General features: G+C 69.0%; 44 protein-coding genes and 1 tRNA gene. 37 read left to right on the top strand and 8 right to left on the bottom strand.

Annotation, left to right across the window (positions count from 1 at the left end):
- Positions 1 to 112 precede the first annotated feature (112 nt).
- From ACFXN1_RS31425 to xerC, 25 genes are all read left to right on the top strand, one after another.
- Positions 113 to 346, top strand: a complete 234-nt coding sequence (locus ACFXN1_RS31425; protein ID WP_379443943.1) for a helix-turn-helix domain-containing protein — start codon at positions 113 to 115, stop codon at positions 344 to 346.
- Positions 346 to 606 carry a hypothetical protein gene (locus ACFXN1_RS31420; RefSeq protein WP_379443945.1) on the top strand — a complete coding sequence of 87 codons (261 nt, stop codon included), beginning with the start codon at positions 346 to 348 and terminating at the stop codon, positions 604 to 606. The genes ACFXN1_RS31425 and ACFXN1_RS31420 overlap by 1 nt, the downstream gene beginning before the upstream one ends.
- Positions 603 to 1,064: a hypothetical protein gene (locus tag ACFXN1_RS31415; protein ID WP_379443946.1), complete on the top strand. Its 462-nt coding sequence runs from the start codon at positions 603 to 605 to the stop codon at positions 1,062 to 1,064. The genes ACFXN1_RS31420 and ACFXN1_RS31415 overlap by 4 nt, the downstream gene beginning before the upstream one ends.
- Positions 1,061 to 1,219 carry a hypothetical protein gene (locus ACFXN1_RS31410; RefSeq protein WP_379443947.1) on the top strand — a complete coding sequence of 53 codons (159 nt, stop codon included), beginning with the start codon at positions 1,061 to 1,063 and terminating at the stop codon, positions 1,217 to 1,219. The genes ACFXN1_RS31415 and ACFXN1_RS31410 overlap by 4 nt, the downstream gene beginning before the upstream one ends.
- Positions 1,216 to 1,509, top strand: a complete 294-nt coding sequence (locus ACFXN1_RS31405) for a hypothetical protein (RefSeq protein ID WP_379443949.1) — start codon at positions 1,216 to 1,218, stop codon at positions 1,507 to 1,509. Before ACFXN1_RS31410 ends, ACFXN1_RS31405 begins: the two co-directional genes overlap by 4 nt.
- Positions 1,506 to 1,850 carry a hypothetical protein gene (locus ACFXN1_RS31400; protein WP_379443950.1) on the top strand — a complete coding sequence of 115 codons (345 nt, stop codon included), beginning with the start codon at positions 1,506 to 1,508 and terminating at the stop codon, positions 1,848 to 1,850. The genes ACFXN1_RS31405 and ACFXN1_RS31400 overlap by 4 nt, the downstream gene beginning before the upstream one ends.
- Positions 1,847 to 2,524, top strand: a complete 678-nt coding sequence (locus ACFXN1_RS31395; protein WP_379443951.1) for a hypothetical protein — start codon at positions 1,847 to 1,849, stop codon at positions 2,522 to 2,524. Before ACFXN1_RS31400 ends, ACFXN1_RS31395 begins: the two co-directional genes overlap by 4 nt.
- A gap of 3 nt (positions 2,525 to 2,527) precedes the next feature.
- Positions 2,528 to 3,370, top strand: a complete 843-nt coding sequence (locus tag ACFXN1_RS31390; RefSeq protein WP_379443953.1) for a hypothetical protein — start codon at positions 2,528 to 2,530, stop codon at positions 3,368 to 3,370.
- The gene (locus tag ACFXN1_RS31385; RefSeq protein ID WP_379443954.1) at positions 3,367 to 3,762 is read left to right on the top strand and encodes a hypothetical protein; all 396 of its coding nucleotides are present in this window, start codon (positions 3,367 to 3,369) and stop codon (positions 3,760 to 3,762) included. Before ACFXN1_RS31390 ends, ACFXN1_RS31385 begins: the two co-directional genes overlap by 4 nt.
- Positions 3,759 to 4,160: a hypothetical protein gene (locus ACFXN1_RS31380; protein ID WP_379443955.1), complete on the top strand. Its 402-nt coding sequence runs from the start codon at positions 3,759 to 3,761 to the stop codon at positions 4,158 to 4,160. Before ACFXN1_RS31385 ends, ACFXN1_RS31380 begins: the two co-directional genes overlap by 4 nt.
- A 140-nt stretch (positions 4,161 to 4,300) precedes the next feature.
- On the top strand, positions 4,301 to 5,119 hold the full coding sequence (locus ACFXN1_RS31375) for a hypothetical protein (RefSeq protein ID WP_379443957.1): 819 nt from the start codon (positions 4,301 to 4,303) through the stop codon (positions 5,117 to 5,119).
- Complete coding sequence (locus ACFXN1_RS31370) at positions 5,116 to 6,195, top strand: hypothetical protein (protein ID WP_379443958.1); 1,080 nt, start codon at positions 5,116 to 5,118, stop codon at positions 6,193 to 6,195. Before ACFXN1_RS31375 ends, ACFXN1_RS31370 begins: the two co-directional genes overlap by 4 nt.
- Positions 6,192 to 8,201 (top strand): hypothetical protein, encoded by a 2,010-nt coding sequence (locus tag ACFXN1_RS31365; protein WP_379443959.1) that lies wholly within the window; start codon positions 6,192 to 6,194, stop codon positions 8,199 to 8,201. The genes ACFXN1_RS31370 and ACFXN1_RS31365 overlap by 4 nt, the downstream gene beginning before the upstream one ends.
- A gap of 40 nt (positions 8,202 to 8,241) precedes the next feature.
- Positions 8,242 to 8,748, top strand: coding sequence for a hypothetical protein (locus tag ACFXN1_RS31360; RefSeq protein ID WP_379443960.1), 507 nt, complete (start codon positions 8,242 to 8,244; stop codon positions 8,746 to 8,748).
- A 34-nt stretch (positions 8,749 to 8,782) separates the two neighbouring features.
- Positions 8,783 to 9,379 (top strand): hypothetical protein, encoded by a 597-nt coding sequence (locus ACFXN1_RS31355; protein ID WP_379443962.1) that lies wholly within the window; start codon positions 8,783 to 8,785, stop codon positions 9,377 to 9,379.
- 29 nt (positions 9,380 to 9,408) lie between these two features.
- Positions 9,409 to 9,777, top strand: a complete 369-nt coding sequence (locus ACFXN1_RS31350) for a hypothetical protein (RefSeq protein ID WP_379443963.1) — start codon at positions 9,409 to 9,411, stop codon at positions 9,775 to 9,777.
- A 35-nt stretch (positions 9,778 to 9,812) separates the two neighbouring features.
- Positions 9,813 to 11,744: a hypothetical protein gene (locus ACFXN1_RS31345; RefSeq protein WP_379443964.1), complete on the top strand. Its 1,932-nt coding sequence runs from the start codon at positions 9,813 to 9,815 to the stop codon at positions 11,742 to 11,744.
- A gap of 2 nt (positions 11,745 to 11,746) precedes the next feature.
- Positions 11,747 to 12,139, top strand: coding sequence for a hypothetical protein (locus ACFXN1_RS31340; RefSeq protein ID WP_379443966.1), 393 nt, complete (start codon positions 11,747 to 11,749; stop codon positions 12,137 to 12,139).
- Positions 12,136 to 12,513: a hypothetical protein gene (locus ACFXN1_RS31335; RefSeq protein WP_379443967.1), complete on the top strand. Its 378-nt coding sequence runs from the start codon at positions 12,136 to 12,138 to the stop codon at positions 12,511 to 12,513. The genes ACFXN1_RS31340 and ACFXN1_RS31335 overlap by 4 nt, the downstream gene beginning before the upstream one ends.
- Before the next feature lie 6 nt (positions 12,514 to 12,519).
- On the top strand, positions 12,520 to 13,521 hold the full coding sequence (locus tag ACFXN1_RS31330) for a toprim domain-containing protein (protein ID WP_379443968.1): 1,002 nt from the start codon (positions 12,520 to 12,522) through the stop codon (positions 13,519 to 13,521).
- Positions 13,522 to 13,562: 41 nt separating this feature from the next.
- Positions 13,563 to 13,976 carry a hypothetical protein gene (locus tag ACFXN1_RS31325; protein WP_379443970.1) on the top strand — a complete coding sequence of 138 codons (414 nt, stop codon included), beginning with the start codon at positions 13,563 to 13,565 and terminating at the stop codon, positions 13,974 to 13,976.
- Positions 13,973 to 15,112: a helix-turn-helix domain-containing protein gene (locus ACFXN1_RS31320; protein WP_379443971.1), complete on the top strand. Its 1,140-nt coding sequence runs from the start codon at positions 13,973 to 13,975 to the stop codon at positions 15,110 to 15,112. The genes ACFXN1_RS31325 and ACFXN1_RS31320 overlap by 4 nt, the downstream gene beginning before the upstream one ends.
- Positions 15,109 to 15,903, top strand: coding sequence for a DUF5131 family protein (locus ACFXN1_RS31315; RefSeq protein WP_379443973.1), 795 nt, complete (start codon positions 15,109 to 15,111; stop codon positions 15,901 to 15,903). Before ACFXN1_RS31320 ends, ACFXN1_RS31315 begins: the two co-directional genes overlap by 4 nt.
- On the top strand, positions 15,900 to 16,127 hold the full coding sequence (locus tag ACFXN1_RS31310; protein WP_379443974.1) for a helix-turn-helix domain-containing protein: 228 nt from the start codon (positions 15,900 to 15,902) through the stop codon (positions 16,125 to 16,127). Before ACFXN1_RS31315 ends, ACFXN1_RS31310 begins: the two co-directional genes overlap by 4 nt.
- The gene (gene xerC, locus ACFXN1_RS31305; protein WP_379443975.1) at positions 16,127 to 17,458 is read left to right on the top strand and encodes a tyrosine recombinase XerC; all 1,332 of its coding nucleotides are present in this window, start codon (positions 16,127 to 16,129) and stop codon (positions 17,456 to 17,458) included. Before ACFXN1_RS31310 ends, xerC begins: the two co-directional genes overlap by 1 nt.
- A 40-nt stretch (positions 17,459 to 17,498) precedes the next feature.
- Here xerC and ACFXN1_RS31300 read toward each other — a convergent pair.
- Both ACFXN1_RS31300 and ACFXN1_RS31295 read right to left on the bottom strand, forming a co-directional pair.
- Positions 17,499 to 17,575 (bottom strand) — tRNA-Pro (locus ACFXN1_RS31300).
- 132 nt (positions 17,576 to 17,707) lie between these two features.
- Positions 17,708 to 17,938: a hypothetical protein gene (locus tag ACFXN1_RS31295; RefSeq protein ID WP_379443977.1), complete on the bottom strand. Its 231-nt coding sequence runs from the start codon at positions 17,936 to 17,938 to the stop codon at positions 17,708 to 17,710.
- A 614-nt stretch (positions 17,939 to 18,552) separates the two neighbouring features.
- Here ACFXN1_RS31295 and ACFXN1_RS31290 point away from each other — a divergent pair.
- From ACFXN1_RS31290 to ACFXN1_RS31280, 3 genes are read left to right on the top strand one after another with little or no spacing between them, the layout of a single operon-like run.
- A complete protein-coding gene (locus tag ACFXN1_RS31290) occupies positions 18,553 to 32,352 on the top strand; it encodes a type I polyketide synthase (protein WP_379463732.1) in 13,800 nt (4,599 codons plus the stop codon).
- A complete protein-coding gene (locus ACFXN1_RS31285; RefSeq protein ID WP_379463731.1) occupies positions 32,349 to 48,125 on the top strand; it encodes a type I polyketide synthase in 15,777 nt (5,258 codons plus the stop codon). Before ACFXN1_RS31290 ends, ACFXN1_RS31285 begins: the two co-directional genes overlap by 4 nt.
- 52 nt (positions 48,126 to 48,177) lie before the next feature.
- Positions 48,178 to 69,537: an SDR family NAD(P)-dependent oxidoreductase gene (locus tag ACFXN1_RS31280; RefSeq protein WP_379463730.1), complete on the top strand. Its 21,360-nt coding sequence runs from the start codon at positions 48,178 to 48,180 to the stop codon at positions 69,535 to 69,537.
- 142 nt (positions 69,538 to 69,679) lie between these two features.
- Here the strand turns inward: ACFXN1_RS31280 and ACFXN1_RS31275 are convergent, their stop codons facing one another.
- The 3 genes from ACFXN1_RS31275 to xylA all read right to left on the bottom strand — a co-directional run bounded on the left by ACFXN1_RS31275 (position 69,680) and on the right by xylA (position 73,132).
- Positions 69,680 to 70,120, bottom strand: coding sequence for a hypothetical protein (locus tag ACFXN1_RS31275; RefSeq protein WP_379445371.1), 441 nt, complete (start codon positions 70,118 to 70,120; stop codon positions 69,680 to 69,682).
- Positions 70,121 to 70,503: 383 nt separating this feature from the next.
- Positions 70,504 to 71,946, bottom strand: a complete 1,443-nt coding sequence (locus ACFXN1_RS31270; RefSeq protein WP_379445372.1) for an FGGY family carbohydrate kinase — start codon at positions 71,944 to 71,946, stop codon at positions 70,504 to 70,506.
- A gap of 4 nt (positions 71,947 to 71,950) precedes the next feature.
- Positions 71,951 to 73,132, bottom strand: a complete 1,182-nt coding sequence (xylA, locus tag ACFXN1_RS31265; RefSeq protein WP_379445373.1) for a xylose isomerase — start codon at positions 73,130 to 73,132, stop codon at positions 71,951 to 71,953.
- Positions 73,133 to 73,194: 62 nt separating this feature from the next.
- Between xylA and ACFXN1_RS31260 the strand changes: the two genes are divergently transcribed.
- Positions 73,195 to 74,436, top strand: coding sequence for an ROK family protein (locus ACFXN1_RS31260; RefSeq protein WP_379445375.1), 1,242 nt, complete (start codon positions 73,195 to 73,197; stop codon positions 74,434 to 74,436).
- On the opposite strand, the gene ACFXN1_RS31255 is transcribed toward ACFXN1_RS31260, so the two are convergent.
- On the bottom strand, positions 74,433 to 75,188 hold the full coding sequence (locus ACFXN1_RS31255; protein WP_379445376.1) for a thioesterase II family protein: 756 nt from the start codon (positions 75,186 to 75,188) through the stop codon (positions 74,433 to 74,435). The two genes, ACFXN1_RS31260 and ACFXN1_RS31255, sit on opposite strands and share 4 nt — an antisense overlap.
- A 76-nt stretch (positions 75,189 to 75,264) precedes the next feature.
- Complete coding sequence (locus ACFXN1_RS31250; RefSeq protein ID WP_379401005.1) at positions 75,265 to 75,942, bottom strand: TetR family transcriptional regulator; 678 nt, start codon at positions 75,940 to 75,942, stop codon at positions 75,265 to 75,267.
- A gap of 73 nt (positions 75,943 to 76,015) precedes the next feature.
- Between ACFXN1_RS31250 and ACFXN1_RS31245 the strand changes: the two genes are divergently transcribed.
- From ACFXN1_RS31245 to ACFXN1_RS31215, 7 genes are all read left to right on the top strand, one after another.
- Positions 76,016 to 77,605 (top strand): GMC oxidoreductase, encoded by a 1,590-nt coding sequence (locus tag ACFXN1_RS31245; RefSeq protein ID WP_379445377.1) that lies wholly within the window; start codon positions 76,016 to 76,018, stop codon positions 77,603 to 77,605.
- A 200-nt stretch (positions 77,606 to 77,805) separates the two neighbouring features.
- Positions 77,806 to 79,662, top strand: coding sequence for a serine/threonine-protein kinase (locus ACFXN1_RS31240; protein ID WP_379445378.1), 1,857 nt, complete (start codon positions 77,806 to 77,808; stop codon positions 79,660 to 79,662).
- A gap of 54 nt (positions 79,663 to 79,716) precedes the next feature.
- On the top strand, positions 79,717 to 80,454 hold the full coding sequence (locus ACFXN1_RS31235; RefSeq protein ID WP_379445379.1) for a hypothetical protein: 738 nt from the start codon (positions 79,717 to 79,719) through the stop codon (positions 80,452 to 80,454).
- Positions 80,455 to 80,472: 18 nt separating this feature from the next.
- Entirely contained in the window at positions 80,473 to 82,305 is a 1,833-nt protein-coding gene (locus ACFXN1_RS31230; protein WP_379445380.1) for a serine/threonine-protein kinase, read from the top strand.
- On the top strand, positions 82,302 to 84,434 hold the full coding sequence (locus ACFXN1_RS31225) for a hypothetical protein (protein WP_379445381.1): 2,133 nt from the start codon (positions 82,302 to 82,304) through the stop codon (positions 84,432 to 84,434). The genes ACFXN1_RS31230 and ACFXN1_RS31225 overlap by 4 nt, the downstream gene beginning before the upstream one ends.
- Positions 84,435 to 84,568: 134 nt before the next feature.
- Positions 84,569 to 85,273: a response regulator transcription factor gene (locus tag ACFXN1_RS31220; RefSeq protein WP_379445385.1), complete on the top strand. Its 705-nt coding sequence runs from the start codon at positions 84,569 to 84,571 to the stop codon at positions 85,271 to 85,273.
- 61 nt (positions 85,274 to 85,334) lie between these two features.
- Positions 85,335 to 86,891 carry a sensor histidine kinase gene (locus tag ACFXN1_RS31215; protein WP_379445386.1) on the top strand — a complete coding sequence of 519 codons (1,557 nt, stop codon included), beginning with the start codon at positions 85,335 to 85,337 and terminating at the stop codon, positions 86,889 to 86,891.
- Between the two features lie 34 nt (positions 86,892 to 86,925).
- Here the strand turns inward: ACFXN1_RS31215 and ACFXN1_RS31210 are convergent, their stop codons facing one another.
- Positions 86,926 to 87,234: a hypothetical protein gene (locus ACFXN1_RS31210; protein ID WP_379445382.1), complete on the bottom strand. Its 309-nt coding sequence runs from the start codon at positions 87,232 to 87,234 to the stop codon at positions 86,926 to 86,928.
- A 146-nt stretch (positions 87,235 to 87,380) separates the two neighbouring features.
- Between ACFXN1_RS31210 and ACFXN1_RS31205 the strand changes: the two genes are divergently transcribed.
- Entirely contained in the window at positions 87,381 to 88,400 is a 1,020-nt protein-coding gene (locus ACFXN1_RS31205; RefSeq protein ID WP_379445383.1) for an asparagine synthase-related protein, read from the top strand.
- Positions 88,401 to 88,531 lie beyond the last annotated feature (131 nt).

Genomic DNA, 88,531 nt, shown 5'->3' with positions numbered 1-88,531 from the left:
GCGCCCCCCTGCGCGCCTAGCGCCTCAACTTGCGCACTGATTCAAGGAATGGTCACCGAGTTCTCCTGAATACCAACAGCTTTCGCTCGTTGGTACCGAAGGAGTCCACGCAATGACCCGTTCGAGAAGTTCCCTGAAAGTCAGCATCAAGTCGACGCCTGAGGGCGCGCCATTGGTGACCCTCCAGGAGGCCGCGAAGACGGTCAGCGTCACCGAGCGCACGGTTCGCAACTGGATCAGCAACGGTCTCCTGACCGGCTACCGATTCGGCCCGAAGATCATCCGCGTCGACCGCGAGGAGCTGCTCGCACTCGCTACCCCGGTCAACGGCCAGGGGGTGGCCTGATGTCGTACATATCGGTTTCGTCTCCCGGCTACGCCGTGGAGGGCACTGAGGTCCGGTACCAGGCCGCGCACACCGCGGACGCTGGTCTGGAGATACCCGCCTACGTGTACGTGTCGCTGAAGGGCACGTCGGGCTACATGGCGCTGCATATGGAGCACGCCCGCGCGTTGTTGGAGGCTCTGCCCGGTGTGCTTGCCGAACACGATGCGGCGCATGAGATTCCGGCAGTCGAGCCTGAGTGCGAGGCGGTGGCGTCATGAGCGGGTTGTGGAAGATCGATCGCACCGACATGGTGCAGGCGCTGTTTCCGCTGGAGGGCCCGCACACCGCGGAGTCAGTGGTCGCCGCGTCGATGGCGGTGGCCGAGTTGTGGCGGTATCTGGCGCACGCCACCCGCTACAGCATCGCGGGGGCGCTCACTGATCCGGCCGACGTATCGGTGATAGTCGCGAACTTCACCGTCGGCATGCGGTCGGCGGATCAGGTGCTGGGTCAACTGTCCTACTGGGCGCAGCGGCTCATCGAGAACCCCGCGCTGGCCGATGATCGCGACCGGGCGGACGTCGCCCGCGCGGTGGCCGCGACCGGAGAGATCGCGTCGTGGCTGGTCGAGGCCCGCGACGACATGTCGATGGTTGTGCGGGACCTGGGTGAGGTGAGTGCGGATCTCGGGCATTTATGCCTGGGCCGCGTGGTCGGGCAGGAGCAACGCTCATGACCCGGTTCAACGTCTTCCTGTTCGCTCTGGTCGTCCTGGGTGTCGCGCTGCTGAGTGCGCCGCAATTCCTGGCGAGCCTGCTGATCGGTGCGGGCGTGATCGTGTTCGGGTTGCGCTGGTTCGTCCGGTCGTCGCGGCGGCGGTGGCGGCGATGAACCCTATGGATTTCGCCCGCGATCACTCCGGGATGCCGGCGCTGTCGGGTCGCAAGTACGACCCCGTTGGCTTGATCGATCCGGATGCATACGCGGCGTCGTTGCGGTGGCGGCTGGTGTTCGCCGGGGTCGCTGCGGTGTTCGGCGCCGGCGTGGTGGTCGGACTGATGCTCGGTCAGGGCAGCACACGGGAAGTTTCGCCGAATGTGTGCCGCGCGGACGAGGTTTCGCGCATCGACTGCGTGCACGCCTCCACGATCGCGCCGACCCCGCCGGGAGTGTCGCGATGAACTGGACTGCGTTGTTCGGGCCGAAAGCGGTGCTGGAGGCCGAGAACGAACGCCTGCGCCGGACCCTTGCCGAGCGGAATGCCCGCGTCGCCGAGCTGTCGACCGCGCTGGACGACGCTTTGGACCGGGAGCAGCTGCACTCGTTGTCGGCCCCGCACGAGCGGTTGACACCGGCGGCGGTGATGGAACGTGTCGGCCAGGGCCGCGCCCAGCACCCCACATCCGTCGGCCGTGAGGCCCGTGCTGTCACACCGCAGGTGAGCGTGCGGCCGTGGATGCGGGAGCTGGATTCCACTGCCGCACAGGTATCCGTGGCGCCGGATCGGAGGCGGTCACGATGAGCATCGAGATCACGACCAAGCAGCAGCCTCTGACCGAAGAAGCCGCGCGCGAGCTCACCGACAACATCCGTGCCCGGGTGGCGCAGGTCTGGGAGCTGGTACGACACGCCTACACCGGCCGTGTGTGGACGGTGCTCGGCTACGACAGCTGGGACACCTACTGTGCGGCCGAGTTCGACGGCGCGCAGCTGCGTATCCCGCGGGAGGACCGCGCCGAAGTCGTGGCCTCCCTGCGCGACATCGGCATGAGCACCCGCGCCATCGCCGCCGCGACCGGTTTGAGCCAGCCGACGGTGTCTCGGGAACTGTCATCGAGTGATTCAAATGAATCACCTGACCCGGTGGTCGGTTTGGACGGCCGGACCTATCAGCCGAAACCCATTGAACGCGAACCAATTACCGATAGCGACACCGAGAACGGCCCTGCCGAGAACGGCGAGACAGCGGTGGCACCGCGCCGGCGGCGTCCGATCACCGATTCGTTCGACACCGCCCGCGGCGAGCTGCTGACCAAGACGAACACGCTGGTCCGGCTGACCGGTGATGACCGTTTCGACCGGCACGCCGGACAGCTCTCGCACCGGTTCCTGGCTGATCTGCTGCGCGCTCGCGACGCCCTCAACCAGGTCATCGACCGGCTCTCCGATTCTTCTGACCGTCCCGAGGAGGGATAACCCATGCATCTGGTCGACCCCGATAACACTCCCGTGACCAGCCAGGTCATGGATGTCGACAGCGCCCTGGCGCGGCGTTGGCTCGAACGTAACCCGAACAACCGGCCGATCCGGCAGGCGCGGGTGCAGCAGTACTACGACGACATGGTTTCGGGCCGTTGGCGTTTCAACGGTGAAGCGGTCAAGTTCGGTCCCGACGGGGAACTCCTGGATGGCCAGCACCGCCTGCAGGCCATCGCCCGCACCACCGGCATGCGTTTCCCGATGCTGATCGTGCGCGGCCTGTCGCCGGACACCCAGGTCACCATGGACCAGGGCGCGAAACGCACCCCCAGTGACCAGCTCGCCATCACTGGGATCACCAGTCACAACACGTCGATGGTCGCCGCCGCGCTGCGGGTCTACATGGTGTGGATGGAGGGCAACCTCTTCGGTGACATCGTGCGCGGGGGCGGTGTATCCACCACGCGGGTGGTCGAATTCGCTACCGCCTACCCGGAACTGGTCACCATTGCCGACCGGTTCACCGTCGTCGCGAAGCGGTTGAAGGCCCGTCCGGCGGTGGCGTGCGCGGTCGCGATGCGGCTGTCGGAGATCGATGCGGCCGCGGCGGCGGAGTTCGTGCGGCTGTGGGACAGCGGCGCCGGCCTGGCCGCCGATTCCCCGATCCTCGCGCTGCGCGACCGCCTCGATTCCATCCGCGTCAACCGGCTGCGCGTCAGCGACCGCGAGCAGATCGGGCTGATCGTCACCAGCTGGAACTTGTGGCGGCGTGGACGTGCGGTCACCAAGTTGCAGCGTCCCAAGGGTGGATTCACCTCTGAGAACTTCCCGGAGCCGAGATGACCACGCCATCAAGGGAGCCGGCAGATCTGGCCGCCCTGCGCGCCGAACGCGATCGACTGAGCACAATCACCGATGTCCTGCAGGACATCAGCAGCGCCGCGTTCGACGTCGAAACGCGGAAGGGACGCCGTGATTGTGCCGCCGAGCGCGTCAAGTTCGATCACGGCCGCACGGCCGGAAGACTCGCGGCCGCAGAGTATTTCGCCGCCGCCGATGCCTACCACGAAGCCAAGTGGGGCAGCGAATCAGTCGCGAGGTCCCGCGCCCGGCGCGCTACCACGTTCGCTGACGACGCGGAGATGCGTGAGCTGATCGACCGGGCTCGCGCGGATCTCACCGCACGCCAGCAGACGCGCAAGCCAGTCGAGCGGGATCGGCGGCGGTCGCGATGAATTCCGGATTCCATGATCCCGCCGGCGAGCAGTACGGACTACCCACCTACCCCTGGCGTTCCGCGCCCGCGCATCTGCGGACCGAACGTCAACTGGCGCAGGACAATCGGCGCCCCGGTGACGAAGCGCAGGCACAGGTGATGCGCAACACCCGTCGTGGCCTGGTGCGCGCCTGCCTCTATGACGAAGCAACCTCGGTACCCAAGCGGGAGTGCACCGAGGCGCAGCTGGAGTCGCTGCGGATCGCTCGCTGGGTGCGCTCGGCGGACGCGTGCGAACGCCGAGGGGTCGACGCGGCCGATGTGCGGGAGCTGATCGAGGCGACCCGCATCGAGCTGGCTGCTCGCCGCCAAGCCGGTCGTGACGCTAAAGAGCGTGATCGGGGGCGATCGCGGTGAGTTGCGGTTGCGGGACCGGTGAGGCTCAGGGCCGTGGGTTGTGTGCGACGCATTATGCCGCGTTCCGTAGCCGTGAGATCGCTTACGGGCGCTGGAATCCGAGGGTTTCGGCTGATGCGGTGCGGGCGCATGTGGAAGCGATGCGTGCTGCCGGAGTGAACCCGAACCAGCTGTCCAAGCTGGCCGGTGTCAGTCAGTCCGGGCTCAGTCAGATCATGGCGGCCGGCCCGGACAAGCAGGTCGCGGCCTGGCTGGAACAGGCCGTCCTGGCGGTCGATGTGCCCGAGCGTCCCGCCGAGGTCACCTCGGACACCGCGCTGGTCCCGATCCTGGGTGCGCGGCGCCGGTTCCAAGCTTTGGTGGCGTCGGGTTATCCGGCGGCGCAGCTGGCGCGAGAGCTGGGCGTCGGCGAGCGGAGCCGCACCATCCGGTCGTTGATGGGCAACCGTGCCGACAAGACCGGCCGTGTCACCCACGACATCGCCGCCGGCCGGGAGCGTGCGGTCAAGGAGCTGTTCGACCGTTTGCAGTTGGTGCCGGGTCCGTCGGCTCAGGCTCGCGCGTTGGGGGAGCGGCGCGGGTGGCCGCTGCCGATGGAGTGGGACGAAACCGCAATCGACGACCCGGCTGGCCGCCCCGAAAAAGCGCGCTGGACACCGGCATCCGCGCGTGAGGAACGCCGCGAACACGTCGACGAGCTGGCCCGCCAAGGGCTGACCAACGACGAGATCGCCGACCGACTCGGAATCAACACCCGCCTGGTCGAACGCGACCGAGCCCACCACCGCACCACACGACACACCGACACCACCGGCGCATCCGAGTCCGAATCGATTGCCCGGAAACCGTATTCGCGCAGCGAGGTCGAGGCGATGGGCGCACTCGCCGCCCAGGCGCGCGTCGATATCGCGGCCCGCCGTCAGCGCGGACGGGGCCGGGGATTGGAGCGAACCCGATGAACCACAACGAGAACAACACCCGGTACGCGGGGTTGGAGCGCCGCCACCGGACCCAGATCATCGCTGGTCTACGGGACGCTGGCCTGACCTATACCCAGATCCGCACCCTTCTCGGGGTCAGCCTGCGCCAAGTCGAAACCGTCCTCGGCGAAGCGCAAGCGCTGCGGGCGAGTGGTTTCCGGGCCAAGGAGATCGCCGCCGAGCTCGGAGTGCCCGCGGGATCGCTGGGACGGGTCCTGCCGCCGGCGCGGCGCGCGACGATCACCGAACGCCAGTCCGAGGTGCTGCGGGCGGTCTCGGACATGCGCGGCATGCAGGTCGACGTGCTCGCCCAGTACCTGAACGTCTTGGAGTCCAGCGCGTATGCGATCGTGCGGGAGCTGATCGCCAAGGGCTTGTTGTGCGAGCTGGAGAAGGTGCAGCGCGGGCGGGCGTGGGTGTTCGCGCCGCCGCGGGTCGAGGCCCGGTATCTGGGGTGGCGGCCGGCGGAGTGGACCCCGCCGCTGATGTACGCCGAGCACTACCGCGCGGTCGCCCAAGCCCGGATCATGCTGGTCGGCAACGACCCACGCGCGTTCATCTCCGAACGCACCCTGCGCCGCGAAGCCACCACCGCGGCCCGTATCGCTGAGAAGCGGCGGGGGACTCCGGTGTTGGAGTTCTCCACCGGCATCGACCCGCTGCCGGGGCGACCGCACCTGCACGACGGTCGGTTCCTGGGTGTGGTGGGCGGCAACTACGGCTGGTGGGCGCTGGAGGTCGAGCTCAGCGTCAAGGACAAGACGCACATGGACACCGCGTTGCAGGGCGCGATCCGCGCCGCCCGTGACGCCCACCCCTACACCATGGTCGGCCTGCTCTACCTGTGCCGGTCCGACGCGGTCCTCAACAACGTCGAGGCCGCCGCGGGACGGCTTCCGGCCGAACTCGCTGCGCTGCCGCTGGATCTGCAGATCCAGGACTTTGACAAGCAGTGGAATGCCTTCCTGGCCGCCCGCCACCAACTCCGTGTCGCTGCTCGCGAAGCAAAACGCGAGCGCCACAACATCTTCGAAATCTCCAAGGAAGCATCATGAGCCCCACCGACTGCACCCCACTGATCACCCCCACCGACTGCGGGCCCCTCGCCACCGTGCCGGGCCCGGCTGACAGTCCGCCAATCCCGCAGATCACCGCCGAGCCCCCGCCCGGAACGCCGACGGTCGTGCGGGAGGTGACCGACCCCCTCACCGACTGGTCCGGTCATGGCCTGGCGCACGCCGGCGCGACCGTGGAGACCGCGCTGGTGTGTGGGGCGGTGCTGGCCGCGATGCTTGTGCTGATCGTGGCTGTGGCTGCGACCAAACCTGTTGAGCCGCACCGGTTGCGCAACTTCGCGGCCGCGGCGTGGGCGTTGCCGTTGACGTCGGTGTTGGCGGGCGGGTCGTGGTCGACTCCTTTGAGCTTGTTGTGGGGCGGCACCGAGCATCTGGCCCACGGGCAGCTGGGCGGGTTGTCGATGATGCTGGTCCTGGGTCTGCCGTCGACGATGGTGGTGGCGTCGCTGTGGTGGGCGCATTTCCTGATCAAGACCGAGACCGTCGGGTTGAAGTCGCTGCGCAGTACCACACGTGTCCGGGACTCGCTGACGGCCCGTCGGCAGCAGGCCGCCGCCCGCGCGGCCAAAAGCGGTGCGCCGCTGCACCGCGGGCACGACATCGTGCTCGGCACCCTCGCCGACACCACCAGCCACAAGGCGCCGGGGGTATGGCGGACGCTGTCCAAGCGTCACCAGCCATGGCTGGCCATCGCGCATGCCGATGCCCGCAAGCAGCAGGCCATGTTCGGTACCACCGGCAGCGGCAAGACCGTGCTGATGGAACGCTACGGGGCCGCCTTGTTCGATTACGAGTGGCGGGTCTGGCAGAAGTGGACCGGGGTTCCGGGGATGGCGGGCAAGCATGCGCGTCCGCTGCTGGTGATGATCTCGTGCAAGGGCGGCGAGGACGACCGCGAACTCGGGTTGAGCCTGCGCGAATCGATGCTCGCCCAGGGCGTCGACCCCAAGCGGATCGCCCTGGTGATCCCGGAGATGGACACCCTCGACATCTGGGAAGACACTCCCGCGCGGGATCTGCGGGCCATGATCGGCGCTCTGCTGGGCGCGTCCGCTGAGGCCACCACCGCCGAGGGCCAGCATTTCGAGAGCATGCAAACCCGCATCGCGTCCTTGGTCGTGGATGCGCCGGTCGGTAAGCCGCGCAACCACATCGAACTGTTGGAGCGGCTGCAGGAGACCAAGCTCAAGGAGATCTGGAACAACGCCCCGGACGTGGTGCGCCAGATCGACGCGATGCAGGCCGAGAAAGTCCCGCAGCTCGACGACGCGCTGATCAAGTGCACGAACCTGTTCGAGAACCTCAAGGACACCAGCGGGCGGATGGTGTTCGACGGCGGCCGCGACATCAACGACCTCGACGTGCTGTTCATGACCGTGCCCGCCCTGGACAAGGACGCTGCCCGCGCCCAGGTCGCCACCATCTTGCAGTTGCTGTTGGAGCGGGCCGGGCGGACTGCGAAAGAGCTGCGGCGCAGCGTGATCCTGTTCATCGACGAACTGTCGGCGTTGACCACGAGGAAGGGATCGATCGGGGTCGAGGACATCGCCGAACGCGGGCGCTCCCAGAAGATCGCCATGGTCTTCTGCGGCCAGTCCCCGGAATCGGTGGCCCCCGACGCCTGGTCGCTGGGACGACTCCTCAAAACCTGCGCCGGCGGAGTGATCCTCGGCTACCTGGAGAACGCGGGCGAGCTGTGTAAACACGCCGGATCGATCCCGGTCATGCTGCCGTCTCGGCACCTGATCAAAGGCCAGCGCCACGGCGACGAGGGCCAGGTGTCGGTGGGTGAGAAATGGCTGGTCGACCCCGACCGGGTCCGCCAGTTCGACACCGGCGACTTCGTGTTCTTCAAACGCGGCCACGCCCGCTTCGGCCGCGTCGTGCCACTCAACAAAGCCGAACAGTCCCGCCTGCCCGGCACCTCACCCGCCCCCGCCCCTGCCCCGCGCACCGGTGACGACCCGACGCCGGCCACCGCATAACCCCTCCCGACTGCGTGAATCTGATTGGAGCACAACCACTATGCGCATTTTCCGCGATTACGGCGACGAGCATGACGATCACGACGACGAGCAGCCTCGTAAAGGCTTCGGCCGCGACGAGATCGCCGCCCAGGCCGATCTGCTGGCCGACGAGATCGCCGACTTCCTGTCCGATACCGCCGGCGCCGCCGACCAGCGCCCGCCGGTCAAACCGACCCTGCGACTGGTCCCGCCGCTCACCGCACCGGAGCAGGCCACCGCGTCCGCGCCCGTGGAAACCGGCGAACCCGCGCTGGTACCGGTGGTCAAACCGCATACCCGGGGTCAGATCTGGCGTGCGAGCGCGGCCGGTTCCTTCGTTGTGGTCGGTCTCGCCGCGGTGACGGCGTGGGGGCAGCCCTTCGAGGTCGGGGTCCCCGTTGCCGTCTACGGGCTGGGCTGGATCGCCTACCTGAGCTGGAGCGCCGCCCGCCGCCCCTCGCCGACGCTCGCGCTGGCCGCGTTCACCGAACACCGCGCCGCCCGCGCCCACCGCAACACCCACTGACCCCCGCACCCGCGGGACCAAGAAAGGAAACACCATGCACAACAACACCATTCGGACGATCGGTCTCGGCACCGCGGTCGGTGTCGTCGCCGGCGTCGCGACCGTTGCGACGATCATCGCCGTCGACACCTGGGACCTGGACATCCGCGTGTCCGAAGCCGTCGCCCGGTGGCGGATGACCCCGGACGAACGCGTCGAACTCGACGTCGCCCAGCAGCAGTTGGATCATCAGGCCCGTCAGCGGCGGCAGCGGTATGAACGCAACGAGATCGACAAGCGGTCGAAGTTCGCGCCCGAGCTGCTCACCGGGGTCCAGGGCCGTTTGGCCGAGCTGCCGCTCTCGCAGCTGATCACCGAAATCCTCTACGCCCGAGGCCGTCTCGGCGATTCCTGGGGCGCCGACCCGATGCCCGGGCAGCGTGATTTCCCCGCGATCAACCGGTGGACCGAGCACCTGGAAGCCATGCGCAGCGAGTTCGACCGCCGCCGCGAAAACCCCGCCCCCGGACAGTCCCTGTCCCTGCTGGACCGCAAGCGCTGGGACGCCGCCCACAACGCCGTGCACACCTACGACACCCACGACACCAGTTTCCCCGGCCCCGACCACACGACCGCCGCCCAGCAGTCCTGACGAAAACACCTATCCCAGAAGGGAACCCGATGTTCAAGAACCGGAACGAGCCGATCCTGTCCGTCCCGAGCGAGCTGTACGACGAGATCGGCCAGCTGGGAGACCGAGTACGGGAACTGCGCGCGGACATCACCCGAATCCGCGGCCAGTACGCGCAGCTGGCGAAATCCCCCAACTCGCTGCGGGTGGACGAGCTGGGCGCGCCGACCAGGCCGACCGAGGCCGTCATCCTCACCCACACCGCCCTGCGGGCTGCGGACCGTGACCTGGAAACCGTCGAGAAGGCCATCGGCTGGGCCCATGGCCCCGCGAGCCGGATCAGCCTCACCGATGCCGCGGCCGATCACCGCGAACAGCAACTCGCCTCGCGGCGCCCGCCCATCGAACGCACCCGATAGCCGAAACCCCTGTTACCGAAAGGAATCCCAACCTCATGTCTGAAATCGATGAAATCGCCCGCGATACCGGCCGCACCTTCCGTGACGTGCTGACCGTGGCCGGGCAGTGGCTGCGCACCTTGCGCAGCGCCGACGGAGCCTCGGGCCGGTTGACCCGCAAGCAGCGCCGCGAGCTGGGCGAGCAGATCATGGCCCAGGTCAAGGCCGAGCGGGTTACCGCCGCCTGGTACACCAAACGCGTCGCCGACTACCGCACCGAACACGCGGTCGCCCAGTTCCGACGTGAATGCGACCCGCTCTACACCGACCGCGACGCCCACGCCGACGCCGAACGCTTGGACGCGATGCGGTTGCGGATCGAGGAGAGCCTCACCACCGCGCCGCTGCGCATCGAGCACCGCGGGCAGGTCGTGATGGCCCTGGACAAAGCCGGCCGCCACCCCTATCAGCTCAACCCGAGTTTCGAGACGGTGTTCCCGACCATGAACACCCGGCAGATGCAGGAAGCCCGCGCGGCGGCCGTCGAATCCGAACAGTGGGTCCAGGCCCGCGCCCAGGAACTCGATCAGCGGGTCGCGTCGATGACCGTGCACCAGCCCGCTTCTCGCGTCACAACATCCGACCAGACCGGGGTGCACCCGGAATCGGCTGCGCCGCTACCGTCCTCGCTGTTCGAGCAGGAAGTGGCGATGGACCAGGATGTCGCGCGGGTCAACGCGGTGCAAGCGATCCGCCACGCCCAATACACGCATCTGCGTGCCCAGGCCAGCGGGCGAGCCGATCACCGCACCGAGGCAGCCCGCCGGGCGGCCGCTGCACAGGCCGCGCAGGCGGGGATGACCGTCGAGCAGGTGCGGTGGGAGTTCGCCAACGCCGAAACCAACTCCCGCTGCCAGGTCACCGTGGCCTCCAGCTCCCCGGACGGCGGCCAGCAGGTGATGCGCTCCTACCATCCGTCCGAAGCCGACGCCGCGGCGTGGACTCGGGATGCGGTGCACACCAACACCTGGAAGGCCGGGACCACGTTGAGCGTGCGCGCGCGTGAGATCGGGCGTCGGCACCCGTTCTACGTCGCCGAGGGCAATCAGATCGAGGTCGGCCACAGCACCCACGACTGGCAGCGCGAGATCACCCGCGAGCAGACCGAGCCACCCGACTATGACAGAACCCGCGAAAAGCCCCCCACCGCAGGTGAATCGGACGACTTGCAGCGCCGGGTTCTGCTGCTTCAGCGTGGCTTGGACGCGGTCGTCGCCGAGCGTGACCAGCACAAGCAGCAGCTCGATTCGGTGCGTGCGGATCTGGAGGCGCTGAAGAACACCCAGCTGCGCACCAACCACGAACTGAAGGAGACGCGTAACCGGCTGCTGTCCGCGGTCGACGACCGCAACCGCTACCGCGGTGAACGAGACGAGGCAGTGCGCAAGCTCGCCCAGTCCACTCCGCAGCGCGACCGGTACGGCAGCCGCGAACGCGTTGCCGCCGAGCAGGACCGGCGCGGGAACACAACCGCGGCGCACTCCGCGGCGCCCACGGCCGAACCCACGCAGGAGCAGTCCGATCCGGCCAAACGGTATTCGGTGTATGTCGGTCGACTCGATGACATCGAGCTGATGCGCGAGCACGGGGTGTCGCGTCCCAACGACCTGCCCGAAGCGATTCGGCCGGTCAGCGGAGAGTTCGACAGCGAGCACGATGCCCACGAGTGGGCTCGCCGGCGGGTCGCGGCCATGGACACCGGCGGCATGGACATCGAGGTCGGCATCGTGGACAGACACCTCGAGACCGGGTCGAGGATCCGCAACCACACCCGCGGCAGCCGCGACGACGTACTGGGAGACGTCGACGGATGGCTGGACGGCCGAAACAATCGCCACCGCAACCCCGCCCAAGCCGCCCGCGACACCACCAGCCCGCCGACCACCGGGACCGGACAGCAGCGTCCGCCGATCCAGCGGGAGCGCTGATCATGCACCGCGAACACGAAGAAGCCATGCGCTTCGACTTCCACGACCGCGTCGCCCTGAGCTGGAAAGCGTTGCAGCCCGCAGTCACCGACGCCCAGGCCGACGAGATCGACCGCCGCGTCAGCGAATACGACCAGCGCTGGCAGTCCGGGCCGCACGCACTGGAGTGGGACTTCCTGCACGCCGCCTACACCGACTGGCGCGACCAGCCCCAGCTGATGGCCAAGTTCGCCGAGGACCTGCGCGTCAACCCGACCGTGTACGCCGACTACGGCCTGACCGATGTGCAGCGCCGCAGCCTCGACCAGGCCCGCAACATCGCCCACGAACAGCGCAGCGCCATCGACGCCTTGGACACGTCGGCGCAGCGCCTGCCGATCCGAAGGGACCGGTGACCACCATGGAATCCGAGCACGAAGAGGCCATGCGCTCCGACTTCCGGGAACGGACCGCATTGGCGCTGTCCGGCTATCAGCCGGGGGTGACCGACACCCAGATCGATGAGATCTATGCCGAGACCCGGCAGATCGATGATCGGTGGAACTCGGGTCCGCACGCTGATCAGTGGCGGTATCTGTCGGATGCGTACGCCGATTGGCGCGACGCTCCCGACACGATGGATCGGTTCATCGACAACATCGAGTTCAACCGGGCCAAGGGCGAGGACTTCGGTCTGGACGAGGTGCAGCGTCGCAGTCTCTACCAGGCCCGGGAGTTGACTGAGCCGCACCGGGTCCGCCCGCGCGGGCGGGTGCGGCGGGAGCGCTGAGCGGTCATGGATCATGATCCGGCTGCGGGGCGTTCGTGGCAGCTGATCACCGCTGCCCTGACCGCTGCGGTGGGTCCGGGCCGGGACCGGGCACGGTGGACAGTGTTCCTGTGCCCGGTCCACGAGGCCGACGGACAACCCCACACCCCGTCCCTCGGGGTCCGCTACGACCCGACCCAGGGCAAGACCATCGTCCGCTGCTTCGCCCACTGCGACGACAAAGACGTCCTCGACCGCGTCGGGCTGCGAGTCCGCGACATGTGGGACCGGCTCCCCGAACGCACCCTGTATCAGGGCGAGCAGCGTGGGCAGCGGCGCCCGCCGTCGGGTGCCGCGGGGGCGCATCAGCAGCGGGTGTCGTTGGTGGACAAGGCGATCGACTACGCGCGGTTGCCGATCCCGTCCAAACCCGATCTCGGAGAAGCGATCGGGCCAACCGAAACCGTGTGCACCTACGTCTACCGCAGCGCCGATGGGCACGTCGAAGGCGCGGTCACCCGCCGGTCCACCCCGCACGAGTACGGGAACCGGAAGTCGTTCACCCAAGCCCACTGGAACGGAACCGACTGGGAACCCACCGGATTCGCGCCCATCCCGTACCGGCTGCCCGAAGTCCTCGACGGTCTCCGCAGCGGGCGCGAGATCTATGTGTGTGAGGGGGAGAAGGACGTGACGCGGGCGATCGAGGCCGGACAGATCGCCACCTGCAACGCCATGGGCACCGGCTCCTGGACGCCCGAGCACGTGCGATGGCTCCAGGGTGCTGGGCGGGTGATCGTGGTCGCCGACCGCGACCGTCCCGGTTACCTGCACGCCGCCAAGGTCGCCGAAACCCTGCACGGCCACGTCGGCAAAGTCCGAGTTTTGCAGGCCGCGGCGGGCAAGGACCTGTCGGACCACCTCGACGCCGGCCACGGCTTCGCCGACCTGGAGATGGTGCCCTACCTCGACCGCCACTACCGCCAACCCCGAACCGAACAGCAGCGGCGCATCACCCGCAGCCGCTGACCCATACCTATCCCTGATTGACCACAAAGGAGAGAACCGTCATGGCCAGCACCAACTTCGGACAGCGATTCACCCGCGCCGCCGCGAAGATCCCTTCCGCGTTCGGCAAGAACACCACCCCCGGCGCCACCGTCTACGGGCGCATCACCAACGTCGCCGAGCAGCCCAAGCTCAAGTACGGCGGCGCCCCCGGCGAGATCGACACCGACGAGCACGGCAACCCGATCATGCAGCTGTTCATCACCATCGAGACCCCGAACGGGCCGCGGAACCTGTACCCGACCAGCCGCATGGAACAGGCCATCGGGCAGGCGATGAACGCTGCCGGCGTCACCGATTTCGATCCCGGCGCCACCTTGTCGGTCACCTACACCGGGCCCGACCCCGACAACGACAAGGCCCGCCTCTACACCGCCAAGTACACCCCCGCCGTCACCAACGGCGGCGGCAGATGACCGGCAACGACGCCGGATCGATCGTGGGGCGCACCAATGCCGTTGCGCCCCACGGCACACCCCGAACCAACCCTGTCGCACCACCAGCAACCAGCCAGCACGGACGCGACACCACACCATCCGCGCCCCGCCCAGGGCCGGACGAGGCGCTCACGACCTTGAGTGAGGAGGCGATCATGACCACCGCCCGCGACAGCCGCGACACCGTGTCGCAGCAGCCGCGCGACAGCCGTTGCACACGCGACACCGATGCGACAGACCGCGGCGGCAAGGTCGTCGCCTGGGCCGGATTCATCTTCGGGTCGGTGCTATCGATCGTGATGAACTGGCTGCACACGTGGTTGCCCGCCGCATCGAAACCACACGGCTGGTCGCCGGGAGTATGGCCGCAAATCGGTTCCGCCGTATGGCCTGTCACGCTGTTGCTGGCCGTCGAAGCGCTCTCGCGCGTACGGTGGAAGGTTGGCCTGGCATGGTCACTGGCCCGCTACGGCGGTGTCGGTACCGTCGCTGCCGGCTCGGCGCTGATCTCCTACGGCCACGTCCACGACGTCCTGGAAAGCTGGGAGTACGGTACCGTCGGCTCCGCCGTCGGCCCTCTGGTGCTGGACGGGCTGATGGTCGCCTGCGGCTTTGCCCTGCTCTCCGAATCCAGTTCTCCCGCCACTGGCAGCGATGCCGCACCGACTCCTCCGGTTGTCGTCGGGAGTCCCACACACCCAACGCCCGGCAGAGTTTCGGCCGCAGAGGTAAGCGAGCCGGCCGCGGACGCACCCGTCAACGCGGTAAGCCCCCATGACGGCCCCGACGCGTTTGCTGGGGGTGTTCTCGGACCGGAATTGCCTGCGCGACAGCGGGATGCGACGCCGCGACAGCCCGACGCGACGGGCGCGACACCAGGCGACAGTCCTGCGACAGCCCGCGACAGCGACGATCCGATTACGCGCGACGAGCGCATCCTGGCGTTGCATGCCGCGGGTCGGTCCACACGCGAGATCGCAGACGAAATCGGTGTCCATCACTCCACTGTCGCGCGAGTCGTCGCACGCTACGGCGGCAGCGACACCACCCGCGACACCCTGTCGGGATTGCGACTTATCCAAACTCCTGCAAACGGTGAGGAAACCGCGTCATGACCGGTATCGAATGGACCGAGACAACCTGGAACCCGGTCACCGGCTGCGACCGCGTCAGCAGCGGCTGCACCAACTGCTACGCGCTGTCGATGGCCAAGCGGCTCAAGGCAATGGGCGCTGCGAAGTATCAGGCCGACGGCGACCCACGCACCTCCGGGCCGGGGTTCGCGGTCACGATTCATCCTGCAGCACTTGACATCCCGCAACGGTGGCGCTCGCCGAAGCTGGTGTTCGTCAACTCCATGTCCGACCTGTTCCACGCCCACGTCCCCGAACCGTTCATCCGCGACGTGTTCGAGGTGATCGCCTCGACACCCCAGCACACCTACCAGATACTCACGAAACGCTCCCTGCGAGCACGCCGGTTGGCCGAGCGACTGCCCTGGCCACCCAACCTATGGATGGGCGTCTCGGTCGAGAACCAGGACACACTCATCCGGGCCGGGCATCTGCTCGACATCCCCGCCGCCGTCCGGTTCCTGTCCTGCGAACCACTCCTCGGGCCCGTCGACCTCACCGCGGTACTGCGCGGCCGGCACGACGGAATCGGATGGGTGATCGTCGGCGGCGAATCCGGGCCGGGCGCCCGCCCGGTCTCCCGGGAGTGGGTGCGAGGACTGCGGGACCACTGCGTCAGCGCCGGCGTCCCATTCTTCTTCAAACAGTGGGGTGGACACACTCCCAAACAGAACGGTCGCCGCCTCGACGGCGTGACATGGGACCAGCTCCCTGCCCGTCTTCGCACGGCCAGACCGCATGAGGCCCAGGCAAGGATGGAGCGACAATCATGAGAGGCGAAGTACAGATGCCAGATTTCGAGGCGTCGAAGTGGTACACCACCGAAGAGGTCGCGACCTTCCTGAAGGTCGACCCGTCTAGCCTGAGGCGTTGGCGCACTGCGGAACCGCCGCAGGGCCCGCCGTTCGTCTCCGTCTCCGAGCGCGTAATCCGTTACAGCGGAACCGATGTGCTCGCCTACCTCGTCAGCCGGCGTGTCGACCCGACGGCAGCCTGATGAACACCCCCATCAATATTGTGCCGCTCGGCGTATCCGTGACCGGGTACGTCGAGCAGCGTGGAAAGGCGCACAGATGCCGGGCGCGGGTCCGTTGGACCGACCCGGCGACCAAGTCCCGCGCGTCGAAGTCCGAATCGTTCGACACACAGGAGGAGGCCGAAAGCTGGATCGAGCGTGTCCAGCAGGCCGCCGAGCGCGGTGTGGACCCGCGCATGGCGACAGCGACACTTGCTGACTACGGCAACTTTCACTGGGACACCGCGATGCGCGGTGTGGAGCCGAAGACCCTCGATCCCTACCGCGCGGGATGGCGATTGCGGATCGTGCCGAGCCTGGGACATATCCCGGTCACCATGATCACGAATGGTCTGGCCGACCGGGCAGTGACGAGCTGGATCGCCGACGGCTGCGGCCGATCCACCATCAAGAACACCCTCGCAGCCCTCGGACGCGTGCTCGATCAGGCAGTGCGCGACGAGGTGATCGACCGGAACCGAGTCGAGGTAACGCGATGGCAGGCACAGCTGGAGAAGTACGAGGACGAGCTCGACAATCCCCGCGCGTTGGCCCTGCCGGACTGGGCCACGCTCGAAAACCTCGCCGCGGCCTTGGTCGGCGCATCGGCCGGCCACTACCAGGGCTGGGGAGACGTGGTGATGTTCGCGGCGTGCACAGCCACCCGTATCGGTGAAGTGTCCGGCTGCCGGATCCGCGACATCGACACCGAACAATGGGTGTGGACACTGCGGCGCCAGACGACCCCGGGACCGGGCGGACTCAAAGACAAAGGCACGAAAGGAAAGCGTTCACGGAACATCCCGATCATCGGGCATATCCGGCCGCTGGTACTGACACATCTCAACGACGCCCGCGCCCGCATCGAGCGGACCTATCAAGGAGCGGGCGACAAGGAACAGCGCTCGGCGCTGCTGGACGCACGATTGTTCGTCGGGCCGCGCGGCGGGCGGATCGCCACCGGTGTATTGCGCGACGCGACCCATTGGGACGACGTGGTGGCGCAGTCGGGATTCGAGCATCTGCGCCGGCACGATCTCCGGCACACCGGGCTCACCTGGTTCGCCGACGCCGGGGTGCCACTGCATCGGCTCCAGCAGATCGCCGGGCACACCGACCCGAGGATCACCCAGCGCTACCTGCACCCCGACATCAAGGCTCTGCAGGACGACGGCGCGCTGTTGGCGCGGTTCCTGACGATGCCGAACGACGGTCCGCAGATTCCCGAGCCGCTGGCCCGCGTGGGACCCGACTATCGGCGTGACGACCCGGGTGGCCCCAGATTGGCCCCAAATCTTCGGGTGGTCGAGTAACAGAAAACCCCTTCCGACCCTGGTCGGAAGGGGTTTTTCTTGGTCGGGCTGACAGGATTTGAACCTGCGACCACTTGACCCCCAGTCAAGTGCGCTACCAAGCTGCGCCACAGCCCGTTGCATTCGCTCTCGCTCGTGCTCGATGAGATTACCCCAGGACCCCCCTGAACATCCAAATCGGCTGGTACTTGGCGTGTGGCGGGGTAGTGGGACGCACTTGAACGGGGGCAAGTGGTCGCAGGGTTGGGTTCATCTGGTGCTCGGGTTGGACGCACCGCGTGGTCCCTCGTCGTGGATGGCCTCGGCGTCGGGCGGGCATACCGAGCCGAGGGCGATCCGAGGCTTCGGCGTGGTGCGCGATCTCTCGCTGGCGAGGTGATCGGACGCCTTCGCGAACCATGTCGGTTCCATGTGCCGGAGGGGTACGGCATAGGTGGTCGACATGTCGGCCGGGACCTGTGCGCCTGCGGCGCCGGTCATGGGGCGGCAATCATTTCGACATGTGTTCGAAATCGTTTGTGCCGCAGTGTAATAAAGTGCAAAAGGGTGCGGTTTTCAGTGCCGCTCTCGGGCTCTGGATGGGGTGGGTTGCCTCGGCTGTGCTGCCGGTGGTTTCGGGGGCAATTGGACGATTGACAAGTCAAGATCGTTCGAACTACTGTTCAGTACGATGACCCCCGCCGCTCGAAAACCCCTGGTACACATGCCTCATTGGGTTGGCATGGCCACGTAGCGTGGCAGTCGTCAGCATCCGTTGCTGATCAATTGTTGCACTGAGCCTGGCGGCACAGCTGGGTCAGTTGACCTGGTCTGAAACATCTCCTCGGCCAGGGTCCCTGCGGAAGCACCCCATATCATGCGGGCTCTTCTCTAGGTCGCTGTCGCATCGAAATCCGTTGTGTCGAAAGAGGAATCATCTGTGTCGTCGGCATGCTGTCGACTGGATCCGGACGCTGAGCGCTGGGCGCGATGGTGTTTGGCCGCGGGTTGGCCAGGGTAGAAGAACGGAACTTGTTGGCCGCGGTCGTCTTCGACTGTCCGGCGGTGGATGAGGGCGCGAAGTGGGTGCGTGCCATGAGGAAGGATTTTCAGAGGTGACCGGATCGGCGTTTGCCGTCGCTATCGTGGGTATGTCTTGCAGGATGCCGGGGGCGGCCGATCTCGACAGTTTCTGGCAGTTGCTCACGGAGGGGCGCGCCGCGATCGGTGCGGCTCCCGAGAGCCGGGGGAGTATTACCGAGCGGGCCGGATTTGTCGGCACCGCAGGGGAGTTCGATGCGGATTTCTTCGGGGTTTCGCCGAATGAGGCGCGGGCACTCGATCCGCAGCAGTTGCTGGCGCTGGAGCTGAGCTGGGAGGCGCTCGAGGACGCGGGCCTGGCTGCCACGGCTCGCGAGACCCGCCGCTGCGGTGTGTTCCTCGGCTGCACTGGAAGCGATTTCGCCGAAATTCTGGCTTCGCGGGGCGGCCCGGGGGTCAGCCGCCACTCGCTGTGGGGTGTCGGGCGCGGGATCATCGCGAACCGCATCTCGAACTATTTCGGTTTCAGCGGCCCCAGCATCGTGGTCGACAGCGCCCAGGCATCGTCGCTGGTCGCGGTGCATCTGGCCTGTGAGAGCCTGCGCAGCGGCGAGAGCGACGTGGCCCTGGCCGGTGGCCTGAACCTGATTCTGTCGCCGACGAGCGGTGAGCGGATCGAGCAGTTCGGCGCGCAGTCGGCGCTCGGCGCCTGCTACACCTTCGATGCCCGGGCCGACGGGTTCGTGCGCGGCGAGGGCGGCGGCATGGTGCTGCTGAAGCCCCTGGCGCAGGCTATCGCCGACGGCGACCGGATTCATGGCGTGATCCGCGGTAGCGCGATCAACACCGGCAACGAGCGCCGAGTGCTGAGCGCGCCGAGCCGGGATGCGCAGGCCGCGGCGATTCGCGATGCCCTGACCGCGGCGGGCGTCGAAGCCCCGTCGGTGCAGTACGTCGAATTGCACGGCACCGGCACCCCCGCCGGTGATCCGGTGGAGGCCGCCGCGCTCGGCGAGACCTACGGTGCGGGCCGGGCGCAGGACGCCCCGCTGGCCGTCGGATCGGTCAAGACGAATATCGGGCATCTGGAAGGTGCGTCCGGTATCGCGGGCCTGATCAAGACGGTGCTCTGCCTGAGCCATCAGGAACTGGTGGCCAGCCTCAACTTCGAGACGACGAATCCGCGAATTCCGCTCGCGGACCTGGGTTTACGAGTGGTGACGGGCACCGAGGACTGGCCCGTGACCGATGTGCGCAGGGCGGCTGTGTCGTCCTTCGGCATGGGCGGATCGAATGCCCACGTGATCGTGGAGGAGGCGCCCGCAGTCGGTTCCGCCGCAGCCGCCGGTGAGGCCGGTGCGGTTTCGTGGGTGGTGTCGTCCCGCAGCGAGGCCGGTGTGCGTGCGCAGGCGGCCCGGTTGCGGGAGTGGCTGCTCCGCCATCCCGATTCGACCGCGGTCGATGTGGCGTACTCACTGCTGGCCACGCGCGCCCAGATGGAGTGGCGCGGAAGCGTTGTCGGGCGGGATCGCCCCGAGCTGCTGGCCGGTTTGGCATCTCTGGCCGACCCGACCGCACCCGCCGTGGCGATCGAGCCCGCCACCGGGCGGGCCGAGCAGCGCCGCATCGCGTTCGTCTTCCCGGGGCAGGGCAGCCAGTGGGAAGGTATGGCGCTGGGCCTGCTGGACGCGGGTGGGCCGTTCGCGGAGTCGATCGCGGAATGTGAAGCGGCGCTTGCGCCGTACGTGGACTGGTCGCTGACCGCGGTGCTGCGTCGCGAGGCCGGCGCGCCCCCGCTGGATCGCGTGGACGTGGTGCAGCCGGTGCTGTTCGCGGTGATGGTCTCCCTGGCCCGGATGTGGCGCGCGGCCGGCGTGGAGCCGGACGTGGTGATCGGCCACTCCCAGGGCGAGATCGCCGCCGCCTATGTCGCCGGCGGACTCTCACTGTCCGATGCGGCGCGTGTCGTGGCGCTCCGATCGCGCGCGGTCGCCGAGGAACTGGCTGGTCAGGGCGGTATGGCCTCGATCGGACTCGGCGCGGATGCGGTCCGGGAACGGTTGGCCGCGTACGGGGATCGGCTCTCGCTCGCGGCCGTGAACGGTCCGGCGCAGACCGTGATCGCCGGCGATGTCGCCGCGATGGAGGACTTCCTCGCCGCCTGTGCCCGCGACGGTGTCTGGGCCCGCCCGATTCCGGTGGACTACGCGTCGCATTCGAAGGCGGTCGAGCGGCTGCGTGATCGCCTCCTCGCGGAACTGGCCCCGATCCGCCCGCAATCCGGGTCCGTGTCGTTCTTCTCCACGGTCTCCGCCGACCGGCTGGATACCGCGGAACTGGACGCCGAATACTGGTATCGATCCCTGCGGGAACCGGTCCGATTCGCCGATGCCGTCACGGCGCTGATCGCCGACGGTATCAACGGATTCATCGAGTCCAGTCCGCATCCGGTGCTCACGATGGGCATCGGCGTGACCGCCGAGGCCGCCGGCGCGGGCGAGAGCGTCGCAGTTGTCGGCTCGTTGCGGCGTGGCGAGGGCGGCCCGGAGCGCTTCCTGGCGTCGCTGGCACAGGCCCACTGTGCCGGCGTGCAGGTGGATCCGCGTTCGCTGGTCTCCGGCGGGACACGGATCGACCTGCCGCCGTACGCGTTCCAGCGCCGCAACTTCTGGGCCGGTGCACCGGCCATTTCCGGCGGCTCGGCCAACATCGCCGAGGTCACCGAGGACCGCACGCCCGAGGGCGGTGAGCAGGCGTGGGATGACAGCCCGCTGGCACGCACATTGCAGGCGACCCCCGAATATCAGCGTGGCACCGTCGTTCTCGACCTGGTCCGTGAGCAGGCCGCCGCCATCCTCGGCCACGAGTCGGCCCGATCCATTCACCCGGACCTGCCCTTCACCGAGTTCGGCTTCGACTCCGTCAGCGGCGTGGAGCTGCAGAACCGCCTGACGCGCGCCACCGGTGTGCCCCTGCCGTCGTCGCTCATCTTCGACCACCCGACCGCGAATGCCGTTGCAGCGCTGCTGCAGGCCAGGGTCACCGGAACCGATCGGGGCGAGCGCCGGGTCTCGCGGCGCGCGAATACGGACGAACTGATCGCGATCGTCGGCATGGCCGCCCGATTCCCCGGCGGTGTGCGTTCCGCGGAGGACCTGTGGGACCTGCTCGCGGCGGGCCGCGACGCGATCGGTGAATTCCCCGAGGATCGCGGCTGGGACCTGGACCGGCTGTTCGACCCGGACCCCGACAAGCCGGGCAAGGTCTACACCCGCCACGGTGGATTCCTGAGCAGCGCAGGCGATTTCGATCCCGGATTCTTCGGCATCAGCCCGCGCGAAGCCTTGGCGATGGACCCGCAGCAGCGGCTGTTGCTCGAAACCTCCTGGGAAGCACTCGAAGACGCGGGCATCGACCCGGGGTCGTTGCGGGGCAGCGACACCGGTGTCTTCGCCGGCGCCTGCTCGTCCGGATACGCCGGCCGGGTGACCGGTGACCTGGAGGGCTTCCGCCTGACCGGCACCTCGCACAGCGTCATCTCCGGCCGCGTCGCGTACGCGTTCGGCCTGGAGGGCCCGGCGGTGACGGTGGATACGGCGTGCTCGTCCTCGCTGGTGGCCTTGCATCTGGCCTGCCAGGCGCTGCGCCAGGGCGACAGCTCGCTGGTGCTCGCCGGTGGCGTGACCGTCGCGGCCAGCCCGTACCTGTACGTGGACTTCGCCCGCCAGCGCGGCCTCTCGCCGGACGGCCGGTGCAAGGCGTTCTCGGCGGCCGCCGATGGTGTGGCGTGGTCGGAGGGCTCGGGTGTGCTCGTCCTCGAGCGACTCTCGGACGCCCAGCGGCTCGGCCACCACGTCCTGGCCGTCGTTCGCGGTAGCGCCGTCAATCAGGACGGCGCGAGCAACGGCCTGACTGCGCCGAACGGTCCGTCGCAGCAGCGAGTGATCGCCCAGGCCCTCGCCAATGCGGGCATCACCGCGGTCGACGTGGACGCCGTGGAAGCGCACGGAACCGGCACGGCCCTGGGCGATCCGATCGAGGCCCAGGCGTTGATCGCGGCCTACGGCCAGGGTCGCGACGAGCGCGAACCGCTGCGGATCGGCTCCTTGAAATCGAATATCGGCCATGCCGTGGCCGCCGCCGGTGTGGCCGGTGTGATCAAGATGGTGCAGGCGCTGCGGCACGAGCGCCTGCCGCGGACACTGCACGCCGAAACGCCGTCGCCGCACGTGGATTGGGCCGAGGGCGCGGTGCGCCTGCTGACCGACGCCGAACCGTGGACCGCGGGCGATCGGGTGCGCCGGGCGGGTGTGTCGTCGTTCGGGATCAGCGGCACCAACGCGCACGTGATCCTCGAGGAAGCGCCCGCCGCATCGGTCGCCGCGGGCGATACTGCGAAGGCGCAGCCAGGCAGCGCCGCACCGATGGCGCCCGCTGAGAGTGACAGTGCGGACACGCAGCCGGACAGCGTGGCACCGCCCATCCCCGTGCTGGTGTCGGGTAAGGGCGAGGCGGGTCTGCGCGCGCAGGCCGCCCGACTGGCTGCCTGGCTGTCCGAGCGCCCCGAGATCGACATCGCGGATGCGGCCGGGGCGCTGGCGAATTCGCGGGCGCAGCTGGATTCACGTGCTGTGGTGCTCGGTCGCGATCGCGCCGAGTTGCTCGAGCGGCTGGCGAATCTCGCCGAATCGGGGACCGGCGCCGGTGTAGTCACGGGTGCCATCGGCACGGGGACGACGGCCTTCCTGTTCACCGGGCAGGGTGCGCAGCGGATCGGCATGGGAGCCGGGCTGTACGAGGCCTTCCCAATGTTCGCCGACGCGCTGGACTCGGTGTGCGCCCAGCTCGATCCGTTGCTGGAGTGCTCGCTCCGGGACGTCATGTTCAACGGTTCCGCCGATGGCGGTACCGCCGTCCTGGATCGCACAGAGTTCACCCAGCCCGCTCTGTTCGCCTTCGAGGTGGCCCTGTACCGCCTACTGGAGTCGTTCGGCGTCACCCCGGATGTGGTGATCGGTCATTCGATCGGCGAGATCGCGGCCGCGCACGTCGCGGGCCTGTGGTCGCTCGAGGATGCCTGCCGATTGGTGGCGGCGCGCGGCCGTCTCATGGGCGCGCTGCCCGAGGGCGGCGCGATGCTGGCCATCGGAGCGCCCGAGTCCGAGGTGAACGAGGTCGTCGCCGGCTATCCGGGCCGCGTCTCGGTCGCCGCGGTGAACGCGCCGCAGGCCCTGGTGGTCTCGGGTGACGAGGACGCCGTCGCCGAGATCGAGGCCCGTTTCGCCGAGCGAGGCGCGAAGACGTCCCGGCTGCGGGTCAGCCACGCCTTCCACTCGCATCGAATGGAGCCGATGCTGGCCGAATTCGAGTCTGTCGCACAGGATTTGACCTACAATCCGCTCCGGATTCCCGTGGTATCGAACGTGTCCGGTCAGCTGGCCGGGGACGAGATCATGGAGCCCGAGTACTGGGTTCGCCAGGTGCGAGGCGCGGTGCGGTTCGCGCCGGGCATCCAGACGCTGATCGCCTCGGGGGTGCGCCGATTCCTGGAGGTGGGCCCCGACGCGGTGCTGGCGGCGCTGACCCGGCAGACCCTTCCCGAGGACGCCGAGTCCACGTCGATGGTGGCCGCGGCCGCGCGCCGGGATCACGATGAGCCCCAACAGTTCTCGACGATGCTCGCACAGGCTCACACCGCCGGTGTGCGGGTGGACTGGACGCCACTGCTCGGTCGCCGATCGGCCCGGCGAATTCCCCTGCCCACCTACGCCTTCCAGCACCAGCGATTCTGGCTGCCGCCGCGTCGCGAAGCCACTGGCGACCCCCAAGCTCACCCCTTGCTCACCGGTGTGTTCCCGGTGGCCGGTAAAGACGAGTTCGTCTTCACCGGCCGGTTCTCGCTGCCCACCGACCCGTGGGTCGCCGACCACATGACCTACGGCACCGTGGTGCTGCCCAGCGCGACCCTGATCGAATTCCTGCTCGTCGCGGGCAGCCGAATCGATTGCGGCGTCGTCGAGGAACTGACCCTGGAGGCTCCGATCCTCCCGTCGGAAACCGACGAGGTCGAACTCCAGGTATCGGTGCAGGAGCCGGACTCGACCGGCCGACGCCAGTTCAGCTTCTACTTCCGCAAGGCCGGCCGCGCGGGCGAATGGGTCCGCAACGCCAGCGGTGTCCTGGCCCCCGCCTGGGACGGCGATGACGCCCTGCTGGACCAGTTGCGCGACGAGGCATGGCCGCCGGCCGACGCCGAAACCCTCGACACCGCATGGATTCCCGAGCGGATCGCGAAGGGATCCGGGCTCGAATACGGCCCGGCATTCCTCGGTGTCGACGCCGCCTGGCAGCGGGACGGAGCCGTCTTCTCGGAGATCACCCTGAACACGGCCGCCGCGCCCGAACCGGAGCGGTTCGATCTGCATCCGGCTCTGCTCGACCTGGTGATGCATGCCGGGCTGGCCGGACTCATCTGGCGCGATCAGGACAGCGACCCCGACACCGGCCGATTGCTGTTCCGCTGGGGCGGCGCGCGACTACATCAGCCGCTGGTCAAGGCGACGACGCTGCGGGTCATCGCCGTCGAGAGCGGCCCGGAGACCATCTCCGTTGCGACCGTGGATGATTCAGGGCGGCCCGTGGTCTCCGTCGACGCGGTCGTCATGCGGCCCTATGACGTGAAACAGATGCGCGGCACCCTCGCCTCGGATGACGCCGACCTCTATGACATCCAGTGGACGCCGACGGCAGCAGCGACACCGGGTCCCGCCGCGGACCGGATGGCCGTGCTCGGTTCGGCGCCGGTCGCCGGTATCGCCACCCATGCACCGACTGCCTCGGAACTCACTGCAGCACAATCGATTCCAGATATCGTGACCTGGCTTCCGCAAGAAGCCGCCGCGGCCGGCGATCCCACGGCCGTCGGTGGCTTCCTGGAATCGGTACTGGCGACGGTACAGTCCTGGCTCGCGGAACCACGTCTGGCCGACACCCGACTGGTCGTGGTGACCTCGAACGGCGCCGCGCTGACCGGCGAGACACCGGATCTCGCCGCGGCAGCGGTCTGGGGCCTGATGCGGAGTGCCCAAACCGAATACCCGGGCCGATTCGTTCTCCTCGACACCGACCCGTCGGCCGACGCGCCCGCTGTCGACCAAGCTCTGGTTGCCGCAGTGATCGCGACCGGCGAACCGCAGGTCGCGGTGCGCGCCGGAGCCTTGCTCGTACCCCGGCTGGCGAAGACGCGAGCCGACCACGACGCCGAGCCCGGATCCTCGTTCGGCACCGGCACCGTCCTGCTCACCGGCGGCACCGGTGGCCTCGGCGCACTGCTGGCTCGGCATCTGGTCACCGCGCACGGCGTCCGCCATCTGATGCTGGTGTCCAGGCGCGGCGAAACCGCCGACAGCGCAACCGAATTGGTGCGCGAGCTGTCGGAAGCCGGTGCTGCCGTCCGCGTGGCGGCCTGCGATGTGGGCGACCGGGAGGCCATCGGCTCGCTGCTGGATTCCCTCGACACCGATAGTCCGCTGACCGCCGTGATCCACGCCGCGGGCGTCCTCGACGACGGCACCCTCGCGGGCCTGACCGCCGAACAACTGCGGCGCGTGTTCACCGCGAAGGCCGCCGCCGCCTGGCACCTGCACGATCTCACCCGAGACCGGAACCTGTCCGCCTTCGTGCTGTTCTCGTCGGTCGCCGCAACGATCGGTTCGGCGGGACAGGGCAACTACGCGGCGGCCAACGCCTTCCTCGACGCCCTGGCGCATCGTCGCCGCGCCGAAGGTCTGCCCGCGATTTCCCTGGCCTGGGGGCCCTGGAACTCCGCCGGTGGCATGACCGGTGGCCTGGACCGTAGCGCCCTCGCCCGCTGGGAAAGGCTCGGCCTGCACCCGCTCGCGCACGACGAAGGCCTGCGGCTGTTCGATGCGGCCACCGGCCGCGCCGCCGCACATCTGGCGGCGATCCGGTTCGACCCGGCCGAACTGCGCCGCGAAGCCGGCACCGGTGCCGTGCCGTCGGTACTTCGTGGTTTCCTGCCCCGCACCACGACTCAGGCTGCGGCCCCGTCGAGTTCGCTGGGCGCGCGCCTGAGCCGGGTACCCGAGGCCGACCGTGCGGAGGTGGTGCTCGACCTGGTTCGCGAGCACGCGGCAGCCGTGCTCGGACACGGTTCCGCCGAAGACATCAGTCCCACCGAACGATTCGACGCCCTGGGATTCGATTCGCTCGGCGGCGTCGAATTCCGCAACCGGCTGTCGAAGGCCACCGGTGTCCAACTGCCGTCCACCCTGGTCTTCGACCACCCCACCGCCGCGGCGGTCGCCGCCCTGCTGCACAGCAAGATCGAGGGAACCGAATCCGGTTCCAAACCGGCCCGCGTCTCGCGCCGCGCACGCATGGACGAGCCCATCGCGATCGTCGGCATGAGCTGCCGATTCCCCGGCGGAGTCCGCACCCCCGAGCAGTTGTGGGATCTGGTCCGGTCCGGGACCGATGCCACCACGGAATTCCCGGACGATCGCGGCTGGGATCTCGAGCGCCTGATCGACCAGGACCCGGACAAGCCCGGAACGGTCTACAGCCGCGGCGGCGGATTCCTCGACGACGCAGGAGATTTCGACGCCGGCTTCTTCGGAATCAGCCCGCGCGAGGCCCTGGCGATGGACCCCCAGCAGCGGCTGCTGCTGGAAGCCTCCTGGGAGGCACTGGAGGAATCCGGCATCGACCCGAGCACGTTGCGCGGCAGCGATACCGGCGTGTTCGCGGGCGCGTGCGCCTCGGGCTATGTCGACAATGTCACCGGCGACCTGGAGGGATTCCGGCTGACCGGCACCACCCACTCCGTCGTCTCCGGCCGCGTGGCCTACGTCTTCGGTCTCGAGGGACCGGCGGTCACCATCGACACCGCCTGCTCGTCCTCACTGGTCGCGCTGCACCTGGCGTGTCAGGCCCTGCGTCAGGGCGAGACGTCGCTGGCGTTGGCGGGCGGCGTCACCGTGGCCGCAACCCCGTATCTCTCCGTGGATTTCGCGCGGCAACGCGGGCTGTCGCCGGACGGCCGCTGCAAGGCGTTCTCCGCCGCGGCCGACGGCGTGGCCTTCGCCGAGGGTGTGGGCGTCCTGGTCCTGGAGCGGCTGTCGGACGCGCGGCGACTGGGCCACGACATCCTGGCAGTCATTCGCGGCAGCGCGGTCAATCAGGACGGTGCCAGCAATGGCCTGACCGCGCCGAACGGCCCGTCGCAGGAGCGAGTGATCGCGCAGGCCCTCGCCAATGCCGGGCTCACACCCGCCGACGTGGATGCGGTGGAAGCGCACGGGACCGGCACCCCGCTGGGTGATCCGATCGAAGCCAACGCGTTGATCGCCGCCTACGGGCAGGACCGCGGCGACCGCGAGCCGCTGCGCCTGGGATCGATCAAATCGAATATCGGTCACACCGTCGCGGCCGCCGGTGTCGGCGGCGTGATCAAGATGGTGCAGGCGCTGCGCCACGAGACCCTGCCCCCGACCCTGCACGCGGAAACTCCGTCCCCGCATGTGGATTGGTCGGCCGGGGCGGTGCGCCTGCTGACCCGCCCGGAACCCTGGCCCGCCGGGGGAATGGCCCGCCGGGCCGGTGTGTCCTCGTTCGGAGTCAGCGGTACCAACGCCCACCTGATCCTGGAGGAAGCACCCACCGCACCGGTCGTCCCGTCACCGGCCGCCGACCGACCGCGCACGGTGCTGCCGTGGCTGGTGTCGGCCAAGAGCGAGAACGCCCTGCGCGCACAGGCGGCGAAACTGCACCGGTGGCTGATCGATCACCCCGACGCCGACGCGGCGGACGTGGCCTACTCGCTCGTCACGACACGTGCCCGGCACGAGTGGCGAGCTGCGGTCCTCGGCGCTGATCGCGACGAACTGGTGGCGCGGCTCGCGAAGCTGGCCGCCGGATCCGCCTCCGCCGGAGTGGTTTCCGGCACGGTGGGCTCCGGAAAGACCGCCTTCCTCTTCACCGGTCAGGGCGCGCAGCGGGTCGGCATGGGCGCGAGTCTCTCCGCCGCCTTCCCGGTGTTCGCCGCGGCCTTGGACGAGGTGTGTGCCCGGTTCGATCCCTTGCTCGGATGTTCCCTGAAGCAAGTGATGTTCACCGGACACCTGATCGACGATCACGGAGTCGCCGCGGAAACCGGAACCTTGGATCGGACCCGCCTGACCCAGCCCGCTCTGTTCGCGTTCGAAGTGGCGATGTACCGCCTGCTGGAGTCCTTCGGTCTCGCCCCGGACCTGGTGGTCGGGCACTCGATCGGCGAGCTGGCGGCAGCGTACGTCGCCGGTGTGTGGTCCCTGGACGACGCCTGCGAGCTGGTCGCGGCCCGCGGACGACTGATGGAGGCGCTGCCCGCGGGCGGTGCGATGCTCGCGGTCGCCGCGACCGAGACCGAAGTCGCTGCCATGATCGCCGGATTCGGTGATCGGGTATCGGTGGCCGCGGTGAATGCGCCTGCGGCCGTGGTGGTCTCGGGTGACGAGGACGCCGTCGACGAGATCGACAGCCGGTTCACCGAGCAGGGACGCAAGACGAACCGCTTGCGGGTGTCGCACGCGTTCCATTCCCCTCGGATGGAGCCGATGCTGGCCGAGTTCGAGACCCTGGCCGCGCGCGTAACATTCGATGCACCGCGGATTCCGTTGGTGTCGAACGTCTCCGGCCGGATCGCGGGCGACGAGATCCTGGCGCCCGGGTACTGGGTGTCCCAGGTACGCGCCGCGGTGCGTTTCGCCGATGGTGTCGAGACGCTGACGGCGTCGGGCGCACGCCGGTTCCTCGAGATCGGCCCCGACGCGGTGCTGGCGGCGATGACCCGGCAGGCGCTCTCCGCGGAGGCCGAGGCCCGTTCGGTGGTGGCCGCGGCGGCCCGCCGGGACCACGACGAGGTCGAACAGTTCCTGACGATGCTCGCCCAGGCGCACAACGCCGGGGTGGCGGTCGACTGGAACCAGCTGTTCACCGCCCGCCCGATGGCACGAGTCGCCCTGCCCACCTACGCCTTCGACCATCGGCGGTACTGGCTCGAACCCGGTCCGGAGGAGCACCGTGGCGCTGCCGCGGAACACCCGCTGCTCACCGATGTGGTGCGGGTGGCCGACCGTGACGAGTGGCTGTTCACGGGACGGCTGTCGCTGCGCGCCCAGCCCTGGATCGCCGACCACACTACCTACGGCGTGGTGCTCGTCCCGAGCGCCGCGCTCATGGAGATGCTGCTGGTCGCCGGTCGGCGGATCGGCTGTGACGCCGTGGAGGAGCTCACCCTCGAGGCGCCGATCCTGCCGCCGGCGGAGGGCGAGGTCGAACTCCAGGTCCTGGTGCGCGAACCGGACGCCGAGGGACGCCGATCGTTCACCTTCCACTACCGCCCGAGCGGCGATGCCGCCGACGGCGAATGGACCCGCAATGCCAGCGGCGTGCTCAGCGCCCGGCAGTGGATCGACATCGGGCTGGTGGACATGGTGCGCGCCGCTTCCTGGCCGCCCGCCGATGCCGAACCGGTGGACCCCGAATGGATTCCGGCCCAGGTGGCGCGGGCCGCCGGATTGGAATGGGGACCCGCGTTCTTCGGCGTCGAGGCCGCTTGGCGCAGCGGCGACACGGTCTTCTCCGAGGTCGCCCTGACCGAGGACACCCCGGCCGACCGGTTCCAGCTGCACCCGGCGCTGTTCGACATGGTGATGCATGCCGGCCTCGCCTGCCTGATCTGGCCCGACCACCAGGGCGACGCGTCCGAGGGCAAGCTGCTGTTCCGTTGGGGCGGAACGCAATTCCACACCACGTCCACAGTGACGAAGCTGCGGGTGATGGCCATCCAGCGCAGCAGTGAGGCGATCTCCGTCGTGGCCGTCGACCAGGACGGCAACCCGGTCGTCAGCATCGACGAAGTACTCATGCGCTCCTACGACGTCCAGCAGTTCCGGGCCGCGCTGCCGGGCGGCCGCGCGGCACGGTACGGGTTGCGCTGGGCACCGGCGGAGCCGCTCGCCGACGCACCGGCCGGGAGCGCGGCCGTGCTCGGGGCCGGGCACGTGGCCGGAATCGAAGAGCAGTACCCGGATCTGGCGACCCTCGCCTCGGCTCCGATCGTTCCGGGCGTCGTGGTGTGGTCCGAAGCCGCAGCGCTGCACGGTGATTCGCAGCCATCCGCACGCGATCGGGTCGATACCGCCCGGCGCATGGTGCGGGACTGGTTGGCCGACGAGCGATTCGCGCGGTCGCAGCTGGTCGTGGTGACCGGCCGGGCGGCAGCGCTGCCCGAAGAGACACCGGACACCGGATCGGCCGCGGTGTGGGGGCTGATCCGAAGCGCCCAGACCGAGTATCCGGGGCGGATCGTACTGCTCGATGCCGAGGAATCCGCTGGTGTGCAGCACCTTTCGGCCGAATCGATCCGAGCCGTGATCGCGACCGGAGAACCGCAGGCGGCGGTGCGGGGCAATGGTGTCCTGGTGCCGCGACTACAGGCGCTGGCATCCGCGGCGGCCGAGCGGGTGTCGTTCGGTCCCGGGACGGTGCTGATCACCGGCGGTACCGGGGGATTGGGTGCGCTGCTGGCCCGCCACCTGGTCGCCGAACACGGGGTGCGGCACCTGCTACTGGTCTCACGCCGCGGCGAGAGTGCGGACGGTGCCACAGAACTCGCGGCGGAACTGGCGCGATCCGGTACCGAAGTACGGATCGCCGCCTGCGACGTCACCGACCGCGACGCGCTTCGGGACCTGCTGGCCGCTGTGCCCGCGGAGCATCCGCTGACCGGTGTCGTCCACACCGCGGGCGTGCTCGACGACAGCGCGTTCCACACGCTCACCGGCGACCAGATCGACCGGGTGTTCGCCCCCAAGGCCGATGCGGCGTGGACTCTGCACGGGCTCACCCGCGACATGAAGCTGTCGGCATTCGTGATGTTCTCGTCGATCGCCGGAATGATCGGTTCGGCCGGGCAGGCGAATTACGCTGCCGCGAACAGCTTCCTGGACGCCCTCGCGGTGCAGCGCCGCGCCGCGGGACTCCCGGCGCTCGCGCTCGCCTGGGGGCCGTGGCAGCAGGACATCGGTATGACCGGCGTCCTGGATCGTGCCGCCATGAACCGGTTGGAGCGACTGGGCCTGGCCCCGCTGGATCGTGCCGAGGGCCTGCGCTTGTTCGACGAATCGCTGACCACGGCGGAACCGGTGTCGGTGCCGGCGCGGCTGGATACCGACAAACTGCGGATGGAATCGCACTCCGGTCCGGTGCCCGCGGTGCTGCGCGGATTCGTTCGCACCCGCGCCCGGTCGGTCACAGCGCCGGGCAGTGCGCAGTCGCTCGGGGACCGTCTGCACGGTGTGGCGGAGGCGAAGCGCCGCGGGTTCGTCCTGGACCTGGTGCGCGAACATGTGGCGGCGGTGCTGGGCTACGGCTCGGCCGATGACATCGGACCCGATCGGGGCTTCAACGAACTCGGTTTCGACTCCCTCGGCGGCGTCGAATTCCGAAACCGGCTGGCGAAGGTGACGGGGCTGTCGCTGCCCTCGACCCTGGTGTTCGACTATCCGACGGCGGGTGATGTCGCCGACTACCTGCTGGCGCAGACCGTGGTGACGGCGCCGGCGCAACCGGCGTCGGCGGCGGCCGACGACCTGGCGCGGCTCGAGGCACTGCTCGAGCGAATCATCGCCAACAGCAGCGACAACGACGAGATCGTCGCCGGATTGCGGGGCGTCAACGAGCGCCTCGTTGCCCACCTGGGCGGTACGTGGTCGCGCAGCGGCTACGACGATCTCGAATTCGATTCCGACACTGCGCTATCCGACAGTGAGCTCTTGGATCTGATCGACGAGGAGTTTGGCCCAGCATGAGCAACCCCGGCACCAGCAACGAGGAACGGCTCAGCCGGTATCTGCGCAAGCTCACCGGAGACCTCCGCGCCGCCAAGAAGCACATCCAGGACCTCGAGGACCGGGCCGGCGAACCGATCGCGATCGTCGGCATGAGCTGCCGCTATCCGGGCGGGGTCGAAACTCCGGCGCAGCTGTGGGATCTGGTCGCCTCGGGCGCCGATGCCATCGGGCCCTTCCCGGCCGACCGCGGCTGGGACCTCGAGCGGCTGTTCGACACCGATCCCGATACGCCGGGCACCATCTACACCCGCGAGGGCGGATTCCTGGATGCGGCAGGCGATTTCGACGCCGGATTCTTCGGGATCGGCCCGCGTGCGGCCCTGGCGATGGATCCGCAGCAGCGCCTGTTCCTGGAAGCGGCCTGGGAGGCACTGGAGGATGCGGGCATCGATCCGGTGTCGTTGCGCGGCAGTGACACCGGTGTGTTCGCCGGCGTGATCCATCAGGACTACGGCCCCCGCGTGGGGTCGCCGGGCCTGACCGCCGAGGCGGAAGGCCATGCCTACCTGGGTGTTTCCTCCAGCATCCTCTCCGGCCGGGTCGCCTTCACTTTCGGTTTCAAGGGCCCGGCGCTCTCGGTGGACACCGCGTGCTCGTCGTCGCTGGTCGCCCTGCACCTCGCGTGCCAGGCGCTGCGGCAGGGCGACACCTCGCTCGCCCTGGTCGGCGGCGTCACCGTGATGTCCGATCCGGCCCTGCTGATCGCCTTCGGCCGCCAGCGCGCACTGTCCCCGGATGCGCGATGCAAAGCCTTCGCGGCGGCGGCGAACGGGACCGGATTCTCCGAGGGTCTCGGCATGCTCGCGGTCGAACGACTCTCGGATGCCCGCCGTCTCGGCCACCCCGTCCTCGCGGTCATCCGCGGCAGCGCGATCAACCAGGACGGCGCCAGCAATCGCCTGACCGCACCGAACGGTCCGTCGCAGGAAAAGGTGATCGCACAGGCCCTGGCCAATGCCGGTCTGACGCCCGCCGACGTCGATGTCGTCGAAGCCCACGGCACCGGCACCACCCTCGGCGACCCGATCGAGGCGCAGGCGCTGATCGCCGCCTACGGTCGCGGACGCGTCGGAGCTCCGCTGCGCCTCGGTTCGCTCAAGTCGAACATCGGGCACACCTCGGCCGCGGCCGGCGTCGGCGGCGTGATCAAGATGGTGCAGGCGCTGCGGTACGAAACGCTGCCCGCGACACTGCATGTCGACGCTCCGACTCCGCATGTGGACTGGTCGGCGGGCTCGGTGCGGCTGCTCACCGCGGCCGAACCGTGGCCGGCGGGGGAGCGGGTGCGTCGCGCCGGCGTGTCCTCCTTCGGCGCCAGCGGCACCAACGCGCACCTGATCCTGGAAGAAGCCCCCGCTCTGGAGGAGGCCCCCGCCGAACCGGTGGACGAGGCTCCCGATCAGGGTGCGCAGGCCGTGGCGTCCGATGTCTCCGCCTGGCTGGTCTCGGCGAAGACCGAGGACGGCCTGCGTGCGCAGGCGGGCAAACTGCGGCGGTGGGTGGCCGAACACCCCGACCTGACCACCGACGAGATCGCCTATTCGCTGTTGACGACCCGGGCCCGGCTGGACTGGCGGGGCACCGTGGTCGCCGGCGACCGGGACGCCATGCTCGCCGGACTGGCCGCGCTCGCGGAACACGGCTCGGCGAGCACCGCCGCGGGCGTGACGGCGGCGCAGGCGGCCACGCGCAAGGCAGCGTTCCTGTTCACCGGGCAGGGCGCACAGCGGGCCGGGATGGGACGTGAACTGGCCGAGGCGTTCCCGGCATTCGCCGCCGCGTTGGACGAGGTGTGTGCGCAGTTCGATCCGCTCTTGGGCGGTTCGCTGAAGCAGGTGATGTTCACCGGCCGACAGGTCGGCGCTGCCGATACCGCCGTGCTGGATCGGACCGAGTTCACCCAGCCCGCGCTGTTCGCCTACGAGGTCGCACTGTGCCGGCTCCTGGAATCCTTCGGTGTGACACCGGATTTCCTGATCGGCCATTCGATCGGTGAGCTGGCCGCCGCGTACATCGCCGGTGTGTGGTCGCTCCCGGACGCGTGCCGGCTGGTCGCGGCGCGCGGCCGCCTCATGGGCCGGCTGCCCGAGGGCGGCGCGATGCTGGCCGTCGCGGCCACCGAGCGCGAGGTGTCCGACGCGCTCGCCGACCATGCGGACCGCGCGTCCATCGCGGCTGTGAATTCGCCTGCGGCCGTGGTGGTCTCCGGTGACGAGGACGCGGTGACGGCGCTCGAGCAGTGGTTCACCGACCGTGGCCGCAAGACCTCGCGGCTACGGGTGTCGCATGCGTTCCATTCCCACCGCATGGATCCGATGCTGGCCGAGTTCGCCACTGTCGCACGGGAAGTGACCTATCGCCGCCCGCAGATTCCCCTGGTCTCGAATCTGTCCGGCCGGATCGCCGGTGATGAGGTACTCGAGCCCGCGTACTGGGTCCAGCAGGTGCGGGCGAGCGTTCAGTTCGCCCGGGGCGTCGAGACCCTCGCGGCCTCGGGTGTGCGCCGATTCCTGGAGATCGGTCCCGATGCGGTCCTGACGGCCATGACCCGGCAATGCCTGCCGGAGGACCTCGAATCCCAGTCGTCGGTGATCGCCGCAGCTCGCCGAGGCCGGGCCGAGGTCGAACAGTTCGTGACCTGCCTGGCCCACGCGCACACGGTCGGCCTCGAGGTCGGCTGGACGGCGTTCTTCGCCGGTCGGCCGGTATCGCGAGTGTCGTTGCCCACCTATGCTTTCCAGCGCCGCCGCTACTGGCTCGAGGCTGTGCAGGGCACCGCCGGCGTCGAGTCCGCAGGTTTGGGTGCGGTGCAGCATCCGCTGCTGGGCGCGGTGGTCTCGGAACCCGAATCCGGTGGCGTGCTGTTGACCGGCCGGTTGTCGGTGGCGACCCATCCCTGGCTGGCCGACCATGCGGTGGCCGGGTCGGTCCTGCTGCCCGGGACCGGTTTCGTGGAGCTGGCGCTGCGCGCCGGCGCCGAAGCCGGGTGCCCGGCGATCGAGGAACTGACGCTGCGGGCGCCCCTGGTCCTGCCCGCGTCCGGCGGTGTCCAGCTCCAGGTCGTTGTCGGCGGGCCGGAACACGAACTCGCGCAACGGCCGGTATCGATCTACTCTCGCGCCGAACACGATCGCGACGAAGAGTGGGTACTCAACGCGCGGGGTCTGCTGACCACCCGCGACGACGCCACCGAACCCCAATCGCAGACCTGGCCGCCTGCCGAGGCGACCGGTCTCGATGTCGCGGCCGCGTACACGGCCCTGCTGGCACGCGGTTACGACTACGGCCCCGCGTTCCAGGGCGTGCGGGCGCTGTGGCGACGCGGCGACGAGGTGTTCGCCGAGGTCGCCATCGATACGGACTCCGGGATGCGAGCCGAGGGTTTCGGGATCCATCCGGGGCTGCTGGACGCGGCCTTGCAGGCGGGACTGCTGGCCTGGGTGTCCGAAGAGGCTGCGGGACAGCAGGATTCACCGTTCACGGTGGCGGCGGGCCACGTGGTGCTGCCGTTCTCCTGGGAGTCGGTGTCGCTGTACGCGGCCGAAGCGTCGGTGCTGCGCGTGCGTCTGACCACGACCGGATCGTCGGTATCGGTGTGGGCGGGCGACGAACAGGGACAACCCGTGCTGTCGGGGTCGGTGACGCCCCGCCCGATGCCATTGGCACAGCTGGCCGCCGCCGGTGCGAGCGGCGCGGCCGATCCGGTGCTGGAACTGGTGTGGTCGCCGATCGCGGCCGAGTCCGTGGTAACGGATGCTGTTGTGGGCCGGTGGGATCGGTTGGACCCGCAGTCACCGGTACCCCCGGTGGTGGTCGTCGAGGCCGGGTCCGGCTGGAACGTACACACGGGCACCGACGTGGTGGCCACCACCCACACCGAGGTCGCACGAATCCTCGAGGTGGTGCAGGCGTGGCTGGATCAGGACCGGTTCGCCTCGAGCACCCTGCTGATCGCCACGCGTGGCGCGGTCGCCCTGCCCGGTGAAGACCTCACCGACCTCGCGGGTGCCGCCGTGTGGGGCCTGGTGCGCACCGCGCAGACGGAGGATCCGGGCCGAATTGTCCTGGTGGACGCGGACACCGGCCTCGACGAGCGACTCGCGGCCACCGTTCTGGCCGTGAACGAACCCCAGGTGGTCGTGCGCGCCGGCGTCACCCACACCGCTCGACTGACCCGGCCTGCACCCGTGTCAATCACGCGCGGCGAGGAATCCGCCTTCGGCACGGGAGCGGTGCTGATCACCGGCGGCACAGGCGGTTTGGGTGCCCTGGTGGCCCGGCACGTGGTCGTCGAGCACGGCGTCCGGTCGCTGCTGCTGGTCAGCCGCAGCGGCCCGCAGGCCGAGGGCGTGACAGCGGTCTGCGACGAGTTGACCGACCTGGGCGCACAGGTGCGAGTCGCGGCCTGCGACGTCACCGCCCCCGACGCGGTCGCCCGACTCCTGGCCGACGGACCCGAGCCGTTGACCGCCGTGATCCACGCCGCGGGTGTGCTCGACGACGGGGTCATCGCGTCCCTGACCCCGCAGCGGCTGGACGCGGTCCTGGCGCCGAAGGCAGACGCCGCCTGGTACCTCCACGAGGCGACCGCGGATCTGAATCTGGCTGCGTTCGTGGTGTTCTCCTCGGTGTCGGGCACCATCGGCGGACCCGGTCAGGCCAACTACGCGGCCGCGAACACCTTCCTCGACGCGCTGGTCGCGCACCGGCGTGCACGGGGACTGTCCGGGCAATCGCTGGCCTGGGGTCCGTGGGCACGCTCGAGCAGCATGACCGGACACCTGGGTGAGACCGATGTGGCCCGGATGAGCCGCGGCGGCTTCACCGCGATGCCGGACGAGCAGGCACTGGCCGGATGGGATGCGGCGCTCGCTCAGGGCACGGCGCTGGCGGTGATCGCGGCCGTGGACACCACCGCGATTCGCGCTCGCGCCGAGGCGGGACTTCTGCCGCCACTACTGCGGGAACTGGCGCCGACCGTGGCCCGGCGTCCGGCGGCGACGACCTCGGCGGCGGCATCCGGTCTCCGGCAACGGCTTACCGGCCTGGATACCGATCAGCAGCGGCAGGCGGTACTCGCGACCGTGCGCACCCACATCGCGGCCGTCCTCGGTCACGATGGTGCGTCCGCGATCGAACGCGATTCCGCCTTCCAGGACCTGGGATTCGATTCCCTGAGCGCGGTCGAGCTCCGCAACCGGCTCAAGACCGCCACCGGCCTGTCACTGTCGGCCGCAGTCGTTTTCGACTACCCGACACCACGGACACTGGCCGCCTATCTGGCCGACGAGCTCACCGGCACCGGGCGCGACATCGCCGTCACCGCCACCAAGTCCGCCGACGACGAACCGATTGCGATCGTCGGCATGGCGTGCCGGTACCCGGGCGGCGTGAGTTCTCCCGAGCAGCTGTGGAATCTGGTCGCGAACGGGACCGACGCGACGTCGGAGTTCCCGGTGAACCGAGGCTGGGATACCGACCGTCTGTACGACCCCACCGGCGAGACGCCGCACACCACCTACACGCGCGAGGGCGGATTCCTGCACTCCGCAGGTGAATTCGATCCGGCGTTCTTCGGCATCAGCCCCAATGAAGCCGCGGTGATGGATCCGCAGCAGTTCCTGCTGCTGGAAACCTCGTGGGAGGCGCTGGAGCGGGCCGGCGTCGATCCGGCGGAACTGCGCGGCAGTTCGACCGGGGTGTTCACCGGCATGATGTATCACGACTATCCGGTCAACGCGAACGCGGGATCCATTGCGTCCGGCCGGGTTTCGTATGTGTTCGGGCTGGAGGGCCCGGCGGTCACCGTGGATACGGCGTGTTCGTCCTCGCTGGTGGCGATGCATTTGGCGGCGCAGTCGCTGCGGTCGGGGGAGTGCGATCTGGCGTTGGCCGGTGGTGTGGCGGTGATGGCGACGCCGGAAACGTTCGTGGAGTTCAGCCGCCAGCGCGGGCTGGCCCCGGACGGGCGGAGCAAGTCCTTCTCCGACACCGCCGACGGTGTCGCCTGGTCCGAAGGCGCCGGTGTGCTGGTGCTGGAGCGGCTGTCCGACGCCCGCCGCAATGGTCATGACGTGCTCGCAGTGGTCTCGGGTTCGGCGGTGAATCAGGATGGCGCGTCGAATGGTCTGACCGCGCCGAACGGTCCGTCACAGCGGCGGGTGATCCGCCAAGCGCTGGCGAATGCCGGGGTGTCCTCGGCCGACGTCGATGTGGTGGAGGCCCACGGCACCGGTACGACGCTGGGTGATCCGATCGAGGCCGAAGCGCTTCTGGCGACGTACGGGCAGGAACGTGCGGCGGATCGTCCGCTGTGGCTGGGGTCGTTGAAGTCCAACATCGGTCATGCCCAGGCTGCGGCCGGTGTGGGTGGCGTGATCAAGATGGTGATGGCGATGCGCCACGGCGTGCTGCCCAAGACGCTGCATGTCGATCAGCCCAGCACCAAAGTCGATTGGACCCAGGGCCATGTGCGGTTGTTGACCGAGGCGGTGGCGTGGCCGGAGGTGGATCGTCCGCGTCGTGCGGGTGTGTCCTCGTTCGGTATCAGTGGCACGAATGCTCACGTCATCGTCGAGCAGGCTCCGGCGGCGGACCCGGCTCCGGTTGTGGTCGAGACCGTCCCGGCTGGTGGAGTGCTGCCGTGGGTGGTCTCGGCGCGCGGTAGCGCGGCTCTCGCCGCTCAGGCCGAGCGCTTGACATCGCTTGCGGGCAACCAGGATCCGGTGGATATCGGTTTCTCGCTGGCGTCGACGCGCAGTGTTTTCGAGCACCGTGCGGTCGTCGTGGCCGAGGGCCGCGATGGTCTGCTGGCAGGTGTGCGGGCATTGGCCGCGGGCGTATCGGGCGCCGGAGTGGTGTCCGGCCGCGTGGTGTCGGGTTCGACCGGTGTGGTGTTCTCGGGTCAGGGTGCGCAGTGGGCCGGTATGGCTGTCGAGCTGCGTGCGGCGTACCCGGTGTTCGCCGAGGTGTTCGATGGGATCGTTGCCGAGCTGGATCCGCTGCTGGGGCAGTCGGTTTCGTTGAGCGAGGCGCTGGCGGATGCTGATCTGGTCGACCAGACGGTGTTTGCGCAGGCGGGCCTGTTCGCGTTCGAGGTGGCGCTGTTCAGGCTGCTCGAATCCTGGGGTGTGCGTGCGGATGTGGTGGCCGGTCATTCGATCGGTGAGGTGGCTGCCGCGCATGTGGCGGGTGTGCTGTCTCTGACGGATGCGTGTGTGCTGGTCGCGGCGCGCGGTCGGCTGATGCAGGCTCTTCCCGCCGGTGGGGCGATGGTCGCTGTCGGTGCGTCCGAGGCCGATGTGTTGCCGTTGCTGGCCGGTGAGGTGTCGATCGCCGCGGTGAATGGCCCTGCATCTGTGGTGCTTTCCGGCATCGAGGACGACGTCGTCGCTGTCGTCCAGCGGTGTGCCGAGCAGGGCTGGTGGACACATCGACTGCGTGTGTCGCATGCCTTCCACTCGACCCTGATGGAGCCGATGCTGGCCGAATTTTCCACGGCCATAGCGGGTCTGACCTTCGGCAGTCCGCGTATTCCGTTGGTGTCGACCGTGACCGGCGCCGAGATCGGCGACGAGATGTCGGCCCCGTCGTATTGGGTCGGTCAGGTCCGGGACACGGTGCGGTTCGCCGACGCGGTCACCGCAATGGCCCGCCTGGGCGTATCGAGGTTCGCCGAGGTCGGTCCCGATGCGGTGCTGACCCCGATGGTCGCCCAAACTCTCGATACCGCAACCGCAATCGCGCTGACCAGGCGTGACAACGCGAACGCCACGACCGTCGTAAGTGCGGTGGCCGGGCTGTTCGTCTCCGGCGCGGAGGTGGACTGGGCCGGTTTCTACACCGGGACCGGGGCGCGGCGAATCGACCTGCCCACCTATGCCTTCCAGCACGAGCGCTTCTGGCTCGACGCCCGGCAGATGCTGGCCCAGTCGTGGCTCGGCGCCGAACTGGGCGGAGTCACCTCGGTCGGTCTCGACGCGGTGGACCACCCCTTGCTCGGTGCACTGGTACCGCACCCGGATTCGGGTGCGGTGAGCTTCACCGGCCGCTGGTCGCTGGACTCCGTCGAATGGCTGGCCGACCACAGCGTGCTCGGCACCGTGCTGCTGCCGGGCACCGGTTTCGTCGAGCTGGCCGCCCACGTCGGCGGTCTGCTGGGTTGTGCGGTGGTGGAGGAGCTCGTGCTGCACACCCCGCTGACGCTGCCGGCCGACGGCAGTGTCGCAGTGCAGGTGGTGGCGGCCGCGGCCGACGACGCCGGTCGTCGACGGCTGACCGTCCATTCGCAGCAGACGGCACAGGGCCCGTGGGCGCTCCACGCCGAAGGTGTTCTCGCCCCGGGCGAGGTGCCGCCCGACTTCGACCTCACCGCCTGGCCTCCGGCCGGTGCGCAGCCGTTGCCCGTCGATGGCGTGTACGACGAGCTGCTCGACATCGGGTATGGCTACGGCCCGTTCTTCCAAGGATTGCGGGCGGCCTGGCAGCGCGGCGATGAGTTGTTCGCCGAGGTCGCGCTGCCGGACCCGAAGGACGCCAAGGGTTTCGGGATCCATCCGGCACTGTTCGACTCGGCCCTGCATGTCGGGATCGTGCACGGCCGTGGCGGTGGCGCCGCCGTGCTGCCGTTCACCTGGAACCGGGTCGTGTTGCACTCGACAGGTGCTCCCGCGCTGCGGGTGCGCATCGTCCGTGAAGCGGGCCGGTTCGCTGTGCAGCTCGCCGATGAGCAGGGCCGGCCGGTGATGTCGGTGGGGGCCTTGGTCTCTCGGCCGGTATCGGCTGAGCGCCTGGGCACCGACCGGATGCCGGAAGCCCTCTTCGGGATGGATTGGGTCGCTGTCGCGCCGTCGCCGACGACCGTCGATCATCGTGACCTCGCGGGATTGATCGCCGATCTGGATGCCGATCCCGATTCGGTTGTTCCCGAGATCGTCTTGTTCGAGTGCCCTCACTTCGACGGTGCGCCGCCTCGAGCCGCACGGCAGGTCGCGACCAGTGTCCTCGACGCCGTCAAGGGTTGGTTGTCCGACACTCGTTTCGCCGGTTCCCGTTTGGTGGTGCTCACCGAACACGCAGTGTCCGTGGATGATTCCGAGTCGGTGGATCTGGCGCAGGCGCCGGTCTGGGGCTTGCTGCGTGCCGCGCAGGCGGAGAACCCGGGTCGTTTCCAGCTTCTCGATCTGGATGAATACGGCGATCCGTCCGCCGTGGCGGCCATTGCCGCCGCTGTCGCGTCGGAGCCGGAGGTGGCCCTCCGGGGCGCGAGCGTGTTCGTGCCGCGTCTGACCGCTCACGCACCCGGCACGATCGATCGATCGACAGCACCGGGCACCGTCCTGATCACCGGTGGCACGGGTGGCCTGGGTGCGGTGATCGCCCGGCACCTCGTGACCGAACACGGTGTGCGCCATCTACTTCTGACCTCTCGGCGTGGCCTGGATGCTCCTGGCGCTGCCGAGCTGCGGCAGGAGCTGGCCGAGCTCGGTGCCGAGGTCACCATCGCCGCGTGCGATGTGTCCGATCGAAACGCGCTCGCGGCACTGCTCGACAGCGTGTCGGATCAGCATCCGCTGACGGGTGTGGTGCACGCGGCGGGAACCGCTGACAACGCTGTGATCGAGTCGATCACAGCGGATCGCATCGACGGTGTCTTCCGGCCCAAGGTCGACGCGGCCTGGCATCTGCACGAGCTCACTCGCGATCTCTCGCTGTCATTGTTCGTGCTGGTGTCGTCCGCGGGCGGCCTGGTGCTGGCTGCCGGCCAAGCGAATTACGCCGCGGCGAATGTCTTCCTCGATGCGCTGGCGGTGCATCGCCGCGGCCTGGGATTGCCTGCCACGTCCCTGGATTACGGAATGTGGGCGCGCTCGAGCGGACTCGGGACCGAACTGTCGGAGGACGACTTCGACCGGATGCGCCGACAGGGTTTCCCGCCGCTCTCCGAGGCCGAGGGTCTGGCGCTGTTCGATGCGGCGATATCGACCGATACCGCCCAGCTGGTGGCGCTGCGGGTCGACAAGGCCGTGCTCCGGACCCGGGGCGAGCAGATTCCCGCCCTGGTCCGCGCGCTCGTACCGGCCCCGGTCCGCCGCCGGACGCCGCCGGCGGGCCAGGCCTTCCTGCGCACGCTGGCCGGACTGTCGGACGCCGATCGCAGGACCGCTCAACTCGACCTCGTCCGGTCGGTGGCCGCCGAGATCCTCGGGCACGCCTCCATGGCGGCTGTCGAACCCCAGCAGGCTTTCCAGCAGCTCGGTTTCGATTCGCTGAGCGCCATCGAGTTCCGCAACAAACTCAATGCCGCGACCGGTCTGCAACTGCCCGCGACGCTCGTCTTCGACTATCCCAACGCGCAGATCGTCGCCGAGTTCATCGACTCCCAGCTCACCGGGAGCGCAGCCGTCGAGGAGGTCGCGGTCAGCCGGGTCCGAACCGGCGACGACCCGATCGCGGTGGTGGCGATGAGCTGCCGCTACCCCGGTGGCGTCGCCTCGCCCGAAGACCTGTGGGGGCTGGTCACCTCGGGCATCGACACCACCGGCGACATGCCGATGGACCGTGGCTGGGACATCGAGGGCATCTACGATCCCGAACCCGGTAAGGCGGGCAGGACCTATACCCGCCAGGGTGGATTCCTGTACTCCGCAGCGGAATTCGATGCGGACTTCTTCGGGATCAGTCCCAATGAGGCGACCGTGATGGATCCGCAGCAGCGGTTGCTGCTGGAGGTCTCGTGGGAGGCGTTGGAGCGGGCTGGTGTGGATCCGGCGGTGCTGCGCGGCAGTTCCACCGGTGTGTTCACCGGTGTGATGTACCACGACTACGCCCAGGCGACCGGTACCGGTAGCGGCGCCGCAGGCAGTTTGGTCTCGGGCCGGGTGTCCTACGTGTTCGGTCTGGAAGGCCCTGCGGTCACCGTGGATACGGCGTGTTCGTCGTCGCTGGTGGCACTGCATCTGGCGTCGCAGTCGCTGCGGTCGGGGGAGTGCGATCTGGCATTGGCCGGTGGTGTCGCTGTGATGGCCACCCCGGACATGTTCCTCGAGTTCGGCCGTCAGCGGGGGCTGTCCCCGGATGGACGGTGCAAGTCCTTCGCCGACGCGGCCGATGGCGTGGGCTGGTCCGAGGGCGCTGGTGTTCTGGTGTTGGAGCGGTTGTCCGACGCGCAGCGCAATGGCCATCAGGTGCTCGCGGTGATCGCTGGTTCGGCGGTGAATCAGGATGGCGCGTCGAATGGTTTGACCGCGCCGAACGGTCCCTCGCAGCGGCGGGTGATTCGCCAAGCGCAGGCGAATGCCGGTGTCTCGGCGGTCGAGGTGGACGCGGTGGAGGCCCACGGCACCGGCACGACACTGGGTGATCCGATCGAAGCCCAAGCGCTTTTGGCGACTTACGGCCAGGATCGTGATGCGGACCGTCCCCTGTGGTTGGGCTCGTTGAAGTCCAACATCGGTCACGCTCAGGCTGCGGCCGGTGTGGGTGGCGTGATCAAGATGGTGATGGCGATGCAGCACGGGGTCCTGCCCCAAACCCTGCATGTGGATCAGCCCTCCACGAAGGTGGATTGGTCCGAGGGCCATGTGCGGTTGTTGACCGAGTCGGTGGCGTGGCCGGAGGTGGATCGTCCGCGTCGTGCGGGCGTGTCCTCGTTCGGTATCAGCGGCACCAACGCGCACGTCATCGTGGAGCAGGCCCCGGCAACCGCGCCTACGGTGGAACAGGCTCCCGTGGATGCGGTGCCGACCGTAGTGCCGTGGATGCTCTCGGCGCGCAGTGACGAGGCGCTCGCCGATCAGGCCGCCCGCCTGACATCGGCTGTGGCCGAACATGATCCGATCGATGTCGGCTTCTCGCTGGCATCGACGCGTGCCGTCTTCGAACATCGCGCTGTGGTCGTGGCCGAGGACCGTGATGGTCTCCTCGCGGGAGCGCGGGCACTGGCTGCGGGCGTGCAGGCAGCCGGTGTGGTCACCGGTCGTGTGGTGTCGGGTTCGACGGGTGTGGTGTTCTCGGGTCAGGGTGCGCAGTGGGCCGGTATGGCTGTCGAGCTGCGTGCGGCGTACCCGGTGTTCGCCGAGGTGTTCGATGGGATCGTTGCCGAGCTGGATCCGCTGCTGGGGCAGTCGGTTTCGTTGGTCGAGGCGTTGGCGAGCGCTGATCTGGTTGATCGGACGGTGTTCGCGCAGGCGGGTTTGTTCGCGTTCGAGGTGGCGTTGTTCAGGCTGCTCGAATCGTGGGGAGTCCGCGCCGATGTGGTGGCCGGTCACTCGATCGGTGAGGTCGCTGCCGCGCATATAGCCGGAGTGCTGTCCCTGACGGATGCGTGTGTATTGGTGGCTGCCCGTGGCCGTTTGATGCAAGCGTTGCCCGCCGGTGGGGCCATGGTCGCCGTCGGCGCCTCCGAGATCGATGTGCTGCCACTGCTGGTGGCCGGTGAGGTATCGATCGCGGCGGTGAACGGACCGTCGTCGGTGGTGCTCTCCGGGGTCGAGAACGATGTCCTTGCTGTCGCTGAGCGGTGTGCCGAGCAGGGTTGGCGGACGCACCGGTTGCGTGTCTCGCATGCCTTCCATTCGGCCTTGATGGAGCCGATGCTGGCCGAATTCGCCACGGCGATCGAGGGTTTGGCATTCGCCCGCCCGAGCATCCCGTTGGTGTCGACGGTCACCGGTACCCGGATCGGTGACGAGATGTCGGATCCGTCGTACTGGGTGGATCAGGTTCGCGAGACCGTCCGATTTGCTGATGCGGTCACCGTGATGGCGGGCATGGGTGTGTCCAGATTCGCCGAGGTCGGTCCCGACGCGGTGCTGACCCCGATGGTCGCCCAGACGCTCGATGACGGGGATGACTCGGCCGCAACGGTGGTGGCGTTGGCGCGTCGAGACCATGCCGATGCGTCGGCCGTGTTGAACGCTGTGGCCGCACTGTTCGTGGCCGGCGCCCCCGTCGACTGGGCCGGTTTCTACGCCGGGACGGGAGCCCAGCGAATCGACCTGCCCACCTACGCTTTCCAGCGCCGCCGCTACTGGATGCGCGAGGGGTCCGCGGGTACCGGTGACGCCCGGGCCATGGGTCTGGCGGCTACCGGACACCCCCTGATCTCGGCGATGGTGTCACAACCGGACTCCGGCGCGGTGATCCTGACCGGTCGCCTCTCGGTGGAGACCCAACCGTGGCTGGCCGATCACCGGGTCCTGGGCACCGTATTGTTCCCCGGTACCGGTTTGGTCGAACTCGCCCTGCATGCCGGGGAGCGAGTCGGCCGCACGAGCCTGGAAGACTTGGTGCTTCAGGCTCCGCTGGTGCTGCCGGAGTCCGGCGGCGTCGCGGTGCGCATCGTGGTCGCCGCCGAGGACGAGACCGGCCGTAGCGCGGTGCGGATCTACTCCTGCCCCGATGGCGACGTCGATTCCGCGACGTCGTGGACGCTGAATGCCGAAGGCGCCCTTGCACCGGACGAGGTGGAGGCCCCTGGCGACCTCACCTCGTGGCCTCCGGTCGGCGCGCAGCCCCTGCCCATCGAGGGTGCCTACGACGAGCTGCTCGATGCCGGGTACGGCTACGGTCCGTTCTTCCAGGGATTGCAGGCGGCATGGCAGCGTGGCGATGACGTGTTCGCCGAGGTCGCCCTTCCGGATCCGCAGGACGCCAAGGGTTTCGGTCTGCATCCTGCGCTGCTCGATGCCGCGCTGCACGCACTGCGCCTGGCGGGCTACCTGTCCGCGGAGGGAAGTGGACCGGCATTGCCATTCGAGTGGTCCGGTGTCACCGTGCACGCAGCGGAACCGGGCGCGTTGCGCGTCCGGCTGACCCGCGTCGGCGAACATGCGGTGGCCATGGAGCTGGCGGATCCGACCGGCGCTCCGGTGGCCACGGTGCGGCATCTGGCCTCCCGGCCAATCGATCCCGCACAGCTGACCACCGGCGCACCCGCCTTCGGCAACGCGCTGTTCCAGGTCGACTGGACACCGCTCGCGGTATCCGAGGCCGAGGTCAGCGCCGTGTCCTGGGTGGATCTCGGTGACGAGGTCCCGGCCGCGGTAGTGCTGGACTGCCCGGCGGGTAATGATCCCGCCGACGTTCGTGCCGCGACTCACAGTGTGCTGCAAGCACTCCAGTCCTGGATCGCCGATCACCGGTTCACCGAGTCGGTGCTGGTGGTTCGGACCAGCGGCGCGGTCTCGGTTGCCGGGGAGGACATTACGAACCTCGCCGGTGCCGCCGTGGGGGGTCTGGTGCGTTCCGCCCAGGCGGAGAACCCGGGCCGGATCGTATTGGTAGACACCGATTCCGACGTGCACGGGCTGCTCGGCGGAATCCTGGCCTCCGGGGAGCCCCAGGCCGCCGTGCGCGGCGAGCAGGTGCATGTCGCGCGACTCGCCCGAGCCGCCGCGTCGACCGCTCCAGCCCCGAGTTCCGCTCTCGGTCCGGACGAAACCGTTCTGATCACCGGCGCCAGCGGCTTCCTCGGCGGACTGTTCGCCCGGCATCTGGCAAACACCCAGGGTGTCCGTCACCTGCTGATGCTGAGCCGGCGCGGTGAATCGGCCCCGGGCGCCACCGAGTTGCGCGCGGAACTGGAGCTTCTCGGTGCCGAGGTCGAGTTCGTCGCCTGCGATGTCGCCGACCGTGGCGCGCTCGAGCAGGTATTGGCCGGTATCCCGGCGGACCGCCCGCTCACGGGTGTGTTCCATACGGCCGGTGTGCTCGACGATGGCGCCATCGGTTCACTCACCGCGGATCGCCTGGACACGGTCCTGCGGCCCAAGGTCGACGCCGCGCTGCACCTGCACGAGCTGACCGCCGATCTGCCGTTGAAGGCGTTCGTGCTGTTCAGTTCGGCGGCCGGTGCATTCGGCAACCCCGGCCAGGGCAACTATGCCGCGGCCAACGCCTGCCTGGACGCCTTGGCATTGCACCGCAGGGCATCCGGGCGGAGCGGACAGTCGCTGGCGTGGGGTCTGTGGGGTACCGACGGCGGTATGGCCACGGAACTCAGCGAGGTCGACCGGCAGCGCATGTCCCGTTCCGGCATGCTGCCGCTGTCGGAAGAACAGGGCCTGGCATTGTTCGGCGCGGCCACCGGAATCGATACGGCGGCTCCGATCCTCGCCCGCCTCGATCTGGAGAGCCTCCGCAACGCGGGGTTCGCCGCGGCCCTGCTGTCCGGCCTGGTTCCCGCGCGCCGCAAAGCGGCCTCGGACGCGCCCGCGGCACTGCGGACTCGTTTGGCGAATACTCCCGAGAGCGAACGCCTCGGTGTGCTCGCCGAAATCGTTCGCGGTCAGGTCGCGGCGGTACTCGGTCATCAGAACGCGAATGCGATCGCGGCCGACCGGGCCTTCAGCGACCTGGGCTTCGATTCGATCACCGCGGTCGAGTTCCGCAATGCCCTGAAAGCCGTGACGGGCCTGCGCTTGCCGGCGACGCTGGTATTCGACTACCCGACGCCGCAGGCGCTGGCCGAATACCTGGCCGACGAGTTCACCGACGAGCACCACACCGGCCAATCGACAGATCTGTCGGAGAACGATATTCGCCGAGCTCTCCAGACGATTCCACTCACCCGCCTGCGCGACGCGGGCCTGTTGGATGCCCTCATGAAACTCGCCGGCGGGCAGGACAGCCCCGGCGAGATCGAGCAGAGCATCACCGAGGAATCGATCGACGAGCTCGATATCGACGACCTGATCGACCTGGCTTACAACAACTCCTCAGAAGACTGACGGCGACATTCGCCGACGAGTCACGCTGACCCTAGGAAGAGCTAGCACACTAATGACGAAGCCCGAAGACAATACTCAGAAGCTCGCTCAGGCATTGCGCGTCTCGCTCAAGGAGACGGAGCGGTTGCGTGCCCGCAATCGCAAGCTCGACGCGGCTCTTCGCGAACCGATCGCGATTGTGGGTATGGCCTGCCGGTACCCGGGTGGGGTCAGTTCGCCTGAGGAGCTGTGGAATCTGGTCGCGGAGGGAACGGACGCGACCTCGGAGTTCCCCGGCAATCGTGGCTGGGATATCGATCGCCTCTATGACGCGACCGGGGAGACACCGAACAGCACCTACACCCGCGAGGGCGGATTCCTGCATTCCGCAGGCGAATTCGATCCCGCGTTCTTCAACATCAGTCCCAATGAAGCCGCGCTCATGGATCCGCAGCAGTTCCTGCTGCTGGAGACCTCATGGGAGGCGTTCGAGCGGGCCGGTGTCGACCCCGGCTCGCTGAAGGGCAGCCGGACCGGCGTCTGGGTCGGCATGATGTACCACGACTATCCGGCCAATGCGAATTCGGGATCCATTGCCTCCGGCCGGGTCTCCTATGTGTTCGGCCTGGAAGGGCCGTCGGTCACCGTGGACACGGCGTGCTCGTCGTCATTGGTGGCAATGCATTCCGCGGCGGCCTCGCTGCGGTCGGGGGAGTGCGATCTGGCATTGGCCGGTGGTGTGGCCGTGATGGCGACGCCGGAGACCTTCGTGGAGTTCAGCCGTCAGCGGGGTTTGTCTCCGGATGGTCGGTGTAAGTCCTTCTCCGACACGGCCGATGGGGTCGGCTGGTCCGAGGGCGTCGGTGTTCTGGTGTTGGAGCGGCTCTCCGACGCCCAGCGCAATGGGCATCAGATTCTCGCGGTGATCGCCGGTTCGGCGGTGAATCAGGATGGCGCGTCGAATGGTCTGACCGCACCCAACGGTCCCTCGCAGCGACGGGTCATCCGTCAGGCTCTGACCAATGCGGGGGTGTCCCCGGCGGATGTGGATGTCGTCGAAGCCCACGGCACCGGTACGACTCTGGGTGATCCGATCGAAGCCCAGGCGCTGCTGGCGACGTACGGGCAGGAGCGTGACGCGGACCGGCCATTGTGGTTGGGCTCGCTGAAGTCCAATATCGGTCACGCCCAGGCCGCGGCCGGCGTGGGCGGTGTGATCAAGATGGTCATGGCGATGCGCCATGGCGTGCTGCCCAGGACCCTGCATGTGGATCAGCCCTCCACGAAGGTCGATTGGTCCGAAGGCCATGTGCGTCTGCTGACCGCGCCCGTGGCATGGCCGGAGGCGGATCGTCCGCGGCGTGCCGGTGTGTCCTCGTTCGGTATCAGCGGCACCAACGCACACGTCATCGTGGAGCAGGCCCCGGTGATCGAGCCCGTGGTGGATCAGGTGCCGGCGGTGAAGACCGTCCCGGCCGGTGGGCTGCTCCCGTGGGTGGTTTCGGCACGCACCGCCGAGGCTCTCGCCGATCAGGCTGCTCGTCTGACATCGTATGCGGCCGAACATGATCCGATCGATCTCGGTTTCTCGCTGGCATCCAGGCGTGCTGTTTTCGAGCATCGCGCAGTGGTGGTGGCCGAGCACCGCGATGGTCTCCTGGCGGGAGTCGAGGCGCTGGGCCTCTCCGAAACCACTCCCGGCGTCGTGACCGGTCGCGTGGTGGCGGGCTCGACCGGTGTGGTGTTCTCCGGTCAGGGTGCGCAGTGGGCTGGTATGGCCACTGAGCTGCGCGCCGCGTACCCGGTGTTCGCCGAGGCGTTCGACGCGATCGTCGCCGAGCTGGATCCGTTGCTGGGACAGCAGGTTTCGCTGAGCGAGGCGCTGGCGGACGCTGATCTGGTTGATCGGACGGTGTTCGCGCAGGCGGGTTTGTTCGCGTTCGAGGTGGCGTTGTTCCGTCTGCTCGAATCCTGGGGAGTGCGTGCCGATGTGGTGGCCGGTCACTCGATCGGTGAGGTCGCTGCCGCGCATGTGGCCGGAGTGTTGTCTCTGACGGATGCGTGTGTGCTGGTGGCCGCGCGCGGCCGGTTGATGCAGGCGCTTCCCGCCGGCGGGGCGATGGTCGCCGTCGGTGCGTCCGAGGCCGACGTGCTGCCGCTGCTGGTGTCCGGCGGGGTGTCGATCGCGGCGGTGAATGGCCCTGCGTCGGTGGTGCTCTCCGGTGTCGAAGGCGCGGTCGCCGCCGTTGTCGAGGCGTGTGCCGAGCGTGGTTGGCGTACACACAGGTTGCGGGTGTCGCATGCTTTCCACTCGGCCCTGATGGAGCCGATGCTGGCCGAGTTCGCCACGGCGATAGCTGGTTTGGCGTTCGCTCGTCCCACCATCCCGCTGGTGTCCACGGTCACCGGCGCGCGGATCACCGACGAGATGATCGATCCGTCGTATTGGGTCGGTCAGGTCCGCGACACCGTGCGGTTCGCCGACGCGGTTGCCGCGATGGCGAATTCGGGTGTGTCCCGGTTCGCCGAGGTCGGACCCGACGCCGTGCTGACCCCCATGATCGCTCAGACTCTCGACGACGCCGCCACGGTGGTGGCCTTGGCACGCCGGGATCGGGCCGATTCGTTCTCCGTGCTGTCCGGGGTGGCCGGGCTGTTCGTGTCCGGTGCCGACGTCGATTGGGCCGGTTTCTATGCCGGCTCCGGAGCTCAGCGAATCGACCTGCCCACCTATGCTTTCCAGCATCGGCGCTTCTGGATCGCCGCGGGCGCCGTCGGTGGCGATGCCCGGGCGATGGGCCTGGCGGCCACCGGACATCCCCTGGTCCCGGTGGTGGTGTCGCAACCGGATTCCGACGCGGTCACCCTCACCGGCCGACTGTCGGCGCAGACGCATCCATGGCTGGCCGATCACCGGGTGATGGACAGGGTGCTCTTCCCCGGCACCGGTTTGGTCGAACTTGCCTTGCAAGCCGGGGAGCAGGTCGGCTGCTCGACCCTCGAGGAGTTGGTCCTGCGGGTGCCGCTGGTGCTGCCGGAGTCGGCAGGCGTCGCGGTGCGCGTCGTGGTCGGTGCCCAGGACGCCGCAGGCCGACGCGGGGTGCGGGTCTATTCCTGCCCCGATGACGGTGTCGATGCGGTGCCGTTGTGGACATTGAACGCCGAAGGTGTACTCACATCAGGATTCGACAGCGCGCCAGCGGATTTGGCGCAGTGGCCGCCCGCCGGCGCCACCGCCGTCGATATCGACGGTGTCTACCACTCCCTCGATGCGCAGGGTTATTACTACGGTTCGGTGTTCCAGGCGCTGACCTCGGTGTGGCGGGGAACCGACGGCCTGCTCTACGCCGAGGTCGAGCTGCCGGAGCAGGCCCGTCCGGACGCCAAGCGGTTCGGCGTGCATCCGGCATTGCTCGATGCCGCCCTGCATGCCCTGCGCTTCGCCGATGGCATGCCCGCGGAGGGTGCCGGGCTGGCCTTGCCGTTCGAGTGGTCCGGTGTCGCCGTGCACGCGACCGGAGCGGGCGCGCTGCGCGTCCGGCTCACCCGCGTCGGCGAGCACGCGGTCACCCTGGATCTGGCGGACCCGACCGGTACCCCGGTGGCGACGGTGCGGCAGCTGGCTTCCCGGCCCATCGATCCCGCGCAGCTCACGGGCGGCGCATCCGCGGTCGGCAATGCGCTGTTCCGGATCGGCTGGGCGCCGATCTCGGTCGGCGAGGCCGAAGTCGGCGCGGTGTCCTGGGCGGATCTCGGTGACGAGGTTCCGGCCGCGGTCGTGCTCGATTGCCCGCAGGGCAACGACCCCGCGGACATCCACGCCGCGACCCATGCAGCTCTCGCGGTGGTTCAGTCCTGGATCGCCGATTCTCGGTTCGCCGAGTCGACGCTGGTGGTTCGGACCAGTGGAGCCGTATCGGTTGCCGGGGAGAACATTACGAACCTGGCCGGTGCTGCCGTCGGCGGCCTTGTTCGCTCCGCACAGGCGGAGAACCCGGGCCGGATCGTCCTGGTGGACACCGACTCCGCGCTCGACGGGCTGCTCGGCGGGATTCTGGCCGCGCAGGAACCACAGGTGGCCGTGCGCGCCGGGCAAGGGCACGGTGCGCGGCTGAGCCGGGCCACCGCGACGAACGCTTCGGCGACCGACCCCTTCGATCCGGACGACACCGTTCTGATCACCGGTGCGAGTGGTCTGCTCGGTGGACTGTTCGCCCGGCACCTGGTCGACACCCATGGCGTGCGTCGTCTGTTGCTGCTGAGCCGACGCGGAGAGGCTGCTCCCGGCGCCGCCGAGTTGCGCGTAGAGCTGCAGCGGCTCGGCGCAGAGGTCGAGTTCGTCGCGTGTGATGTCGCCGATCGCGACGCGCTCGCGCAGGCGATCGCGAATGTGCCTGCCGCACAACCGCTCACCGGCGTTTTCCATATGGCCGGCGTCCTCGACGACGGCGCCATCGCCTCGCTGACCCAGGCCCGGATGGATGCGGTGCTGGGACCCAAGGTCGATGCAGCGCTGCACCTGCACGAACTCACCGCCCAGCTGCCGCTGAAGGCGTTCGTGCTGTTCAGCTCGGTGGCCGGTGCGTTCGGCAATGCCGGACAGGGCAACTATGCCGCGGCCAATGCGTGCCTGGATGCGCTCGCGGCACTCCGCAGGGCCTCGGGCAGCCACGGGCAGTCGCTGGCCTGGGGTCTGTGGGACGGGGGCATGGCCGGGCAGCTCAGCGACGCTGACCTGCACCGCATTTCGCGTTCGGGCCTGCTGCCGCTGTCGGAGGACCAGGGCCTGGCGCTGTTCGACGCCGCCACCGCGAGCGACGTGACCGCCCCCATCCTCGCCCGCCTGGACCTGGACAACCTGCGTGGCGCCGAATTCGCCGTGCCCGCACTGTTTTCCGGCTTGATCCCGGCTCGCCGCCGAGCGGCCTCGGGTGCGGCGACGCCCTTGCGTGCTCGGCTGGCCAACACTCCCGACAGCGAGCGTTTCGGTGTGCTCGTGGAGATCGTGCGCGGTCAGGTCGCGGCGATCCTCGGTCATCAGAACACGAACGCGATCGCGGCGGACAAGGCCTTCGGCGAGCTGGGCTTCGACTCGATCACCGCTGTCGAGTTCCGCAACGCCCTCAAAGCCCTCACCGGCCTATCGCTGCCCGCGACACTGGTATTCGACTACCCGACACCGCAGGCGCTCGCGAAATATCTGGCCGATGAATTCACCGGCACCGGCCGGGAGGCCGAGGTGACCGCCAGCGCGGCCGTCGACGACGAGCCGATTGCGGTGGTAGCGATGAGCTGCCGCTATCCGGGCGGCGTCGCCTCGCCCGAAGACCTGTGGAATCTTGTCACCTCCGGCATCGATGCCACCGGCGAGATGCCGACGGATCGTGGCTGGGACATCGAGGGCATCTACGACCCAGAACCCGGTCACGCGGGCAAGACGTACACCCGTCAGGGCGGATTCCTGTACTCCGCAGCGGAATTCGACGCGGAATTCTTCGGGATCAGCCCCAACGAAGCCGCGATGATGGATCCGCAGCAGCGCTTGCTGCTGGAGGTCTCGTGGGAGGCGCTGGAACGCGGCGGTGTGGACCCGGCGATACTGCGCGGCAGCTCGACCGGTGTCTTCACCGGCATGATGTACCACGACTACGCCCAGGGAACCGGGAACAACGCAACCGGGAGCTTGGTCTCGGGCCGGGTCTCGTATGTGTTCGGCCTCGAAGGCCCCGCGGTCACCGTGGACACGGCGTGTTCGTCCTCGCTCGTGGCCATGCATCTGGCCGCGCAGTCGCTGCGGTCGGGGGAGTGCGACCTGGCGCTGGCCGGTGGTGTGGCGGTGATGGCCACCCCGGAGACCTTCGTGGAGTTCAGCCGTCAGCGGGGCTTGTCCCCGGATGGTCGGTGTAAGTCCTTCTCCGACACCGCCGATGGGGTCGGTTGGTCCGAAGGTGCCGGTGTGCTGGTGCTGGAGCGCCTGTCCGACGCCCGCCGCAACGGTCATCAGGTGCTCGCGGTGATCGCTGGTTCGGCGGTGAATCAGGATGGCGCGTCGAATGGATTGACCGCGCCCAACGGTCCCTCGCAGCGGCGGGTGATTCGCCAAGCCCTGGCGAATGCCGGTGTCTCGGCGGTCGAGGTGGATGTGGTGGAGGCCCACGGCACCGGTACGACGCTGGGTGATCCGATCGAAGCCCAAGCGCTGCTGGCCACTTACGGCCAGGATCGTGATGCGGATCGTCCGCTGTGGCTGGGGTCGTTGAAGTCCAATATCGGTCACGCCCAGGCCGCGGCGGGTGTCGGTGGCGTGATCAAGATGGTGATGGCGATGCAGCACGGGGTCCTACCCCGAACGCTGCACGCTGATCAGCCCAGCACGAAGGTCGATTGGTCCGAGGGCCATGTGCGGTTGTTGACCGAGGCGGTGGCGTGGCCGGAGGTGGATCGTCCGCGTCGTGCAGGTGTGTCGTCCTTCGGTATCAGCGGCACCAACGCTCACCTCATCGTCGAGCAGGCCCCGGTAGCTCCCGTGGTGGAGTCGGTGCCGGTGGTCGAGACCGTTCCGGCGACGCTGCCGTGGGTGGTTTCGGCGCGCGGCGGTGACGCTCTCGCCGGCCAGGCTGCTCGCTTGGCATCGTCTGTGGGCGAACACGATCCGGTCGATATCGGTTTCTCGCTGGCGTCCACGCGTACTGTGCTCGAGCATCGTGCTGTCGTCGTGGCCGAGGGGCGTGAAGGTCTCCTCGCGGGACTACGGTCGTTGGCCGCCGGTGTGCAGGCACCCGGCGTGGTGACCGGTCGCCCGGTGTCGGGTTCGACCGGTGTGGTGTTCTCGGGTCAGGGTGCGCAATGGGCCGGTATGGCAATCGAACTGCGTGCGTCGTACCCAGTATTCGCCGAGGCGTTCGATGCGATCGTTGCCGAGCTGGATCCGTTGCTGGGGCAGTCGGTTTCGTTGAGCGAGGCGTTGGCCGACAGTGATCTGGTCAACCAGACCGTGTTCGCGCAGGCGGGTTTGTTCGCGTTCGAGGCGGCGTTGTTCAGGCTGCTCGAATCCTGGGGCGTGCGTGCGGATGTGGTGGCTGGTCATTCGATCGGTGAGGTCGCTGCCGCGCATGTGGCCGGGGTGATGTCCCTGACCGATGCGTGTGTGCTGGTCGCGGCGCGTGGCAGGTTGATGCAGGCATTGCCCACCGGTGGGGCGATGGTCGCGGTCGGCGCGTCGGAGGCCGATGTGCTGCCGCTGCTGGTGGCCGGTGGGGTGTCGATAGCGGCGGTCAACGGCCCTGCGTCGGTGGTGTTGTCCGGTATCGAAGACGACGTCGTGGCTGTTGCCGATCGTTGCGCCGAGCAGGGTTGGCGGACCCACCGGCTGCGTGTCTCGCACGCTTTCCACTCGGTTCTGATGGAGCCGATGCTGGCCGAATTCGCCACGGTGATCGAGGGTTTGGCGTTCGCCCGTCCGAGCATCCCGCTGGTGTCGACCGTAACCGGCGCTCGGATCGTCGACGAGATGTGTGATCCGTCGTACTGGGTGGGTCAGGTCCGGGAGTCGGTGCGCTTCGCGGATGCCGTTGTGGCGATGGCTGATTCGGGTGTGTCCAGGTTCGCCGAGGTCGGTCCCGATGCGGTACTGACCCCGATGATCGCCCAGATCCTCGAGGACGGCGCGGCCGCCGCGGTCGCGTTGGCGCGTCGCGATCGGGCCGATGCGCCGACACTGCTGGCCGGAGTGGCCGGGTTGTTCGTCACCGGCGCCCAGGTCGATTGGGCCGCTCTGTATGCCGGTTCCGCGGCTCGGCGAATCGACCTGCCCACCTACGCTTTCCAGCGTCGGCGCTATTGGATGGCCCCGATGTCCACCGGTAGTGGCGACGCCCGGGCGATGGGTTTCGTAGCCAGCGGGCATCCGCTGGTTTCGGCCGTGGTCTCGCAGCCGGATTCCGAGGTGGTCACGCTCAGTGGTCGTTTGTCGGCGCAGACCCAGCCATGGCTGGCCGATCACAAGGTCATGGACACTGTCCTGTTGCCCGGTACCGGACTGGTCGAACTCGCCCTGCAGGCCGGAGAACACGTCGACTGCCCGACCTTGGACGAGCTGATCCTGCAAGCGCCGCTGGTACTTCCGGAGTCGGCCGGGGTCGCGGTGCGCGTGGTGGTCGCCGCCCCGGACGGCGCGGGTCGTCGCGGTGTGCGGATCTTCTCGTGCCCCGACAGTGGCGTCGATTCCGCGTCGTCGTGGACGCTGAACGCCGAAGGTGTGCTCGCGCCGGACGAGGTGGTGGCGGATTTCGATCTTGCCGCGTGGCCTCCGGCCGGTGCGCAGCCGATGGATATCGACGGCGTCTACGACGAGCTGTTCGATCTCGGATACGGCTACGGCCCCTTGTTCCAGGGCTTGCAGGCCGCATGGCAGCGTGATGGAGAACTGTTCGCCGAGGTCGCGCTACCGGATCCGCAGGGAGCCAACGGTTTCGGCATCCATCCCGCATTGTTCGACGCCGCTCTGCACGCCGGAATCGTGCACGGTCGTCGCAGCGGCGGCGGTGATGCGCCGGTGCTGCCCTTCACCTGGAATCGGGTGGCGCTGCACGCGGTCGGCGCTGCCGCGGTGCGGGTGCGTATCGCGGTGCAGGACAACAGGTTCGCCGTCCAGCTTGCCGATGAACAAGGGCAACCGGTGTTGTCGGTGGACGCGCTGGTTTCCCGGCCGGTGTCGGCCGAGCGACTCGGCGGCCGGCGCGCGTCGGAAGCCCTGTTCGGTATCGAGTGGGTCGCCGCCGGGTTGTCGGACGGGGTGACGGTCGAGCCGGATCGGCTGGCGCTCCTCGGTTCTGATCAGGGCGCTGACGGGGTGCCCGGCCACCGTGATCTCGCGGCATTGATCACCGATCTGGATGCGAACCCCGATGCAGTTGTCCCTGAGATCGTCCTGCTGGACTGCCCCCGTGGGGACGGCCCCGAGCCGGAGGCCGCCCGGCAGGTTGTCACCGGTGTCCTGGATACCGTTCAGCGGTGGCTGGCCGAATCCCGTTTCGCCGGTTCCCGTTTGGTGGTGCTCACCAGACAGGCAGTGACCGTCGCCGATGTGGAACAGGTGCGCCTGGATCAGGCCCCGGTGTGGGGGCTGGTGCGGGCAGCGCAGGCGGAACACCCGGGTCGTTTCCAGCTTCTCGATCTGGATGACGACGGTGAGCCGTTCGCTGCCGCAACCGCGGTCGCCGCTGTCGCGTCGGAACCCGAGGTCGCCCTCCGGGGCACGAGCGTGCTCGTGCCGCGTTTGAGCCGCCACGCATCGGGCACGATTGTTCGATCGGCAGCGCCCGGCACGGTGCTGATCACCGGCGGCACCGGTGGCCTCGGTGCGGTGATCGCCCGGCATCTGGTGACCGAACACGGTGTGCGCCAACTGCTTCTGACCGGTCGTCGTGGCCCGGATGCGCCAGGCGCCACCGAACTTCGGGACGAACTCGTCGAGCTCGGCGCCGAGGTCACCATCGCCGCGTGCGACGTGTCCGATCGAGACGCGCTGGCCGCCCTGCTCGACACCATCTCCGGCCAGCACCCCCTGGCCGGGGTGATCCACGCGGCCGGAACCGCCGACAACGGCCTGATCGAATCGATCACGCCCGCCCGCATCGAGCAGGTGTTCCGGCCCAAGGTCGACGCCGCCTGGCATCTGCACGAACTCACCCGCGACCGGTCGCTGGAGTTGTTCGTGCTGGTGTCGTCGGCCGGTGGCCTGGTGCTGGCCGCCGGCCAAGCGAACTACGCCGCCGCGAATGTCTTCCTGGACGCCCTCGCGGCCCACCGCCGCGGCCTGGGATTGCCCGCGACATCCATCGATTACGGGTTGTGGGCGCGGTCCACCGCGCTCGGTGCCGAGCTGTCCGAGAGCGACCTCGACCGGATGCGGCGGCAGGGCTACCCGCCGTTGACCGAGTCCGAGGGCCTGGCACTGTTCGACTCGGCGATCGCCACCGACCAGGCCCAACTGGTCGCGCTGCGAGTCGATCCGGCCATCCTGCGCATCCAGGGCGAGCGGATCCCGGCGCTCCTCCGTTCGGTCGTCCCGACGCCCGTGCGCCGCCAGACTCGCACCGCGGCAGGTCAGGCCTTCCTACGGAAGCTGGCCGGTCTCTCCGACAGCGATCGCGACAGCGCGCTGCTCGAACTCGTCCGGTCCACTGCCGCAGACATTCTCGGGCACGCCTCCATGGCGGCTGTCGAACCCCAGCAGGCTTTCCAGCAGCTCGGTTTCGACTCGCTGAGCGCTGTCGAGTTCCGCAACAAACTCAATACCGCGACCGGTCTGCAACTACCGGCGACCCTCGTCTTCGACTACCCCAATCCGCAGGTCGTCGCGGAGTTCATCGGTTCGCAACTCACCGGCACCGGAGCCGTCGACGAGCTCGCGACCAGTCGTGTCCGAGCCGACGACGAGCCGATTGCCGTGGTGGCGATGGGATGTCGCTATCCGGGTGGCGTCATGTCGCCGGAGGATCTGTGGAGCCTCGTCGTATCGGGTGCCGACACCACCGGTGAGTTGCCGGTGGATCGTGGCTGGGACATCGACGGGATCTACGACCCCGAACCCGGCAAGGTAGGCAGGACCTACACGCGCCGGGGCGGATTCCTGTACTCCGCAGCGGAATTCGATGCGGAGTTCTTCGGGATCAGCCCCAATGAAGCCACGATGATGGACCCCCAGCAGCGATTGCTGCTGGAGGTCTCGTGGGAGGCATTGGAACGCGCCGGGGTGGATCCGGCGGTGCTGCGCGGCAGTTCCACCGGTGTGTTCACCGGCGTGATGTACCACGACTACGCCCAGGGAACCGGGACCGGAGCCAGCACCGGCGGCAGTCTGGTCTCGGGCCGGATCGCTTACACACTGGGATTGGAGGGCCCGGCCGTCTCGGTGGACACGGCGTGTTCGTCGTCGCTGGTGGCACTGCATCTGGCCTCGCAGTCGCTGCGGTCGGGGGAGTGCGATCTCGCATTGGCCGGTGGTGTCGCCGTGATGGCCACCCCGGACATGTTCCTCGAGTTCAGTCGTCAGCGCGGGCTCGCACCGGATGGACGATGCAAGTCCTTCGCCGACGCCGCCGACGGCGTCGCCTGGTCCGAGGGCGCCGGAATGCTGGTGCTGGAACGACTCTCCGACGCCCGGCGCAACGGCCACCAGATTCTCGCCGTGATCGCCGGTTCGGCGGTGAACCAGGATGGCGCGTCGAATGGTCTGACCGCACCCAACGGTCCCTCGCAGCGGCGGGTCATCCGCCAAGCGCTGGCCAATGCCCGCGTGACTTCGGCCGACGTGGATGTGGTCGAAGCTCATGGCACGGGAACGACTTTGGGCGATCCGATCGAAGCCCAGGCGCTACTCGCGACCTACGGCCAGGATCGTGATGCGGATCGTCCGCTGTGGTTGGGTTCGTTGAAGTCCAACATCGGTCACGCTCAGGCCGCGGCCGGTGTGGGTGGTGTCATCAAGATGGTCATGGCGATGCGCCATGGCCTGCTGCCGCGAACACTGCACGTGGACCAGCCCAGCACCAAAGTCGATTGGAGCGAAGGCCACATCCGGCTGCTGACCGAGGCCGTCGCGTGGCCGGACGTTGATCGTCCGCGTCGTGCCGGTGTGTCCTCCTTCGGTATCAGCGGCACCAACGCCCACCTCATCGTCGAACAGGCTCCGGCAGCGGCCCCGGCTCCGGTGGCCAAGACCGCCCCGGCCGGTGCAGTGCTGCCGTGGGTGCTCTCGGCACGTACCGACGAGGCTCTTGCCGAGCAGGCTGCCCGCCTGACGTCCCACACCGACGACCACGATCACGACCCGATCGACATCGGCTTCTCGCTCGCGGCTTCGAGAGTGCTGTTCGACCATCGCGCCGTGGTGTTGTCCCCCGAGCACGACGGCCTGCGGGCCGGCACTCGAGCGCTGGGGCGCGGCGAAACGGCTCCGGGTGTGGTGTCCGGTCGCGTGATGCCGGGCTCGACCGGTGTGGTGTTCTCGGGTCAGGGTGCGCAGTGGGCCGGTATGGCTACCGAACTGCGCGCGGCGTACCCGGTGTTCGCCGAGGCGTTCGACGCGATCGTCGCCGAACTGGAACCGCTGCTGGGGCAGCGGGTTTCGCTGAGTGAAGCCTTGACCCGTGCTGAGCTCGTGGACCAGACGGTGTTCGCCCAGGCGGGTTTGTTCGCGTTCGAGGTGGCGCTGTTCCGGCTGCTCGAATCCTGGGGCGTGCGTACCGATGTCGTGGCCGGTCACTCGATCGGGGAAGTGGCAGCTGCCCATGTCGCGGGTGTGCTGTCTCTGACGGATGCGTGTGTGCTGGTGGCCGCGCGCGGCCGGTTGATGCAGGCATTGCCCACTGGTGGGGCCATGGTCGCTGTCGGTGCCTCCGAGACCGACGTTCGGGCGCTGCTGGCGGCCGGTGACGTGCCCGCCGGTGAGGTGTCGATCGCGGCGGTCAACGGCCCGTCGTCGGTGGTGCTCTCCGGCGTGGAAGCTGCTGTCGTGGCTGTCGGTGAGCGGTGTGCCGAGCAGGGTTGGCGGACGCACCGGTTGCGGGTCTCGCATGCTTTCCATTCGGTTCTGATGGAGCCGATGCTGGCCGAGTTCGCTTCGGCGATCGAGGGTTTGGCGTTCGTCCGCCCGAGCATCCCGTTGGTGTCGACGGTGACCGGTGCCCGGATCGGTGACGAGATGTCGGATCCGTCGTACTGGGTCGGTCAGGTCCGTGACACCGTGCGCTTCGCCGACGCGGTCACCGCGATGGTGGGTATGGGTGTGTCCAGATTCGCCGAGGTCGGTCCCGATGCGGTACTGACCCCGATGGTCGCCCAGACTCTCGATGACGGTGCTGCCGCGGTGGTGGCGTTGGCGCGTCGTGGTCACGCGGATCCGTCGGCCGTGCTGGCTGGAGTGGCCGGGCTGTTCGTGACCGGCGCTCACGTCGACTGGGCCGGCCTCTACGTCGGCACCGGTGCCGGGCGAATCGACTTGCCCACCTACGCTTTCCAGCGCAGCCGCTACTGGATGCTCGACGGCTCCGCCGCCGGCGGTGACGCCCGGGCCATGGGTCTCGCCGCCACCGGACACCCCCTGGCCTCGGTGGTCGTGTCCCAACCGGATTCCGACGCGATGACCCTCACCGGCCGGCTGTCGGTGCAGGCACACCCCTGGCTCGCCGACCACACGGTCATGGACACCGTACTGTTCCCCGGTACCGGGCTGGTCGAACTCGCCCTGCACGCCGGCGAACACGTGGGCTGCTCGACCCTCGAGGAACTGGTCCTCCAGGTCCCGCTGGCACTCCCGGAGTCCGCGGGACTCGCGGTGCGGGTGGTGGCCGGTGCTCCGGACGAGACCGGCCGTCGCGCGGTGCGGATCTTCTCCCGCCCCGAGGACGGTGTCGATGCCGCGCCGGCGTGGACCTTGCACGCCGAGGGTGTGCTCACAGCCGGAATCGGCAGTGCGCCTGCCGATCTGGTGCAATGGCCGCCGGTCGGTGCGGTCGCTGTGGACATCGACGGTGCGTACGACTCGCTCGATGCGCAGGGCTATCACTACGGACCGGTGTTCCAGGCACTGAAGTCGGTGTGGCGCGCCGCGGACGGGCTGCTCTACGCCGAGGTCGAACTGCCCGAGGCGGCCCGCGCCGAGGCGGAGCGGTTCGGTCTGCATCCGGCGCTGCTGGATGCGGCGTTGCACGCGTTGCGTTTTGCCGAGGACACATCGGCGGAGGGCGCCGGGCTGGCGCTGCCGTTCGAGTGGTCCGGTGTCACCGTGCACGCGGCCGGCGCCGACGCCCTGCGTGTCCGGCTCACCCGTGCCGGTGAGCACGGCGTTGCCATCGATCTGGCGGACTCGACCGGTGCTCCGGTGGCCACTGTGCGGCACTTGGCCTCCCGGCCGATCGATCCCGCGCAGCTGACCACGGGCGCTTCCGTCGTCGGCAATGGGCTGTTCCAGATCGACTGGACACCGATCACGGTGCGTCCTGCCGAGGTCACCGCGGTAGTGTGGCCGGATCTCGGTCAGCAGGTCCCGCCGGTGGTCGTGCTGGAGTGCCCCACGGGCAACGATCTCGCCGCCATTCATGCTGCGACGCACGACGTTCTGGAGATCCTCCAGTTCTGGATCGCAGACCGGCGATTCAGCGAATCGGTGCTGGTGGTTCGAACCAGCGGCGCGGTTTCGGTTGCCGGGGAGGACATTACGAACCTGGCCGGTGCCGCCGTGGGTGGTCTGGTCCGCTCCGCGCAGGCCGAGAACCCCGGCCGGATCGTGTTGATCGACAGCGACTCCGCACTCGACGAGCTGCTCGGCGGCCTCGTGGCCGCGGCCGAACCGCAGGTGGCCGTGCGTGACGGGCAGGTGCACATCGCGCGGTTGGGCCGAGCGGCCGCCACCGGGGCGACCGTCGCTCCCGCCTTCGATCCGGACGACACCGTTCTGATCACCGGCGCGGGCGGGTTGCTCGCCGGGATGTTCGCCCGGCATCTGGTCGCCGCCCGCGGCGTCCGTCGCCTGCTGTTGCTGAGCAGGCGCGGCGAATCCGCGCCCGGTGCTGCGGAACTGGGCGCAGAGCTGCGGCAGCTGGGTGCCGAGGTCGAGTTCGCCGCGTGCGATGTCGCCGATCGTGGCGCCCTCGCCGAGGTGCTGGCAGGCGTGCCCGCCGATCGTCCGCTCACCGGCGTGTTCCACATGGCCGGTGTCCTCGACGACGGTGCGATCGCCTCGCTGACCCCGGCACGCATGGATACGGTGCTGGGGCCCAAGGTCGATGCCGCGCTGCATCTGCACGAACTCACCGCCGGACTGTCATTGCAGGCGTTCGTGCTGTTCAGCTCGGTCGCCGGTGCCTTCGGCAACCCCGGCCAGGGCAACTACGCCGCGGCCAATGCATGCCTGGATGCGCTGGCGGCACACCGCCGGGCTTCGGGTGGCCGCGGTAGTTCCCTGGCCTGGGGCCTGTGGGACGGTGGCATGGCGGGGCAACTCAGTGACGTTGACCGTCAACGCCTTTCGCGTTCGGGCATGCTGCCGCTGTCGGAGGAACAGGGCCTCGCACTGTTCGATGCCGCTCTCGAGATCGACGCGGCGGCTCCGGTCCTTGCCCGTCTCGATTTCGAGAGCATCCGCAGCGCGGGTACCGCTGCGCCGACGCTCTTCGCGGGCCTGATCCCGGCTCGCCGCAAAGCGGCTTCGGGCGCCTTCACGGCGCTGCGGGCTCGGCTGGCGAACACTCCCGAGAGCGAACGTTTCGATGTGCTCGTGGAGATCGTGCGTGCGCAGGTCGCCACGATTCTCGGTCATCAGACCGTGAACGCGGTCGCGGCGGACAAGGCCTTCGGCGAGTTGGGCTTCGATTCGATCACCGCTATCGAGTTCCGCAACACTCTCAAAGCCGTCACGGGGTTGCAGTTGCCCGCGACCTTGGTGTTCGACTACCCGACACCTCAGGCCCTGGCGAAATATCTGGCCGACGAGTTCGCCGGCATCAGCCGCGATGTCGAGGTGACCGCCAGCAGAGCCGTCGACACGGACCCGATCGCCGTCGTCGGAATGGCCTGCCGCTACCCCGGGGGCGTCACGTCCCCCGAGGAACTGTGGGAACTGGTCCGGGTCGGCGGGGATGCGGTGTCGACCCTCCCGACCGATCGAGGCTGGGACATCACCGGCATCTACGATCCGGAACCGGGCCGCGCGGGCAAGTCCTACACCCGGGAAGGCGGATTCCTGCACACCGCTGCGGAATTCGACGCGGACTTCTTCGGCATCGGCCCCAACGAAGCCACGATGATGGATCCGCAACAGCGCCAACTCCTGGAAACGACCTGGGAGGCGCTGGAACGCGCCGGTGTGGATCCGGCGGTGCTGCGCGGCAGCTCGACCGGTGTGTTCACCGGCGTGATGTACCACGACTACGCCCAGGGCAGCGGGAACAGCGCGACCGGCAGTCTCGTCTCCGGTCGCATCGCCTACACCCTGGGATTGGAGGGCCCGGCCGTCTCGGTCGACACGGCCTGCTCGTCGTCCCTGGTGGCCATGCATCTGGCCGCGCAGTCGCTGCGGTCGGGTGAATGCGACCTGGCACTGGCCGGTGGTGTCGCGGTGATGGCCACCCCGGAGACCTTCGTGGAGTTCAGCCGTCAGCGCGGGCTCGCACCCGATGGACGGTGTAAGTCCTTCTCCGACACAGCCGATGGTGTCGGGTGGTCGGAGGGCGCCGGAATGCTGGTGCTGGAACGACTCTCCGACGCCCAGCGCAAGGGTCACCAGGTGCTCGCGGTGCTCGCTGGTTCGGCGGTGAATCAGGATGGCGCGTCGAATGGTCTGACCGCACCGAATGGTCCGTCTCAGCGCCGGGTGATTCGCCAAGCACTGGCCAACGCCGGGATCTCGCCGGTCGAGGTCGATGTGGTGGAAGCCCACGGCACCGGTACGACGTTGGGCGATCCCATTGAAGCACAAGCGCTTCTGGCCACCTACGGCCAGGACCGTGCGGCTGATCGTCCGCTGTGGCTGGGGTCGTTGAAGTCCAACATCGGTCACGCTCAGGCTGCGGCCGGTGTGGGTGGCGTGATCAAGATGGTGATGGCCATGCGCCACGGCGTGCTGCCCAAGACGCTGCACGTCGATGCACCCAGCACCAAAGTCGATTGGAGCGAAGGCCATATCCGGTTGCTGACCGAGGCGGTGGCGTGGCCGGAGGTGGATCGTCCGCGTCGTGCGGGTGTGTCCTCGTTCGGTATCAGTGGCACGAATGCCCACGTCATCGTCGAGCAGGCCCCGGTGGTGGATCAGGCGCCGGTGACGACGACTGTCCGCGCTGAGGGACTGCTGCCCTGGGTGGTTTCGGCACGAAGTGGCGAGGCGCTCGGCGGTCAGGCTGCTCGCCTGGCGTCCCATGTGGGTGATCGCGACCTGAATCCGGCGGATGTAGGCTTCTCCCTGGCGTCCACGCGTGCTGTTTTCGAGCATCGCGCGGTTGTGGTCGCCGACAGTCATGGCCTGCTCACGGGCGTGCGATCCTTGGCTGCCGGTGAGCAGGCCCCCGGTGTGGTGACCGGCCGCGTGACGTCGGGTTCGACGGGTCTGGTGTTCTCGGGTCAGGGTGCGCAGTGGGCCGGTATGGCCACTGAGCTGCGCGCCGCGTACCCGGTGTTCGCCGAGGCATTCGGCGCGATCGTCACCGAGCTGGATCCGCTCCTGGGGCAGCCTGTTTCGCTGAGCGAGGCGCTGGCGGACGCTGATCTGGTCGACCAGACGGTGTTTGCGCAGGCGGGCCTGTTCGCGTTCGAGGTGGCGTTGTTCAGGCTGCTCGAATCCTGGGGAGTCCGTGCGGATGTGGTGGCCGGTCATTCGATCGGTGAGGTGGCTGCCGCGCATGTGGCCGGGGTGCTGTCCCTGACCGATGCGTGTGTATTGGTGGCTGCCCGTGGCCGGTTGATGCAGGCGCTTCCCGCTGGCGGAGCGATGGTGGCGGTCGGTGCGTCCGAGGCCGACGTGCTGCCGTTGCTGGCCGGTGAGGTGTCGATCGCCGCGGTGAATGGCCCTGCCTCGGTGGTGCTTTCCGGTATCGAGGACGATGTCGTGGCCGTCGCCCACCGTTGTGCCGGAAAGGGCTGGCGCACGCACAGGTTGCGTGTTTCCCATGCCTTCCATTCGGCGTCGATGGAGCCGATGCTGGCCGAGTTCGCCACAGCGATACAAGGTTTGGCGTTCACCCGCCCCCGCATCCCGCTGGTGTCGACGGTGACCGGTGCACGGGTGACCGACGAGATGTCGGATCCGTCGTATTGGGTGCGTCAGGTCCGGGAGACCGTCCGGTTCGCCGACGCGGTCGCCGCGGCCGCCGAGCTCGGCGTGTCCAGGTTCGCCGAGGTCGGTCCCGATGCGGTGCTGACCCCGATGATCGCCCAAACTCTCGACACCGCAACCACAATCGCCCTCACCAGACGAGACAACACGACTCCCGTGACCCTGCTGACGGGCCTCGCCCGCCTGCACGTCACCGGTGCGACGGTGGATTGGACCCGCTACTACGCCGGAGTCGGTGGCACGAAGACCGACCTCCCGACCTACAGCTTCCAGCACCGCCGCTTCTGGGCCACCGGCCCACTGCACACCGGCGAGGCGCACGCGCTCGGCCTGCGGTCCACCGAGCACCCCATGCTCGGCGCGATGGTGGCACAGCCGGAGAGCGGCGGTGTCAGGTTCACCGGCCGCCTGTCCACGGCCACCCATCCCTGGTTGGCCGATCATGACGTGCTCGGCACGGTGCTGCTCCCCGGCACCGGATTCGTCGAGCTCGCCGTGCACGCCGGAGACCAGGTCGACTGCCCGGAACTCGAGGAACTCACACTGCTGGCCCCGCTGGTGTTGCACGGCCATGGCGGAGTGCAGATCCAGGTGATCGTCGGCGACAGCGACGAGACCGGTCGCCGAGGGCTCGACATCTACTCGCGCAAGGACGAGGACGATCCGTCGCTCACGTGGACCCACCACGCGCACGGCACGGTGAGCCCGGGCCAGGAGGCCGGCGACGACGGCTGGGCCGATTTCGTGCAGTGGCCACCGGCCGGTGCCACCGCCGTGCCGTTGGACGGGGCCTACGACGAACTCGCGGAGAACGGGTACCGCTACGGGCCCGCCTTCCAAGGGCTGTCGGCCCTGTGGCGTCGCGGGGAGGATCTCTTCGCCGAAGTCGCTCTCCCCGAGCAGGCCTCGGCCCAGGGCTATGGTGTGCATCCCGCGCTGCTCGACTCGGCCATGCACGCACTGTCCTTCGGCCTTCCCGAGGGCGTGGACGAGCAGGCCGAGCGGCCGACCCTGGTGCCGTTCGCGTGGTCTTCGGTGCGTGTGCACGCGGTCGGCGCCCGCCGGGTGCGGGTCCGGTTGACCTGGCGGAATCAGGGAGAAGTCACCCTGGCGATGGCCGATTCCGGTGGTGCGCCACTGCTTTCGGTACGGTCGCTCGCCCTGCGCCCGCTGTCGGTCGAACTGCTCTCGGGGGCGGCCCGGTCCTCGCAGGACGCGCTGTACGAGCTCACCTGGCGGCCCGGTCCGGAACTGCGTCCGGCGGCGGGAGTCTCGTGGGCCGAATGGGGCGCGGCGGAGCCGGCGTCGGCCCTGCTCTTCCGGCCCCCGGTCGACGGCGACGACGTGCCGGTCCGGTTGCGGGCGGCGCTGCACCGCACGCTCGGCGTCATCCAGCAGTTCCTGAGCGAAGAGCGGTACGCCGCAACCACTTTGGCTGTCATCACCGACTCCGAGGCCGACCCGGCCGCGGCCGCGGTGTGGGGTCTGGTGCGCGCGGCGCAGGCGGAGAACCCCGGGCGGATCGTGCTCGTCGAGGCGCGTGCGGAGATAGCGGCGGATCACCTTGTCGGCGCGGCGATCTCGGGTGAGCCGGAACTGGCTGTCGACGCCGACGGGGCGCGGGTGCCACGCCTGGTTCGCGCCGCGTCGCCCGACCCGGAGCCGCAGGCACCGTGGGATCCCGAACGGACGGTGCTGATTACCGGTGGTACCGGCGGGATCGGCCGCCACATCGCCGAGCATCTGGTGACCGAACACGGTGTGCGGAACCTGCTGCTGGCCGGTCGTCGCGGACTGGACGCCGTCGCGGATCTGATCGCGGAACTCGGCGCTCTCGGCGCCCGGGTCCGCGTGGCCGCTTGCGATGTCACCGACCGGAATGCCTTGCGGGACCTGCTCGCTTCGATACCCGCGGAGCATCCGCTCGGTGCGGTCGTGCACGTGGCGGGCGTCGCCCACAACGGTCTGGTCGACACCTTGACGCCCGAGCAGATCGACTACTGCCTCGGTGCCAAGGCCGACGCCGCGTGGTATCTGCACGAACTCACCCGCGACGCCGGACTGTCCGCATTCGTGATGATCTCCTCGGTGGCAGGTTCGATCCTGCCTGCCGGGCAGGGCGGTTACGCGGCGGCCAACGTGTTCCTCGACGCCCTCGCCACCTTCCGGCACGCCGAGGGCCTACCGGCCACCTCGCTCGCCTACGGCCTGTGGGACATCGAAACCGGCCTGTCGCAATGGCTCAGCCAGGCCGACCGGCTGCGCATGCGTCGCCAGGGCATGCCGCCGCTGGCCGCGGACAAGGCCCTCGAATTGTTCGACGCGGCCGTGTCCACGACGCGTCCGGTGCACGTGCCGGTCGAGATCGACCTGGCCGCGTTGCGCGCCCGGGACGCGGTGCCCGCACTGCTCGGCGACCTGGCCAAGCGGGCCGGGCGTCGGCACAGCAGCGGAACCCAGGACGCGGGAGCGCTGCGCAGGCAGCTGACACGGCTCTCGGAGTCCGAGCAGGAACAGTGGCTCCGGACCCACATCCTCGAGAACGCCGCCAGGCTGCTCGGGCACGAGAGCGCCGACGCGCTCGACCCCGAGCGCGACTTCCTCGAGGCCGGGTTCGACTCACTGGCCGCCATGGAGTTGCGGACCACGCTGAATGCCTCCACCGGCCTGACCCTGCCGACCGCCGCGATCTTCGATCACAAAACGCCTGCGGCACTGGCCCGATACCTGCGGAAGGAGCTCACCACAGCCACCCGAGACGACAGCGAGCGGGTGAGCGAGGACGACTCGCTGTACGGAATGTTCCGTGGCGCAGTGGAATCCGGGCGAGTCGGCACCGGCTTCGCCCTGTTGAATCTGGCGGCGGAGCTGCGCGAGCAGTTCGCGTCGGCGTCCGAGCTGGATCGGCTACCGGTGCCGGCGCGAGTCGCGGCGGGTTCGGCGCTGCCGCGGATCATCTGCCTCACACCGCCACTGGCCACCGGCGGCGCGCATCAGTACGCCAGGATCGCCTCGCACCTGCGCACTGCCCGTGAGGTCGTGGCGCTGTCGCCGATCGGCTGCCGGACGGGAGAACCCCTGCCGCCGACGCCGACGGCGGCCTTGCAGGCCCTGGCGCGCAGCGTTCTCGAAGCGGCGCAAGGAGATCCGTTCGTGCTGCTCGGGTACTCCTCGGGCGGCCTGCTGGCCTACCTCCTCACCGAGCACCTGGAGGCGGTGGGCGGACCCGCCCCCGCGGGCGTGGTCATGCTCGACACCTACCGGGTGGACGATGGCGGCGGCGAATGGCTGCTGCGAGCGATGGCCGAGCACATGGTGTCCAACGAGGCGACATTCGGCCGCTTCGACCAGGCCCGCTTGTCCGGTATGGGTTGGTATGTCCGGCTGCTCCAGGAGATGGCGCCCGGTCCCGTTGTCACGCCGGCCTTGTTCGTCCAGTGCGCCCAGTCATTCCTGGGAAGTTCGGCGGAGCGCGCGGACTGGCAGGCCCAGCCCTGGGACGCAACGCATTTCGTCGTGCCGGTCCAGGCCGATCACTTCACGATCCTGGAGGACGGCTCGGCGGATGCCGCGGACGTGATCGAGGGCTGGCTCGCCGGTTAGGGGCGACGACCGGGTGAGCCCAGGCTCACCCGGTCGTTCTCGCCTGGGTCCGGTGTCGAAGTCGGCGAGTGTGAGCCCGAAAAGTCTGTACTCGGGGCTCGTCTCCGGGGTCCTGGCCGCCGGGTACCCGACGGTCGAGGAACTAACTTGGTGGATTGACCGTCACGGGGAATGACTTGATAGTCGCAAGGACAGGTCCCGGGTTGTTTATGTCCTCGAGCTCCATCGGCTCCACGAGCGCGTAGACATCGTTCTGTGGGGGAAAGTTGGTGACATTGGAGTTCCTGAGAATGGCCCGCTTCACCGTGTCGGTTTTGATGACTCTCACCGAGGAGATGGTGTCGTTCATCGAATCGCCGACGTAGGCGATGTCGCCGGTGTAGATCATCTCTGCGCCCTTGCAGTCGCCGTCCTTATAGGCAACAACCGAGATGCCTGGAGCCACTTTCAGCGAGGACACAACGTCGTTGCCGACGTGCCCTGTGCCGTCGCCGAGGTTGTAGGTGCCCTCCTCGAGAATCACGCTTGCGCCGCCATAGTCGCGGTCGGCGAACAGCTGAACCTTGCCAGATGATGGAGGCATAGCAAATCTCCCAACTAGTGGATGATCATCCGAGGGTGTTCACAACAACGTCTCCCAGCGACACCTGTGCTGGGTGGCTGTGCGGTTGCGACGCTGGTGGGTGCCTTGCGTGCCTGGTTCGATCTCGGTGTCGTACATGACCATACAGTTGTTAGCTAAAATGTTGCTGCCGTTTCGACTAAACGTTCAACCGGCGGCCCGCCCTCACTGCTGTCGGAGCCATTGGTTGATCGCAGCGATGTGGATGGTGGTCAGGTAACGGATGGCGAGTTTGTCGGCGCCTTGTCCGAGAAGGTCGATGCGGTATTCGGGGCGGCGATTGCTGCGGGTCCCGGAAAGCTATGTGCGCCAAGTGATCTGACAAACGGTGCCGAACCAGCGGATCACTGGTGTGAGCGTGCCGCTGCTTCCCGGTATCGGGCCAGCAAGTCCGGCGACGCGTCTGCGGTAAAGGTGCGGGTTGTGGCCAATGGCCAGGCAGGGGGCTGCGGGGCCGACGACATCACCCACGCGGCCTGGCGAGCGGCTCCTGCGGCGACGTATTCACCTGGAACGGGAACATCGACGGGCACCCCGAACACCGCCGGCGCGATGGCGCACACGGCTGCCGAGCGTGCACCGCCACCGGTCAGCGTGACCCGGTCGACGGGCACCGAACCACGACGGAACACGTCGGCAGCAGCGGCGGTCAGGCACAGCAGCGACTCCACCGCCGCCCGGGCGATATTCCCCCGGGTCATCGACTCCATCGTCATGCCGTACAAGGAGCCGGTGGCGTGGGGAAGATTCGGCGTCCGTTCGCCTTCCAGGTAGGGCACCTGCACCAGCCCGCCCGCGCCGGGTGCCGCCGCCAGCGCCAACGCCGACAGCTCGTCGAGATCCACGCCGAGGACGGTGGCAGTCGCCTCGAGGATCCTGGCGGCGTTGAGCGTGCACACCAGTGGAAGGAAACGACCGGTAGCGTCGGCGAAGCCCGCCACCGTGCCGGACGGGTCCCGGACCGGCGTGGTCGTGACGGCGGCGATCACGCCCGAGGTACCCAGCGAGAGCATCACCTCACCGGCGTGCAGTCCCAAACCCAGTGCTGCGCCGGCATTGTCGCCGCACCCGGGCCCGACGATCATCTCCGAACGGCCCAGCGCAGGGTCGGAGGTGCCCGCGGGCGCTGTCGGCGCCGAGACCGCCGGCAACACGATGCCCTGCGCGTGGGTCTGGCTGTACCGCAAGGCCATTGCCAGCAGCTCACGCCGGTAGACACCGGACACCGGATCGAAATAGCCGGTGCCCGATGCTTCGCTGCGGTCGGTGACCAGGTCGTCGAGCGACCTCGCACCGCACAACCGCCAGGTGAGCCAATCATGGGGCAACGCGATCGCCGCGATCCGGGCGGCGTTGGCGGGCTCGTGGTCGGCGAGCCAGCGCAGTTTCGTGATGGTCAGCGACGCGACCGGTGCGGTGCCGACCGCGTCGACCCAGCGCCGCACACCTGCGTCGTGATCGCCGTCGCCCATTTCGTGAACCAGGTCGCGTGCGGCAGCAGCGGATCGGGTGTCGTTCCACAGCAGCGCCGGGCGGATCACCGCGCCGCGGGCGTCCAGGCAGACGAGTCCGTGCTGCTGCCCGCCGACCGAGACCGCGGCCACGTCGTCGAGGCCGCCGGCCTGCTGTATCGCCGATTGCAGTGCCTGCCACCAATATTCGGGATCGACCTCGGTGCCGGGCGGGTGCGGGGCGGCACCCGAGCGCACCGGGCGGCCGCTGTCGGCGTCGCGGATGACAACCTTGCACGATTGGGTCGAGGAATCGACCCCAGCCACCAGTGTCATGGCCTCATCCGATCACATGCTCGACGGCGAGCTGGTGCAAGCGCACGAAACCGTAGTCGCGCGTCGCGGCGGTGTCGGGGTCGAACAGTTGGTCTCGCGCCGCCGCGAACGCCTGTACCGATTCCCCCGCGCCCAGCGTCGGCTGGGCGAGGTCGAACACTCCGGCGTGTGTCATCGCCTCCTGCACGCGAGGGTCGGCCCGGAACGCGCGGGCCTTGTCGGCCAGCATCAGGTACGTCGACATGTTCGCTCGTGCCGATTCCCACACCCCCGGCATGTGTTCGGTGCGTGAGGGTTTGTAGTCGAAGTGCCGGGCCCCGGTGTAGCGCGGGCCGTCGGGGTAGCCGGGGAACCCGTTCTCGAGCAGGTCCACGGTGAAGAACGCCGACATCAAATCGCCGTGGCCGAAGACCAGGTCCTGGTCGTATTTCGCGCCGCGCTGCCCGTTGAGGTCGATGTGGAACAGCTTGCCGCTCCACAACGCCTGCCCGATCGCGTGGGTGTAGTTGAGTCCCGCCATCTGCTCGTGGCCGGTCTCGGGATTGACCCCGACGAGATCGGCATGGTCGAGCTCCGCGATCAGCGCGAGGGCGTGTCCCACGGTCGGCAGCAGGATGTCGCCGCGCGGTTCGTTTGGTTTGGGCTCCAACGCGATGCGCAGGTCGTATCCCTGCGCCTTGATGTAGGCCGCGACGGTGTCGATGCCCTCCTTGTACCGTTCGAGCGCGGCGTAGAGGTCCTTGGATCCGTCGTATTCACTGCCCTCACGGCCGCCCCACATGACGAAGGTGGTGGCGTCGACCTGTCCGGCCAGATCGACCGCGTGCAGGATCTTCCGCAACGCGAAGCGGCGGACCGCCCGGTCGTTGGCGCACAGTCCGCCGTCCTTGAACACCGGATGGGTGAAGGTGTTGGTGGTGACCATCTCGATTGCCAGACCAGCGCGATCGGCCGCGTCCTTCACCCGGGCGACTCGCTGCCGCTGAGTGGCCTCGTCGGCGTCGAATGGGTAGATGTCGTTGTCGTGGAAGCTGATTGCCCACGCCCCGAGCTGGGCCAGCCCGTCGATGTAGTCCCACGGAGCCAGTGTCGGACGGGTCGCAGTACCGAACGGATCGATGCCGCTCCAGCCGACTGTCCACAGTCCGAACGAGAACCTGTCCTGCGGGGTGGGTTGGCGGGACATCGCACGATCCTCTCATTTGTTTATCCGATGAACTTAATTGTCGGGTGGGTTACGGTCAATCCGTGAATCGAGGTTCTTCGCTGGCCGGACGCACGGCGCCGACAAGTGCCCGCCAGACATCGCTCCGGGCGGCGAACTTGGCGTTGGTGCTGACCACGGTGCTGCGGAACCCTGCGGGTGTGTCGCGCGCGAGTATCGCCTCAGCAACCGGCATGACCCGAGCCACCGCGTCTCGCCTGGTCGACGAGCTGGTCGCCGGTGGCATCCTCGCCGAGCTGCCGCGCGCGGCCGCACCGAGCCGCGGGCGGCCGGCGACGCCGATCATCGCCGCAAGTCGCCTCATTGCCCTAGGGCTGCAGGTGGATACGAATCGTTTGACCGCTCGAGCAATCACGTTGTCCGGAGAGATCGCCGGCGAACGCAGCGAGATCGGCGACTGGCGAAACAGCCGACCCGCCGCCTGCTTGGCCCGACTCGGCGAGCTCAGCACAGAACTGATTACAGCGCTGACCGACGACGTGCGGATCGTCGGGGTCGGCTTGGCGCTGCCCGGGGTTGTGCGCGCCGACACCGCCACACTCATGACCGCACCGAATCTGGGGTGGCCCGAAGTGCGTCCCGAGGAGTTCATCGCTGCCGGGGCACGCGCCGGGTTGTCGGTGCGAGTCGGCAACGAGGCGGATCTGGCCGCCCGGGCAACGGCCGAATACGCTCCCGGCCGCCCAGGAGCGGTCCGAGACTTCTTCTACGTGTCCGGCGATACCGGTATCGGCGGGGCGGCGGTGATCGGCGGCAAGGTGATGGCCGGACCATACGGGGGCAGCGGCGAAATCGGGCATGTCACCGTCGATCCCGGCGGGGGTGCCTGCGCGTGTGGTTCCACGGGCTGTCTCGAGTTGTACGCCGGCAGGCAGGCCCTGGTTGCCGCCGCCGGATTGCCCACCGGCACCGGCATAGCCGAGCTCGCCGCTCACGCGGTCGCGGGGAACGCCGCAGTTCTGCACTCCCTCGAGCGTGCCGCGTGGGCCCTCGGTATCGCGCTGGCGGCGGCGATCAATATTCTCGGCATACCGGTCATCGTGCTCGGCGGGCATTTGGCAGCGCTGGCCGATTTCCTACTGCCCCCGCTCATCTCACACCTCCACAGCCGCGTGGTGGCGGCACGGTGGATTGCCCCGCGAGTCGAGGTTGCCCGACCGGATACGGCGCCCGGCGCAACCGGTGCCGCCTATCTGGCCTTGGAGGAACTGATCCACGACCCGGCAGGCTGGATCCCCGAGCGGGCAACCGACGGCACCGCCTAGCTCCGCAGCGCCGCCGAGCTGTGCCGGCGGATCAACTCGGCCACCGCTCGGCAATTCGCATCGATGAAGAAGTGACCGCCCGGAAACGATTGCGCGGCAAAGCTTCCGGAGGTGTGTGCGCTCCACGCCTGGATGTCCGCGAAACCCGCATCGGGGTCGCGGTCGCCGACCAGTGCGACGATGGGGGACTTGACCATCGCGTCCGTCGTGCACGCGTAGGTCTCGATGGCTCGGTAGTCGTTCCTGACGATCGACAGGATCAATTCCCGAAAGTCGGGATCCTCGAGCAATACCGCGGGCGTGCCGCCGATCCGGAGCAATTGTTCGCACAGTTCTCGATCGCCGAGCAGATGCACGCGCCCGGTTTGTGTCGCCGACGGAGCGCAGCGGCCGGAAGCGAACAGCACTGTCGCCGTTGCCCCTACCTCGTCCTCGAGCCGCCTGCACGCCTCGAAAGCCACGACGGATCCCATGCTGTGGCCGAACACGGAAAAATTCTCGGCATCCCCGACGGCCTCGATGACCTCGGGAAGCAAGCCGTCGACCAACCCTGAAATATCGCCCACGAGCCGTTCGTGCCTTCTGTCCTGCCGCCCCGGATATTGAACGGCGAGAACGTCGAACTCCGAACCGACGGACTCGGCCAATGGTCCGAAAGAGAGGGCGGATCCGCCGGCGTGGGGAAAGCAGACCAACTTGTGGGAGCCATTCCTCGGTGCAGGGGTCAGGTGACGCAGCCAGCTATTGCCCATAGGGTGGAGAGCCTTTCCTCGGATTCAACATCCGAACGGTACCGTGCAAAGGGCTCGAGCCGGGTGCGGGGGAGCGTCAGGGCTGTTGTGGCGCAGGGGAATCCGTAGGGGCGCGGCGGAACGGGGCGGCCACGTCGGGGCGCAGGGGGAGCGCGGTGGCCGATTCGCGGCGACGGAGGGCCTCGGTGGCCTCGGGCTCGTTGTTGGCCGTCAGGCGGTAGACGGCGCGTTCGAGGATCGGAAGGACTTCGGAGACCCGGAGGGTGCCGTCGGCGCATTGGCCGAGCAGGGAGAAGGTCATGTTGGAGAGGACGACGGCGATGTCCTCGAGGTAGCGGGGCTCGGCGCCGGCGAGCACGGCGGCGGCGATGGGGAGGACGGCGTCCAGGCCGTGATTGTCGAGGCGTTGGTTGGCCGGACCGATGCGGGCCCGATGGTAGGCCTCGAGCATGATCGGGTGGCGTTCCCAGGGGTCGAAGACGTGGCGGATGACGCGGAGCAGGCCGTCGCGGATGGATTCGCCGGGGGGCGGGGATTCCATCGGGATGTAGGTGTTGTCCTCCATCCAGGCTTCGATGGCGGAGACGAGCAATTCGTCGCGCGTGGGGAAGAGCTTGTAGATGGTGGTGAGCGAGACGCGGGCGCGGCGCGCGACTTCGCGCAGCTGGACGGCGTCGTAGCCGTCGGATTCGAGCAGGGTGCGGACCTCGAGCAGGATCCGTGCCCGTAATGCCTCTTCCGTCTCCTTGGCCATGCAGTTACAGTAACGCCGTTACTTGAGTAACCGGGTTACTCGCCGAGTCCGCACGAACCTTCCAAGGTGTCCAATGCCAGATATCTCGCGTCGCTCCCTGCTGTCCGGAGCAGCCGCCACCGCTGCTCTGCTCGCGACCGCGCCGGTCGCCCGCGCAGGAATCGCCGCCCGGGTCGAGCGGGTGCAGCTCACCCGTGAAGACCATCGCGTCATCGTCATCGGCTCGGGTTTCGGTGGCTGCATCACCGCCCTGCGCCTGGCCCAAGCCGGCGTCCAGGTGCTGCTGCTCGAGCGCGGACTGCGCTGGCCCACCGGGCCGAACGCGCAGACCTTCCCGCATGCCACCGCACCGGACAAGCGCATGCTGTGGCATCGCTCGAGTCCCGAATTATTCGGCAAGCCGGTGGCTTTCGACAAGTACACCGGACTCGTCGAGGCGGTGCCGGGGCAGAACATGACCGCCCTGTGCGCGGCGGGTCTGGGCGGTGGATCGCTTGTCTACCAGGGCATGTCGCTCCAGCCCACGGAGGCGGTCTTCAGCGCTCATTTCCCGGATGGGCTCGACTGGGCATCCCTGAATTCCGTCTACTACCCCCGAGTCGCCCGCATGCTCGGTCTGGCCGTGGCCCCCGACGAACTGATCAACACGCCGAACTACACCGCCGCAAGGGTTTTCGCCGATCACGTCCGCCGCGCCGGTCTGCCACTGTCGAAGATTCCCATGCCCATCGACTGGAACTTCGCACTCGCCGAACTCCGCGGCGAGATGGCCCCCTCCTACACCAACGGTGACGGGGCCATGGGCGTCAACAATGGCGGCAAGCACTCGGTCGACGTCACCTATATCGCCGCCGCCGAGGCCACCGGCCGCGTCACCGTCGAGACCCTGCACGAGGTCACCGACATCGAGCGCGCGCCGGATGGCCGCTGGGTCGTGCACGTGAACCGCACCGATACCGCGGGCACGGTGCTCGAGAACAAGATCCTCACGACCAATGCCCTGGTCATGGCCGCGGGCAGCCTCAATACCACCCGTCTGCTGGTGCGCGCGGGGGCGAAGGGCCAGATCCCCGATCTCCCTGACGATCTCGGCCGCGGGTGGGGCACCAATGCCGACCGCATCTACGTCTGGTCCGCTCCCACCGAGGAATTCGGCCCCGCCCAGGGCGGTCCGGTCGTCTACGGCAGCCTGAACTGGGACGACCCGGACACCGCGCACACCGTCATCCAGGCGTCCATTCCGCCGCTGTCGATGGACGCGCACAGCACCATGATGGTCGGCTATGGGCTCAGCACCGGCCGTGGCGAGTTCCGCTACGACTCGGCGACCGATGCCGCGACCCTGTACTGGCCCGCCGACGGCGATGCCGCCATCCAGGACAACCACATCGGCCCCGCGGTGCAACGCATCGCCGGACCGTCGAGCGTGCTGCTCGACACCAATCTCGCATTCCCCTCCACCTGGCATCCGCTGGGTGGCGCGAGCATGGGCCCGGTGTGCGACCTGGACGGCCGCGTCCACGGCCAACCCGGCCTGTACGTCCTCGACGGCGCGCTCATGCCCGGCAACACCGCCGCCTGCAACCCGTCGATGACCATCGCGGCCCTGGCCGAACGCGCCCTGGACAACTTGGTGGCCACCGATGTGGGGCAAGCGATTTGACCTCGCCTACGGACGCGCCGTACCGACCTCGGCTTGATTTCCTGCGGTCCGCACGCAGATTGCGGCGACACCGCAGGTCTGCTGGCAATCCTGGCGTGGCGTTTTCGGGTTGGTGTTAGATTTCGATCGGACTCCGGGTGGCGTTCGAAAGTGCTGGCGACGTGGCGTTTTCGGCGGGCGACGGGGGTGGAGCCGGGGAGATGCCAGTGATCGAGCCGCTGGGGGCGGGCGAGCCGGGGGTGATCGGGCGGTATCGGCTGCTCGGGGTACTCGGCAAGGGCGGCATGGGCCGGGTGCTGCTGGGAATCGGGCCGGACGGACGGTTCGTGGCCATCAAGCAGATTCATCCGGATCTGCTCGAGAATCCGGAGTATCGGGAGAGATTCGCGAACGAGGTGCGGATCTCCGCCCGCGTGTCGGGGGCGTTCGCGGCCGCGGTGATCGACTTCTCGACGGCGGGGGAGTCACCCTGGCTGGCCTCGGTGTTCATTCCGGGAATCGGGCTGGACCGGGCGGTCGCCGAGTTCGGCCCGCTGCCGGTGTCCGCATTGCGGGTGCTGGCCTCGGGCCTCGCCTCGGCCCTGTACTCGATTCACGGCGCGGGACTGGTGCATCGGGATCTGAAGCCCGCCAATGTGATTCTGGCCGCGGACGGTCCGCGCGTCATCGACTTCGGGATCGCGCAGATCGTCGGCGCGGCCGGTCAGCTCACCCAGGCGGGAGTGGTCGGCAGCTTCTCCTACATGTCCCCGGAGCAGGCGCGCGAACAGCAGGTGACCCCGGCCAGCGATGTCTTCTCGCTCGGCACGCTGCTGTATTTCGCTGCCACCGGGGCGAATCCGTTCACCGCCGAACTGCCCGCGCAGATCCTGCTCAATGTCGTGCACGGCGAACCGAAGCTGGGCCGGGTGCCGGCGGAACTGCGGACCCTGGTCGGCGGCTGCCTGCGCAAAGCCCCGGCGGCCCGGCCCACGCCGGCCCAGATCCTGGATCACCTGGGCGCGCAATCGGTGCGCTCGCAGCCCTGGCCGCCGCTGATCCACCGGGCGATCGAGGAGCAGAACCAGCGCCTGGCCGTCTACCGCGCCGACCCCGACGCCACCCAGGTGATCCTGCCCGGCGAGCCGGCCGCGAGTCCCGCCGCTCGCACGCGGCCGCGATGGCCGATCGCCGTGGCCGCATCGGTGCTCGTCATTGCCGCAATCGCCGTTCTCGCGGTCGTTCTGGCCCACCGTGGCGGCCCCGCCCCGCCGGCCGTCATGCCGTCCCTCGCCGACCTCCGTGCCACCGACACCTGCGGCTGGCTGAAGCAGGCGCTGGGTCCGACCCTGCCCGCGAATGCCGTTGCCACCCGCGGCACCCGCGACCTCGCCGCCTGGCACTGGTCCCCGACCGAGTCCTGGGGCTGCACCGGCACGTTCGCCGCCGACGAGATCACCGTCGAGATCGGCGCGAGCGTCGACAGATACGTGGCCAGCGGCCGGAACCCGCACGGATTCACGCTGATTCGCCGCGGCGCCGAGTGCGATTTCGCGGTGAGCAATGGCGATGCGGCCCAGCCGTGGGGCATTACGGTGGTCACCCCGGGTAGTGGCGCATGCCCGCTGGCCGAGCTCGCCGTCGACCGCCTCACCGCCACCATCGGCCACCGCCCCCGCGACCCGGACGCGGCCCGTTCGCTGTCGGGTGTGGATCCCTGTGCCCTGCTGACGGATTCGGAGGTCGCCGCGATCGGCTCGGCCGGACCCGCGGTGCCGCTGGCCCACTCCTGCGAATGGCGTGGCACGACCAGCGTCACCCTGCAGCTGGAGCTGCCCCGTCGGGCCGATGTGGTGACCCGCGCTGCCATCGATCTCGGCAATGGCGTGGTCCTCGAACAGCCCAGTAACTTCGACTCCGCCATGCACTGCGTGCGCCTGTACCGCTTCCGTCCGATCAACGAAACCTATGTGGAAACGGTGACCGCCCTGGTGATTTCGGACCGACAGGACGGTTCCCAGTGTCGGGCCGCGATCTCGCTGCTCAGCACCGCGATTACCCGCTTGCCCAAGCGGTAGCGGACGCCCACCATGGTGTGGGGTCCGCGCGTTTCGGGAGGAGGTGCGGGGGACGTGGGCGCTCGATCCCGCCTGCTGGCGGTGCTGTCGGCCGGCGTGCTCGGAGTGACCGCCTGTGCGCACGCCGTGTCGGCCCCGGATCACGGGGCGTATCCGACCACCCGTGCGCTCGCCGGCTACGACGACCGGGCCAGTGTTGCGCGCGGAATCCTGGTGGAGTCCTTGCGGATCGGGGAGCGGCTGGTCTACGCCCAGCAGATCGAATCGGATCTGTCCTACGGCCGTGGCGGCGGGGTGTTCGTGGACCACACCGGAACCGCGGGGCCGCTCTCGCCCGCCGCGCGCTCGGCACTGCAGCCGTTCGACGTGCTGGGCGGTTTCAGCGCGGGCGCCGGGAACTCCACCCGATCCGCGGCGCAGGACAGCAAATCGCTCACGATCACCGTGCTGGCCCTGCCCAGCGAGCAGCTCGCCGCCTCCGCAGCCGCGGCCATGGCGGCCGCCGACCGCGCCGCCCACACCGCGAGCGTGCCGCTCACCGTGCCGGGAGTGCCTGCGGCGCAGGCGTATCGGCAGACCGGAATAGCCACCGCCGCCAGCTGGCTCGCCTCGAAGTCCCTGATCATCGTGACGTACGCCAGGTTCGACGACGCCTCGGCCGATCAGCTCGCCGACCTGCTGGCCCGCACCGACCGACACGGCGCGTTCGTGGCCCGCGTCGACAGCAATCAGGACACCGATGTCCGCCGCCTGGCCGCCGCGCAGGCGTCCCTGCTGGCGCAGGACGGATGAGATCGGGAGGTGGGGACGATGAAACCTCGCGGTCGGCATGTTCCGAAACGGCTGGGCCGCTATCAGATGCTGGCGGTCATCGGCCTGGGCGCGATGGGGGAGGTGCTGCTCGGGTGCGGACCGGACGGACGGCTGGTGGCGCTCAAGCTGATTCATCGCGAACTGGCCGGCGACGCCACCTTCCACGCCCGGTTCCTGCGCGAGATCGAGGCCTCCCAGCGGGTCACCGGGGCCTACACCGCGGGCGTCGCCGGATACGACATCGACGGCGAAAGACCCTGGCTGGCCACCGAATTCATTCCGGGACCGACTCTGCAGGACATTCTCGACCACTGCGGTGGGCTGCCGGTCGCCGGCCTCAAACTGCTCGCCGTCGGCCTGGCCTCGGCCCTCATCGAGATCCATCGCGCCGGCCTGGTGCACCGGGACCTCAAACCCGGCAATGTCCTGCTCACCGTGGAGGGTCCGCGCGTCATCGACTTCGGGATCGCGCTGGCGCTCGGGTCGGACGCAGTGCTCACCCTGGCCGGGGTGCGGATCGGCTCACCCGCGTACATGTCCCCGGAGCAGGCCGCGGGGGACACACTCACCCCCGCCTCGGATGTGTTCTCCCTGGGCTCGGTGCTCGCCACCGCCGCGACCGGCGCCATCCCGTTCGGCGCGGCGGGACCGCTGCACGGCTGGGCGGATCTGACGGCCGTGCCCGCGGCCGTGCGCGGCCTGGTCGCCGCCTGCCTGGCGACCGAGCCCGCCCGGCGGCCCGCACCCGAGGAAATTCTGGATGCGGCCGAACGAATTCCGGGTGACCCGGTCTGGCCGGGCCCGGTGCGTCGCCGGATCGAGGAATACCGGGCCGAGTCGGTCCGCTGGGCGGACGGCCAGACGGAACCCGACAGTCCCCGATCCCGGTTCGGCACAGCCCGCAACGCTGCGCTGTGCGCCGCGGCCGCTGCGGCGGTGGCGGTTTCGGTAGGCGCGCTGTTCGACGCCGGGGTGCCCGGCCATCCGGTGGCACCGGACGACCCGCCGTTGGCGCTGACGGACCGCGAGACCCGCAGCCTGGACGTGTGCGCTCTGCTGGGTCCCTCGGTCATGCGGCAATTCGGTGTCTACCTCGACGAGTTGACCCCTGATGGCGCGATGAACTGCACGACCGCCCTGGCCGACAACACCGGCCGCCGCGTCGAATACACCCTGGGCCTGGCGACCCCCGCCGCCACGATCCGGGCCGACGACGCGCCCACCGGCGACACCATCGCCTGGATGCCGGTGCTCGGCCCGCCCGCCCCTGCCACGTCGTGCGACCGCTACGTGCTCACCCAGAGCGGCCTGCCCCTCGCAATCGGCCTGCGCGCCAGGGTGTCCGACGGCGACGCCTGCGCCCCGGCCGGCCAGGCCCTGCGGGCGATGGTGCGCCGGCTGACCTTGAATCCGCCGCTCCGATCACAGCCCGACGCCTCGCTGCTGAGCCTGGACCCCTGCGCCCTGTACGAGGGCGATGCGTCCGCGCCGGGCGTCGGCGATCCCGGGGCCCCGATGGTCTCCGGCCCGCACGGCTGCGAAGTCTCCGGCCGCGACGGCGATTTCGACGTGGTCTTCGACGACCGCCTGCGCCCGGCCTGGTCGGGCGCCCGCCTGCACGGCTTCCGCACCGTCGACAGCCGCAAGGCCTGGACCCTCGAACACGGTCCCCGCCGCTGCTCCTACGTGGTGATGGTGCAGCCGTCCAGCGGCAAGAACGCCGAAATCGTGTCCATCAGCTACGTGTCGCGGCACGCCACCGATAGGGACGCGTGCGAATACGCCGACGCGCTCGCGGTGCCGATCCTGAAGAAGCTGCCACGCCTATGACCATCGGGCCACTGGCGGCGGACGATCCGGAGCGCATCGGGCGATACCGGCTGCTCGGCGTCCTCGCGGACGAGCCGGGAACACGATCCTTCCTCGGCATCGACCTGGACCGGCGGGCCTACGTAGTCCGCCAGTTCGCCCCACCCCTGGTGACGGAACCAGAGTTCCGAGCCCGATTGCGGCACAGCGCAGTAGCGGCCATGCGTATCACGGGCTCGGGAAACACCATCGTCGTGGACGTCGGCGCAGATGACGAAGACCCGTGGCGCGCCGCCCTGTTCGTACCCTCGGTACCGCTGGACCGAGTGATCGCCGACCACGGCCCACTGCCCGAGCCCGCTCTCCGGGCCCTGGCGGCCGGCCTCGCCACCGCCCTCCGCGCCGTCCACGCCGCCGGATTCGCCCACGGCCGAGTGGGTCTCGACACCGTGGCCCTCACCCGGGACGGGGTGCGTCTGGCCGAAATCACCATCCCGCCACCCGGCGGTGAGCGAACGAGCGCGGACTGTTCAGCGCCGGAAGAGAACACGGAGACCGATCCCGTATGGTCGATGGGCTGTCGCGCGCCGGACCAGAGCCGGAGCGCGGAGCCAACCTCGGCGACGGGCTGCCCGACGCCGACGGAACAGGACGCGAGTGTCGCGCCCGCGCTGTCGATGGACTGCTCTGCGCCGGAACAGGACACGTGGGCCCGACCCGCACCGGGGGTGGACTGTCATGTGCCGGAACGGGACACGTGTGGTGAACCCACGCCGGCGGCGGACATCTACGCGGTCGGCGTCGTTCTCGCCTGCGCGGCTTCGGGGTCTGTCCAGCTCGGGCATCGGAGCGTCAGCCCGGAATCGCGCCGGTCACCTGATGGCCGAGAACCGTTGGCGGCATGCGATGGTCCGGATCTGTCCGGGGTCCCGGACTCGATGCGGGAGCTGACTGCTGCCTGCCTTCGCGGGGACCCGGCCGCTCGCCATACTCCCGCGCAGCTTCTGGGTCTGCTCGGCGCGATGCCCGCTGAACCGCCCTGGTCGGCCTCGATTCTCGATGCGGTCGACGCGCAGGCTCGGGAGGTGCTGGATCGGGTGGCGGCCGCGCCGCCGGTCATGGGTGCCGAGGCCGAGCGCAGGGTGCAGTCGCGGATGCCGGAAGCGGCGAGTCGCACCACCCAATTCGGCAGCCGCACCGTCGAATCGGTGCGTCGGCGAGCGCGGCAGAGCACCCTGCTGCTGCGCTGGGGCTCTGGTATCGCGGTGGCTGCGCTGGTTCTGGCGGTCGGTGCGTTTGCGCTCACCACGCACGACGAGCAGCGCCGGACGACTGTCAAACCATCTGTGGTGACCGGACTTTCGCTGGATCAGCTGCGCCGGATCGACGCCTGCGCCTGGCTCGGCACGGCGCTGGGTGACGCGGTCCCGGTGGCACCGGCCGCACTGCCGAAGGCATCCTGGAAGCTGACCGGCACGTCGAGCTGGGGCTGCCGGGCGACCTCCGACGGATATCAGCTGGAGCTGGATATCGGCGTGTACCTGACCGGTTTCACCCCCGAGCAGACCATGGTCGACGGGATCACGCTGCGGCACAGTGTCGCGGGACGTTGTGCCCGCGCGATCGCCGCAGCCGGGACCGACAGCGCCTCGGGCATCACCATCGAACTCAGCCCTCCCGCGACCGTAAAGGACTGTGCCGGAATCGACTACGTCGCCGCCAATGTCGCACGCACCCTGACCGACGCGCCGATCGCGTCCCGGCCGGGCACCACGCTGGCCCTGCTCGCCCCCTGTGAACTGCTCACCCGCGAGGTCGTCACCAAGGCGATCGGCCCGACTCCCGCGCAGCCCTCGGTCGCGGACGCGCACACCTGCGTGTGGGATGGCGGCGTCGAATTGACCGTCCGCCTGGCCGCCTCCGGCATCGACCTCACGGGCTCGGGTCGAACCATCGTCGTCGATGGCGTCCGCATGTATCTCGACACCGGCGATTCCCTCGATACCTGCTCGCGTGCCTACCCGGACCCGATCAGCGGATCGGAGACCGTCTCGGTGCTGGTCGCCTTCACCGACGGCACCCGCGCCATGAACTGCCCCATCGCCGAGGCCATGCTGCGGGTGGTCGTCGGCGGCCTGCCCGAACGCTGACCCGGCTTGCACAGCCGGCGCACAGGTCTCACAGCTGACCCATAGCTTCGGTACAGCTTCGGCCCAGTGATCTCCCCGACGCTGTAACAATGTCAGTTCTGACCTCGGGAAACACCCCGATCGAGCGCTCCGCCATGCGTCGTGCCGACGGCAGTCCCGTCAGCGTGCTCGTGGTGGACGACGAACCGGCGCTGGCCGAATTGCTCGCCCTGGCCCTGCGTTACGAGGGCTGGACCGTCGGCACCGCGGGGGATGGGCGCGCGGCCGTCGCCAGGGCGCGCGAACTGCGACCCGATGTGGTCGTGCTCGATGTGATGCTGCCCGATATGACCGGTCTCGAGGTGCTCGACCGGCTGCGCTACCTGCTCCCGGATCTGCCGGTCCTGCTGCTGACCGCCAAGGATTCGGTCGAGGACCGGATCGCCGGCTTCACCGCGGGCGGCGACGACTACGTCACCAAGCCCTTCAGCATCGACGAGGTGGTGCTGCGGCTGCGGGCGCTGCTGCGGCGCGCGGGCATCGCGACCGAGGACAGCGGCTCGCGGCTGGTGGTCGGCGATCTGACGCTCGACGAGGACAGTCACGAGGTCACCCGCGACGGCGTCGACATTGCGCTGACCTCAACGGAATTCGAGCTGCTGCGGCTGTTCATGCGCAATCCCCGCCGGGTACTGAGCAAGGCGCAGATCCTGGACCGGGTCTGGAGCTACGACTTCGGCGGCCGCTCCAGCATCGTCGAACTGTATGTCTCCTATCTGCGTAAGAAGATCGACAGCGGCCGCGCGCCGATGATCCACACGCTGCGAGGTGCGGGCTATGTCCTCAAGCCGGCTCAGTGAGTCCACGCAGGAGCTCGGCGAGTCCGAGCTCGGTCCCTCCACCAACGAGCGGGGTGAGTCCATGAATCGACGCGATGAGCCCGTGAACGAGCTCCCCGTACCCTCTGGCCGGCCCGCCGAGCCGAGGCCCCGCCGCCGCTGGTCGCTGCGAAGGCGGCTGCTGGTCGGACAGGTGGTGCTGCTGGTGGCCGTGGTCGCGGGCATCGGCATCGCGACCGAGCTTGCGCTGCAACAGTTCCTGGTGCACCAGGTGGACGTCGACCTCACCCAGACGACAGAGCATGCCCTCGGCGACGTGGGTGGCGGTCCCAGCCTCGGCCCGCCGCCGGACCAGCACAATGCCCCCGGCCCGCCGCCCTCGACAGGCGAGTCGTCCGGTCCGGGACCGGAATTCCTGAATCGCCGCAGCATCCAACCGGATACGGTCGGCGCGCTCGTGGACCGCGACCACTCGATGAGCGCGGGCCGTGTCGGCAACGACGGCGTGCAGTCCGCCCTGTCGGAGTCGGCCCGCAAGCAGCTGGCCGCCGTCACTCCCGATAAGCCCGTCTCGATGGATATCGAGGGCCAGGGCCACTATCGTGTGCTCGCCGAGACCACCTGGTCGGGCAAGACGGTGATCATCGGTCTGCCGCTGGACTCGGTCGACGCCACCCTCATGCGGGTGCTCCTGATCCTGCTGATCGCCACCGCCGTGGTCCTGGTGGTGGCGACCTCCGCGGGCATCTGGCTCATCCGGCGCGCCCTGACCCCGCTGGATCGGGTCGCCGCCACCGCCGCGCGGGTCGCGGACCTGCGGCTGGATCGCGGGGAAGTGACACTGCCCGTGCGGGTTCCGGTCGCCGACGCCGACGCCCGCACCGAGGTCGGCCAGCTCGGCGTGGCCATCAATCGCATGCTCGACCACATCGCGGGCGCGCTGGAGGCCCGGCACGCCAGCGAGACCCGGATCCGGCGGTTCCTGGCCGACGCCAGCCACGAACTGCGCACCCCGCTGTCCTCCATCCGCGGCTACGCGGAACTGGCGCTGCGGGAACGGGATACGCTGCCGCCGGTGGTCGCGCACGCCATGAGCCGCGTCGACTCCGAGTCCCGGCGCATGACCACCCTGGTGGAGGACATGCTGCTGCTGGCCCGCCTGGACGCCGGGCGCGGGATCGAGCACACGCCGGTGGATCTGACCCGGCTCACCGTGGACGCGGTCAGCGACGCCCACATCGCCGGACCGGATCTGCAGTGGGCGCTGGAACTACCGCCCGAGCCGATCGTGGTCACCGGCGACACGGCCCGCCTGCACCAGGTGCTGGCCAACCTGCTCGCCAATGCGCGCGTGCACACCGGACCCGGCACCCGGGTCACCACCGCCCTGGCCGAGGACGGCCGGGGCGGGGCGATCTGGCGGGTCACCGACGATGGACCGGGCATCCCCACGGAATTGCAGCCGGAGGTCTTCGAACGCTTCGCGCGCGGTGATTCGTCGCGCTCGCGACGCGCCGGCAGCACCGGGCTCGGCCTGTCCATCGTGGCGGCGGTGGTGAAGGCGCACGGCGGCGCCATCGACGTCGAAAGCCGTCCCGGCCGCACCGAATTCACCGTGCGCCTGCCCGCCGCGGGCTGAGCGCACGGCGGCGGTCAGCCCGCAGCGGTGACGGTCAGCCGAAGGAGCCGGTCGGCGGCTGCGGCTGGGCCTGCGGCTGATCCGGGCCGCGATCCTGGTCGCCCGGCCGGTCGTGCCGATCCTGGTCGCCGGGGCGGTCGTGGCGGTCCTGATTGTCGCCGCCGCGATCGTGATTCCAATCGGGGTCGGCGATCTGGCTGACCACCGGAATCCCGGAGTCGGTGGTGGCGGCCGAGGCGGGGATGGCCAGCGCGGCCACCGGCAGCGCGGCGAGCGCACCGGCCACGGCGATGCGGGCGGTCACGCGGCGCAGGCGGGACGGGGGCACAGACGAGGATTTCAACGCGCAGAACCTTTCTCGGAGGGACGGCGGGCCGACCGGCCTGCCGTGACTCCTATCCAAAAGCCCCTACGTGGGCGGGCCATGGGTCCGACCTATGTGCCAGCTGGGAATCCGAGCCGGTGCCGCGCCACAGTAGGCTGAGCCGCGTGGGACGACCGGACGCAGCACACACCGCCCCCGCCGCCCAGAGCGGCGCACCCATGCAATTCGTCGCGGACCTGCGCGATATCGCCACCCCCGACCCGAATTCACGCCGTCTCACCGATCCCGGGCACGCCGCCGAACTGGTGGCGGCCGAGACCCGGGACCGGCTGCGCGCGGTATTCGCGGCCATGCCCGCCGACCCGGTCATCCTGCTGTCCGGCGGCGTCGACTCGATCTTCCTGGCCGCCACCGCCGTCGCCCTGGGCCGGCGCCCGCACGCCCTCACCGTGCTGACCGCCGACGGCACCGACCGCGCCAACGCCACGGCCGCCGCCACCGCTCTCGGCCTGCCGCACGACATCGTCGAACTGGACGGCCCCGCCGTCGCGGCATTGGCGCGGGAATCGCTGGAACGCCTGAAAGTGCCCGAGCTGTGGGAGGTTTCGTACGCCGTCCCGATGCTCGCCATCCAGCCGGTCCTGGACCGCCTCGGCGTCACCGGCCCGATCCTGACCGGCAGCGGCGCGGACGCCATCTTCGCGGGCGGCAAAACCCTTGCGCACCCGATCGATTCACCCGAGGCCACCGCGGAACTCGACCGCATCACCCGCACGGAATCCGCCCACAACTTCACCGTCGACCGGCTCGTCCCGGACTTCTATCCCCGCATCCTGGGCGACCGCGCCGACCATATCATGCACGTCTTCCAAACCGTCCGCTTCTGGGAACTCGCCCAAACCCTCGCGCCCCCAGCACTGTTCGGCCTGCACGACGGAGCCCCCGCCGACAAGCTGTGCGTCCGCATCGCCTGCGAGCGGCTGCTGCCCGAATCGGCCCGCTCCCTGGCGTGGGCCGAGAAGTCCGCCATCCAGCGGTCGGCAGGCATCATGGGTGCGCTGGCCGAGGCCGCCCGTGCGTACACCGCCGACCTCCCCGGCGCGCGCACCTACTCCGATCCCGGCACCGAGCCCTTCGACGCCGTTGCCACCCGCCTCTACCTCGCGCTTCTCCTGCGCGACTAGGTTCTGTCTCGCAGTGGGGGGGGGGGGGGTGGGGGGGGGGGGGGGCCCCCCCCGCCGGGCGGGGGCGGGGGGGCACCTACGAGGGGGCGGGACCCCCACCGGATGCTTTGCACCGCGCAGCCCCAGCACAC

Source organism: Nocardia sp. NPDC059154 (assembly GCF_042755705.1).
In the GTDB taxonomy this organism is placed as follows: Bacteria; Actinomycetota; Actinomycetes; order Mycobacteriales; family Mycobacteriaceae; genus Nocardia.
Note: the sequence above shows the minus strand (reverse complement) of the source record. Positions and strands in the feature narration are given on the sequence as shown.

Bases quoted from the DNA above. Each gene is read 5' to 3' on its own strand.
- ACFXN1_RS31410 (WP_379443947.1), top strand. From the start codon at position 1,061: ATGACCCGGTTCAACGTCTTCCTGTTCGCTCTGGTCGTCCTGGGTGTC.
- ACFXN1_RS31365 (WP_379443959.1), top strand. From the start codon at position 6,192: ATGAGCCCCACCGACTGCACCCCACTGATCACCCCCACCGACTGCGGG.
- xerC (WP_379443975.1), top strand. From the start codon at position 16,127: ATGAACACCCCCATCAATATTGTGCCGCTCGGCGTATCCGTGACCGGG.
- ACFXN1_RS31390 (WP_379443953.1), top strand. From the start codon at position 2,528: ATGCATCTGGTCGACCCCGATAACACTCCCGTGACCAGCCAGGTCATG.
- ACFXN1_RS31250 (WP_379401005.1), bottom strand. From the start codon at position 75,942: ATGGCCAAGGAGACGGAAGAGGCATTACGGGCACGGATCCTGCTCGAG.
- ACFXN1_RS31330 (WP_379443968.1), top strand. From the start codon at position 12,520: ATGGATCATGATCCGGCTGCGGGGCGTTCGTGGCAGCTGATCACCGCT.
- ACFXN1_RS31275 (WP_379445371.1), bottom strand. From the start codon at position 70,120: ATGCCTCCATCATCTGGCAAGGTTCAGCTGTTCGCCGACCGCGACTAT.
- ACFXN1_RS31405 (WP_379443949.1), top strand. From the start codon at position 1,216: ATGAACCCTATGGATTTCGCCCGCGATCACTCCGGGATGCCGGCGCTG.
- ACFXN1_RS31255 (WP_379445376.1), bottom strand. From the start codon at position 75,188: ATGGGCAATAGCTGGCTGCGTCACCTGACCCCTGCACCGAGGAATGGC.
- ACFXN1_RS31380 (WP_379443955.1), top strand. From the start codon at position 3,759: ATGAATTCCGGATTCCATGATCCCGCCGGCGAGCAGTACGGACTACCC.
- ACFXN1_RS31295 (WP_379443977.1), bottom strand. From the start codon at position 17,938: ATGACCGGCGCCGCAGGCGCACAGGTCCCGGCCGACATGTCGACCACC.
- ACFXN1_RS31320 (WP_379443971.1), top strand. From the start codon at position 13,973: ATGACCGGCAACGACGCCGGATCGATCGTGGGGCGCACCAATGCCGTT.
- ACFXN1_RS31360 (WP_379443960.1), top strand. From the start codon at position 8,242: ATGCGCATTTTCCGCGATTACGGCGACGAGCATGACGATCACGACGAC.
- ACFXN1_RS31420 (WP_379443945.1), top strand. From the start codon at position 346: ATGTCGTACATATCGGTTTCGTCTCCCGGCTACGCCGTGGAGGGCACT.
- ACFXN1_RS31280 (WP_379463730.1), top strand. From the start codon at position 48,178: ATGACGAAGCCCGAAGACAATACTCAGAAGCTCGCTCAGGCATTGCGC.
- ACFXN1_RS31230 (WP_379445380.1), top strand. From the start codon at position 80,473: ATGAAACCTCGCGGTCGGCATGTTCCGAAACGGCTGGGCCGCTATCAG.
- ACFXN1_RS31415 (WP_379443946.1), top strand. From the start codon at position 603: ATGAGCGGGTTGTGGAAGATCGATCGCACCGACATGGTGCAGGCGCTG.
- ACFXN1_RS31245 (WP_379445377.1), top strand. From the start codon at position 76,016: ATGCCAGATATCTCGCGTCGCTCCCTGCTGTCCGGAGCAGCCGCCACC.
- ACFXN1_RS31285 (WP_379463731.1), top strand. From the start codon at position 32,349: ATGAGCAACCCCGGCACCAGCAACGAGGAACGGCTCAGCCGGTATCTG.
- ACFXN1_RS31315 (WP_379443973.1), top strand. From the start codon at position 15,109: ATGACCGGTATCGAATGGACCGAGACAACCTGGAACCCGGTCACCGGC.
- ACFXN1_RS31310 (WP_379443974.1), top strand. From the start codon at position 15,900: ATGAGAGGCGAAGTACAGATGCCAGATTTCGAGGCGTCGAAGTGGTAC.
- ACFXN1_RS31225 (WP_379445381.1), top strand. From the start codon at position 82,302: ATGACCATCGGGCCACTGGCGGCGGACGATCCGGAGCGCATCGGGCGA.
- xylA (WP_379445373.1), bottom strand. From the start codon at position 73,132: ATGTCCCGCCAACCCACCCCGCAGGACAGGTTCTCGTTCGGACTGTGG.
- ACFXN1_RS31400 (WP_379443950.1), top strand. From the start codon at position 1,506: ATGAACTGGACTGCGTTGTTCGGGCCGAAAGCGGTGCTGGAGGCCGAG.
- ACFXN1_RS31215 (WP_379445386.1), top strand. From the start codon at position 85,335: ATGAATCGACGCGATGAGCCCGTGAACGAGCTCCCCGTACCCTCTGGC.
- ACFXN1_RS31220 (WP_379445385.1), top strand. From the start codon at position 84,569: ATGCGTCGTGCCGACGGCAGTCCCGTCAGCGTGCTCGTGGTGGACGAC.
- ACFXN1_RS31355 (WP_379443962.1), top strand. From the start codon at position 8,783: ATGCACAACAACACCATTCGGACGATCGGTCTCGGCACCGCGGTCGGT.
- ACFXN1_RS31340 (WP_379443966.1), top strand. From the start codon at position 11,747: ATGCACCGCGAACACGAAGAAGCCATGCGCTTCGACTTCCACGACCGC.
- ACFXN1_RS31350 (WP_379443963.1), top strand. From the start codon at position 9,409: ATGTTCAAGAACCGGAACGAGCCGATCCTGTCCGTCCCGAGCGAGCTG.
- ACFXN1_RS31240 (WP_379445378.1), top strand. From the start codon at position 77,806: ATGCCAGTGATCGAGCCGCTGGGGGCGGGCGAGCCGGGGGTGATCGGG.
- ACFXN1_RS31345 (WP_379443964.1), top strand. From the start codon at position 9,813: ATGTCTGAAATCGATGAAATCGCCCGCGATACCGGCCGCACCTTCCGT.
- ACFXN1_RS31325 (WP_379443970.1), top strand. From the start codon at position 13,563: ATGGCCAGCACCAACTTCGGACAGCGATTCACCCGCGCCGCCGCGAAG.
- ACFXN1_RS31425 (WP_379443943.1), top strand. From the start codon at position 113: ATGACCCGTTCGAGAAGTTCCCTGAAAGTCAGCATCAAGTCGACGCCT.
- ACFXN1_RS31375 (WP_379443957.1), top strand. From the start codon at position 4,301: ATGCGTGCTGCCGGAGTGAACCCGAACCAGCTGTCCAAGCTGGCCGGT.
- ACFXN1_RS31370 (WP_379443958.1), top strand. From the start codon at position 5,116: ATGAACCACAACGAGAACAACACCCGGTACGCGGGGTTGGAGCGCCGC.
- ACFXN1_RS31385 (WP_379443954.1), top strand. From the start codon at position 3,367: ATGACCACGCCATCAAGGGAGCCGGCAGATCTGGCCGCCCTGCGCGCC.
- ACFXN1_RS31395 (WP_379443951.1), top strand. From the start codon at position 1,847: ATGAGCATCGAGATCACGACCAAGCAGCAGCCTCTGACCGAAGAAGCC.
- ACFXN1_RS31270 (WP_379445372.1), bottom strand. From the start codon at position 71,946: ATGACACTGGTGGCTGGGGTCGATTCCTCGACCCAATCGTGCAAGGTT.